The 113,544-nt window shown below is 70.2% G+C and carries 110 protein-coding genes, 1 tRNA gene and 2 pseudogenes (1 of these 113 only partly in view); 51 read left to right on the top strand and 62 right to left on the bottom strand.

What is annotated here, in order from left to right; genetic code table 11:
• Positions 1–58: the 3' end of a class I SAM-dependent methyltransferase gene (locus AC068B_RS16580; protein ID WP_478672218.1), read on the top strand. It extends 1,250 nt beyond the left edge of the window; only the last 58 of its 1,308 coding nucleotides appear in the window; its start codon lies off the left edge, out of view; it ends in the stop codon at positions 56–58.
• 72 nt (positions 59–130) lie between these two features.
• Here the strand turns inward: AC068B_RS16580 and AC068B_RS16575 are convergent, their stop codons facing one another.
• Positions 131–2,650, bottom strand: a complete 2,520-nt coding sequence (locus AC068B_RS16575; protein WP_478672216.1) for an ABC transporter permease — start codon at positions 2,648–2,650, stop codon at positions 131–133.
• 154 nt (positions 2,651–2,804) lie between these two features.
• Complete coding sequence (locus AC068B_RS16570; RefSeq protein WP_468563374.1) at positions 2,805–3,575, bottom strand: ABC transporter ATP-binding protein; 771 nt, start codon at positions 3,573–3,575, stop codon at positions 2,805–2,807.
• 412 nt (positions 3,576–3,987) lie between these two features.
• Here AC068B_RS16570 and AC068B_RS16565 point away from each other — a divergent pair.
• Together AC068B_RS16565 and AC068B_RS16560 are read left to right on the top strand one after the other, a co-directional pair.
• Positions 3,988–4,070, top strand: a tRNA-Leu gene (locus AC068B_RS16565).
• A gap of 446 nt (positions 4,071–4,516) precedes the next feature.
• The gene (locus tag AC068B_RS16560; RefSeq protein WP_055567671.1) at positions 4,517–5,446 is read left to right on the top strand and encodes a Bax inhibitor-1/YccA family protein; all 930 of its coding nucleotides are present in this window, start codon (positions 4,517–4,519) and stop codon (positions 5,444–5,446) included.
• A 141-nt stretch (positions 5,447–5,587) separates the two neighbouring features.
• Here AC068B_RS16560 and AC068B_RS16555 read toward each other — a convergent pair whose 3' ends face one another.
• The gene (locus AC068B_RS16555) at positions 5,588–5,818 is read right to left on the bottom strand and encodes a DUF4287 domain-containing protein (RefSeq protein WP_356262997.1); all 231 of its coding nucleotides are present in this window, start codon (positions 5,816–5,818) and stop codon (positions 5,588–5,590) included.
• 132 nt (positions 5,819–5,950) lie between these two features.
• Here AC068B_RS16555 and AC068B_RS16550 point away from each other — a divergent pair, with 132 nt between their 5' ends.
• Complete coding sequence (locus AC068B_RS16550) at positions 5,951–6,232, top strand: hypothetical protein (RefSeq protein ID WP_478672214.1); 282 nt, start codon at positions 5,951–5,953, stop codon at positions 6,230–6,232.
• 28 nt (positions 6,233–6,260) lie between these two features.
• Here the strand turns inward: AC068B_RS16550 and AC068B_RS16545 are convergent, their stop codons facing one another.
• The 7 genes from AC068B_RS16545 to AC068B_RS16515 form a co-directional block, all read right to left on the bottom strand.
• On the bottom strand, positions 6,261–7,118 hold the full coding sequence (locus tag AC068B_RS16545) for a hypothetical protein (protein ID WP_478672213.1): 858 nt from the start codon (positions 7,116–7,118) through the stop codon (positions 6,261–6,263).
• Positions 7,119–7,383: 265 nt separating this feature from the next.
• The gene (locus tag AC068B_RS16540) at positions 7,384–8,604 is read right to left on the bottom strand and encodes an acetyl-CoA C-acetyltransferase (RefSeq protein ID WP_478672212.1); all 1,221 of its coding nucleotides are present in this window, start codon (positions 8,602–8,604) and stop codon (positions 7,384–7,386) included.
• Positions 8,605–8,841: 237 nt separating this feature from the next.
• Entirely contained in the window at positions 8,842–9,534 is a 693-nt protein-coding gene (locus AC068B_RS16535; RefSeq protein WP_478672211.1) for a hypothetical protein, read from the bottom strand.
• Positions 9,535–9,608: 74 nt separating this feature from the next.
• Positions 9,609–9,851: a DUF397 domain-containing protein gene (locus AC068B_RS16530; protein WP_478672209.1), complete on the bottom strand. Its 243-nt coding sequence runs from the start codon at positions 9,849–9,851 to the stop codon at positions 9,609–9,611.
• Positions 9,852–9,957: 106 nt separating this feature from the next.
• Positions 9,958–10,191 carry a DUF397 domain-containing protein gene (locus AC068B_RS16525; protein WP_478672208.1) on the bottom strand — a complete coding sequence of 78 codons (234 nt, stop codon included), beginning with the start codon at positions 10,189–10,191 and terminating at the stop codon, positions 9,958–9,960.
• Positions 10,184–10,372 (bottom strand): DUF397 domain-containing protein, encoded by a 189-nt coding sequence (locus AC068B_RS16520; protein ID WP_478672207.1) that lies wholly within the window; start codon positions 10,370–10,372, stop codon positions 10,184–10,186. The genes AC068B_RS16525 and AC068B_RS16520 overlap by 8 nt, the downstream gene beginning before the upstream one ends.
• Positions 10,373–10,384: 12 nt before the next feature.
• Positions 10,385–11,230: a helix-turn-helix domain-containing protein gene (locus AC068B_RS16515; protein ID WP_478672205.1), complete on the bottom strand. Its 846-nt coding sequence runs from the start codon at positions 11,228–11,230 to the stop codon at positions 10,385–10,387.
• 193 nt (positions 11,231–11,423) lie between these two features.
• On the opposite strand from AC068B_RS16515, the gene AC068B_RS16510 reads away from it, so the two are divergent.
• Positions 11,424–11,885, top strand: a complete 462-nt coding sequence (locus AC068B_RS16510) for an ATP-binding protein (RefSeq protein WP_478672204.1) — start codon at positions 11,424–11,426, stop codon at positions 11,883–11,885.
• On the opposite strand, the gene AC068B_RS16505 is transcribed toward AC068B_RS16510, so the two are convergent.
• The 9 genes from AC068B_RS16505 to AC068B_RS16465 form a co-directional block, all read right to left on the bottom strand.
• On the bottom strand, positions 11,866–12,789 hold the full coding sequence (locus AC068B_RS16505; protein ID WP_478672203.1) for a hypothetical protein: 924 nt from the start codon (positions 12,787–12,789) through the stop codon (positions 11,866–11,868). The two genes, AC068B_RS16510 and AC068B_RS16505, sit on opposite strands and share 20 nt — an antisense overlap.
• A 64-nt stretch (positions 12,790–12,853) precedes the next feature.
• Positions 12,854–13,744 (bottom strand): hypothetical protein, encoded by an 891-nt coding sequence (locus tag AC068B_RS16500; protein WP_478672202.1) that lies wholly within the window; start codon positions 13,742–13,744, stop codon positions 12,854–12,856.
• A gap of 63 nt (positions 13,745–13,807) precedes the next feature.
• Positions 13,808–14,584 (bottom strand): hypothetical protein, encoded by a 777-nt coding sequence (locus AC068B_RS16495; protein WP_478672201.1) that lies wholly within the window; start codon positions 14,582–14,584, stop codon positions 13,808–13,810.
• 28 nt (positions 14,585–14,612) lie between these two features.
• Positions 14,613–15,527 (bottom strand): hypothetical protein, encoded by a 915-nt coding sequence (locus AC068B_RS16490; RefSeq protein WP_478672200.1) that lies wholly within the window; start codon positions 15,525–15,527, stop codon positions 14,613–14,615.
• A gap of 78 nt (positions 15,528–15,605) precedes the next feature.
• A complete protein-coding gene (locus AC068B_RS16485; RefSeq protein ID WP_478672198.1) occupies positions 15,606–16,862 on the bottom strand; it encodes an enoyl-CoA hydratase/isomerase family protein in 1,257 nt (418 codons plus the stop codon).
• 1 nt (position 16,863) lies between these two features.
• Positions 16,864–17,166 (bottom strand): hypothetical protein, encoded by a 303-nt coding sequence (locus AC068B_RS16480; RefSeq protein ID WP_478672197.1) that lies wholly within the window; start codon positions 17,164–17,166, stop codon positions 16,864–16,866.
• A gap of 43 nt (positions 17,167–17,209) precedes the next feature.
• On the bottom strand, positions 17,210–18,247 hold the full coding sequence (locus AC068B_RS16475) for a hypothetical protein (protein ID WP_478672196.1): 1,038 nt from the start codon (positions 18,245–18,247) through the stop codon (positions 17,210–17,212).
• Positions 18,244–18,906 carry a hypothetical protein gene (locus tag AC068B_RS16470; protein WP_478672195.1) on the bottom strand — a complete coding sequence of 221 codons (663 nt, stop codon included), beginning with the start codon at positions 18,904–18,906 and terminating at the stop codon, positions 18,244–18,246. The genes AC068B_RS16475 and AC068B_RS16470 overlap by 4 nt, the downstream gene beginning before the upstream one ends.
• Positions 18,907–19,298: 392 nt before the next feature.
• Complete coding sequence (locus AC068B_RS16465) at positions 19,299–20,327, bottom strand: SGNH/GDSL hydrolase family protein (RefSeq protein WP_478672718.1); 1,029 nt, start codon at positions 20,325–20,327, stop codon at positions 19,299–19,301.
• Positions 20,328–20,482: 155 nt separating this feature from the next.
• Here AC068B_RS16465 and AC068B_RS16460 point away from each other — a divergent pair, with 155 nt between their 5' ends.
• Entirely contained in the window at positions 20,483–21,874 is a 1,392-nt protein-coding gene (locus tag AC068B_RS16460; RefSeq protein ID WP_468563343.1) for a cystathionine beta-synthase, read from the top strand.
• A 592-nt stretch (positions 21,875–22,466) separates the two neighbouring features.
• Here the strand turns inward: AC068B_RS16460 and AC068B_RS16455 are convergent.
• Positions 22,467–23,318 carry a helix-turn-helix transcriptional regulator gene (locus AC068B_RS16455; RefSeq protein WP_478672194.1) on the bottom strand — a complete coding sequence of 284 codons (852 nt, stop codon included), beginning with the start codon at positions 23,316–23,318 and terminating at the stop codon, positions 22,467–22,469.
• A gap of 173 nt (positions 23,319–23,491) precedes the next feature.
• Between AC068B_RS16455 and AC068B_RS16450 the strand changes: the two genes are divergently transcribed.
• Positions 23,492–24,253: an SDR family oxidoreductase gene (locus AC068B_RS16450; RefSeq protein WP_478672193.1), complete on the top strand. Its 762-nt coding sequence runs from the start codon at positions 23,492–23,494 to the stop codon at positions 24,251–24,253.
• A 37-nt stretch (positions 24,254–24,290) separates the two neighbouring features.
• Here the strand turns inward: AC068B_RS16450 and AC068B_RS16445 are convergent, their stop codons facing one another.
• Genes AC068B_RS16445 through AC068B_RS16420 form a run of 6 tightly spaced genes read right to left on the bottom strand, consistent with a single transcriptional unit; the run spans position 24,291 to position 29,569 of the window.
• Positions 24,291–24,710 carry a hypothetical protein gene (locus tag AC068B_RS16445; protein ID WP_478672192.1) on the bottom strand — a complete coding sequence of 140 codons (420 nt, stop codon included), beginning with the start codon at positions 24,708–24,710 and terminating at the stop codon, positions 24,291–24,293.
• An 11-nt stretch (positions 24,711–24,721) separates the two neighbouring features.
• Entirely contained in the window at positions 24,722–26,149 is a 1,428-nt protein-coding gene (locus tag AC068B_RS16440) for a purine-cytosine permease family protein (protein WP_478672191.1), read from the bottom strand.
• Positions 26,150–26,195: 46 nt separating this feature from the next.
• Positions 26,196–27,131 carry an ABC transporter substrate-binding protein gene (locus AC068B_RS16435; protein ID WP_478672189.1) on the bottom strand — a complete coding sequence of 312 codons (936 nt, stop codon included), beginning with the start codon at positions 27,129–27,131 and terminating at the stop codon, positions 26,196–26,198.
• 11 nt (positions 27,132–27,142) lie between these two features.
• Positions 27,143–27,814, bottom strand: a complete 672-nt coding sequence (locus AC068B_RS16430) for an ABC transporter permease (protein WP_478672188.1) — start codon at positions 27,812–27,814, stop codon at positions 27,143–27,145.
• Between the two features lies 1 nt (position 27,815).
• Complete coding sequence (locus tag AC068B_RS16425) at positions 27,816–28,463, bottom strand: ABC transporter permease (protein ID WP_478672186.1); 648 nt, start codon at positions 28,461–28,463, stop codon at positions 27,816–27,818.
• Complete coding sequence (locus AC068B_RS16420; protein ID WP_478672185.1) at positions 28,460–29,569, bottom strand: ABC transporter ATP-binding protein; 1,110 nt, start codon at positions 29,567–29,569, stop codon at positions 28,460–28,462. Before AC068B_RS16420 ends, AC068B_RS16425 begins: the two co-directional genes overlap by 4 nt.
• Positions 29,570–29,710: 141 nt before the next feature.
• On the opposite strand from AC068B_RS16420, the gene AC068B_RS16415 reads away from it, so the two are divergent.
• Complete coding sequence (locus AC068B_RS16415; RefSeq protein ID WP_478672184.1) at positions 29,711–31,270, top strand: aromatic amino acid ammonia-lyase; 1,560 nt, start codon at positions 29,711–29,713, stop codon at positions 31,268–31,270.
• Complete coding sequence (locus AC068B_RS16410) at positions 31,267–32,100, top strand: MurR/RpiR family transcriptional regulator (RefSeq protein ID WP_468563323.1); 834 nt, start codon at positions 31,267–31,269, stop codon at positions 32,098–32,100. The genes AC068B_RS16415 and AC068B_RS16410 overlap by 4 nt, the downstream gene beginning before the upstream one ends.
• An 83-nt stretch (positions 32,101–32,183) precedes the next feature.
• On the opposite strand, the gene AC068B_RS16405 is transcribed toward AC068B_RS16410, so the two are convergent.
• The 6 genes from AC068B_RS16405 to AC068B_RS16380 all read right to left on the bottom strand — a co-directional run bounded on the left by AC068B_RS16405 (position 32,184) and on the right by AC068B_RS16380 (position 37,467).
• Entirely contained in the window at positions 32,184–32,558 is a 375-nt protein-coding gene (locus AC068B_RS16405; protein WP_055567693.1) for a hypothetical protein, read from the bottom strand.
• 75 nt (positions 32,559–32,633) lie between these two features.
• Positions 32,634–33,071: a roadblock/LC7 domain-containing protein gene (locus tag AC068B_RS16400; RefSeq protein ID WP_478672183.1), complete on the bottom strand. Its 438-nt coding sequence runs from the start codon at positions 33,069–33,071 to the stop codon at positions 32,634–32,636.
• A gap of 37 nt (positions 33,072–33,108) precedes the next feature.
• Positions 33,109–33,912, bottom strand: coding sequence for a transcriptional regulator (locus AC068B_RS16395; protein WP_478672717.1), 804 nt, complete (start codon positions 33,910–33,912; stop codon positions 33,109–33,111).
• Between the two features lie 5 nt (positions 33,913–33,917).
• Positions 33,918–34,313 (bottom strand): hypothetical protein, encoded by a 396-nt coding sequence (locus tag AC068B_RS16390; protein ID WP_478672181.1) that lies wholly within the window; start codon positions 34,311–34,313, stop codon positions 33,918–33,920.
• Between the two features lie 231 nt (positions 34,314–34,544).
• Positions 34,545–35,909: an APC family permease gene (locus AC068B_RS16385; RefSeq protein WP_478672180.1), complete on the bottom strand. Its 1,365-nt coding sequence runs from the start codon at positions 35,907–35,909 to the stop codon at positions 34,545–34,547.
• 157 nt (positions 35,910–36,066) lie between these two features.
• Positions 36,067–37,467: a type III PLP-dependent enzyme domain-containing protein gene (locus AC068B_RS16380; protein WP_478672179.1), complete on the bottom strand. Its 1,401-nt coding sequence runs from the start codon at positions 37,465–37,467 to the stop codon at positions 36,067–36,069.
• A 140-nt stretch (positions 37,468–37,607) separates the two neighbouring features.
• On the opposite strand from AC068B_RS16380, the gene hutU reads away from it, so the two are divergent.
• The 4 genes from hutU (at position 37,608) to hutI (ending at position 43,249) form a co-directional block, all read left to right on the top strand.
• Complete coding sequence (gene hutU, locus AC068B_RS16375; RefSeq protein ID WP_478672177.1) at positions 37,608–39,266, top strand: urocanate hydratase; 1,659 nt, start codon at positions 37,608–37,610, stop codon at positions 39,264–39,266.
• Positions 39,267–39,331: 65 nt separating this feature from the next.
• Positions 39,332–40,534, top strand: coding sequence for an allantoate amidohydrolase (locus AC068B_RS16370; RefSeq protein WP_478672715.1), 1,203 nt, complete (start codon positions 39,332–39,334; stop codon positions 40,532–40,534).
• On the top strand, positions 40,531–41,883 hold the full coding sequence (locus AC068B_RS16365) for a formimidoylglutamate deiminase (RefSeq protein WP_478672176.1): 1,353 nt from the start codon (positions 40,531–40,533) through the stop codon (positions 41,881–41,883). The genes AC068B_RS16370 and AC068B_RS16365 overlap by 4 nt, the downstream gene beginning before the upstream one ends.
• A 172-nt stretch (positions 41,884–42,055) precedes the next feature.
• The gene (gene hutI, locus AC068B_RS16360; protein ID WP_478672175.1) at positions 42,056–43,249 is read left to right on the top strand and encodes an imidazolonepropionase; all 1,194 of its coding nucleotides are present in this window, start codon (positions 42,056–42,058) and stop codon (positions 43,247–43,249) included.
• A 50-nt stretch (positions 43,250–43,299) separates the two neighbouring features.
• Here the strand turns inward: hutI and AC068B_RS16355 are convergent, their stop codons facing one another.
• Complete coding sequence (locus AC068B_RS16355; protein ID WP_478672173.1) at positions 43,300–44,088, bottom strand: SDR family NAD(P)-dependent oxidoreductase; 789 nt, start codon at positions 44,086–44,088, stop codon at positions 43,300–43,302.
• An 87-nt stretch (positions 44,089–44,175) separates the two neighbouring features.
• Here AC068B_RS16355 and AC068B_RS16350 point away from each other — a divergent pair, with 87 nt between their 5' ends.
• Positions 44,176–45,033 (top strand): helix-turn-helix transcriptional regulator, encoded by an 858-nt coding sequence (locus tag AC068B_RS16350; RefSeq protein WP_478672172.1) that lies wholly within the window; start codon positions 44,176–44,178, stop codon positions 45,031–45,033.
• Positions 45,034–45,039: 6 nt separating this feature from the next.
• Here the strand turns inward: AC068B_RS16350 and AC068B_RS16345 are convergent, their stop codons facing one another.
• The 3 genes from AC068B_RS16345 to AC068B_RS16335 all read right to left on the bottom strand — a co-directional run bounded on the left by AC068B_RS16345 (position 45,040) and on the right by AC068B_RS16335 (position 47,012).
• Complete coding sequence (locus AC068B_RS16345; RefSeq protein ID WP_478672171.1) at positions 45,040–45,636, bottom strand: hypothetical protein; 597 nt, start codon at positions 45,634–45,636, stop codon at positions 45,040–45,042.
• A gap of 277 nt (positions 45,637–45,913) precedes the next feature.
• A complete protein-coding gene (locus tag AC068B_RS16340) occupies positions 45,914–46,444 on the bottom strand; it encodes a DUF6879 family protein (protein WP_478672714.1) in 531 nt (176 codons plus the stop codon).
• Between the two features lie 43 nt (positions 46,445–46,487).
• Positions 46,488–47,012, bottom strand: coding sequence for a DUF6879 family protein (locus AC068B_RS16335; protein WP_478672169.1), 525 nt, complete (start codon positions 47,010–47,012; stop codon positions 46,488–46,490).
• Positions 47,013–47,200: 188 nt separating this feature from the next.
• On the opposite strand from AC068B_RS16335, the gene AC068B_RS16330 reads away from it, so the two are divergent.
• A complete protein-coding gene (locus AC068B_RS16330) occupies positions 47,201–48,556 on the top strand; it encodes a hypothetical protein (protein ID WP_478672168.1) in 1,356 nt (451 codons plus the stop codon).
• A 28-nt stretch (positions 48,557–48,584) separates the two neighbouring features.
• Here AC068B_RS16330 and AC068B_RS16325 read toward each other — a convergent pair.
• The 9 genes and pseudogenes from AC068B_RS16325 to AC068B_RS16285 all read right to left on the bottom strand — a co-directional run.
• Positions 48,585–48,689 (bottom strand): annotated as a pseudogene (locus AC068B_RS16325) (VOC family protein); the annotation flags it as partial.
• Positions 48,686–49,153: a hypothetical protein gene (locus AC068B_RS16320; RefSeq protein WP_478672167.1), complete on the bottom strand. Its 468-nt coding sequence runs from the start codon at positions 49,151–49,153 to the stop codon at positions 48,686–48,688. The gene AC068B_RS16320 and the pseudogene AC068B_RS16325, both read right to left, overlap by 4 nt.
• 94 nt (positions 49,154–49,247) lie before the next feature.
• Positions 49,248–49,481, bottom strand: a complete 234-nt coding sequence (locus AC068B_RS16315) for a DUF397 domain-containing protein (RefSeq protein WP_478672165.1) — start codon at positions 49,479–49,481, stop codon at positions 49,248–49,250.
• 118 nt (positions 49,482–49,599) lie between these two features.
• Positions 49,600–50,196: a DUF5753 domain-containing protein gene (locus AC068B_RS16310; RefSeq protein ID WP_478672713.1), complete on the bottom strand. Its 597-nt coding sequence runs from the start codon at positions 50,194–50,196 to the stop codon at positions 49,600–49,602.
• A gap of 45 nt (positions 50,197–50,241) precedes the next feature.
• Positions 50,242–50,454: pseudogene (locus AC068B_RS16305) on the bottom strand (helix-turn-helix domain-containing protein); the annotation flags it as partial.
• Between the two features lie 20 nt (positions 50,455–50,474).
• Positions 50,475–51,002 (bottom strand): DUF6879 family protein, encoded by a 528-nt coding sequence (locus tag AC068B_RS16300; protein ID WP_478672164.1) that lies wholly within the window; start codon positions 51,000–51,002, stop codon positions 50,475–50,477.
• A complete protein-coding gene (locus tag AC068B_RS16295; RefSeq protein WP_478672163.1) occupies positions 50,980–51,207 on the bottom strand; it encodes a hypothetical protein in 228 nt (75 codons plus the stop codon). Before AC068B_RS16295 ends, AC068B_RS16300 begins: the two co-directional genes overlap by 23 nt.
• Before the next feature lie 144 nt (positions 51,208–51,351).
• Complete coding sequence (locus AC068B_RS16290; protein ID WP_478672161.1) at positions 51,352–51,567, bottom strand: DUF397 domain-containing protein; 216 nt, start codon at positions 51,565–51,567, stop codon at positions 51,352–51,354.
• Positions 51,548–52,399: a helix-turn-helix domain-containing protein gene (locus AC068B_RS16285; protein WP_478672160.1), complete on the bottom strand. Its 852-nt coding sequence runs from the start codon at positions 52,397–52,399 to the stop codon at positions 51,548–51,550. The genes AC068B_RS16290 and AC068B_RS16285 overlap by 20 nt, the downstream gene beginning before the upstream one ends.
• Before the next feature lie 113 nt (positions 52,400–52,512).
• On the opposite strand from AC068B_RS16285, the gene AC068B_RS16280 reads away from it, so the two are divergent.
• From AC068B_RS16280 to AC068B_RS16270, 3 genes are read left to right on the top strand one after another with little or no spacing between them, the layout of a single operon-like run.
• Positions 52,513–52,902 carry an ATP-binding protein gene (locus AC068B_RS16280; RefSeq protein WP_478672159.1) on the top strand — a complete coding sequence of 130 codons (390 nt, stop codon included), beginning with the start codon at positions 52,513–52,515 and terminating at the stop codon, positions 52,900–52,902.
• A 4-nt stretch (positions 52,903–52,906) separates the two neighbouring features.
• Positions 52,907–53,140, top strand: coding sequence for a hypothetical protein (locus AC068B_RS16275; RefSeq protein ID WP_478672157.1), 234 nt, complete (start codon positions 52,907–52,909; stop codon positions 53,138–53,140).
• A complete protein-coding gene (locus AC068B_RS16270) occupies positions 53,137–53,850 on the top strand; it encodes an aspartate/glutamate racemase family protein (RefSeq protein WP_478672156.1) in 714 nt (237 codons plus the stop codon). The genes AC068B_RS16275 and AC068B_RS16270 overlap by 4 nt, the downstream gene beginning before the upstream one ends.
• 90 nt (positions 53,851–53,940) lie before the next feature.
• On the opposite strand, the gene AC068B_RS16265 is transcribed toward AC068B_RS16270, so the two are convergent.
• Entirely contained in the window at positions 53,941–54,903 is a 963-nt protein-coding gene (locus tag AC068B_RS16265; protein WP_356262864.1) for an RNA polymerase sigma factor SigF, read from the bottom strand.
• Positions 54,904–55,141: 238 nt separating this feature from the next.
• Here AC068B_RS16265 and AC068B_RS16260 point away from each other — a divergent pair, with 238 nt between their 5' ends.
• The 6 genes from AC068B_RS16260 (at position 55,142) to AC068B_RS16235 (ending at position 61,020) form a co-directional block, all read left to right on the top strand.
• Entirely contained in the window at positions 55,142–55,510 is a 369-nt protein-coding gene (locus AC068B_RS16260; protein WP_478672154.1) for an STAS domain-containing protein, read from the top strand.
• Between the two features lie 278 nt (positions 55,511–55,788).
• Entirely contained in the window at positions 55,789–56,298 is a 510-nt protein-coding gene (locus AC068B_RS16255; RefSeq protein ID WP_478672152.1) for an ATP-binding protein, read from the top strand.
• Positions 56,299–56,520: 222 nt separating this feature from the next.
• Positions 56,521–57,273 (top strand): LPXTG cell wall anchor domain-containing protein, encoded by a 753-nt coding sequence (locus tag AC068B_RS16250; protein ID WP_478672151.1) that lies wholly within the window; start codon positions 56,521–56,523, stop codon positions 57,271–57,273.
• 83 nt (positions 57,274–57,356) lie between these two features.
• The gene (locus AC068B_RS16245) at positions 57,357–58,406 is read left to right on the top strand and encodes a COG1470 family protein (RefSeq protein WP_478672149.1); all 1,050 of its coding nucleotides are present in this window, start codon (positions 57,357–57,359) and stop codon (positions 58,404–58,406) included.
• Positions 58,407–58,474: 68 nt separating this feature from the next.
• The gene (locus AC068B_RS16240; protein ID WP_478672712.1) at positions 58,475–59,671 is read left to right on the top strand and encodes a hypothetical protein; all 1,197 of its coding nucleotides are present in this window, start codon (positions 58,475–58,477) and stop codon (positions 59,669–59,671) included.
• On the top strand, positions 59,668–61,020 hold the full coding sequence (locus AC068B_RS16235) for a hypothetical protein (RefSeq protein WP_478672148.1): 1,353 nt from the start codon (positions 59,668–59,670) through the stop codon (positions 61,018–61,020). Before AC068B_RS16240 ends, AC068B_RS16235 begins: the two co-directional genes overlap by 4 nt.
• Before the next feature lie 440 nt (positions 61,021–61,460).
• On the opposite strand, the gene AC068B_RS16230 is transcribed toward AC068B_RS16235, so the two are convergent.
• Together AC068B_RS16230 and AC068B_RS16225 are read right to left on the bottom strand one after the other, a co-directional pair.
• Positions 61,461–62,300, bottom strand: coding sequence for an alpha/beta hydrolase family protein (locus AC068B_RS16230; RefSeq protein WP_478672146.1), 840 nt, complete (start codon positions 62,298–62,300; stop codon positions 61,461–61,463).
• Between the two features lie 159 nt (positions 62,301–62,459).
• The gene (locus tag AC068B_RS16225) at positions 62,460–63,956 is read right to left on the bottom strand and encodes a peptide MFS transporter (protein ID WP_478672144.1); all 1,497 of its coding nucleotides are present in this window, start codon (positions 63,954–63,956) and stop codon (positions 62,460–62,462) included.
• A 471-nt stretch (positions 63,957–64,427) separates the two neighbouring features.
• Between AC068B_RS16225 and AC068B_RS16220 the strand changes: the two genes are divergently transcribed.
• On the top strand, positions 64,428–65,105 hold the full coding sequence (locus AC068B_RS16220) for a response regulator transcription factor (RefSeq protein WP_055567988.1): 678 nt from the start codon (positions 64,428–64,430) through the stop codon (positions 65,103–65,105).
• Between the two features lie 184 nt (positions 65,106–65,289).
• Positions 65,290–66,567 carry an ATP-binding protein gene (locus AC068B_RS16215; protein ID WP_478672142.1) on the top strand — a complete coding sequence of 426 codons (1,278 nt, stop codon included), beginning with the start codon at positions 65,290–65,292 and terminating at the stop codon, positions 66,565–66,567.
• Here AC068B_RS16215 and AC068B_RS16210 read toward each other — a convergent pair.
• Entirely contained in the window at positions 66,564–67,073 is a 510-nt protein-coding gene (locus AC068B_RS16210) for a GtrA family protein (protein WP_478672140.1), read from the bottom strand. The genes AC068B_RS16215 and AC068B_RS16210 overlap by 4 nt on opposite strands.
• Positions 67,074–67,310: 237 nt before the next feature.
• Here AC068B_RS16210 and AC068B_RS16205 point away from each other — a divergent pair, with 237 nt between their 5' ends.
• The 8 genes from AC068B_RS16205 (at position 67,311) to AC068B_RS16170 (ending at position 73,491) form a co-directional block, all read left to right on the top strand.
• Positions 67,311–68,465 carry a 5-(carboxyamino)imidazole ribonucleotide synthase gene (locus AC068B_RS16205; RefSeq protein WP_478672139.1) on the top strand — a complete coding sequence of 385 codons (1,155 nt, stop codon included), beginning with the start codon at positions 67,311–67,313 and terminating at the stop codon, positions 68,463–68,465.
• A complete protein-coding gene (gene purE, locus AC068B_RS16200) occupies positions 68,462–68,995 on the top strand; it encodes a 5-(carboxyamino)imidazole ribonucleotide mutase (protein WP_468563268.1) in 534 nt (177 codons plus the stop codon). The genes AC068B_RS16205 and purE overlap by 4 nt, the downstream gene beginning before the upstream one ends.
• Before the next feature lie 4 nt (positions 68,996–68,999).
• Entirely contained in the window at positions 69,000–70,184 is a 1,185-nt protein-coding gene (locus AC068B_RS16195; protein ID WP_478672137.1) for a dipeptidase, read from the top strand.
• Between the two features lie 576 nt (positions 70,185–70,760).
• A complete protein-coding gene (locus tag AC068B_RS16190) occupies positions 70,761–70,967 on the top strand; it encodes a hypothetical protein (protein WP_478672136.1) in 207 nt (68 codons plus the stop codon).
• Positions 70,951–71,481: a DUF6879 family protein gene (locus AC068B_RS16185; protein WP_478672135.1), complete on the top strand. Its 531-nt coding sequence runs from the start codon at positions 70,951–70,953 to the stop codon at positions 71,479–71,481. The genes AC068B_RS16190 and AC068B_RS16185 overlap by 17 nt, the downstream gene beginning before the upstream one ends.
• Positions 71,478–72,308 carry a helix-turn-helix domain-containing protein gene (locus tag AC068B_RS16180; protein ID WP_478672134.1) on the top strand — a complete coding sequence of 277 codons (831 nt, stop codon included), beginning with the start codon at positions 71,478–71,480 and terminating at the stop codon, positions 72,306–72,308. The genes AC068B_RS16185 and AC068B_RS16180 overlap by 4 nt, the downstream gene beginning before the upstream one ends.
• A 386-nt stretch (positions 72,309–72,694) precedes the next feature.
• The gene (locus tag AC068B_RS16175) at positions 72,695–72,925 is read left to right on the top strand and encodes a DUF397 domain-containing protein (protein WP_478672133.1); all 231 of its coding nucleotides are present in this window, start codon (positions 72,695–72,697) and stop codon (positions 72,923–72,925) included.
• A 92-nt stretch (positions 72,926–73,017) separates the two neighbouring features.
• Positions 73,018–73,491 (top strand): hypothetical protein, encoded by a 474-nt coding sequence (locus AC068B_RS16170; RefSeq protein ID WP_478672131.1) that lies wholly within the window; start codon positions 73,018–73,020, stop codon positions 73,489–73,491.
• 317 nt (positions 73,492–73,808) lie between these two features.
• Here AC068B_RS16170 and AC068B_RS16165 read toward each other — a convergent pair whose 3' ends face one another.
• Entirely contained in the window at positions 73,809–74,966 is a 1,158-nt protein-coding gene (locus tag AC068B_RS16165; RefSeq protein ID WP_356262829.1) for an acyl-CoA dehydrogenase, read from the bottom strand.
• A 175-nt stretch (positions 74,967–75,141) separates the two neighbouring features.
• Between AC068B_RS16165 and AC068B_RS16160 the strand changes: the two genes are divergently transcribed.
• Complete coding sequence (locus AC068B_RS16160; RefSeq protein WP_478672130.1) at positions 75,142–76,485, top strand: UDP-glucose dehydrogenase family protein; 1,344 nt, start codon at positions 75,142–75,144, stop codon at positions 76,483–76,485.
• 25 nt (positions 76,486–76,510) lie between these two features.
• Here AC068B_RS16160 and AC068B_RS16155 read toward each other — a convergent pair whose 3' ends face one another.
• Entirely contained in the window at positions 76,511–77,677 is a 1,167-nt protein-coding gene (locus tag AC068B_RS16155) for a dipeptidase (RefSeq protein WP_478672128.1), read from the bottom strand.
• Between the two features lie 159 nt (positions 77,678–77,836).
• Complete coding sequence (locus AC068B_RS16150; RefSeq protein WP_478672127.1) at positions 77,837–79,207, bottom strand: LCP family protein; 1,371 nt, start codon at positions 79,205–79,207, stop codon at positions 77,837–77,839.
• Between the two features lie 129 nt (positions 79,208–79,336).
• On the opposite strand from AC068B_RS16150, the gene AC068B_RS16145 reads away from it, so the two are divergent.
• Positions 79,337–79,885, top strand: coding sequence for an acyl-CoA thioesterase (locus tag AC068B_RS16145; RefSeq protein WP_356262817.1), 549 nt, complete (start codon positions 79,337–79,339; stop codon positions 79,883–79,885).
• 38 nt (positions 79,886–79,923) lie between these two features.
• On the opposite strand, the gene AC068B_RS16140 is transcribed toward AC068B_RS16145, so the two are convergent.
• Positions 79,924–81,423 (bottom strand): LCP family protein, encoded by a 1,500-nt coding sequence (locus AC068B_RS16140; RefSeq protein WP_478672125.1) that lies wholly within the window; start codon positions 81,421–81,423, stop codon positions 79,924–79,926.
• 148 nt (positions 81,424–81,571) lie between these two features.
• Between AC068B_RS16140 and AC068B_RS16135 the strand changes: the two genes are divergently transcribed.
• A complete protein-coding gene (locus tag AC068B_RS16135; RefSeq protein WP_356262815.1) occupies positions 81,572–82,633 on the top strand; it encodes a glycosyltransferase family 2 protein in 1,062 nt (353 codons plus the stop codon).
• 67 nt (positions 82,634–82,700) lie between these two features.
• Here the strand turns inward: AC068B_RS16135 and AC068B_RS16130 are convergent, their stop codons facing one another.
• From AC068B_RS16130 to AC068B_RS16115, 4 genes are all read right to left on the bottom strand, one after another.
• A complete protein-coding gene (locus AC068B_RS16130) occupies positions 82,701–84,404 on the bottom strand; it encodes an LCP family protein (RefSeq protein WP_478672124.1) in 1,704 nt (567 codons plus the stop codon).
• Between the two features lie 85 nt (positions 84,405–84,489).
• Positions 84,490–86,247, bottom strand: a complete 1,758-nt coding sequence (locus AC068B_RS16125; protein ID WP_478672123.1) for an LCP family protein — start codon at positions 86,245–86,247, stop codon at positions 84,490–84,492.
• 226 nt (positions 86,248–86,473) lie between these two features.
• Positions 86,474–87,760, bottom strand: coding sequence for an LCP family protein (locus AC068B_RS16120; RefSeq protein WP_478672710.1), 1,287 nt, complete (start codon positions 87,758–87,760; stop codon positions 86,474–86,476).
• A gap of 303 nt (positions 87,761–88,063) precedes the next feature.
• Positions 88,064–88,816: a TIGR03089 family protein gene (locus AC068B_RS16115; protein WP_478672121.1), complete on the bottom strand. Its 753-nt coding sequence runs from the start codon at positions 88,814–88,816 to the stop codon at positions 88,064–88,066.
• A 137-nt stretch (positions 88,817–88,953) separates the two neighbouring features.
• Here AC068B_RS16115 and AC068B_RS16110 point away from each other — a divergent pair, with 137 nt between their 5' ends.
• The 3 genes from AC068B_RS16110 to AC068B_RS16100 all read left to right on the top strand — a co-directional run bounded on the left by AC068B_RS16110 (position 88,954) and on the right by AC068B_RS16100 (position 92,686).
• Positions 88,954–90,447, top strand: a complete 1,494-nt coding sequence (locus tag AC068B_RS16110) for a peptidoglycan recognition protein family protein (RefSeq protein ID WP_478672120.1) — start codon at positions 88,954–88,956, stop codon at positions 90,445–90,447.
• Between the two features lie 113 nt (positions 90,448–90,560).
• Positions 90,561–91,643 (top strand): mannose-1-phosphate guanylyltransferase, encoded by a 1,083-nt coding sequence (gene manB / locus AC068B_RS16105; protein ID WP_478672119.1) that lies wholly within the window; start codon positions 90,561–90,563, stop codon positions 91,641–91,643.
• Positions 91,644–91,681: 38 nt separating this feature from the next.
• Positions 91,682–92,686, top strand: coding sequence for a DNA-3-methyladenine glycosylase family protein (locus AC068B_RS16100; protein ID WP_478672117.1), 1,005 nt, complete (start codon positions 91,682–91,684; stop codon positions 92,684–92,686).
• A gap of 206 nt (positions 92,687–92,892) precedes the next feature.
• Here the strand turns inward: AC068B_RS16100 and AC068B_RS16095 are convergent, their stop codons facing one another.
• Genes AC068B_RS16095 through AC068B_RS16085 form a run of 3 tightly spaced genes read right to left on the bottom strand, consistent with a single transcriptional unit; the run spans position 92,893 to position 95,712 of the window.
• Positions 92,893–94,209: a coenzyme F420-0:L-glutamate ligase gene (locus tag AC068B_RS16095; protein ID WP_478672116.1), complete on the bottom strand. Its 1,317-nt coding sequence runs from the start codon at positions 94,207–94,209 to the stop codon at positions 92,893–92,895.
• Entirely contained in the window at positions 94,206–95,162 is a 957-nt protein-coding gene (cofD, locus tag AC068B_RS16090; RefSeq protein WP_356262794.1) for a 2-phospho-L-lactate transferase, read from the bottom strand. The genes AC068B_RS16095 and cofD overlap by 4 nt, the downstream gene beginning before the upstream one ends.
• Positions 95,163–95,196: 34 nt before the next feature.
• The gene (locus tag AC068B_RS16085; protein ID WP_478672115.1) at positions 95,197–95,712 is read right to left on the bottom strand and encodes a cysteine dioxygenase; all 516 of its coding nucleotides are present in this window, start codon (positions 95,710–95,712) and stop codon (positions 95,197–95,199) included.
• A 663-nt stretch (positions 95,713–96,375) separates the two neighbouring features.
• On the opposite strand from AC068B_RS16085, the gene AC068B_RS16080 reads away from it, so the two are divergent.
• The 3 genes from AC068B_RS16080 to AC068B_RS16070 all read left to right on the top strand — a co-directional run bounded on the left by AC068B_RS16080 (position 96,376) and on the right by AC068B_RS16070 (position 102,118).
• On the top strand, positions 96,376–96,639 hold the full coding sequence (locus AC068B_RS16080; protein WP_016642094.1) for a WhiB family transcriptional regulator: 264 nt from the start codon (positions 96,376–96,378) through the stop codon (positions 96,637–96,639).
• A gap of 224 nt (positions 96,640–96,863) precedes the next feature.
• A complete protein-coding gene (locus AC068B_RS16075) occupies positions 96,864–100,625 on the top strand; it encodes a glycosyltransferase family 2 protein (protein WP_478672113.1) in 3,762 nt (1,253 codons plus the stop codon).
• Positions 100,622–102,118 carry a DUF5719 family protein gene (locus tag AC068B_RS16070; protein ID WP_478672112.1) on the top strand — a complete coding sequence of 499 codons (1,497 nt, stop codon included), beginning with the start codon at positions 100,622–100,624 and terminating at the stop codon, positions 102,116–102,118. The genes AC068B_RS16075 and AC068B_RS16070 overlap by 4 nt, the downstream gene beginning before the upstream one ends.
• Before the next feature lie 61 nt (positions 102,119–102,179).
• Here AC068B_RS16070 and AC068B_RS16065 read toward each other — a convergent pair whose 3' ends face one another.
• Positions 102,180–102,632, bottom strand: coding sequence for a metallopeptidase family protein (locus AC068B_RS16065; protein WP_468563230.1), 453 nt, complete (start codon positions 102,630–102,632; stop codon positions 102,180–102,182).
• Positions 102,633–102,942: 310 nt separating this feature from the next.
• Between AC068B_RS16065 and AC068B_RS16060 the strand changes: the two genes are divergently transcribed.
• The 7 genes from AC068B_RS16060 (at position 102,943) to AC068B_RS16030 (ending at position 110,457) form a co-directional block, all read left to right on the top strand.
• A complete protein-coding gene (locus AC068B_RS16060; RefSeq protein ID WP_356262780.1) occupies positions 102,943–103,317 on the top strand; it encodes a DUF3499 domain-containing protein in 375 nt (124 codons plus the stop codon).
• Positions 103,318–103,408: 91 nt separating this feature from the next.
• Positions 103,409–105,025, top strand: coding sequence for an L-lactate permease (locus AC068B_RS16055; RefSeq protein WP_478672110.1), 1,617 nt, complete (start codon positions 103,409–103,411; stop codon positions 105,023–105,025).
• 143 nt (positions 105,026–105,168) lie between these two features.
• Positions 105,169–106,533: a phosphomannomutase/phosphoglucomutase gene (locus AC068B_RS16050; RefSeq protein ID WP_478672109.1), complete on the top strand. Its 1,365-nt coding sequence runs from the start codon at positions 105,169–105,171 to the stop codon at positions 106,531–106,533.
• A 190-nt stretch (positions 106,534–106,723) separates the two neighbouring features.
• Positions 106,724–106,900 (top strand): Trm112 family protein, encoded by a 177-nt coding sequence (locus AC068B_RS16045; protein ID WP_150168621.1) that lies wholly within the window; start codon positions 106,724–106,726, stop codon positions 106,898–106,900.
• Positions 106,901–106,969: 69 nt separating this feature from the next.
• On the top strand, positions 106,970–108,166 hold the full coding sequence (locus tag AC068B_RS16040; protein ID WP_478672108.1) for an SIS domain-containing protein: 1,197 nt from the start codon (positions 106,970–106,972) through the stop codon (positions 108,164–108,166).
• Positions 108,167–108,239: 73 nt separating this feature from the next.
• A complete protein-coding gene (manA, locus tag AC068B_RS16035; RefSeq protein ID WP_478672107.1) occupies positions 108,240–109,391 on the top strand; it encodes a mannose-6-phosphate isomerase, class I in 1,152 nt (383 codons plus the stop codon).
• A 106-nt stretch (positions 109,392–109,497) separates the two neighbouring features.
• Entirely contained in the window at positions 109,498–110,457 is a 960-nt protein-coding gene (locus tag AC068B_RS16030) for a cation diffusion facilitator family transporter (protein WP_478672105.1), read from the top strand.
• Between the two features lie 90 nt (positions 110,458–110,547).
• Here AC068B_RS16030 and AC068B_RS16025 read toward each other — a convergent pair whose 3' ends face one another.
• Positions 110,548–112,638: a fructose-specific PTS transporter subunit EIIC gene (locus tag AC068B_RS16025; protein ID WP_478672104.1), complete on the bottom strand. Its 2,091-nt coding sequence runs from the start codon at positions 112,636–112,638 to the stop codon at positions 110,548–110,550.
• Positions 112,639–112,996: 358 nt separating this feature from the next.
• Between AC068B_RS16025 and AC068B_RS16020 the strand changes: the two genes are divergently transcribed.
• On the top strand, positions 112,997–113,544 hold a 548-nt coding region (locus AC068B_RS16020), incomplete at its 3' end, for an adenosylhomocysteinase (protein ID WP_478672103.1).

The following is a 113,544-nucleotide window of genomic DNA, read 5'->3' as shown; positions in this document are numbered from 1 at the left end:
GCGCACCCCCGAGAGCGGTGCCTCGGGGATGCCGCTGCGGGCCCGCGACTGGCGGTAGGCCTACGTAAGTGGGCCCCGGACGCGTCGTCGACGTCCGGGGCCCCTTCACGTACCGCTCTCGCCTGCGCGGCTACTCGCTCTTGATCGCCATCAGCGGGTTCAGCCGCGCCGCGCTGCGGGCGGGCCAGACCGCGGCCATGACACCGACCACGGCCGCGATGGCCAGGAAGATCACGATCCGGCCGACCGGGATCTCCATCGAGTACGTGGCGACCTTCTCGGAGATGCTGCCGCCCACGGCCCAGCCCATGAAGAGCCCGAGGCCGATGCCGAGCACCGCGCCGAACAGCGAGATCACGACCGACTCCAGGCGCACCATCTGCTTGACCTTCGCACGGTCCAGACCGATGGCCCGCAGCATGCCGATCTCGTGCTTGCGCTCGAAGACCGACATCGCCAGCGTGTTGATGACGCCGAGCACCGCGATCAGGATGGCCATGCCGAGGAGGCCGTACAGCATGTTCAGGATCATGTTGATGCCGCCCGCCACCGCGTTGCTGACATCGTCCTTGTCCTGGACGGTGATGGCCGGGTTGTCGCCGAGGGCCTTGATGATGGCGTTCTCGGCCTGGTCCGACGGGCCGCCCTTCATCTTCACCAGGACCTGCTTGTCGACCAGCTTGGAGAGGTGCGGGTCGACGACGGACGTCGGCGCGAAGAGGCCGTTGAGCATCTCGTTGCCCTCGTAGACGCCCGCGACCTTCAACTGGACGGTCTTGCCGTCGGCGTCGAACTTCAGCGGGAAGGTGTCGCCCGCCTTGAGGCCCTTGTCCTTCGCCGTGTCGGCGTCGACCAGCGCGGTGCCTGCCTTCAGACCGTCGATCGAGCCGCTGGTGAAGTCGAGGCCGACGAGCTTGCCGAACGTCTTCGGGTCGACGCCGTTGATGACCGAGTAGCTGCCGTCCGCCTCGCCGTACGCGGTGCGCAGCGGGGTGCTCGCCTCGACCTCGGGGATCTTGTCCAGCTTCTGGCGGACCTCGGGGGTCAGCGCCTCGAAGTTCGCCATGGAGACGCTGTAGTCGGCCTTCATGGAGCCTGCGGCCATCTTGTTGATGGCGCTGCCCATGGACACCGCGATGACCGTCATCGCGGTGATGAGGGTGAGGCCGATCATCAGGGCCGAGGCGGTGGAGGCCGTGCGGCGCGGGTTGCGCACCGAGTTGAGGCGCGACAGCTTGCCGGTGACGCCGAACGGCTTCAGGAGCGGCGCGGAGGCCGCGATGAAGGGCCGGGAGAGCAGCGGGGTGAGGACGATGACGCCGACGAGGATGGTGGCCGCGCCACCCGCCATCACGTAGTTGTCGTCCATGAACATCATGACCGCGCCGAGCGCCACGATGAGCGAGCCGAGGGTGTTGCGGACGACCAGGCCGCGCGTGGTGGGCGTCGCGTGGACGCTGTTCATCGCGGCGACCGGCGGGATCTTCGCGGCGCGGCGGCCCGGCAGCCAGGCGGCCAGCATGGTCACGACCACGCCGATCAGGAGCGCCGCCACGATCGTCGTCGGGGCGATGACGAGGGGGCCGTCCGGCAGCGAGGCGCCGCCGGAGTTCATCAGGGCCTCCAGGCCGACGGAGACACCAAGGCCGAGCCCGAATCCGGCCACGGCGGCGACCAGGCCGACGAGGAACGCCTCGATGAGCACGGAGCGCGTCACCTGGCGGCGCGAGGCGCCGACGGCCCGCATGAGCGCGAGCTCCTTGGTGCGCTGGGCGACCAGCATGGTGAAGGTGTTGGCGATGATGAAGATGCCGACGAAGAGCGCGATACCGGCGAAGATCAGCAGGACCTGGCTCATGGAGCTGGTCTGCTGCTCGATCATCCGCTCCTGGTCGTCGGAGAGCTGACCGCCGGTGACGGCGTCCGTGTCCTTCGGCAGGATCTTCTCGACCGAGCTCTTCAGCGCCGACTCGGAGGTGCCCCCGGCGGCCTTGACGTCGATCTCGTCGTACTCGGTCTTGTTCAGCGCCTTCATCGCGGTCTTGTTGTCGAGGACGACGAGGCTGCCGCCCGCGACGACGCTGCCGTCGTCGGTGTCGAAGATCCCGCTGACCTTGGCGGTGTGCACGGGGCCGTCGGTGGAGTAGCGGACGGTGTCGCCCACCTTGAAGCCGGTGCGCTCGGCGGTGCGGGAGTCGAGGGCGATGTCGGCGCCGGACTTCGGGGCGCCGCCCTTGGTGAAGTCGTACCGGGGGTCCTTGCCGTCCTTGGCCGGGTAGTAGTTGGTGCCGGTGGTGCCCCACTCGCCGCCCACGAGCTTGCCGTTCTTGTCGGCGAGCGCGGTGAAGCCGCTGACGGAGCCGATGGCGGAGTCGGCGCCGGGCAGGGACCCGGCCTTCTTCAGGAGGCCGTCGGTGAGGCGGGCGGGCTCCTTGGTCTCGCCGTCCTCGTCGGAGGAGCCGCCGTCGGACTGGATGGCGACGGAGACGTGGTCGAAGCTCTTCGCCGACTTGTTCTTGTAGGCGTTGCCGAAGGTGTCGGTGAAGACCAGGGTGCCGGAGACGAACGCGACGCCGAGCATGACGGCGAGCACGGTCATCAGCAGCCTGGCCTTGTGCGCGAGCACGTTGCGCAGGGCGGTACGGAACATGGGTGTGAGTCCAGGTGAAGTGAAGGGGGGAAGTGCCCCGAAGGGGCCTGCCCAGGGGCGCGGGGAACTGCGCGACAAGCCACGAACGGCCCGCAGCCCCGACTGATGCCTGACCTCTGCGGCGGTGAGGGGACCGCCCGAGGCCGAGTGGCCGCTAGCTGGTCCGGCCCTTCGCGTCGAAGTGCTTCATCCGGTCGAGCACCCCGTCCGCCGTCGGCCCGTGCATCTCGTCGACGACCCGCCCGTCCGCGAGGAAGATCACGCGGTCCGCGTACGACGCCGCCACCGGGTCGTGCGTGACCATCACGACGGTCTGGCCGAGGTCGCGCACGGAGTTGCGCAGGAAGCCGAGGACCTCCGCGCCCGAGCGCGAGTCGAGGTTTCCGGTCGGCTCGTCACCGAAGATGATCTCCGGCTGGGAGGCGAGCGCACGGGCGACGGCCACCCGCTGCTGCTGGCCGCCCGAGAGCTCGGTGGGCCGGTGGCTCAGGCGCCCGGAGAGGCCGACCATCTCGATGACCTGCTCGAGCCACTGCTTGTTCGGCTTGCGGCCCGCGATGTCCATGGGCAGCGTGATGTTCTCCAGGGCCGTCAGCGTCGGCAGCAGGTTGAACGCCTGGAAGATGAAGCCGATCTTGTCCCGGCGGAGCTTGGTGAGCTGCTTGTCCTTGAGCGTGGACAGCTCGGTGTCGCCGATGCGCACGGAGCCGGAGCTGAAGCTGTCCAGACCGGCGACGCAGTGCATCAGGGTCGACTTGCCGGATCCGGAGGGACCCATGATCGCGGTGAACTCGCCCTGCCCGAAGTCGACGGAGACATGGTCCAGGGCGACCACCTGGGTCTCGCCCTGTCCGTACACCTTGGAAAGATCCGTGGCGCGCGCTGCCACGGCGGTGGCGCGGGCGGCGAAGGGGGTGGTGGTCACGGGGCGATGCTCCTGTCGGGACGACGAGTGGGGACGTACTCAATCGTCCTGGCCGATCAGTGCCCTGTAGTCAGCCGCTGTTCCGGTTCCCGTGGCCCTCTCCAGTCGGACTTGAGGTCGGCCTGTCATACCTGGGGATGACACGTATCCCTGACGCGGGGAGGAGGAGAGGGAGAAGAAGAGGGAGAAAGCGGGACCGGGAGCGTCTGGGCGGCTAAATTCCGTCATTCCGTGCAGAGGCCCACGAGACCGGCCGCGCCCGCGGAAAGGCCTCCGGCATGTACCAACGGACCGTGACCGCGACTGATGCACCCTCAGACGTCAATAAAATAAGACAACATCGGGCTGCCCTTCCGCTGTTCGGGGGATGCCTCCCGATAGGGTCGAAGCCTCGACGCGGAGCCCATGGCCTGCCCGGATGGTGGAATGCAGACACGGCGAGCTTAAACCTCGCTGCCCCTCGGGGGCGTGCCGGTTCGAGTCCGGCTCCGGGCACATCCGCTGCACTGCCGTCGCCGCCGTGCGTGCGGCTTCTGAGTGCTTTGTGGCGGTTCAGGGTGCCCTCTCGATCATGATCGTCCACACCTTTTACGCCGAGGGTCGACCACGGCGTGGGCGCGTTTATCTGATGGCTCGTCAGTTCAAGTGCCGAGCAACGGTGTTGACGATCATGCTCTTGGCCCCCGACCTTCGACCCTCGGGTGGGACCCCCGCCCCGGGCCGCACGGCCGCGATGAAACCGTAGCGACGCCAATACGGACTGTTACTACCCCGCCGGGCCACCCGAGCGGCGTAACGGTACCGATCCGGGAACAGTGGGCCCCTTGTCGAGCGTTCTCCGTCACAGTGAGGGAAAGATCCTCCCCAGGCACTAGGCTCACCCCTTTGCCTACGCATTACTCTTGAGGCAAAGCCACACACGGTGGCCATGGAGGAGTGAAATGAGGAGCAGTAACCCGGTCTTCTCGCGACGGGGGTTCAGCCGCGACAACGGCTTCGCCGGCTTCGGCCAGCAGCCGCAGGCCGGGGGACCCGCGGGCGCGACCCAGACCCAACAGGGCAACCCGTACGCGCAGGGCAATCCGTACGCCGGCCAGCAGGCCCCCGCGGGCAACCCCTACGCCACAAACCCGTACGCCCAGCAGGACCTGCAGCACGGCGCGCCCCAGGCGCCCGTGACCACCGCGGGACGCATGACGATGGACGACGTCGTCATGCGTACCGCGACCACGCTCGGCACCCTCGTGGTGACGGCCGCGCTCGCCTGGGCGCTGCTGCCGGTGGACGACGCCAACATCAGCAAGTCGTACGGCATCGCCATCGGCGCAGGCCTCATCGCGATGGTCCTGGGCCTCGTCCAGGCCTTCAAGCGCAAGGCCTCGCCCGCGCTGATCCTGACGTATGCCGCCCTGGAGGGTGTCTTCCTCGGCGTCGTCTCCAGCGTCGTCGACAACCGCATCGCCAGCGGCGCGGCCATGCAGGCCGTGCTCGGCACGATGGCCGTCTTCATCGGCGTCCTCGTGGCGTACAAGGCGGGCTGGATCCGCGTCAACCGTCGCTTCTACGGCTTCGTGATGGCCGCCGCGATGGGCTTCCTGCTGCTGACCGCGGTGAACCTGCTGTTCATGGTCTTCGGCGGCGGTGACGGCCTCGGCTTCCGCAGCGGTGGCCTCGGCATCGTGTTCGGCATCGTCGGCATCCTGCTCGGCGCCTGCTTCCTGGCCCTGGACTTCAAGCAGGTCGAGGACGGCATCGCCTATGGCGCGCCGAAGGAAGAGGCCTGGCTCGCCGCGTTCGGTCTGACGATGACGCTCGTCTGGATCTACATGGAGTTCCTGCGCCTGATCGCGATCTTCTCGGGCAACGACTAGTCGTACGGCTGAGGCGCCCACCCGCTGAGGCGCACAGCACCGAAGGGCCCGCGGACCGGAGACGGTCCGCGGGCCCTTCGCCGTTTGCTGTCGAGGGTGTGAGGGGTGAAGTGCTGTCTTCGGTGTCTTCGGGGGAACTGGTCAGAGGAGTTTGCGGGCAGCCCGCCTGAGGTCGTACTCATGGATGATTGCCTTCGCGTGCCCGTACGCGAGGTTGTGTTCTGCGCGGAGCCAGCTGACCTTCTCCTCGAAGCGGAAGAGAGAGGGGCCTTCGTCCACGGCGCGTAGCCAGTCGGAGACTTCACGACCGGTGCAGTGGGGGATTCGGGCGAGCAGGTTGCGGTGGGTCTCCTCGGAGAAGACTTGGGACATCGGCGCCTCCGGACGCGTCGCGATGTGTTCCGTCCTTCACGCCACCGTGCCTGAGCGTTGGGGCGTTGGCAACAGTCCCGGGAAGGCGCATAAGGTCGCTGGGTGCTCGATACGACGCCTTTGACAGCCGCAGTGGACCATTTCGCCGACCGTCTGCGGGCCGCCCCGCAGAGCCGCCTGCAGCGGGGAGCGGCGACCGAAGCGCTCGCTCTGGCCAGGGAGTTGGCCGCCCGCACCCAGCGCATCGAGGAACCGGACGCGCGGCCGCGGGAGATGCCGGACGCGGGGATGTTCGCCGCGGCCGACCAGATCACCGTCGCGGGGCGGGATCTCGCCCTTGTCCTGACGGACCCCGAGGAGCTCGCGCGGACGCTGGAGCTCGTGGAGGAGGCGCAGAAACGGGCCGGGGTCTAGAACCCGGCCCGATCGGCCCGACAAGTGCTCAGACCGAGGCGATGACGCGGTCGGCCAGGATGTAGATGTTCTCGGCGCCGCACTCGAACGTCAGGGCGTACGCACCGGAGATGCCGGAGCCGCCGAGCAGGAACGGGGTCCTGCCCTCGCGCAGCGCGGCCGCGAGGAGCTCCGCGGTCTCGCGGTGTCCGGGCGTCATGCACAGCGTCGTGCCGTCCGCGAAGACGTACACGTCCAGCGTGCCCAGCGGGCCGGGACGGACGTCGGCGAGGGCGGTGCGGGCGTCGGCGAGCTCTTCCAGGCACGCCACCGTGCGCTCGTGGTCGCCGTGGTCGCCGTGACCTTCGGGGGTCGGCGTCTGCACCGGCACGAAGTCCGGGTGCGAGGGGTGGCGGCGGCGGGCGGCGGCGAGCTCGGGGGAGTCCCCGGCGTACTCGTCCGTGCCCGTCGCGTCGGCGAACGGCTCGGTCACCGGCTCCAGGCTGTCGGACTCGATGCCCGCGAAGTCGGCCTGCCGGGGCAGGAACAGCTCGTCGGCGATGCCGTCCGGAATGCCGGGCAGCCCGCTGAGCAGCGAGGGCCCGTCGGCGCCCTCACGGGCCTCCTGGGCGGCCCAGAAGGCGCGGGCCTCGGCGAGCTCACGCTCCCGCTCCTCGGCGAGGGCTTCGGTCACGGCCGCGCGTATCTCGTCCGTGTCCACCGTGGTGCGGGCGCCCGGCACCGTGGGGTGCGGGGCGCTCGTGGCACGGCTGTCGGCCAGTTCGGTGTGCAGGGCTGTGATCTCGGCGAGCTGCTTCCGCAGGCCGTGCACCGCGTGCAGGGCAGCGACGCCCACGGCCGTGGCAGCGGCCGTGGAGAGCAGCAGGGCAAGAGGCAAGGCGCTCACTGACGTACTCCCGGTTTCAAGTCGACCCCCGACTTCCTACATCAGCTTGAAGCCTGCACGATCCACCTGTCAGTGCATTACGTCACGAATGGGACAGGACTTTGGACCCGAGGTTTGCCCCCGGATCCGCTCTGAGCTGGGCATATCCCTCTCCCCCAGGAGATAGGTCACATCCTGGGGGAGATTGGGTCACGAAGTGATGCAGGGACGGAGGGTCAGCGGAGGGAACTGTGCGTCAGCAGTTTTCCGCTGTTACCGGCCGTTATTAGCTGAGGCGTTCGATAACCATCGCCATGCCCTGGCCGCCGCCGACGCACATCGTCTCCAGACCGAACTGCTTGTCGTGGAACTGGAGGGAGTTGATGAGCGTGCCGGTGATGCGGGCGCCGGTCATGCCGAAGGGGTGGCCGACGGCGATGCCGCCGCCGTTGACGTTGAGCTTGTCGATGTCGATGCCCAGGTCGCGGTAGCTCGGGATCACCTGGGCGGCGAACGCCTCGTTGATCTCGACCAGGTCGATGTCGTCGATCGTGAGACCGGCGCGCCGCAGCGCCTGCTTGCTCGCCTCGACCGGGCCGAGGCCCATGATCTCGGGGGAGAGGCCGGTGACGCCGGTGGAGACGATGCGGGCCAGCGGGGTCAGGCCGAGCTCGCGGGCCTTGGTGTCGCTCATGATCACGAGGGCGGCGGCGCCGTCGTTGAGCGGGCAGCAGTTGCCCGCGGTGACCAGGCCGTCGGGGCGGAAGACGGGCTTCAGGCCCTGGACGCCCTCCAGGGTGACCCCTGCGCGCGGCCCGTCGTCCTTGCTGACGACCGTGCCGTCGGGGGTGGTGACCGGGGTGATCTCACGCTCCCAGAAGCCGTTCTTGATGGCTTCCTCGGCGAGGTTCTGCGAGCGGACGCCGAACTCGTCCATGTCCTGACGGGTGACGCCCTTGGCACGGGCCAGGTTCTCCGCGGTCTGGCCCATCGCGATGTACGCGTCCGGGACGAGGCCGTCCTCACGCGGGTCGTGCCACGTCGAGCCCTCGGTCTTGGAGACGGCCTCGGTGCGGGCCTCGGCGTCGGCGAAGAAGGGGTTGTGGGTGTCGGGAAGGCCGTCGCTGGTCCCCTTCACGCTCCTGGAGACCATCTCCACGCCCGCGGAGATGAAGACGTCGCCCTCGCCCGCCTTGATGGCGTGCAGGGCCATGCGGCTCGTCTGCAGGGACGAGGAGCAGTACCGGGTGACGGTGCAGCCCGGGAGGTGGTCCATACCCATCTGCACGGCCACGATGCGGCCCAGGTTGTGCCCCTGCTCGCCGCCGGGCAGCCCGCAGCCGAGCATCAGGTCGTCGATGTCCTTCGGGTCCAGCTCGGGCACCTTGGCGAGGGCGGCCTCGATGATGGTGGCGGTCAGGTCGTCCGGCCGCAGATCCTTCAGCGAGCCCTTGAAGGCGCGGCCGATCGGGGTGCGGGCGGCAGAGACGATCACGGCTTCGGGCATCAGGACGCTCCAGTGGCGAAGGGGCAGGACTCACTGGGAAGTTACCTGCACGTATCGCTGTCGGTCATCGGCTGGATGATGTGACTCCGGACGCATTTCTAAGCGGGCGCTCAGGCCGCGGGGCCCTGGGTGGGTGGGGTTCGTTGCTGCCTGCGGGGCCGGTTCGTTTCTGTCTGCGGGTCCGTCGTGGCTGGTCGCGCAGTTCTCCGCGCCCCTTGAAGCCCCTCCGGCACCGGCTCAGCCCCTTGGCTCCCCGTGCCAGCGCCACGTGGTGAGCCGGGCGTGCCCCGGGAGGTCGCCGCGGCCCGTCGCCCACAGGAGGGTTGGCCAGGGGGCCGTGTCGGTGGGGGCGTCGGGGAAGAGGCGGTGCAGGACGCGTGTGCAGAGGTCGGCGGGCGGGGTCCAGGTGTCGGCGATGCCGAGGCCGCCCGCGATGTCGTACGTGTGGACGAGGGTCTCCACGATCCCCATCGCGGCGAAGCCCTCCGGGTCGGAGAGGCCCCACGTGTGGTGGGCCCGGACCGTGGGCGCCGTGGTCGCGACCATGCCGGTCAGGAGGGCCCCGCAGGACTCCAGGACCTGGAGCAGTCCGGCGACACCGGCCGCACGGTCGGCGAAGGTGACGTTGGAGGGCCCGCCGTCCCTGCGCCGGTACCAGAGGAACGGCACCTCGGTGTCCTGGGGCGGGTGCTCGGGGCCCAGCTGGGCGGCGTAGGCGAAGAGGTCGTCGGCGAGGTGCTCGACGGTCTCCCAGCAGTCCCAGTCGATGCCGCCCGCCTTGACGCTCCAGTCGGCGTCGGACGGGGCCTGGCGGAGGGTGGCTGCGGCGAGGCGGACGGCGGTGGTGACGTCTGCGGGGGTGACGGGGTCGGGGGTGACGTCTGCGGGGGTGACGGGTTCGCGGGTGACGGGTTCTCTGGGTCCGGACATGGCGGGACCGTAGCAGTGGCTGTGCGGGGGACCAGTACTGGTTTTCCGTAGAGGCCAGTCGAGGTCAGTAGAGGTCAGGGGCCCTCCGCGCCTTCCACGAAGTGGTCGAACTCGCCTGCTTGTACGCCGAGTACGAAGGCGTCCCACTTCTTGCGGGTGGTCGTGACGATGTTGTCCGGGTCGCTGGTCTCGCGGAGGTAGACGGCGTCGTCGTCCTTGCCGAAGGCGATCTCGATCCAGGGGCCTGGGCCCTGTTCGTCCTCGGGGGCGGCGCGGGTCCAGTCGAGGTCGGTGGGGATGCGGGGCTGCTCGGTCATGGCTGGGGTCTGCGCCCTTTCTTCGTCTGTGGGGCGGGGACGTGGAGGTATGGACGTCCTCGCCATCCCGGTGCGGGGCCTCGGTCCTGGCACCTCGGAGCGTGGCTCACCGTGCTCCGGGCGCACATACCTCCACGTCCCCTCGGGCCGGTTCGGCGCCTGCGGGTCGCGTCTTCGCGGTGCGGAGCAGTGCGGCGAAGGCTGTGGGGGTGGTGCTGAGTATCGCGGCTGTGGGGTCGCTGCTTTCGGTGAGTTTGACCGTGCCGGTCGCTGTCGCTGCGACATGGACGCAGGAGTCGCCCTCGCCGCAGTGGGAGGACTTCTGCCATTCGTCAGGCAAGGCGGGTGTCCTTCGCCGTGCGGATGAGTGCGGCGAAAGCTGACGGTGTTGCGGTGAGTATCGCTTCGGCCGGATCGGCGCTTTCGGTGAGATGGACCGTGCCGGTGGGGTCGGTGGCGATGTGTATGCAGGAGTTGCCTTCTTGGCAGTGGGAGGACTTCTGCCAGGTGAGCTCGGGCATCGTGGGATTCCTCTACAGGTCCTGGATGATGTTGTGGATGAAGTCGCGTGACTTCGTGGGTGGGAGTGCCGTGGCTTCCATGCGGTCGAGGAGGATGCGGTACTTGTCGAGTTGGGCTTCGGCGTCCAGGAACACCGGGCCGTGCGACTGGTCGAGGTTGACCGTGTCGAGTTGGGGCACGGGACCTGCGGAGTAGTAGATCGACTGGCCCGAGCCCGGGAACGTTCCGGCGGCGAACGGGATGACGTGGACGGCGATGTGCTCCCGCTCGCTCATGTCGATGAGGTGCTTGAGCTGCGCGCGGGTCACGGTGGGGCCGCCGAACTGCATCCGCAGGGCGGCCTCGTGGACGATTGCCTGGTGGGGTGTCGGCGGCTCTCGGAAGAGAACGGCCTGCCGCTTGATGCGGTACGAGATCCGGTGCTCGATGTCAGGTGGCGACAGCTCGGGAACGCTCTGACGGAAGATCTCGCGGGCGTAGTCCGTGGTCTGGAAGAGGCCGGGGATGTGCACCGTCACCGCGGTGCGCAGCGATGTGGCGTGGTGTTCGATCTCGGCGAGGTCCAGCAGGCCTGCGGACAGTATCTCGCGGTAGTCCTCCCACCATCCGCGCGCACGTTCACCGGTCATGCCGGACAGCGCGTCGACGAGGGGCTTGTCGGAGCAGTCGTAATGGCAGGCCAGCGCGCGCACCCGCGCCGAGCTCACACCGAGCCGCCCGGACTCTATGTTGCTGATCTGGTTCTGCTTGACGCCGAGGAGCTTCCCGGCGTCCGTTGACGTCAGACCGGCGCGTTCACGGAGCTTGCGCAGCTCGTTGCCCAAACGGAGTTGACGTCCCGTCGGGTGGCTTCTCACGGGCGCGTTCGCCTCTCCTCGTATCCCGTCACTCACAGGAGTGGTTGTGCAGGGCTTTATAGGTTTCCGGTTAACACCTTAACTCCGTGTCGCTACCTTATGAGTGGCGCCACGACCCAGAAGAACCCCGCTCGACGGAGCGACAAAGTCACTGGGCCCACCCGGCAACTACCCACACCCGACGAGGACTTCCATGCCCGCAACCGTATCCCCGCCCTGGACCTACACCCTCCAACTCCCCCACGACCCCCGCGCCCCAGGAATCGCCCGCGCCACGCTCCGCGCGGTCCTGGAAACGTACGGGCTCGCGGAACTCACCCCCACCGCCGAACTCCTCGCAGGGGAACTGCTCAACAACGCGCACTGCCACACCGACGGCCCCTACGGGCTCCGCCTCCGCTCCTCCTCCCCGGAGGGGATCCGCGTGGCCGTGTGGGACTCCAATCCGCAGATTCCGCCCGGGTTCGGGGAGGACGGCCGCGGCGTCGACCGGCAGCAGCCGCCGGAGACGGCGGAGGGCGGTCGGGGGCTGCACATCGTGCGAGCGTGTGCGGACAGGTGGGGGTCGTATCCGATGGGGAGGGGACACGCGGGGAAGTTGCTGTGGGCCGAGGTCACGCCGAGTTCCCCGTGGCCTAGACATCCCCTTGCCTGATCGCGCCGCGTCGGCCCCGCTTGCTCATGTGCAAGTGCCGCTTCTCGATCCCGTACTTGGCCCTGACGGGTGCGGTCGTACTCACTTCGATCAGGAACCGGCCGCTCGGTCGGCGGGTGACCACGGGGGCCACCGCTGAGTCCCTGTCGGTGACCGACGCGGCGTACCGCTCGACGTACTTGCGTTGGCGTGGCGTCATCTCGGCGAGCGGCATCAGCTCGGTGGGATGGGCGAGATGACGCAGCACCGTCCAGCCGTACCGCTCGGCAGGCGGCGCGAGTCGGCACCACGAACCGTCGGTGAAGCGGATCTTGGCTTCGCCCCAGACCTCGCTGTACGTCATGCGTTCCACCCGCGCGATGCGCTGCCGGTCGATCTCCCAGAGGACCTCGTCCTTGCCGGGGTTGTCGTCCGGGAAGCCGACGATGACGACGCGGCGGTCGGTGACGACGCAGTGCGTCCGGTAGTCGGCCGGGCGTCGGGCTGGGTCGAGCTGCCAGGGCAGGGTGCGGGCGAGACTGCTGGGGCCGCCCCACAGGACGGGGAAGTCGTCGACCTCGTTCTCGGGGTCGCGCGGGCGGCCGGGGTCATGGCTGCCGCCCGGCCCGACGCCTCCCAGGCCATCCAGGAGCACCCCGAGGGCGATCACGACGACGGCGACCAGGGCACCGAGCCCGAAGCGTCCGGCTTTGCGGACGGTGCTCCGGCGTGGTGGAGGAGCGGTGGGCGTATAGACGGGCCCTTCGGGCCAACCAGCTCGGACGGTCAGCTCGTTCTGTATGTCCTTGCGCTCGGTGTCGCGGAACCAGCGCTTGCCGGACACGGCGGGCGCCGTGCCGCTCGCGAACTCGACCGAGTCGCGGGCGAGGAGGGTCTCGCCGGGGGCGGGCTGCCATGGCGCCATGTGGGGTTCGGCTCCTTCTCGGATCGGAAACAACGGGAGCGGTGGTTCTCCGGGAACCCTTGCCTCACAGATCGCCGGGGGCCGGTTCCGCGGGCTGTCCCGAGTCGTCCACCAGGATCGAGTGGGTCTCGAAGAGACCCGACCCGGCTTTCACCGGGACACGCGACTCGACCAGCGTGACGCCACTGCGTAGACGGCTGTATGTCGGCGGGTGAGCCGTCTTCGGGAGGTCAGCCATGAGTCGCGTTACCTGGGCGCGCTGCCCCTCGGACAACTCGCTCTCCGCGAGCATGCGGACGGCTCCGCCGAGTACCTGCCCGAGCCTTTCGGCATTGTCCGGATTGCCGACGGACAATCTCACCCAGGAGCCGTCGGTGAATGTGACGCGCACATCCGCGTTGACCTCGCTGAACTTCATGCGACGGACCTCGGCGACGGTGTCGCGTGCGAACTCACCGAGGGCCTCGGCCTTCTCCAGGCTTCCCTTACGGGTTGCGAGGAAGAGGAGTCGGCGGTCCGTCAGGACCAGGTCGGTCACACAGTCCTCGGGGCTCCGTCCGGGATCGAGCTGCCATGGGACGGTCCTGGCGAGGCTGCCGGGCGCAGCCCACATGACGGGGAAGTCGTGCACCTCGTTCTCGGGTTCGTCCGGCCCGCCCCGGCCCGGAACGTCTCCCAGCGGAGTGCCCGAGGCTCCTCCGAGGTTCGCGATGAGGTTCGCGACCAGCGGGACGCCCACCAGCAGAGCGCGACCGGTACGACGGGCCGCTTTGTCTCCGGCAGAACGCAGCTGGTACGTCGGCCCTGGTGGCCAGCCAACCAACTCGCCCTGAATGTCGCGGCGTTCGAGGTCACGGAACCAGCGTGAGCCTGAGACGGCCGGTGCCATGCCGGTGGCGAACCTGGCTGACGTGCGCAGGAGCAACTGCTCATCGGAGTTCGGGTACCAGTCCATCAGCGTGTCGCCTCCCTCTGCGGGTCTCCGACACTGAGTCGTCCTTGTTGTCCTTCATCCGAGTCAGCGGGAAACGTCTTCGTCTTCGTCTTCGCTTTTGCCTTTGCCTTTGCCTTTGCCTTCGTCCTCGTCCGGTTCGGTGAAGGAGACCGTCTGGAGGATCGCCGACATGATGTTGCAGAACTCGGTCCAGTAGTCCGTGGATGCCGTGTGGAGCGTGAAGATCGCGGTGAACGGGCCCGTGGGGAAGGGGACATGGACCTGGATCTGCCCGGTGAGGAGGTCTGTCGACTCGCCGGTCGCGGTGATCTCCGGGTTCAGCTTGTACTCGGTCAGGGTGACGCAGGAGACCGAGGGACCGCACGGGAGGTCGAGCCAGCGGGCGTCGTTGTGCGGGGTGGTGGAGAGGACGGCCAGGATTCCCTGGGCGACGGTTTCCGTGTCGCCTGAGGCCTGGTCGGTGGGGATGGCTGCGACGGTGAACGCGCATTGGGCTACGCCGCCGGAGCCTTCGTGTCCGGCCTGGGACTCGGCGTCGCTCTCCTCCGCGGCTTCGTCTTCGACTTCCTCCGCCGTGGAGAAGAGCCCCATCGCCGAGTAGGAGACTCCGGTGTCCGCCATCAGTTCGGCCAGTCCCGCGTAATAGGGTGCGGCGGGTTCCCAGATGCTTTCGTCGCCGCGGGAGTAGAGGCCGCGTACGAACTCCTGAGCAAGGTCGGTGCGTTCCTCCGGTGTGGCGGCGAGCGGGAGGGCGTAGAAGCCGTCGGGGACGTGGAACCAGATGGGTGGGGGGTCGAGGGGGGCGGTGGGGGTGGTCGGCAGGCCGGTCGGGGATGTCACGGGGTGTCCTGGTTGGCTCGGAGGCAGGTCAGAAGTCGTCAGGGTGGACGTCGGCGGGCTCCACCGCGCTGCCGTCGGCGTTCATGAGCAGGTCGCGACTGTTGGCGCCGAAGAAGGAGCTGAGCTCGCTCGATACGAGCGACTCGACCCGGAGGCGTCCGCACGGCAGACGGGTGACGAAGGGGTCGGAGAGATCTGCTGCGCGAGCGGTGGCGAGGAAGCCGTCGACTGCGTCCCGTTGGCCTTGCGTCAGGGAATCCAGCGGGATCAAGTCCGGGATGCGGATCAGCTGCCGTAGGAATCTGTCCCGGGACAGGAGGTGCAGCCTGCACCATGAGCCGTCGGTGAAAGTGAGCCGTACGTCCCGTCCGTGCTTGAAGTCACGCGGTTCGACCGCGCTGATGGCTGATCGGGGCGTCTCCCAGAGGACTTCGTCCGCGATACGGGCGAGGTCCTGCTTGTGGAATGGAAGGCCGACGACGACCAGCCGTTGATCGGTGACGATCGCGTGTGTGCGGTAGCGCTCGTCGTCCGAGCGGCCAGGGTCCAGTTGCCAGGGCAGAGTGCGGGCGAGGGTGCCCGGGGCGGCCCACATGACGGGAAAGTCCTCGACTTCGTCGGCAGGGTCGTCAGGGGCGTCCGAGCCGGAATCGGAGAAGGCGCTGCCACTGAGGTTTCCCCCAGCGGAACTGAGGACGGCCATGACGGCACCGCCCAGGGCCATCAACCCACCCTTTCCGGCTTTCCGCGCGAGTGACGGGCCGGTCGATCGTGGTGTGTACACCGGCCCTTCAGGCCAACCGGGCAGTTCTCCTTGGATGTCATTGCGCTCGATGTCGCGGAACCAGCGCATCCCTTTGACGCGCGTGGCTGCGCCCGTGGCGAAGGTGACATTGGCGCGCGCGAGGAGCGTCTCGCCCGGTTCGGACTGCCAGATGTGCATGTCGGTGTGGCCCTTCCTCTTCAGTTCCCTGGGGACCGTTGCCTGGCCTTTCCACCTTGTCAGCACGAGGTGGCGGCCTCAGCCGCTCGCGGCCGACTGCTCGAAGCGGTCGCCGGGGAAGAGGGCTTCCCCCACGTGCTGGTGGATGCTCGTGACCTTGGGGAAGATCTTGAGGCCCGCGTCCATGGCGATGCCGGCGCCCAGGGGGTTGATGTCCACCTTGGGGAACATGTTCAGGCCCCTGGAGCCGAGCCACTGGCCCTCGTGGTAGCCACCGGCGGCGAGGCCACCCATGCGGGACTTCAGCCCACTGGTGGCGTGTGCCACCTCGTAGACGTCGTTGGACTGGCCGCCGATCTTCACGAGACCGCCCTTGCCCAGGCCGCCTGTGAGCTCCTTCGAGTTCTTCCCGAAGGCCATGAGGATCTTGGAGTTGCCGATTCTGGAGTACTCGAAGCCCTTGCCGAGGTTGCCCGCCGCCGCGATCGCCTTGCCCTCGCCCACGACCTTGGTGGCCTTGCTGAACATCCCGATCCCCGGCATGAGCCCCACCGCATCCAGCCCCATGGTCGCCCAACTCACATCCGCCCCACCCAATTTGGCAAGACCATGTGCCCCCAGCGCGAGCCCGCTCGTGATGAGCGCCGCCGTGCCGAAGATCGCGGCCAGGGGAGGGAAAGGGAGCGTGACGATGGCGAGGAGACCCAGGACCGCCGTCAGGTCGCTCAGGAGGTCGCCGATCAGTTTGATCAGGTCGGCGTGGTCCTTGAGCCACTTGCCCGTGGCGTCCCACGCGTCCTTGACTCCCTTGGTGAGCTTGTCCCAGAAGCCCGGCTCGTCCGGGGCGATGTCGCCCGCCTTGTCGAGCTCCTTGCTGATGGCGCCCGCCGCCTTGGTGAAGCGGTCCTCCAGGTCGTGGACCTGGGCGATGACCTCGTCGACGTCCCCCGAGGCCTTCCCGCTCTCCTTGCTGTCGGGCTTCGCCTCCGAGCGGGCGTCCAGCTTCTCCCCGGCCTTCTTCTCCAGGCGGTCGGTCTCGTCCTGGAATTCCTTGAGCTCCCTGGCCCACCGGTGCAGCGCGCGCGACGCCTTGTCGAAGGATTCGTGGCTCTTGCGGATGAGCGGAGTGACGTCCTCGCCGATGTACTCGGTGAACGCGAGCGCCGCCTTGCCCTTCCAGGCGCCGCACTCGATGCGTTCCAAGTCCCGTGCTGCGGCTCCCAGTTCACCTGCGAGTCCGCCGAGTTTCTTTGCTAAGTCGCGGGTGTCCTCGACGTTGCCGGGGGTGGGGTCCCAGCCGATGTTCGGGAGTGCGGGGCGCTTGGTGCCGGTCACGCTACTTGCTCTTCTTCTTGGCGGACTTGAGGGATTCGGCGAGCGCCTGGTCTAGTTTGCTGAATTCCTCGTCGATCTTGTTGATCATCTTGACGGCGCCCTGGGTGTGCTTGCCGAGCTGCTTGACGCCGTAGCCCCACTCGTCGGCGAACTCGTGGACGTCCTCGATGAGTTTCTCGGCCCCGACGACCGAGCCGTCGGTGTTCTTGAGGGTGCGGCGTGCGGCGTCCATGCGGTCGCTGACCCCGGAGAAGGTCTTCTTGAGGTCCTCGAAGATCGTCCCGTCGAGGCGGAGGTCGCTCATGTCGGTGTCCTGATTCCCTGGGCGGTCGTGGCCGTGGCCGTGGTCAGCGGTTGACGGACTGGATCTCTCGTACGACGACGTCCTGCGTCGCACCGAACTCGCCGGGGGGCAGCTCGCCGCCTGGTTCCGTGGTGCTCTTCCAGGTGACCCGCCACGTGATGGTGGCCTTGAGTCCGTACGAGGCGTCGCCGGAAGAGCGCAGATAGCGCACGCCGCACGGCGGGTCCGTGTCCGCCGGGGTTCCCTTGGCGCGGGGCTTGCCGATCCGGCCGTCGTCCCCGATCGGGCACTCGCCGGACGACGGGTACGTCTCGGCGTCCGACGTTCCCGGTTCGAGCTTCAGGGAGACGGGCTCGGCGGTCGTCGTCGCGGAGAGGCCCGTTCCCGGCAGGCTCGCGGTCACCGAGATCTTCTTGAACTTGGCCTTGTCGAGCCATGCCCAGGTCGGCAGGTTGACCTTCGTCTCGCCCTCGGGGGCCGTTTTGACCTCGGTGTCGGGGACCGGGATCTGGCCGTAGGCGTACTCGGCGAGGATCCTGGGGGAGACCGCGAGTCGCTCCTTGGGCGGCTTGCCCTTGGCCACCCAGAACGGCATCCTGTCGCAGGCCTGGGCCTCTGGTTCGTCCTTGCGCTTGTCGTCGACCGCCGCCGCCCAGAACTGCCCCTCGCCCTGCTTGTCGAGGTTGTAGTTCTTGTAGGGGTTGCCTTCCTTGAAGTACGAGTCGAAGGCTCCGCCCACGAGGTCTCCGATGCTGAAGACCTTGAACGACCGGATGGCCTTGACCGTGGCCTCGATCTGCTTCGGGGTGTAGGCGGGCTCGTACCAGCAGGCGGGCGGGTCCCAGTTGGAGTTGGCGGGGGTGAGCGTTCCTGTTTTCGTGGACTTCGGGCTGCCCTCGACCGTCGTCTGGACCTTCGTCTGGACGCCGAGGTTCTTGTCCTGGCGGGTGGCCGTGGTCTGCTGCGCCTCCTTCCGGTCACCCGTCGTCTTGCCTCCGGCGGCGTACGCGGCGCAGGGAGTCGAGGCGATGGCCAGGGCCAGGGACGTGGTCACCCAGCGGCTCAGATGCAGCCGAGTCACTTCATGCACTTCTTGGTCGCGTCTTCCACGTACGTGACGGATTCCGTCTGCCAGACGCCCTCGGCGTTCTTCTTCAACCGTGTGTTGTAGAAGCCGTAATCGTCCGCCGACTCCGGGATGGACCGGTCGACCTTCCCGGTCTTGAGGTCCTTGGGATACGTCTTGGTGCTGTCCTGGCAGTACCCAACTGCTGCGACGCCTTCCTTGAGGAAGGTGACCTGACGGTCGTAGTAGCGGGTGGTCCCGATGAAGCTCTTGTCCTCCTTGCGGAAGCCTTGGATGTAGTCAGCAGCCGTGAGCAGAGCTTCGTTGGACGAGTAGAACTTCAGTGCCGGGTGCTTCTTCGCGTCGACCGTGATCGCTTCGTCGATGGAGTTGATCCGACGCTCGTTGTCGGCGAGCACCGCATCCTTCTTCGCATCCCCGGTCCTGCCCCCCTCGAAGACGTTCTTCACGTCCTTCGGCAGCTTGATCTCGGGGCGGTCGATCCCGTCCTCCGACGCCTTCGGGGACGGTGACTCCTTCTTGCCGCCCGAGTCCGTGTCGGCGCCCGCGATCTTGTCCTTGGAGTCGCTGTCACCCCCTCCGCACGCCGAGAGCGAGAGGACTGCGGCAGCAGTCATGGCGGCTGCTGCGAGCAGGGTGGGGCGGCGGTTCACGGTCAGCTCCTGAGGGGGGAGGGTTCTCTGGAGTGAACCAAGCTATCCAGGAGGGGTGGGGGACACCAGCGGCGGGGGCGCTGGTCAATGGCATATATAGGCGTATACCAGCAGAGTTTGAGGCACCTCTGATCACTCTTGGCTCGTATGCGTCGCACACCGCCACGGTTCGAGGAGTGGGTGAACGTCCCGGAGAGCAAATCAGGGCGTGTCTCGGGGGGCCTGCGCAGTTCGTTCCGCCGGGGACAAGGCGGCCCGCCGTACCGGACACGCCATTTCCGCCGCTCCAGGTGCGGTTTCCACCATCGTGCCGGGGGCTTGTCAGGGGCGCGGGGAACTGCGCGATCAGCCCCCACCGGCCCGCAGGAGAACCCGCACCGCCACCCGCAGGGTCAGTGCGGCAGCGGCGACGCCTCCGGAGCATGGATGCGGCGCCGGCGACGCCGCTTGAGGAGTGCCCACGGCCCCCGGGGGCCCGTAGGCATCGCCGCGGTGACCTCCGTGCCGCCCTCCGAAGCCGCCCGCGCCGCCGCCCGCGCCACCGGCAGGAAGCCCTCGCGACGCGAGACGTCGGGGCGCTCCTCCTCCGGCCACAGGCCGAGCGCCGCGCACAGCGTGGGGAGTACCGCCATCGCCGCGGTCGCGTAACCCTCCGCGGAGGGGTGGTAGCGGTCGGGGCCGAACAGCTCACGCGGGTGCGCCGCGAACTCGGGGCCCAGCAGGTCGCCGAGCGACACCGTCCGGCCGCCCTGCTCCACCGCGCCGATCGTCTGGGCCGCGGCCAGCTGCCGCGAGACGCGGCGGGCCAGCCACCGCAGCGGCTGGTAGACGTTCTCGACCGTGCCCAGGTCGGGACAGGTGCCGACCACCACCTCCGAACCGGCCGTACGCAGCCTGCGTACCGCCGCGGAGAGGTGGCGCACCGACCGCGTCGGCGGCATCCGGTGCGTCACGTCGTTCGCGCCGATCATGATGACGCAGACGTCGGGCACCCAGGAGGGGTCCGAAAGGATCAGCGTCACCTGGCGGTCCAGGTCGTCCGACTGGGCGCCCGGCAGCGCCACGTTCCGCAGGTCGACGGGGCGCTCGGCGACCGCGGCGAGCCCGGAGGCGAGCAGTGCCGCCGGGGTCTGCCTGGCCCGGTGCACGCCCTGCCCCGCGGCCGTGGAGTCCCCGAGCATCGCGAACCGCACCGGTTCGGCGTGCGTCGGGCGGGCGGCCTCCGCGGCGAAAGCCCCGCCGTAGCGCCCGTCGGCCCGTGGGGGATCCACGTGCCCGTTGCCCACGTTCCGCTTCGCCAGCTGTACCTCGGCGAGCACCACGCCCACCGTGGCAGCCCCGAGCAGCCCGATGCCTCCGCCGCCGTACGCCGCGCCCGCGGCGATCCGCCGCGCCACCCTCGCCCTCGACATGCCCTGCAGCCACCTCCTCGTGCCGTACCGCTGCGTACGGCCGCACATCCACTCATTGCCCCGTAAGCACGGTCGGCCAATCGCAAGCAGAGGTGAACGGATGAGCCGGACCCTTAGGCTGACCGCACCAATTCGTCGCACTACATCGCAGCCCGGAGACAACGGTGCAATTCCACGACTCGATGATCAGTCTCGTCGGCAATACCCCGCTGGTGAGGCTCAACAACGTGACCGCGGGCATCCAGGCGACCGTCCTGGCCAAGGTCGAGTACTTCAACCCCGGCGGTTCCGTGAAGGACCGCATCGCGCTGCGCATGATCGAGGCGGCCGAGCAGAGCGGGGAGCTGAAGCCCGGCGGCACCATCGTCGAGCCCACCTCCGGCAACACCGGAGTAGGTCTCGCCATCGTGGCCCAGCAGAAGGGCTACAAGTGCATCTTCGTCTGCCCCGACAAGGTGTCCCTCGACAAGATCAACGTGCTGCGCGCGTACGGCGCCGATGTGGTGGTCTGCCCGACCGCCGTCGACCCCGAGCACCCGGATTCGTACTACAACGTCTCCGACCGGCTCGTGCGCGACACGCCCGGCGCCTGGAAGCCCGATCAGTACAGCAACCCGAACAACCCCCTTTCGCACTACCACTCCACGGGCCCCGAGCTCTGGGAGCAGACGGAAGGGAAGATCACCCACTTCGTGACGGGCATCGGGACCGGCGGCACGATCTCCGGGACGGGCGGCTATCTGAAGGAGATCTCCAAGGGTGCGGTCACCGTCGTCGGTGCCGACCCCGAGGGGTCCGTGTACTCCGGCGGGTCCGGGCGGCCCTACCTCGTCGAGGGCGTCGGTGAGGACTTCTGGCCGACCGCGTACGACCGCAACGTGACCGACGAGATCGTCGCGGTGTCCGACAAGGACTCCTTCCAGATGACGCGGCGGCTCGCCAAGGAGGAGGGGCTCCTCGTCGGCGGGTCCTGCGGCATGGCCGTCGTGGCGGCGCTGCGGGTCGCGGAGCGGCTCGGTCCGGAGGATGTGGTGGTCGTGCTGCTGCCGGACAGCGGGCGCGGCTACATGAGCAAGATCTTCAGCGACGAGTGGATGAACGACTACGGCTTCCTGGAGGAGGCGGGCGACCAGCCGCGCGTGGCCGACGTGCTGAGCCGCAAGGAGGGCGGCGAGCTGCCCTCGCTGGTCCACATGCACCCCGAGGAGACGGTGGGGGAGGCGATCGAGGTTCTTCGCGAGTACGGCGTCTCGCAGATGCCGATCGTGAAGCCGGGCGCGGGCCACCCGGACGTGATGGCCGCGGAGGTCATCGGGTCGGTCGTCGAACGCGAGCTCCTGGACGCTCTGTTCGCGCAGCGCGCCTCGCTCTCCGACCCGCTGGAGAAGCACATGTCGGACCCGCTGCCGCAGGTCGGCTCCGGTGAGCCGGTGGCGGACCTGATGTCGGTGCTCGGTGGCGCGGATGCGGCGATCGTGCTCGTCGAGGGCAAGCCGACGGGTGTCGTGAGTCGGCAGGACCTCCTCGCGTTCCTCGCGGAGCAGCAGTCCCAGTGATCTGATCCCTGGGTCCTGGGTCCTGGGTCCCGGGTCCCGGGTCCCGGGTCCCGCGAGGAGCGTCCCGTGAGGGAACTTCGCGCAAGTGGTACGAGCACGACACGTGTACGCAGCACGCGCTTAACACGGCTCGGGCACATTGGTGGTTGTCGGCGTCAGGAACTCCGGAGCGGCTCCCGGATCCATGGACGTCTGGACGCGGACGGCTCTGACCCGTCACGCGTCCTGCGCGAGGACCGCCGTCGTCCCGCCCCCTGGGGATTTCCCCGGGGGTGCGGCGGTCCTCGCGGTGACGCGGTGGCGCTCCGCTGGGTTGGGCGGTTCCTTCTGCGGGTGGGTGGGGGCTTGTCGCGCAGTTCCCCGCGCCCCTGGTGGGCCTCCGGTACGTCTATGTCCGCGGGCTGGTGGGGGCTTGTCGCGCAGTTCCCCGCGCCCCTCAAAGACCACCGGTACATTTCCGTCCGCGGGCCGGTGGGGGCTTGTCGCGCAGTTCCTCGCGCCCCTGACAAGCACCCGGTGCCGGGCAAGTTTTTAGGGGCGCGGGGAACTGCGCGAGCAGCCACGATGGGCCCGCAGTCGGCCCCCCCGACGGTCAGGACGTCGTGGAGCTCGTGGTCGCCGCTGGCGCCGTCCAACTGCCCAGGAGGGCCAGGCGTTCCGCGCTCTCGGTGCCTGGTTCCGGTGTGTAGACGACCATGAGTTGGTCGGGGTCGCCGGGCAGCGTCAGGGTTTCGTACGGCAGGACCAGTTCCCCGACGACCGCGTGGTTCATGCGCTTGATGCCGTGGGTTTTTTCCTTGACCTGGTGGTCCGCCCAGAGGCGGCGGAAGTCCTCGCTCTTGACGGACAACTCGCCGACCAGCGCGCAGAGTTCGGTGTCAGAGGGGAAGCGTGCGGCGTCCAGGCGCAGGTACGCGACCGTCTCCGCGGCCACCGTCTCCCACTCCGGATAGCAGTCGCGCCCGGAGCTTTCGAGGAAGACGTGGCGGGGGATGTTGCGCTCGGCGGGGGAGACGCTGGAGAAGCCGTTGAGGGCGTCGGCCAGGCCGTTCCAGGCCAGGACGTCCATGCGGCGGCCGAAGATGAACGCCGGGGCCCGGTCGATGCTGTCGAGCAGCAGCCGCAGCCCGGGGCGGACCCGCTGCGCCGTGGTCCCGGCCTTGCGGGGGCGGGCCCCGGGGCGGGCCACGGTGCGCAGGTAGGCGTGCTCGGTCTCGTCCAGGCGCAGCACGCGGGCGATGGCGTCGAGCACGGCGTCGGACACCGAGGGGCCACGGCCCTGTTCGAGGCGGATGTAGTAGTCCACGCTCACGCCCGCCAGCTGCGCGACCTCCTCGCGGCGCAGGCCGGGCACGCGGCGTCGGCCGTACGAGGTGAGGCCCACGTCGGCGGGCTGGATGCGGGCGCGCCGTGAGCGCAGGAAGTCACCTAGGTCGCCGTCCATGCGTTCGATTCTAGGGGGGGGCGGGCCGATTCCATCCTGGTACTGCCAGACCCAGGAAAGGCGGAGCCCTGGGTAGCGGGGAGGCGCCCGCACAGAGTGGTTCTCGCCGCCGGGGAAGCCCCCGGCGCAGGCCACCGCGCAGATCACCGCGCAGATCACCAGGGAGTTCACTCATGTCGTACGAGACGCTTCAGGACCGCACCGCCCTCGTCACCGGCGCGGCCAGCGGCATCGGAGAGGCCACCGCCAGGCTGCTCGCCGCCGAGGGAGCGCGGGTCGTCCTGCTCGCCCGCCGCGCGGACCGGCTCGAAGAGCTGGCCGCCAAGATCGAGGCGGACGGCGGCCGGGCGCTCGTCGTCACCGCCGACGTCACCGACCAGGCGTCGGTGGACGCCGCAACCGAGCGGGTCCGGGCGGCCTACGGACGCGTGGACCTGGTGGTGAACTCGGCGGGCGTGATGCTGCCCAACCCGGTCACCGAGGCCCGCACCGACGAGTGGCAGCGGATGCTGGACACGAACGTGGCGGGGGCGCTGCGCATCATCGGCGCCTTCACGCCGGACCTGATCGCGGCGGCCGCGGAGGGCGGTGCGGCGGACCTGGTCAACATCTCCTCGATCGGCGCGCACCTCGCGTTCACCAACTACGCGGTGTACGGGGCGACGAAGGCGGCGCTGACCTATCTGTCGGAGTCGCTGCGCACCGAGCTCGGGCCGCGCGACGTGCGCGTCATCAACGTCGAGCCGGGGTTCACGGACACCGAGCTGCGCGGGCACATCGACAACGGTGAGCTGAGCGGGCAGCTGGAAGGCCTGTTCGACGCGGTCGGCGCGCTGGAGTCGGAGGACATCGCGGACCTGATCGCCTATGCGACGAGCCGCCCGCGCCACGTCAACCTGCGCCAGCTGATCGTGGTGCCCACGCGCCAGGCGTGAGCCGCCCCGGAGGGGGCGGGCAGGGGACGGGACGGGGTCAGTCGTCCCAATCCGACCTGCGCTCGTCGCGCCGCCGCCCGCCGGACGAACCGCGGTACGAGGCCGCCACGTTCACGCCGACGATGCCCGCCCAGGACACGAAGAGTCCGGTCAGGCCCGCGTTGACCACGGCGATCGCGGAGAGCGGCACCGCGAGGATCAGCGAGACGACGCCGAACCCGAAGCGCTCGCCCCAGGAGTCGACCCCGCTCGCGGGGGAGCGGGCGCCACGGGCGACCACCATCTGCTGCTCGGCCAGGTGGCGGCGCATCCTGCGGTCGATCGTGCCGTCCAGGCGCTGCTCGATCTTCCCGAGGAACGAGTCGACCAAGGCGGAGTCGTACTCTTCGCCGAGTTCTCTGCGGGCATGCAGAGTGGCGTCGAGTTCCTTCTTGAGTTCGGCGTCACGGGCTTCCATACCCGTTTACGTTACGGCGCCGGAGCGCCCTGGGCGGTGGGGCTAACCCCCCTTTCCACCCGGGGCCCATCCCCAGGGACGGGCGGGTTCCGCCTGGCCAGCGTCCAGTACAGCAGGGCGGGCACCACGAGGCCCACGATCCAGGAGACGTCGGCGCCGCCCAGCGGGTCGACCAGCGGTCCCGTGTAGAAGTGGGTGGCGAGGAAGGGCAGCTGGGCGAGGACCCCCACGCCGTAGACCACCAGGGCGTCCCAGCGCCAGGCGCCGTAGCGGCCGTGCGGGTCGAAGAGGGCGGGGATGTCGTAGCGCTCGCGGGAGATCAGGTAGTAGTCGACCAGGTTGATCGCCGACCAGGGCGTGAAGAACGTCAGCAGGAACAGCAGGAAGTCCTTGAAGGAGGACAGGAAGCTGTCCTTGCCGAGCAGCGCGACCGCCGTGCCCGCCACCATGATCACGGCGATGTACGCGGCCCGCCCGCGCGGCCCGAGCACCTTCTGGCCGCGGAAGCCGCTGATGCTCGTGACCATCGACATGAAGCCGCCGTAGGTGTTGAGCACGTTGATGGTCAGCTTGCCGAGCGCGATCACGAAGTACAGGAACGAGGCGATCAGGCCGGTGCCGCCGAGCCCGACGACGTACCCGACCTGGTTGGCGAGGAACGCGTCCCCCGCGCTCGCCGCCACGAGCACCCCGAACGTCATCGACCACTGCGAGCCGATCGCCGACCCCGAAAGCGTCCACCAGAACGTGGCCTTCGTCGACGTCGTGCGCGGCAGATAGCGCGAGTAGTCGGCGACGTACGGGCCGAAGGCGAGCTGCCAGGACGCCGACAGGGAGACGGCGAGCAGGAACATCGGCAGGTCGAAGTGGGCGTCGCCGAGGAGCGCCGACAGGTCCACGCGGTCCAAGAGCCGGATGCCCAGGTAGACGAAGGCGAGCGCGCAGATCACGCTGGCCACCCGGCCGAGCACGTGGATGACGCGGTAGCCGACCGCCGCCATGACCGCCGTGATGACGGCGAACACGATGATGCCGGTGGTGTCGTTCGTGTGCGTCAGCTCGGCCGTCGCCTGCCCGGCTAGCACGCTGCCGCTCGCGAAGAAGCCGACGTACATGAGGATGACGAGGAGCAGCGGGACGACCGCGCCCTTCACTCCGAACTGGGCCCGCGACTGGATCATCTGCGGCAGCCCCAGCTTCGGCCCCTGCGCCGAGTGCAGCGCCATGACCGCGCCGCCGAGGAGGTTGCCGAGGACGAGGCCGACGAGCGACCACACCACGTCGCCGCCGAAGACGACGGCGAGTGCGCCCGTCACCACCGCGGTGATCTGCAGGTTGGCGCCGAGCCAGAGCGTGAACTGGCTGAACGCCGTGCCGTGCCGTTCGTCGTCAGGGACGACGTCGATGGAGCGCCGCTCCACCAGGTCTTCAGCTGCCACGCAGGTCAACTCCCCTTGTCCGTATGCCTACTTCTTGTCCGTACGCCTACTTCTTCGTGATGCCGTGCTGCTCCGCCCAGTCCTGCGCGACGTCCTCCGGGTCCTTCTTGTCCTTGTCCACCAGGCGGTTGAGCTCGGTGAGCTGGGCCGTGGTCAGGAGTGCGCCCAGGCGGGCGAGCGCCTTGCGCACCGTCGAGTCGGCCTTGCGGTCGGCGACGAGCGGGACGATGTGCTGGCCGGGGACGAGGTTCTTGGGGTCGGTGAGGACGACCCAGCCCTCGGCGGCGATGTCGGTGTCGGTGGTGAAGAGGTTCGCCACGTCGACGTCGCCCTTGCGCAGGGCGCCCTTCACCAGCGGCCCCGACGAGTCGAGCGACTTGAACTCCTTGAACTCGACCCCGTAGACGTCCTTGAGGCCGACCGCGCCCACCGTGCGCTTCTTCACCTCGGCGGCGGCGCCGATGACCAGCTTGCCGTTGTGCTTCGCCAGGTCGGCGAGGGACTTGAGGCCGTACTCCTTGGCGGTGTCGCGGGTGACGACGAACGCGTCGGAGTCCTCGGCCCGCCCGTACGGGAGGATCTGCAGGCCGCGCGGGAGGCGCATGGCGAGGGCGTTCTGCATCTCGCCCTCCTCCGTGGCCTTCGCCTTGGGGTCCAGGTAGTGCAGGAGGGCGCCCTGGTACTCGGGGAGCAGGTCGATGTCGCCGCCCTTGAGCGCGGGGATGAGGATCTCGCGGGTGCCGAGGTTGGGCCGGACGTTCGTCTTCACGCCTGCCGCATCGAGGGCGGCCGCGTACAGGTACCCGAGGACCTGGTTCTCGGTGAAGTTGGCGGTGCCGATGGTGACGCCGTTCTTGCTGGAGCCGCCTCCGCCGCCGCCCCCGCCCCCGCCGTCGAGGGAGGTGATGCCACCGCTGCAGGCGGCGAGGGCGGGCACGGACGCGGTGGCGAGGAGTCCGCCGAGGAGGGTTCTGCGGTTCATGTGGGGTGCTCCTAGGCCTGCGGGGCGGGGCGGTGGCGGAAGAGGGCGCGCTGCAGCGCGGAGAGCGCGAGGTCCAGGACGACGGCGACGACCGCGACGAGCACGGCACCGCCGAGCACCTGCACCAGGTCGCGCTGGGCGAGTCCGTCGAAGACGTACCGGCCGAGTCCGCCGAAGGAGACGTACGCGGCGATGGTGGCCGTCGCGACGACCTGGATGAGGGCGAGCCGCAGGCCCGTCATGATCAGCGGCAGCGCGAGCGGCAACTCGACCTGGAGGAGCACCTGGTGGGCCCGCATGCCCTGGCCGCGCGCCGCGTCCCGCACCTCGGGGTCGACGGCGGTCATGCCCGCGTATGTGTTGGTGACGATGGAGGGCACGGCGAGCGCGACGAGCGCGATGTAGACGGGCCACATCGACAGGCCGCTGGCGAGGAAGACCAGCACGACGAGTCCGACGGTGGGCAGTGCCCGGCCGAAGGAGGAGAGGTTGATGGCGACGAAGGCGCCGCGTCCGGTGTGCCCGATGAGCAGGCCGACGGGCAGCGCGATGGCGGCGGCGATGACCGTCGCGAGCAGCGAGTACTGCAGGTGCTCGGCGAGGCGGTGCCCGATGCCGTCGGGCCCGGTCCACTGCTCGCCGCTGACCAGCCAGGCGCCGAGGTCCTTGAAGAGTTCGTACATGTCAGGCGCTCCTCCGGCGACGGGTCCAGGGCGTCAGGACGTACTGGAGGGTGACGAGCAGCGCGTCCGCGACGAGCGCGAGGAGCAGCGTGAGGACCACGCCGACGATCACCGGGGTGGGGAAGTTGCGCTGGAACCCGTCGGTGAAGAGCTGTCCGAGACCGCCGTCACCGATGTACGTCGCCACGGAGACCAGCGAGATCGACATGATCGTCGCGATCCGTACGCCCGCCATGATCACCGGCAGGGCGAGGGGGAGCTCGACGGTGAGCAGCGTGCGCAGGGGCCGGGTGCCCATGGCCTTGGCCGCTTCCTTCGTCTTCGCCGGGACGGAGTCCAGACCCTCGACGGTGTTCCGCAGGAGCACCACGAGCGTGTAGATCGTCAGGCCGATGACGGTGGTGGTGCGGGTGAGCCCGCTGACCGGCAGGAGCAGCACGAAGACGGCGATGGACGGGATGGTGAAGAGCACGTTCGACAGCCCGAGGAGGAGCCCGCGCAGGGCCCGCACGCGGTGCGCGACGACGGCCAGCGGCAGCGAGATCAGCAGCCCGAGGGCGACGGCGGAGAGGGCGGCCTGGAGGTGGGAGAGGGTGAGGCTGGTGAGATCGTCGGTGTGGTCGGCTATCCACGACCAGTCGACGGTCATGAGGTGTGCTTCGAGGTGGTCGGCTCAGGGGCGCGGGGAACTGCGCGATCAGCCCCCACCGGGCCGCGGACGGAACGGCCCCTCGCATGCGCCGCACCCGCACCCTCGTGGATGTCGTCGCGGGACGTCACCCCCGTGAGGACCCCCTCCGCGTCCACGCGGGCCACCAGCCCCGTCGGGGCGGACAGGGACTCGTCCAGCGCCGCGAGCAGCGAGTCCGCGTCGCGGAGGGGACGTACGGGGACGTCCGCCGCGTCACCGTCCTTGTGCCGCCAGGACACCGGCACGCCCGCCGAGTCCAGGCGGAGCGTCCACGCGCCGCCCTCCGGCGCGGGACCCTGCGGGACGCCCGCCAGCGTCGACAGGGAGAGCAGCTTCAGACCGCGCTCCGCGCCCAGGAAGTCCGCGACGAAGTCGTCCGCCGGGCGGGCGAGGAGTTCCGCGGGCTCGGCGCACTGCACGAGATGGCCGCCGGTGCGGAACACGGCTATGCGGTCACCGAGCCGCACCGCCTCGTCGATGTCGTGCGTGACGAAGACGATGGTCTTGCTCAACTCCCGCTGAAGTCGCAGCAGTTCGTCCTGGAGCTGGGTGCGGACCACCGGGTCGACCGCGCCGAACGGCTCGTCCATGAGCAGCACCGGCGGATCCGCGGCGAGCGCGCGGGCCACGCCGACGCGCTGCTGCTGACCGCCGGAGAGCTGGTGGGGGTAGCGGCGTCCCGCGTCCGGGGCGAGACCCACCGTCTCCAGGAGTTCCGCGGCCCGCGCCCGCGCCTTCCTGCGGCCCCAGCCGAGCAGCAGCGGGACCGTGGCGACGTTGTCGAGGACCGTGCGGTGCGGGAAGAGACCGGCCTGCTGGATCACATAGCCGATGGAGCGGCGCAGCTCCGCCGCGTCCTGCTCCAGGACGTCGCGGCCGCCGACCCGGATCGTCCCCGAGGTCGGGTCGACCATTCGGTTGATCATGCGGAGGGTCGTCGTCTTGCCACAACCGGAGGATCCGACGAGGACGGTCACGCCGCCTTCCGGCATGTCCAGGGTGAGGTCGTGGACCGCTGTCGTGCCGTTCGGGAAGCGTTTGTTGACCGTGTCGAACTGGATCATGAGGAGTCCCTTGCCCGGCTGTATATCGTCATGCAGAGTTCTCGTTGTCTGAATAGATTGTCAATACCTAGTCGGCGCTCGAACGCAAATCGCTCGTGATTACAGGTCGACAGGCAAGACAGGGCGTCCGATTGAGGAGGAATGCGAGTGAAGTCATCTCGTATCGCGGACAGGGCGACCGGCGACAGGAAAGCGGTCGTCGTCCTCGACGGCCGGGGACTGATGGTCGCAGACGTCGTACGCCTGGCCGAATCCGATGCCCGGCCGGTGCCCGCGACCGATGGAATGAAGCGCGCCGAGGACTCCTGGAACGCCGCGAGAGAGATCGCCGCCTGGGGCCGCGTCTACGGCCGCTCCACCGGCGTCGGCGCCAACCGGAATGAGAACGTGCCCACCGAGGCCGCCGCCGACCACGGCCTCAGACTGCTCCGCTCGCACGCCGGAGCCATCGGCGCCGAACTGCCCGCCGCCCAGGTCCGCGCCATGCTCGCGGTCCGCGCCAACCAGCTCCTCGCGGGCGGCGCCGGACTGCGCCCCACCGTCGTCACCGCGCTCTGCGCGGCCCTGGAGACCGGCGCGTACCCCACGGTCAACGAGTTCGGCTCGGTCGGCACCGGCGACATCGCGGCCCTCTCCCAGATGGGCCTCGCGCTGGCTGGCGAACACCCCTGGCAGGGTCCGGGGGAACCGCCGGAGTCGCAGCCCCTCGACAACAACGACGCCCTCGCCCTGATCAGCAGCAACGCCCTCACCCTCGGCCAGTCCGCGCTCGCCCTGCACGAGCTGCGCGGCCTGATGGGCGCCACGCAGGTGGTCGCCGCGCTGTCCCTGATGGCGGTCGACGGTTCGTACGAGGCGTACGCGCTGCCCGTGCACGAGGCGCGGCGGCACCCCGGCTCGTACGCGGTCGCCGAGCGCATGCGCCGTTTGCTGGGCGCCCCCGACCGCCCCACTCCGCCCCTCGGCCGTATCCAGGACCCCTACGGCTTCCGCTGCGTGCCGCAGATCCACGGCCCCGCGCACGACGCGGCGGACGCCCTGGAAGGCGTCCTCACCGTCGAGATCAACGCCGCCGCCGAGAACCCCCTGATCTCGCCCGACGACATGGCCGCGTACCACCACGGCGGCTTCTACCTGGCCCAACTGGCCCTTGCGCTAGACCACTTCAGGCTCGCCGTGACCCAGGCGGCACGCCTGTCGACCTCCCGTCTCTCCACCCTCAACGAACCGGCCTTCACCCGCCTGCGGCCCTTCCTCGCGGACGGCGAACCCGCCTCGTCCGGCGTCATGATCCTCGAATACGCGGCCGGGGCCGCCCTCGGTGACCTGCGGGCCTTCTCCGCGCCCGCCTCCCTGGGGCACGCGGTGCTCTCCCGCGGCGTCGAGGAACAGGCCAGCTTCGCCTCCCTCGCCGCCCGCCAGACCCTGCGCGCCTGCGAGGCGTTCCGCATGGTGGTCGGATGCGAACTGGTAGCCGCCATAAGGGCGTTGCGGCAGCGGGACATGCGTCTCGATCCGGACACGCCGCTCGCCCGGGCCTTCGAACTCGCCGACTCCGTCCTGGAAGCGGAGCTCGCGGACCGGCCGTTGACGGATGATGTGACCGCGGCGGCGGGGCTGCTCGACCGGTTCACCATCCTGTGGTCGGAACTCGGCGCCGGAACGACAGCGGGTACGGACATCCTGAGGGGGACGGCATGAGTGACAGCCCTGCCGCGCGACTGCAAGTGCTCTTCGAGGGCCACCGGCTCACGCCCACCCAGCGGCGCATCGCGCACTGCATGGTGCGCAGGGCCGCCGACGCGCCCTTCCTCTCCAGCGTGGAGCTGGCCGAACTCGCGGGCGTCAGCCAGCCCTCGGTCACCCGCTTCGCGGTCGCCCTAGGCTTCGACGGCTATCCGGCGCTCCGCAGGCACCTGCGGGACGTGGCGCCCGCGGAGGAGTCGGGGGTCACGGCCGCCAACGAGTACCAGCAGGCGGTCGACGCGGAGATCGAGAACCTCCGGCACCTCGCGGAGGTCCTCGCCGACCCGGCGCCGGTCGAGCGCGCGGGACGGCTCCTCGCCGAGTCCCGGCCCCTCCCCGTCCTCGGGCTGCGGGCCGCCGCCTCCCAGGCGTACGGCTTCTCGTACTTCGCCGCGAAGGTCCACCCCGACGTGCGCCTCCTCGACGAGGGCGGCACGATGCTCGCCGACCGTGTCGACGCGGCGGTCCGGGCCGGTGCCACGGCCCTCCTCTGCTTCGCGCTGCCCCGCCACCCCCGCGAGGTCGTCGACGCCCTCGCCTACGCGCAGTCCGCGGGCCTGACCGTGGTCACCGTCGCCGACTCGGCCTTCGCCCCGGTCGCCGCCCACTCCGACCTCCTGCTCCCGGCGGCCGTCGGCACCGGCCTCGCCTTCGACACGGCGTGCGCCCCGATGCTCCTGGGCCGCGTCCTCCTGGAGGCCATGTGCGACAACCTCCCGGACGCCCAGGCCCGCCTGGAGGAGTTCGACGTGCGGGCGGCGGCGCGGGGGCTGTTCGTGGAGTAGGGGGAGTGAGCGGACATGAAGGCGACGCCACGCCCGGGGGGGAGCGCGGCGCCGCCGGTCGGCCGGACGTCAGGTGTCAGATCTCAGACGTCAAGGCCGGTCTCGATGCGCTTCAGCTGATGGCGGGCCATCGCCAGGTTCGCGCGGTCCTTGTCGAGGGCCAGGTAGAGGAAGAGGCCGTTGTTGTTGCGCCCCTTCATCAGCCGGATGAGGTGGTACTGCGAGCCGAGCGAGATCAGGATGTCCTCGATCTCGTCCTTGAGCCCGAGCATCTCCATGGTGCGCAGCTTGGCGCGCACCACGTCCGTGTTCCCGGCCGCCGCCACCGACAGGTCCAGGTCCTTTCCGCCCCCGATGGTGCCGAGGGCCATTCCGCTCGTGTAGTCGACCAGAGCGGCGCCGATGACGCCCTCGATCGTGGTGGTCGCTTCCTTGAGTGCGGTCTCCGTGTCGGTCATGTGCTTCGTGCTTCCTTTCCGTCTGCCGGGCGTCCGTGCTGAAGAGGACGACGAGGGTGTGGTGGGGGGCATGGGTCAGGTTTCCTCCGCTCGTTCGACGGCGGCGTCGACCAGCTCTCCGATGAGCGCGCTGGAACGGCGGGCCTCCAGGTGCAGCCGGCCCACGTTGATGCGGGGCTCGGCGAGCAGCGTGAGCACGGCGGACGAACCGGCCGCGTAGGTGGCCACGTAGCCCTGTTCGCCGCGGATGAGCAGTTCGCGGAAGCCGCCCTGGCGCGTGGCGTCGGACAGCCGCAGGGCCACGCCGAGCGCCGCGGCGGTGAGCGCGCAGACGCCCTCCGCCTCCACGTCCGAGGCGTCCTGCGCGAGCAGGAGCCCGTCGACGCTGGCCGTCAGCGCGCCGCGGAGCTGGGGAAGCCGGGTCCGCAGCCGTTTCAGTTCGCCGAGTACGTCGGCTTCGGCAGCCACCAGCTCTCTCCTCCCTGCGCGCCTCCAGGGCGCGAAGAACTTCATGTGGACGAGGTCCCGGCCCAAGGGACGGCAGGGAGATTCACAGCGCCTCCAGCGCGTCACGGACCCGGCGCAGCAGTGCGATGTCGGGCTCGGCGCAGCCCGCCGGGTCCGTGAAGGGGAGGGCCACCGTGACCTGTTCGTCCCCCGGTGTTCCGGGGTCCTCCACGAGACCGGCGGCCGCCAGCCGTCTGACCTCGACCAGGGTGTGGAAGGACGGGCGGCCCAGGGCCCGGGCGATGGCCGTCGGCGTCCGCACGCCGTCCGCGAGCCGCAGCAGCGCACGCTGGCGCACGGCGACCGCCTGGCCGGGCGCGGGCTGCCGGGGCACGACCGGCGCGGTGTCGACCTCGGGGCGGGGCCAGATGCTGTCCAGGAAGGCCCGGCGCCGCACGGTCTCGCGCTCGACCGCCGCGGCGGGCACCGGGCGGAGCGGGCCGAGCCAGTGCGCGACGCCGTAGCGGAACCGGGTGGGGCCGTTCGCCGCCCCGAGGACGAAGAACGCGGCGTCGAAGAGCGCGCCGAGGTGGCAGACCTCCAGCTCGCCCGCGGTGACCCGGCCGCTGGCGACCAGCTCCCGCCCCACCTCGTGCCGCGTCCCCGCCGCCGAGAGGGCCTCCTGCCAGCCCTGCGCCTCCAGGGCGCCACCGGCCGTGAGCAGGACGTCGATGCCGGGCGCCGCGGGGCTCTCGGCATGCACGACACACCCGTCGACGAGGTAGAGGGTGCCCTGGGCGCGCAGGAAGGCGCCGGTGGCCCGCTCGGTGGCGAGCCGGGTGAGCAGGGGCGAGATGGCGGGCGCGGTGATGGACAGCGGGACTGCGGCGGGCTCCGCGGCCCGCAGGGCGTTCACACCAGCACCAGTCGTTCGGCCAGGCTCCGCAGCCGTATTCGAGCCATGGCGAGGTTGCCGGTGTCCCGGTCGAGCCAGAGGTAGAGGAAGACGCTGCTGTCGAAGGTCGTCTCCACGTACCGGATCAGATGGAATCCGGTGCGCGTGGTGAGCATGAGGTCCTCGACCGGGAGCCCCTTGAGGTCCGCGCCGTCCTCGACCGGGGCGAACGCCTGGTACTCGGCGGCCGTGCGGGCCACCTCGGCGGTCTCCGCGGCGGTCGCTTCGTAGTCACCGTTGGGGGAATCGCCGACCGAACCGAGGGCGAGCCCGCTGGTCCAGTCGACGATCGCGGCTCCACGGGCACCGGGCAGTGTCATGGCTTCGTACAGACACTCGTCGATTCCGGGCACGCGGCCTCCCCTTCCCCAAGGTGGAACCGGGCGGTCCCCACCACCCGACCGGGCGGCTCTCGCCATCCGGTGCAGAGGAAAGTACGCAGAGGAGCCGGGGTTCCGTGGTGAATGGGCATATTCCGAGGGAATGCGTCCGAGGTCGACGGGACGCGTTCGGTCATGGCCCGCGGCGGCCCATCGCTGACCGAATGTGCCGGTCAAGCGATCGAGGCGTCCCCCGGGGTGGTGTCAGTCCTCGCCGCGGGTCCTGAGTACCACCTTGTTCACGCCCCACAGCCCGATGCCGATGGCGATGAGTACGCCGGCGCGGATGTAGACCTCCGCGGGGCGGTCCGCGAGGGGGCTCGCGAGGATCAGGGCGGTGATCGCGCCGAGTACGGGGAGGACGGTCGGCGCGCGGAAGTGCCGGTGCCCGACGGGGTCGCGGCGCAGGACCAGGACCGCCACGTTGACCACCGCGAACACGCACAGGAGCAGGAACGCCGTCGTGTCGCCGAGGCCCTCGATCTCGCCCGTGGAGACCAGGCCGATCGCGAGGAGCGAGACGAAGACGATGCCGACGACCGGGGTGCGGCGCCCGGCGAGGACCCGGCCCATGGCGCGCGGCAGGATGCGTTCGTTGGCCATGCCGTAGCAGAGCCGCGAGGCCATCATGATGTTGATCAGTGCCGAGTTGGTGACCGCGAACAGGGCGATGAGGGCGAAGAGTCCGTGCGGGAAGTCGACGCCGCCCGCCTTGACGACTTCGAGCAGCGGACCGCTCGATCCCTCCAGGGTCTTGTAGTCGACAAGGAGGGACGAGACGAGCGCGACCAGGACGTAGATCGTGCCGGTCACCGCGACGCCGATGAAGATCGCGCGGGGGAAGGTGCGCACCGGATCCTTCGTCTCCTCGGCCATGTTCACCGAGTCCTCGAACCCGACGAAGGCGAAGAAGCCGAGGGCCGTGGCCCCCAGCACCCCGGTCAGCAGGGCGTATCCCGTGCCGTCCGACTCGAACTGGGTGAGGCGCGAGGGTTCGCCGTCCCCGGTCAGCACGGCGTACGCGCCGATCGTGAGGATGATCGCGAGGCCGGTGAGCTCGACGAGGGTGAGGACCACGTTCGTCTTCACCGACTCCGAGACGCCCCGCAGGTTCAGCGCCGCGAGCAGCACGATGAAGGCGATGGCGATCAGGGTCGGCGGCAGCGCGTCGCCCGTCAGCTCGGCGAGGTAGTCGCCGCTGAAGGCGCGGGCGGCGGCGCTTGCGGAGGAGAGCCCGGAGCACATCACCATGAAGGCGATGATGAAGGTGAGGAACGGCGTCTTGAACGCCTTCTGGGTGTAGAGCGCGGCACCGGCCGCCTTCGGGTACTTGCCGACCAGTTCGACGTACGACGCCGCCGTCAGGATCGCCACCACGAAGCCGATCGCGAACGGCACCCAGAGCGCGCCGCCGACCTTCCCCGCGACCTTGCCCGTGGTGGCGTAGATGCCGGTGCCGAGGATGTCGCCGATCACGAAGAGGATCAGCAGCTTGGGGCCGATGGCGCGGTGCAGCGCGCCGTCTTCGGTGGGTGGTGATGCGGTGGTGGACGTGTCGGACGTCGTCACAGGTGCCTCCCCCGAGACCGGGTACGGGTCGAGGGAGGGTGTGCCCGTGATCCAGGTCACCATGCGGGAGTTGAGGAAGCTCAGAGCGTCCGGTGGGGCCGCGGAGGCGGCGCGGCCGCAGGGTTTCCGGCGGCAGTCCAGCGGCTTCGCGGCGCGTTCAGAGGCTGCGCAGCGCGTCCCGTTCCGCGCCGCCGCCCGCCTCCGCCACGATCTCGTCGAGGGTCTGCGGCTCGCGCACCACCGCGAAGCGCATCGCATCGTCGTACGCGGAGAAGCCGTGGACGCCGGGCCTGGCAAGGCTGTTGTACGAGTAGTGCTGGGCGAAGTAGTAGGCGCCGGTGTCCAGCGCGGCCACGTAGTCGCCCGGTTCGAGCAGGGGCAGCGGGCGGTTCTCGGCGAGCAGGTCGCCCGCGAAGCAGGCCGGGCCCGCGATGTCCTGGCCGACGGCGGGACCGCTCTTGGGCCGCCCCTTCGCATCGAACGCGGCGATCCGCAGCGGCCACGACGCGGGCGCGTACACGGTCCTGGTCGCCACCTGCACACCCGCGTGCGTCACCGCGATGGGCCTGCCGCCCGCCCGCTTCGCGTACTCGACGCGGGCGAGGATCGTGCCGTGCTTGGCGAGCAGCGAGCGGCCGAACTCGGTGACGATGCCGTACCGCCCGTCGAGCAGGCCCGGCACGCGGGCCTTGAGGCGGCGCGCGTACTGCGCGTGGGTCGGGGTCTCCTCGTCCGAGCCGAAGTTCACGGGCAGGCCGCCGCCGATGTCGACGGTGTCGACCTGGTGCCGCCCGGCGCGTTCGTTGATCTCCTCGGCCAGTTCGTACGTCGCCGCGACGCCCCGCACCATCATTTCCAGGGGCATGCCCTGCGACCCGGAGTGCGCGTGCAGGCGGGTCAGCCACGGGCGGTCGAGGAAGGCCCTGACCACCCACTCCCTGGCGTCCTCGTCGCGCAGCGGCACCCCGAACTTGGACGTGGCCGTCGCCGTCGAGAGGGCGCCGATCGCGCCGCCGCCGATCTGCGGGTTCACGCGGATGCCGAGCGGGGAGCCGGTCAGCGCCGACCGGGTCATGGCGTCGATGCGGGCCAGCTCCTGCGGGTTGTCCGCGTTCACCGCGATGCCGAGCGCCAGGGCCTCGCGGAGCTCGGCCGGGGTCTTGGCGGGCGAGTCCAGGACGGTCTCGGCGGGCGGCACCCCGGCGGCCCGCGCCAGGGCCAGCTCGCCGGGGCTCGCCACCTCGGCGCCGATGCCCGCCCCGCGCAGCAGCCGCAGGACCGGGACGAGCGGGGTGGCCTTCACCGCGAAGGCGTGCAGGACGGGGGTGCCTGGCGGGGTGACGGCGTGGAAGGCGGCGTGCAGGGCGGCGCAGCTCGCGCGGATGCCCGCGACGTCGAGCAGGCCCGCGACGGGGGCGGCGGGGCCGACGACGCCCTGCTCGACCGCGGCGGCGACGGCCCGGTCGCGGCGGGTGGCGGCGTCGGCTCCTGAAGCGGCGCTCGGTGCCGCGTCGCCGCGGAGCACCTGGGTCTGGTCGTTGTCCTCGTCGTGGCCCATGTGATCCAGCCAATCATCCGGCGCGGGGCCCCGCTGGCGTACTCGTGCATTCGTTCGCTATTGACTAGCTCTATTCAGAACCCCAGGATGTGAATAACAAGGTCACAGGTAACAGGTCACAGCTTCGAGGAGGCATCGCCATGTCAGGACCCCGCCCCGTACGGGCACCGCGCGGTACGGAACTGAGCGCCCTGGGATGGCAGCAGGAAGCCGCCCTCCGCATGCTGCAGAACAACCTCGACCCCGAGGTCGCCGAGCACCCCGACAAGCTCGTCGTCTACGGCGGCACCGGCAAGGCGGCCCGCGACTGGCGCTCCTTCGACGCGATGGTCCGCACCCTGAAGACCCTCAAGCAGGACGAGACGATGCTCGTCCAGTCCGGCCGCCCCGTCGGCGTCATGCAGACCCACGAGTGGGCGCCGCGCGTCCTCATCGCCAACTCCAACCTGGTCGGCGACTGGGCGAACTGGGAGGAGTTCCGCCGCCTGGAGCAGCTCGGCCTCACCATGTACGGCCAGATGACCGCGGGCTCCTGGATCTACATCGGCACGCAGGGCATCCTCCAGGGCACGTACGAGACGTTCGCCGCGGTCGCCGCGAAGAAGTTCAACGGGACCCTCGCGGGGACCATCACGTTGACGGCCGGTCTCGGCGGCATGGGCGGCGCCCAGCCGCTCGCCGTCACCATGAACGACGGCGTCGCGATCTGTATCGACGTCGACCCGCGCGCCATCGAGCGCCGTATCGAGCACAAGTACCTGGACGTGAAGGCGGACTCCCTGGAGCACGCGCTCCAGCTCGCGGTCGAGGCGCGCGACGCCCGCCGCCCCTTCTCCATCGGCCTCCTCGGCAACGCCGCGGACCTGCTCCCGCGCATGCTCGCCGAGGGCGCCCCCATCGACATCGTGACGGACCAGACCTCCGCCCACGACCCGCTCGCGTACCTGCCGACGGGCGTCGACTTCGACGACATGCAGACGTACGCGACGAAGGACCCGGCGGGCTTCACGACCCGCGCCCGCGAGTCGATGGCGAAGCACGTCGAGGCGATGGTCGGCTTCATGGACGCGGGCGCCGAGGTCTTCGACTACGGCAACTCGATCCGCGGCGAGGCGCAACTGGCCGGATACGAGCGGGCGTTCGCGTTCCCGGGCTTCGTCCCCGCCTACATCCGCCCGCTCTTCTGCGAGGGCAAGGGCCCGTTCCGCTGGGCGGCGCTCTCCGGCGAGGCCTCCGACATCCACAAGACGGACAAGGCGCTCCTCGACCTCTTCCCCGAGAACGAGTCCCTCCACCGCTGGATCAAGATGGCGGGCGAGCGCGTCCACTTCCAGGGCCTCCCCGCCCGCATCTGCTGGCTCGGCCAGGGCGAGCGCGACAAGGCGGGCGACATGTTCAACGACATGGTCGGCAACGGCACCCTCGCCGCCCCCCTCGCGATCGGCCGCGACCACCTGGACTGCGGCTCGGTGGCCTCCCCGTACCGCGAGACGGAGGCCATGCTCGACGGCTCCGACGCGATCGCCGACTGGCCGCTCCTGAACGCCATGGTCAACGTGGCGTCGGGCGCCTCCTGGGTCTCCATCCACCACGGCGGCGGCGTCGGCATGGGCCGCTCCCTCCACGCGGGCCAGGTCTCGGTGGCCGACGGCACGAAGCTCGCGGGCGAGAAGATCCGCCGCGTCCTCACGAACGACCCCGGCATGGGCGTCATCCGGCACGTCGACGCGGGTTACGACATCGCGGAGACCGTGGCGGACGAGCGGGGCGTGCGCGTTCCCATGCGGGAGGGGGAGTGAGTAATTCAGCCCCTCCGGCGATTGAGGAGCGGGGTCCGGGGCGGAGCCCCGTGTCCTTCCAGGAGATGTGGCGGGACCTGAGTTCCATCGGCCGCGACACCGGCTCAGGCGGCTACCGCAGATACGCCTGGACGGGCGCCGACACGGACTGCCGCGCCTGGTTCAAGGCGCAGGCGGAGTCCCGCGGGCTCACCTACGAACTGGACCGCAACGGCAACCAGTGGGCCTGGCTCGGCGACCCCGCGGCCGGTGACGCCGTCGTCACCGGCTCCCACCTGGACTCGGTCCCGGACGGCGGCGCGTTCGACGGCCCGCTCGGCGTGGTCTCGTCCTTCGCCGCCCTGGACGAACTCCGCTCTAGGCAGGCGCAGTTCACCCGCCCCCTCGCCATCGTCAACTTCGGTGACGAGGAGGGCGCCCGCTTCGGCCTGGCCTGCGTGGGCTCCCGGCTCACCGCGGGACAGCTCACCGTCGAGGCCGCGCACAAGCTCACGGACGGCGACGGCGTGACGCTGCCGCGGGCGATGGAAGCGGCGGGCTACGACCCGTACGGCATCGGCCCCGACCCCGAACGCCTCGCCCGCATCGGCGCGTTCGTGGAGCTGCACGTCGAGCAGGGCCGCGCCCTGGACCTCTCCGGCGACCCGGTCGGCATCGCGTCCGCCATCTGGCCGCACGGCCGCTGGCGCTTCGACTTCCGCGGCGAGGCCAACCACGCGGGCACCACCCGCCTCGTGGACCGCAGGGACCCGATGCTGTCGTACGCGGAGACGGTCCTCGCCGCCCGCCGCGAGGCCGAACTCGCGGGCGCGGTAGCCACCTTCGGCAAGATCTCCGTCGAGCCGAACGGCGTCAACGCGATCCCGTCCCTCGTACGCGGCTGGCTGGACTCGCGGGCGGCCGACCAGGCCACCCTCGACACGGTCGTCACGGGCATCGAGAAGGCGGCCCGCGAGTACGCGGAGCGCCACGGCATCGACCTGGACGTCGTCCGGGAGTCGTTCACACCGGTGGTCGAGTTCGAGGACGCACTGCGCGACGAGCTGGGCTCGATCCTGGCCCCCCGGGCGGAGCGCCCGCTCCCGGTCCTCGGCACGGGCGCCGGACACGACGCGGGTATTCTGTCCGGCTCGATCCCGACCGCCATGCTGTTCGTACGGAACCCCACGGGTGTCTCGCACTCCCCGGCCGAGTACGCCGCCGAGGACGACTGCCTGGCCGGGGTGACCGCACTGGCCGACGTACTGGAAGGGCTGGCGTGCAGGTGACGACGGAGACCTACTGGCTGGAGCAGGCCTGGCTCGACACGAACGTCGAGCCGGGGGTCGCGGTGGACGTGGCGGGCGACCGCATCACGGCCGTCCGCAAGGGCGTCGACGCGCCCCCGCCCGGCGCGACGGTCCTGCGCGGCCTGACGCTCCCCGGCCTGGCGAACGCCCACTCACACGCCTTCCACCGCGCGCTGCGCGGCACGGTCCAGGTCGGCTCCGGCACGTTCTGGACGTGGCGCGAGGTCATGTACTCGGTGGCCGACCGCCTCACCCCCGAGACGTACCACGCGCTCGCGCGGGCGGTGTACGCGGAGATGGCGCTGGCAGGCATCACGACGGTCGGCGAGTTCCACTACCTCCACCACGCCCCCGGCGGCACCCCGTACGCCGACCCCAACGCGATGGGCGAGGCGCTGATCCAGGCGGCGGCCGACGCGGGCGTGCGCATCACGCTCCTCGACACGGCGTACGTCGCCTCCGGGCTGCTCGACGCCGAGCGCGGCAAGCAGCCCGACCGCCACCAGCTGCGCTTCTCCGACGGTACGACGGAGGCGTGGGCGGAGCGGGCCTCGCTCCTCAAGGACCGCCCGCACGCCAGGATCGGTGCGGCGATCCACTCCGTCCGAGCGGTCCCGGCGCGCCAGCTGAGCACGGTGGCGGAGTGGGCGGCGGCCCGCCGAACCCCCCTCCACGTCCACCTCTCCGAGCAGACGGCGGAGAACGACGCGTGCCGTGCGGTCCACGGCCGCACACCCACGCAGCTCCTCTCCGAGCACGGCGTCCTGGGCGCCCGCACCACGGGCGTCCACAACACGCACCTCACGGACGAGGACATCGCGCTGCTCGGCGGCACGACGACGGGCACCTGCATGTGCCCGACGACGGAGCGCGACCTCGCGGACGGCATCGGCCCGGCGCTCCGCCTCCAGCGGGCAGGCAGCCCCCTCTCCCTGGGCAGCGACAGCCACGCGGTGATCGACATCCTGGAGGAGGCCCGCGCGATGGAGCTGAACGAACGCCTCCGCTCCCACACGCGCGGCCACTGGACCGCGGCGGCCCTGCTGCGCGCGGCCACGGCGGACGGCCACGCGGCGCTGGGCTGGCCCGAGGCGGGAGTTCTGGAGACCGGCGCGTTGGCGGACCTGACGACCATCGCCCTGGACTCGGTCCGCACGGCGGGCCCGGTCCCGCGCCTGGCAGCGGAGACGGCGGTCTTCGCGGCGACGGCGGCGGATGTGCGGCACACGGTGGTGGGGGGCAGGCATGTGGTGCGGGACGGCGCGCATGAGTCGGTGCCCGACGTGGCATCGGCGCTGACGGAGGCGATCGCGGCCTTGAGAGACTGAACCTCCCCCTATCCGCTCTTGCCTTGCCTTGCCCGAAACCGGCTCTGGTTCCAGCCCCTCCGGCGTTTGAGGAGCGGGGTCCGGGGCGGAGCCCCGGTTTCGGGAAGGGGCGGGATCGGGGAAAGAACCTCGCTCGCACCCCAGCCCCCCCCCCTCACCCGGGAGAAGCCCCATGCCCCGCACCACCCCCACCACCCCCACCACCCTGATCACCAACATCGCCAGCCTCGTCACGAACGACCCGGCGCAGGGCGACGGAACCCCGCTGGGCCTGCTGACGGACGCCGCCGTGGTCCTGGACGGCGAGACCATCGCGTGGGTGGGCCCGGCGGCCAAGGCCCCCGCGGCGGACGAGACGTACGACGCACAGGGCCGCGCCGCGATCCCCGGATTCGTCGACTCCCACTCCCACCTCGTCTTCGCGGGCGACCGCACCCAGGAGTTCAACGCCCGCATGTCGGGCCGCGCCTACTCCGCGGGAGGCATCCGCACGACGGTGGCAGCAACGCGCGCGGCCACGGACGCCGAGCTCGAAGCGAACCTCACCCACTACCTCACCGAGGCCCTCCGCCAGGGCACGACCACGTTCGAGACGAAGTCGGGCTACGGCCTGAACACCGAGGACGAGTCCCGCGCCCTGCGCATCGCGGCGCGCCACACCGACGAGGTCACGTTCCTCGGCGCGCACATCGTCTCCCCGGACTACGCGGAGGACCCGGCGGCGTACGTGGACCTGGTGACGGGCGAGATGCTGGAGGCCTGCGCGCCCCACGCCCGCTGGGTCGACGTCTTCTGCGAGAAGGGCGCGTTCGACGGCGACCAGGCCCGCGCGATCCTGACGGCGGGCAAGGCGAAGGGCCTGCACCCCCGCATCCACGCGAACCAGCTGTCGTACGGCCCGGGTGTACAACTCGCGGTAGAACTGGACGCGGCGAGCGCCGACCACTGCACGCACCTGACGGACGCGGACGTCGACGCGCTGGCCCAGGGCAACACGGTGGCCACGCTCCTCCCCGGCGCGGAGTTCTCCACCCGGGCCGAGTGGCCCGACGCCCGCCGCCTCCTGGACGCGGGCGCGACGGTGGCCCTCTCCACGGACTGCAACCCCGGCTCGTCCTTCACGTCATCGGTCCCGTTCTGCATCGCCCTGGCGGTGCGGGACATGGGCATGACCCCGGACGAGGCGATCTGGTCGGCGACGGCGGGCGGCGCGAAGGCCCTGCGCAGGGACGACGTGGGCCGGGTCGCGGCAGGGGCCCGCGCGGACCTGGCATTCCTGGACGCCCCGAGCCATGTCCACCTCGCCTACCGACCGGGGGTCCCGCTGGTCAGCGAGGTGTGGCGCCGGGGCGCGCGGGTGGCCTGAGCGCTGCGTGTCCTGAGGTCCCTGTGGCCTGAGGTCCGTGTGTCCTGACCTCAGGCCCACATGCCGCCGTCGACCCGCAGCACCGTGCCGGTGACGTACGAGGCCCGGTCACTCAGCAGCCAAGCGGCGGCCTGCGCGATCTCATCCGGATCGGCGGCACGCCCCAGAGGCGTCTGGGAGTTCAGGTGGTCGATGGTGCCGGGGGACTCCGCGTCCCACTCGCGGAGCATCTCCGTGAGCGTGGTGCCGGGCGCTACGGCGTTGACGCGGATGTTCTCGGGCCCGTACGTGACGGCGGCTGACGCGGTGAGGCTGTTGAGCGCCCGCTTCGTCGCCCCGTACGCGGGCAGGGCGGGGTTGGCCAGCAGGCTGCCGACGCTGGAGGTGTTGACGATGGCGCCGCGTTTCGAGGTGGCGCGGATGGCGGCGACCTCGGCGTTCATGGCGAGCCACGGCCCCTTGAGGTTCACGGCGCACACGCGGTCGAAGTCGTCCTCGGACAACTGATCCATAGGCCCGGGGGGCTGCCCGGTGGCCCCGTTGTTGAAGGCGACGTCGAGCCGCCCGTACAACTCCACGACCTGGCGTACCGCCCCCCGGACGCTCTCCGAGTCGGCGAGATCGCACACGACGTACTCCGCGACGCCACCTTCGTCCCGTATCCCCTCGACCACGCTCTTCAGCTGCGCCTCGGTCCGGGAGGCGAGCACCACCCGGGCCCCCTCCCGGGCGAAGAGCCGAGCGGAGGCGGCACCGATGCCGCGACCGGCGCCGGTGACGAGGGCGACTTTCCCAGCGAGCAGACCGGTGCCGACGGCGTTCGATGTATTGATGTCCATACCGAGGAGCCTGCGCGACCCCGCGACCCTCATCCAGGCACCACCAGTACCTGGCTGACCACCTGCGATGTCCCGCACACTTGAACGGTGAACCGACAAGAACGGGAACGGGAACTGGCGGGCTTCCTGCGCAGCAGGCGCGAACGCATCACGCCCGCCGACGTGGGCCTCCCCGCGGGCCCGCGCCGCCGCACGCCGGGCCTGCGCCGCGAGGAGGTGGCGCAGCTGGCGTACATCTCGACGGAGTACTACGCGCGCCTGGAGCAGGCCCGCGCCCCGCACCCGTCCCGCGAGGTCCTGGCCCAACTAGCTCGTACCCTACGCCTGTCGGCCCCGGAACGAGACCACCTCCACCACCTCGCAGGCGTCCCACCGGGCCCGCCGCCCGGCCCTTCGCGGGAGGTGCGGCCGAGCCTCGTCCAACTCCTGGACAGGCTCCCGGAGGCGGCGGCGATCGTGCTGTCGGCGACGTACGAGGTCATAGCCTGGAACAACCTGGCGGCAGCGCTGATGGAGGACTTCTCGCTCCTCTCGCGCCGCGACCGCAATCTGGTCCGGCGCACGTTCCTCGGCCCGTACGAGGACGGCCGACGCCTGTACGGAGTCTCGGACGCCGACGAGTTCTCCCGGACGATGACCCAGCACCTCCGCACGACGTCGGCCCGCTACCCCGACGACCCGGAGGTGACCTCCCTGATAACTGAACTCCGCGCCAAAAGCCCGGAGTTCGCAGCCCTCTGGTCCACCCACGACATCTCGTCCCGCCCCACCCTCTGCAAAACCTTCCACCACCCCGTGGTCGGCCTCGTCACCGTGCACTGCGACGCCCTGGACATCACGGACCGGGACCAGCGCGTCTTCATCTACACGGCGGCCCCCGGCTCGGAGGAGGCGATGAGGCTGCTGTCGGTGGTGGGCACGCAGCGCATGGACGTACCGGGCTGAGTGCCGCTAGCCGACCGTCAGGTTCGTGAACCGGATCGTGACGCTCTGGGCGTTGCCGGTCTGAGGCTCGTCGACCTTGATGGCCCTGGGCTCTTGCAGGGTGTACTGCTTCGTCGCACTGCCCGTGGTGTCCAACATGCTGAGGGACGCTGTCCCGGGCTGGGTGTTGCCGTTGATCAGGTCGGTGAACTGCTGGGACTGTTCGGCGCCGCGGACCACGGTCACCGTGCCCGAGTGCTGCTCGCCGGGGATGAGCTTGTTGGAGGGTGACTGCTCCGTGGGCTGGTCCACCTTCAGTTCGGAGACTCCGCCGAGGGTCTCGGTGCCGCCGTCGACGCTCAGCTGGAAGGTGCGGGCTGCGGTGGTGTCGCCCTGTAGGAAGTTCGACTCCCCGCCTTCGGCCCGGGAGGACAGCTTCGAGTTGCCCTTCGCGTCTTTGTCGGACGACTTGGCACCCGACTCGGCCTTCTGGGACGAACTGGCGCTCGACGAGTCGGTGTCCGAGGAATCGGAGCCGCACGCGGTCAGCAGCCCCAGGGACAGCAGGGCGGCGGTCGCCACCCCGGCCATGCGGCGGCGCGAGCGGATGGTGGAACGGGTCATGGCGAGACTCCCTGAGCTGTCGACGCTTGAGCCGCCGACGGCGGGCCGGGGCCATTTCCCTGACACCCACCGGTCAACGACCGCGTATGCTGGCCGACTTGAGTCTGCGAGCCGACCGGTCCCAACCACCACAGGAAGCGTCCAGAACGGGAAGCTGGGACGCACGGCCCCCGCTGACCAGGCGAAACGAAGCATGCATGGAACGCTGGAACGGGACGCCCCCGGCGGGAGCGCGGGAGACTCTGATAGCTCCGGGCTCCGTTCCTGTGCTTGTGTCTCAGGTTCGATAGACACTGAACGGCACGGCGCTTTCCAGGGCGAGATCCCGCCAGGCGAGGTACTTGCCCATGTCGGGGTTCTGAATCAGCTCGCGGTCGATCTGCGTACCGTCGGGTCGGTAGTTGAGGTGTACGACCGTCGTTTCGTCGAACAGCCAGAAGTCCTGTTCAGGTAGCCCGGGGTTCGGTCGATCCGTCACGTCAACGATCCGGTAGTCCTCCCCGGCCGCGACATTCCCGGGAACGCACCACTCGAACAAGTACCGGCTGTACGGCGTGAGCGGTCGGCGTACGACCTTGGCGCGGGTCATGGTCCGCCCGGCCGCAGCGTTGTCGCTGACAGTCCGATGCCATGAGACGTTGAAGTCGCCGGGCTTCTCGGCCCCGGCAAAGAAGTCGCGTACCGTCTCGGCCTCGGCGGGCATGGTGTACGTCTGGTGCACTTCGAGCCGGAAGGCGGAACGCTTGAAGTCGCGGAAGTGCGCCTGCCAGGTGTCGCCGTCCAGCAGGACGGGGCTAGTGCCATCCATGGGCACGGGTTCCTCCCTCATGGTTCGTCCAGCGCCCCCGAGCTCAGTCGGACAGGTCATTCACGTACTGCCCGAAAGGCACGGCGTGCGCCAGGGCCGTACGTTTCCACTCCCGGTACGGAGCCGGATCGCCCTCGTACGCCTCGCGGCCGATCTGAGTCCCGTCCGGGCGGAAGTTCAGGTGCGCGATGCGGGACTCGTCGAACATCCACCAGTCACGCCCCGAGAGCGGCAGGCCGAAGTCCTCCCGCGTCACGTCCAGGACGCGGATGTCCTCTCCGGCCGCGATGTTGCCGGGGATTCCCCACGCGAACTGGTACCGCTGGTAGTCCGTGAGCGGTCGGCGCACGACGCGGACGCGGCCGATGTGTCGGCCGGACTCGACGTATCCGCGCACGCGTTCGTGCCAGCGGGCGTTGTGGCCGGAGGGCTTGGTCTCGCCTCGAAGGAAGCGGGCGACGTTCTCCTGTTCCTTCGGCATGGTGTACGTCGGCTGCGCCTCGAACCGCCACGCTTCGTGGGTGAAGGCGTCGAAGAACCGCCGCCAGTCCTCGCCGTCCAGCGGCATGGGCCGCCCTCCTCAGTCAGTCGGGTCGCTTGCCGAACAGCTCCCAAGAGCGACTGCTCTGCTGGATTGATCACTTGCGGCTCGTTCTGACACTCAGGTAATCACCGGCCGACGGTCCATGGGTACCGTGGAGAGGCGGGCATCGTGAAAGCCGTGAAAGAGCTGTCGGAGCTGTCGGGAGATTCGCCATGCCGTCTACTTCGCGTACGCCGAACCGCAAGCTCAGCGCGCTACTTGACCAGTCGGGGTGCCAACGGCAGGAGCTCGCGAGGGCCATCAATCGGGTGAGTGTCCTGGCGGGCTTTCCGTTGCATCTGACCGGTCAGGCGGTCTCCAACTGGATCAGTGGTGCCAATAAGCCAAAGGACCAGGTCAAGCCCCTGTTGCTGGCGGCACTGTCGGAGAAGTGCGGCCGTCCGATCAGCCATGAAGAAGCTGGCCTGGAGGCGCACGCGTCCGCCGCTGGAGGCGAGCAACACCTCGACACCGTCGAGCAGTTGCTCGACTTCGGGCGGGCGGACATGGACCCGTCCCGACGTGGCGTACTCGCCGCCGGGGTGTTCTCGGCAGCGCTGGCCGTCCCGGTCTTCGGCAGTCCGTACGCGCACGCCGATGAACCGGTCGCACCGGGCAAGGCCACCACCCGCATCGGCGCTTCGCAGGTCGCGAGCGTGCGCCGCACCACTGGACGCATCGCCGACATCCTCGACGAGGACGGCGCCGGGCATGCCCGGCCCATGGCGGCGGCGTACCTCGTGAACACCGTCGCACCCTGGCTGCGCGCACAGGCCACCGTGCAGGTGGGGAACGACATGAAGGCCGCCGCGTCCGACCTGACCTATCTCACCGGCTGGATGGCGATGTACGAGAAGGACCACGTCGTCGCCCAGCGCTGGTACTTGAAGGCGCTCGACCTGGCCGACAAGGCCGAGGACCACGTCACGTACTGCCGCACCCTGCGCGGCATGTCGCTCCAGATGACGAGCCTGCGATACGGGCAGAAGGGGTTGGAGTTCGCCGACTCCGCCGCCGAGGCCGCCCCGAAGGCCGGACCGCGGCTGGTCGCGTTCCTCCGGGGGCAGCAGGCCCACGCCGCTTCCATGGTCAAAGACCGCAGGCAGGCCCACCTCCGGCTGCGCGAGGCGGAGGACGCCCTCTCCAAGGCCGACAATCGCCGGGACGCGGTCGGTGGGTACGACCGGACGGCGTGGCTATTCCACGTGTCGCATGTGCTGTCGGAGGAGAACGATCTGCGCGGCTCCATCAAGGCGTTGAAGGAGTCCATCGAGGTACAGCCAGCGCAGGAACGCCAAGGCCGGGTGCATTCGTACGCGCTGCTCGCGCAACGTCAGCTGCAGCTCGGGCACGTCGACTCGGCGTGCCAGTCGTGGGGACGTTTCCTCGACGAGTACGAGAAGGTGTCATCGGTCCGCGGAGACGATCATTTCCGTACGATGCGGGAGAGCATGCGCCCGCACCGGACGTCGCACGGGGTCCGGGCGCTGGCCGAGCGGGCCCGCGAGGTCGCGACGCTCAAGGCGTAGGTCTCGGGAACTGCGGCAGTGTCGCGCCGAAGGCCAGCTCGATCTCGCCGAACTGGATACCGGCCCACTGCTCGCTACTGTCCTCCTTGACCGGGAGCCTCGTCACCTCGGAGTAGAAGGCTGCCCGCTTCATCGCGTAGGGCACGGGAGTGCGGGCAGGGCGCGGTTGGGGGAGCAGCACACCAGGGCCAGGGACAGAAACGTGGGGCGTTCCAGGTAGCAGCCTTGGGACACGTCCCGTCCCTGGGCGAGCTGCTCGGCAGCGGATTCGACGAGCATGGCGAGGCGCCCACGATTTCGTCCGCCTTCGGAGTCGAACCTGACTGCGTACTTGTCCAGTTGCTCTCCGAGCCAGTCCGCGGCCTCCTTCGGTTCCTCCCAGGTTCCGCGGACCAGCTTCTCCGGCTTGATCAGCCAGTACGCCGTCTCCAGCGGTGGTAGATCCACGACCGGAAACTCCGCCTTCACCTCTCGGTGACGCAGCACGAGATCGGGGCGGCTTCCGTCCGGGGGTGGGTGCTGTGGCGGAGGCCGTCGCAGCGCTTCATCGTCGTACCGCTGTTTGGGACCGGTCCACACATATCCGTGGTGGTGCACCTGCCGTCCCCTTTGGGGAGTACGGAGTGAGGGGAAGTCCGGCCGGTCACCACCCCGTGCAGGGAGCGGAGTCCGGCCGGAAGGGCGTGAGCCGTCAGGCGGAGAGCCCGAACCTCGCCGGGTCGATGCCTGCGGCGTCCAGTTCATCCGTGGTGAAGCGCAGCGGTTCGGCGCCGGGCCGCTTGCTGTCACCCAGGGCCCAGGCGCCCTCGCCGATCTTCGCGAGGGTCACGCACGACTCACCGTCCGGGTGAGTGTTGCCGCCGCAAGCCTTGTTGTAGACGACGGATTCGGTGATGAGAAGGCTGTAGATGTCGGTTCCGGGCATGGTTCACCTTCCGGTTGCTGAAGTGGTGTGCCCGCCCGCGCACCTGCCGAGCGGTCCTGCTTCAAGGTAGGGACCGTGAAAATCGGCACTCAATGAACTTCTACGTACTTGCATCGCTTCACTTGAGCGCGTCGATGGCTGAGGCGATGAGCTTCCTGGCAGCACTCCCGTAAACGGCAATGCCTGCCAGCTCGGTGAAGCTATTCGCGTAGTCAGCGATCTCTCGCGGCTGCGTCACGGTGAGACCGGCGGATACCAGCTCGGCGGAGACCTGCTTCACGTCGTAGATGGCGAAGGACTCGGCAGGCCACGCGTTGCCCCGCACAATCCCCATGGGGATCACGCCGAGGCTCACGGACGGGGTGGCCGTCAGACCGATGAGGTGGACGAGCTGGTTCGCCATGGTTTCCGGCGAGCCGATCACGGACCGCAGAACCCACTCCTCGATCAGGAAGGCGAAGCGGCGTCCTCCGGTGTGCAGGATGTGCTGGCGGCTCATACGGGCGGTCACCGCGTCGTCGATGTCAGCAGAGACTCCCCGCAGTGCAACGACCGTGCCGAGCATGGCTCGCGTGTAATGCTCGGTCTGGAGCAGGCCAGGGACAACTTGCGACTGGTAGAAGCGGAACCATCGGGTTCGCAGGAACAGCGGCAGCACGGATTCCTGGACACGTTTCAGACCAGCGCTTTCCACGCGGCGCCACTCGACATACATGCCGTCGATGCCGCGGGCCGTCGCGATGAGGTCTGCAGTCTCGTGCTGGGCGCGACAGATTCGGGTCCACGTTCGGATGTCCTCATCCGAAGGTGAGGTCTTGCCGTTCTCGAGTCGTGAACTCTTCGACTCATGCCAACCAGCCTCCGCTGCCAGAGCACGACCTGTCAGGCCGGATGCCTTACGGATTTCGCGTAGGCGCTCCCCGAGTGCGTCTCTGGCTTGCCGGACGCTCGGTGGCAGCGAAGGCGGAAGCACGCAGTATCAGCTCTACTGGCTCAGACCGGCCTGTACGCCTCGTGCGGAACGGCCCGTTCCCACACTGCCTCGAAGGCCGTGCGGCACAGCTGGACCACTTCAGGTGCACATGACCGTTCCTCGTCTCCCTCGGGAGACAACTCTCCATCACCCGTGAAGTGCAGGAAGAGGACGAGGCTGTCGTCGAAGAGCCAGAAGTCGTTCCCCGGGAGTGCGAGATCCGACGCCTGGCGACGCGGCAGCCAACGGACGATCTCACCGGCTGCCACGTTGCTCGGCGTCAGGTGGTGCTCGTAGCGCAGGTAGTCACTCATCGGCTCCGAAAAGACCCGTGCACGACGAACTTCCACTCCGCGGCCGGTGATCTCCTTCATAAGCGACAGCCACGGCCGCGTCTCGGGTGGACGCAGTGGTGGAACGCTCAGGGGAGCCTTTGACCAGGTGACGAAGTCCTGGTCGGAACGCATGTAACCGTCCCGCATCTCAAGATGTACAGCAGAACGCTTGGTCTGCCGGAACAGCTCCTCAAACGTCGGCTCCACGGCCACCGCTCACCTCCGGGAAGAACTTCACCATGTACTTCGGGATCTCCACGACCGTCTCGTGGTCCGGAAGGTCCATTTGTGAGAGGCGCTCATCGTCGAGGACCTTCAGCCCCTGGACCAAGTACCGGTCCATCACGTCGTCGTAGTAGATCGTCGCGGACTTGCCCTCGGGAGAATTCGGGTCCTTGCCCAGCATGCGCAGCGCCATGGTGACCACCTCGTTCGTGGAAGACGATCTCTGCGTATGAGCTTGCGCCCAACTCAGCGCGTGCGCAGTGAACTTGCACGAACTTGCATGACGTTCGTGCTCCGTGGGCGCGGCGCATGCGTAGATGTTCAACGAGCGGCAGCGTCAGCGCGCCAGGTGGTTCCCTGCGAGTGCGGTGATGAAGGGGGCCCACGCGGTCGCCGGGAACGCGAGGGTGGGGCCGTCCGTCATTTTGGAGTCCCGGACGGGGACGATGCCGGGGGTGCCGTCGGCGATCTCGACGCAGTCGCCGCCATCACCGTTGCTGTGGCTGCTCTTGCGCCACACAGCAGTGCTCAAGTCAACTTCGTGGCTTGCCATTTCGGTAATCCTCAGCCGCATCCTCGATCATGGCGAGGGACGCCTCCGGCGGCAGTGCGGCGGCCCTGAGCCGATCGTATGCCTTCCGATACGGCTTCACGAGGGCCGGATCGTCCACGCACTGGCCGTGGTACGGGCCTTCCGTGTACATGAGCGGAGGCGCGTCGTCGAACTCCATGAACTTGAGCGTCAGCCCCATGAACGGACGAGTTGGGGCGTTCCACAAGAGGATCTGTGGAACGATGCGGCGGCGTTTCGCCAACGCTGCGATGTGGTCGAGCTGTTTAGCCATCTCCTCCGCTGGCAGAAGCGGCTCCTGGAGTAGGGACTCGTGCAGGATCGTCCAATACTCCGGCATCTTCGGGTCATCGAAGAGCTTGGCCCGCTGCAGTCGGGCGTCGATCTTCGCCTCGACCTCCTCCGGAAGGTCCAGCGGATGTGTGGAGTGGATGACCGCTTGCGCGTACGCCTTGGTCTGCAACAGCCCGGGAATGAGGGCGTTGTTCCACTCCTCGATCATCCGTGCCCGCGGCTCCGCCTCCATGACCGGCACGAAGTACTCGGCGTGCGCACTCTTCCGGGCCTTCCGTACGTCCGCGCAACGTCGCTCGAAGAACCCGTCGGTCACCAGGAACTGGTCCACATGGCGGGCCAGTTCCAGCGGCATCCGCCGCTCGCCCCGCTCGATCCCACTCAGATACGACGCCCCGTAGAAGCTCCCCTCCACCGTCTCCTGGAGCGTGCGCCCCGCCGCCTCCCGCTTCCAGCGCAGTTCCTTGCCATAGAAGGCGGGCACGCTCGCCGAGCCGTCGATGTCCTTGCGTACCGCCACAGTTGACCGCCTTCCACACTTCGCACTGTGGAACCCAAACCCCTGTCACGTTACGCCGCCCCCACGCCACTGTGTGACCGCATCGTCACAGAGCGCTCGGAAGGCGTACCCCCATGCAAGAACCACCCCCCACCTCCCCGGACTTCGAACTCTCCCTGCTCGCCGTCCCCAAAGCCGTGCCCGAAATCCGCCGCACCCTGAGCAGTCACCCCCTCGGCAGCCCCCACCCCGACGTCCAGCTCTGCGTCAGCGAACTGCTCAGCAACGTGATCCGGCACCTCGGCGAGGGAACGCCCGTCACCGTCCGCCTCACCACCTCCCGCGACCGGATCCGCGTGGCCGTCACCGATCCGGACCCCCGCGCCTGGCCCCTGCTCCGCAGCGCGGGCCGCGACGACGAGACGGGAAGAGGGCTCGCCCTGCTCGACGCCGTCTCGCTGCGGTGGGGCGTCGAGCAGGGGCCCGACAGCAAGACCGTCTGGTGCGAGCTGGGGGAGGGGTAGACACGTGCTGCGTCGCCTTCTGGCCCGGCTGCTTCCCGGTACGGGTACGCGTCGTGCGCCGACCCTGAGGGAGGGCCGACCGGAGACCCGTCCCGGTGCCCGGGATCTCCGCCCCCGCAGCCCGTACGCCCGCGAGGCCACCGAAGACCGCACCGTCGACGTCACGGGCGCCCCGCTCACCCGCCCCTACCTGGGGGCCCTCCGCCCTGCGGAGCCGTACGGCATCCTGGCGCCATGAAGACCATCGGCCTCATCGGCGGCATGAGCTGGGAGTCCAGCGCCGAGTACTACCGGCTGCTCAACGAACGCGTACGTGAGCGGCTCGGAGGGCTGCACTCCGCGCGCTGCGTGCTGTACTCCGTCGACTTCGCGGAGATCGAGCGGCTGCAGGTGAAGGGGGAGTGGGAGCGGGCCGGGGACGTACTCGCCGCTGCCGCCAGGGGAGTTGAGGCCGCCGGTGCCGACCTCGTCCTCATCTGCACCAACACCATGCACAAGGTCGCCGACCAGGTGCAGGCCGCGCTCTCCGTGCCGCTGCTGCACCTCGCGGACGCCACCGCCGAGGCCGTGCGCGCGGCGGGCGTCACGCGCGTGGGGCTGCTCGGGACCGCGTTCACCATGGAGCAGGAGTTCTACCGGGAGCGGCTCGCCAGTCATGGGCAGCTTGAGGTGTTGGTTCCGGACCAAGCTGGGCGGGACGTCGTTCATCGCGTGATCTACGAGGAGTTGTGCCTCGGAATCGTGCGGGAGGATTCGCGTGCCGCGTACCAGGAGGTCATCGGCGCGCTCGTGGACGCGGGGGCCGAGGGCGTGATCCTCGGGTGCACGGAGATCGAGCTGCTCATCGGGCAGGCGCACAGCCCGGTGCCGGTGTTCCCCACGACCCGGCTCCACGCGGAGGCCGCGGTCGATGCGGCGCTGGCTCCGTCCCCACCTCCGCCCGCATGACGGAACAGCCGTGGGGCCCGCCTCTTCCCGGACTTCAGGAGGCGGGCCCCACCAGGGCGTTCACGCGTCGCGCGGTGTCATCGCGCGCGCTCACTCCTCGACCGTCAGTCCCTTGCGGAGCTTGACGAGAGTGCGCGACAACAGGCGCGAGACGTGCATCTGCGAGATGCCGAGCTCTTCGCCGATCTCCGACTGCGTCATGTTGGCGACGAAGCGGAGGGAGAGGATCTTGCGGTCGCGCGGAGGCAGTTCGGCGATCAGCGGCTTCAGCGACTCGACGTACTCGATGCCTTCGAGGCCGTGGTCCTCGTAGCCGATGCGGTCCGCGAGGGCGCCTTCGGAGTCGTCCTCCTCGGGCTGCGCGTCCAGGGAGCTCGCCGTGTAGGCGTTCGAGGCGGCCATTCCCTCGACGACCTCGTCGTTGGAGATGCCCAGGCGCTCGGCGAGCTCGCCCACCGTGGGGGCGCGATCGAACTGCTGGGCGAGCTCGTCGCCCGCCTTGGCGAGGTCCAGACGGAGCTCCTGCAGGCGGCGCGGGACCCGCACCGACCAGCTGGTGTCGCGGAAGAAGCGCTTGATCTCGCCGACGATCGTCGGCATCGCGAAGGTGGGGAACTCCACGCCGCGGCTGAGTTCGAAGCGGTCGATCGCCTTGATGAGGCCGATCGTGCCGACCTGGATGATGTCCTCCATGGGCTCGCTGCGGGAGCGGAACCGGGAGGCCGCGAACTTCACCAGAGCGAGGTTCAGTTCGACCAGGGTGTTACGGACGTACGCGTATTCGTGCGTGCCTTCCTCAAGCGATTCGAGGCGCTCGAAGAGGGTCTTGGACAGGGCCCTCGCGTCCAGCGGCGCCACCTCGTCGTACGGCGGGATCTCCGGAAGGCCCTCGAGGACTTCGTGGGTGTCCTGAGCGCCATCGTGGGCATGCTGAGCCTGTACGGGCTCGTGGGCAGGACCCGGGATCTCGGTGGCGGAGCGGTGCGGCGGGAGTGTCGACGTCGCCTGGTCAGTATGCGATTCGTCGAGCCGGGGTGACATGGTGTCCTCCATCGTTCTCGGCATATGGCTGCCGATGCCAATACGTGCACTGCGGTGTGCGGCGCCTCCAAAGCCGTCCGTGTCGATTGCTGTCCCTTCTACCCCTACCCGCTTCCGCGCTCCGGTCGCAAGTGCGTTCTGTGGCTAAATGTCCGAATTCGGGGGGATGTTCGGGTACCCCGGAACGCCAGGAGGGCGTAATGTTCAGGGGCGTCATCAACAGCCACGACGGTCGGAAGAGAGAGACGGCATGGACCGCGGGACGGTCGGCAGCGCACACAGGGGCCGGCTTCTGGTCGAAGTCCGGAAGGTGGGGACGAGTGCCGTCGTGACCCCGGCGGGTGAGTTGGATCACCACACCGCCGATGTGTTGCGCGAACCACTCGAGAATTGCCTGGCGGACGGCTATGCACGGCTTGTCGTCGATTGCTCACGCCTTGAATTCTGTGACTCCACGGGGCTCAACGTGCTGCTCGGAGCCCGGCTCAAGGCCGAGGCCGCGGGCGGCGGCGTCCATCTGGCCGGGATGCTTCCGGTGGTCGCCAGGGTCTTCGAGATCACCGGGGCGGAGGCCGTCTTCACCGTCCACGAGGACCTTGAAGCGGCTCTGGGTGAGTGACCCGGTCATGGGCCCGGCACGGTCCCACGCGATGATCGCGATAGTTATGCGGCAGTTGTCGCCGTGTGATCATGGCGTTACCAGCGTCACACGGGCCGTGTCGAACTAGTGGGTGTTCTCACGGTTCGTCCGGGCAGGAGAGACCTGGATCCGCTGACAGCGGTCCTCAAAGTCAACAGTCAGAACGGCAAGCAGCCGATGTTCCCTACTCGCCCCGAGCTCTCTGGTCGTCCACAGTTCAGAGTCCTCAGTCCTCTTGTCGGTGAGGTGAAGCGCTGATGAGCACCACCCGGCCTTACTCGCCGGGCGACCGCGGCCCGGAGTCCGAGGCCGCAGTCGCGGACGCCTCCGCGGACGGGGCCTCCGGGACGCCCGCCGCCCGGCAGGTCCGCAGGCTGAGCCTGAACGGCGCGAGCGGCATCGTCCCGCTCGCCCGCGACTACACACGGCAGGCGCTCCACGCATGGGGCTGGCTGCCCGCGGAGAACGCCGACCGGCGGGCCGCCGCCGAGGACGTGCTCCTCGTCGTGTCCGAGCTGGTCACCAACGCCTGCCTGCACGCCGAGGGCCCCGACGAGCTCTGGCTGTCCACCGACGGCAAGGTGCTGCGCATCGAGGTCTCCGACCGCGGCACGGGGCAGCCCGCGCCGCGCACGCCGCACCGCGCCGGGCGGCCCGGCGGGCACGGAATGTTCATCGTGCAGCGGCTCTGCCTGGACTGGGGCGTCGTCCGCAGCCCCGGGGTCGCGGGCAAGACGGTCTGGGCGGAGCTGGGCGCGCCCGCTTAGCCCGGCTGCCCGCTCGGGGCGCCCGCCCTCTGTGGCTGGGCCTTGGCCACCGCTGTTACCCACGGTTCGTACGCGCGCCGGATCACTACGGATCCGGCGCGTCTTTTGTCTTCCCTCGTCAAGGTCCCGGGCGTACCTTGAGCGCCCAATCTGATGTGCCGTCAGTAACACCAGTAACTCCGCACCGCGGCACGCCACGACCGGCATGAGGGGACAAACGAGGTGTCGCACACGAAAAAATCGGCCGCACTCGCGCTCGCCACCGTCCTGGCCGGCGGCTCAGCGGTGCTGATGGCCGCCCCCGCCGCGCAGGCCACCGTCCAGGACGTCAACTACAAGTGCAAGACGCCGATCGGGGAGAAGTCGGCCGTCTCGCCGATCGACATCAAGAGCGTCAAGAGCGGCAGCGGCTACAAGCTCACCATGTCCTTCCAGAAAGGCGTCTCCTCCAGCCCCGTGGAGCTCGGCAAGGGCGCGATGAAGCCAAGCGCGCTGATCAAGCTGGGCGGCGCGGAGAGCGGCACGGTGCCGGTCTCCGGCGCGACGAACGCCGAGGCCATCCCCGCCAACACCCCGATCAAGATCAGTGACCTGTCGGGGACGTACACGCCCAAGAAGAGCGGCAAGGTCACCTTCACCGCCGGGGTCCTCACGATCAAGGCGCTCGGTACGACCACCACCTGCAACCCGGCCAACAACCCCAAGCCGTCCCTCGAACTGGACGTCAAGGGCTCCGGCGGCGGCACTGGAGGTTCCGGAGACACGGGCGGGTCCGACTCGGGCGGCTCCGACGCGACCGGCGGCTCCGGCACCACGGGCGGCTCCGACAGCGCGCCCTCGGGCGGCGAGCTGCCGCAGACCGGCCCCGCGGACTCCGCCGTCGCCCTCGGCACCCTCGGCGGGACCGTGCTGCTCGCGGGAGCGGCCGGTGCGCTCTGGCTGACCCGCAGGAACCAGGCGGCTCGCTCGCGGTAGCCCGGCAGGACCCGCAGGAAGATCAGGAGCCGCCGATGCCGCCGATGCCGCCAGAGTCGCCCCAGTCGCCCGAGCCATCGAGGTTGCCGAAGCCGCTGAAGCCGCTGAAGCCGTGGATGACGTCCTCCGCGCGGGGCGCGCTGTGCGCGGTCGCCCTGGCGGCGGTGGTGGCGGGCGCGGTGCCCGCGGTGCCCGCGTACGCGGACGGCGGCGGCTCGGCGGAGTGGTCCGTCGCGCCCTTCGCGGGCGGCGGCACACGGCCCGCGAAGGACGGGCGGCCCTCCTTCTACGCGGAGGGCACCCCGGGCGCCGTGCTCCAGGACACCCTGGCCGTCACCAACCCGGGCCCGAAGCCCCGCACGATCTCCCTGCGGGGCGCGGACGCGGGCAACACCGGCTCCGGGGCGTTCTCCGTCACCCCCGCCAAGGGCACGCCCAAGGACACCGGGGCGTGGATCACCTTCGCGAAACGCCAGGTGAAGGTCCCGCCGCGGACCCGCGCCGAGGTGCCGTTCACGCTGACCGTCCCCACGGGTGCGCTGCCCGGCGACCATCCGGGGGCCATCGTCGCGAGCGGCGGCGGCCGCACGGTGGGGGTGCGCGTGGACCTGCGGGTCGGCGGGCCGACGCTCTCGGCGCTCACCGTCGAGCGCGTCAAGGTCGACACCGACGCGGGGAGCATCGCGTACGACCTGGTCAACCGCGGCAACACCGTGCTGACCCCGAAGCTCGCGGTGCACGCGGACGGTGTCCTCGGCACCCTCATCGACCGGCCCGCGCGCACGCTGCCGGTCGAGTTGCTGCCCGGCCGCAGGGTGTCCCTGACCGAGCCGTGGCCGGACGCTCCGGCGCTCGACGCGGTCGACGTCGAGCTCACGGCCACGGCGGCGGGCGGCGCCCGCGACACCGCCACCGCCTCGGCCCGCTTCGTGCCGTGGGGCGCGGTGGCGGGCGGGGGAGTGCTGCTGCTCGCCGCGGCGGGCGGGGCGCTTCATCTCGTACGCAGACGGAGGCGACGTGCGGAGGAGGAGCGGGAGCGGGAGCGGGAGCCGGAGCCCGGGTCCGGGGCCGGGTCCGAACAGAAGCGTGGAGCACCGGAGTTGGCGCGAGCGGGGACGGGAGACGAACGGTGAACGGGAAGAACAGGCCCGGCTCGGGGGCGACGACCGCCGTGCTGGCCGCGCTGGCTGCCCTGGCTGTCATGGCTGTCATGGCTGTCGTGGCTGTCCTGGCTGTCATCGGGGTGGCGCTGCTGCCGCAGGCCTCGGCCTCCGCCGCCGATGACAAGCCCAAGCCCACCGTGAAGCTCTCCGCGTCGCAGGCGGGCAAGGGCGGCTCCGTCACCGTCAAGGGCGCGGGGTGGCGGTCCGACGCCCTGCTGATGATGCTCGTCTGCGGCCAGTCGGCCCCCGGCAAGGGCGTCGTCGGCGGCACCAACTCCTGCGCCAACTCCGACGGCCGGGCCGTCACCACGGACGGCGACGGCGCCTTCAGCAAGAAGCTCCCCGTGGCCGAGCCGCCAAAACCCTGCCCCTGCGTCGTCCACGTCGCCACCGTGACCGGCGAGAAACAGCAGGTCGACGCGGTGCTGAAGGTCGCGGGCCACCCCGTGAAGGCGCTGCCCGAGCAGGCCGGGGGCGGCAAGCTCTCCGTCCTGACGGACACCGGTCTGGAGGGCTCAAGCGGAGTGCTCACCTGGTTCGGCGCCCCGCCGCAGCGCAAGCTCGAATTCACCGTCGGCAACGTCGGCTCGGCGCCCGTGAAGAACCCGGTCTTCCAGGTCGGCACCTCCCACGGCGTGTTCGCGCCGGAGTGGGAGGAACAGCAGTGGCGCGGCACGATCGCGCCCGGCAAGAAGGCGCAGATCAAGCTGCCGGTGGAGCTCTCGGCGGGCGCGCACGGCGACTACCTGGTCTCGCTGAAGTTCGGCGGGAAGGTCCTCGCCGAGCAGCCCTGGGGCGTGGGCCGCCCGTGGGGCGTGACCGTTTTCTGGATCCTCCTCTGCATCGTCGTGCCCGCGGCCGTCTTCCGCATCGGCATGGCCGTCGTCGACCGGCTCAGGCCGAACCGGCGCCGCGCCTCCCGCTCCGGCCGCCACCGCACCGGACGCCTGGCCGAACTCGCCCGCCGCATGCCGCAGTTGAGGCTCCCGCAGGGGGCGGTCGACGCGGACCGGAAGCCCGGGACGGCCCGGGCGGCGGGCGGCTCGCGTACGTCGTCGCACGCGGCGTCCGCACCTCGTACGAACCCCACGGGGGCACCTGGCGCGAGCGGCTCCGGCGGTACGGAGTCCACGGCCGCCGCCCTGCCCTGGTTCACCCCCGACACAGACCCCGGCGCACCCGCAGGCCGGCTCTCCGCACCGTCCGACGACAGTCCGACGAAGGGAACCACGTGAGCACGCAACGACGGAGAGCGGGCGCGGCTTCGGTCGCGCTCCTGCTGGGCGGAGCGGGCATCCTGCTGACCGCGGGCCCCGCACAGGCCGCCGCAGCCGCCGCAGCCGCCGAGGCCGCAGAGGTCGCCTACAAGACGGAGTGCATCCCTCCGCCGATCTCCAACCTGCCGCCCGTGCAGGGCACGACCAAGGTGGAGATCACCGCACCGGCCACGGCGAAGGTGGGCGACGAGGTCGACGTCGTGTGGAAGACGACGCAGGCCGCGTCCAAGAACCCGGACGTCCTCGACCTGGGCGAGAACACGGTGCTGCCGACCGGCACGATCAAGCTGGCCGGCGGCCAGACCGGTGACCTGAAGATGGCGGGGGAGCGCAAGAACCCGCCCATCAAGAAGAACAGCCCCATGCTCCTCTCCGACATGAAGGGCAAGCTGAAGCTGACCGCGGCGGGCGAGGTGACGCTGACCCCGGACGCGTACAACATCAACGTCAACAAGCCGATCTCGACCGACACCAAGTGCACGCCGAAGGAGCAGGTGAAGGCGGGCGCGACGATCAAGGTGACGGCGGGGGGCGGCGGTTCGGGCGGTACGGGCGGTACGTCGGGTGGGTCCTCCGGAGGCGCCACCACCGGCGGGAACGCGGGCGGATCCTCCACCGGCGGGGGCGACGGGAAGACCGACTTCCCCGGCAAGGAGGTCCAGACCCCGTACAAGTGCAAGACGCCCATCGGCGACAAGGAAGCGACCTCGCCGGTCCAGATCAACGCCAAGAAGGACGGCGGGAGTTACGGCCTGACGGTCCAGTTCAAGAAGGCCGTGATGGACAGCCCGGCCGACATCCCCGCGGACTCAGTGAAGCCGTCGATGGAGGTCAAGCTGGGCGGGGCGGACAAGGGCACGGTGCATGTCGAGGGCCCGACCAACAAGGAGCCGATCAAGTCCGGCGACCCGATGACGATCCCCGACCTGACCGGGACGTACAAGCCGGGCGCCGACGGCAAGTCGACGCTGTCACCGGGTGTCCTGACCGTGAAGGCCCTGGGCACGACCACGACGTGCACCCCGGCCAAGACCGAGGTCTCCCTCGAACTCGACACGTCGGCGCAGCCGGGCGGGGCGGCGGGCGGCTCCGGCACGGCGGGCGGCTCCGACGCGGGCGGCTCCGGCACGGGTGGCTCCGGCACGGCGACCGGGGGCGGCTCGTCCTCGGGCGGCGGCGGCCTGGCGGACACGGGCGCCGATGACAACGGCGCGCTGCGGGCGCTCGGCTTGGTCGCGGGCACGGTGATCCTCCTTGGCGGAGCAGTCTTCACCTTCCTCCCCAGGAGGCGACGCGGCCTGCGCTGACGCTGCGCTGGCGCTGCGCTGGACGGGGCGCGGATTCCTCTGCGGGCCGCCGGTGGCTGGCCGCGCAGTTCCCCGCGCCCCTTAAGGGGCGCGTCCGCGCCGCCTCCCCAGGGGCGCGGGGAACTGCGCGCTCGGCCACGGACGGCCCGCAGGCGTCGACGAACCGCCGTAGGCAGACGCGTCTGCGGGGCTTGCCCCGGATGGCCTCTGCGGGCGGTCGGTGGCTGGTCGCGCAGTTCCCCGCGCCCCTTAACCGCACCTCCGCGGGGGAGGCGTTGTGTGGAGGGTGGCCTGGGTTCCGGTTCCGGTCAGGGGCGCGGGGAACTGCGCGAGCGGCCCATGGAGGGCCGCAGCCGCTGATGAACCGCCGTAGGCAGACGCGTCTGCGCGGACCAGTCACGGACAGGCCGCAGACGTCGACGGACCGCCGTAGGCGGGCGCTACGCGTGGCCCCGCAGCCAGCGCAGGATCGACTGGGCCATGCCCGGGGCCCGGAGGAGCGGGCCCCCGTGCGCGGGGCCTGACACCGTGCGGAGGGTGATGTCGGTCAGGCCAGCCCCGCGCTCCGCGCTCGCGAGCTCCGAGGAGTGCGCCCGCGGCACGAAGTCCCCCGTGGAGTGGACGAGGAGCAGCGGCGCGTCGTCCGCGCCGGAGGCGTGGGAGGCGACGGACAGGTCGGCCCACCGGGCCCGGCACGCCCGCTCCGCCCGCCCGGCCCCGCGGCCCGGCACGCACCCCGCAAGCCGCTCCGCGGCCCCCCGCAGCGCCCGCCGCTCGGCGGAGGCCCCGGGGCGCGCGCCGTCGCGCCACGCGCGGTGCGGGGACGCCACGGGCGACAGCGCGACGACACCGCGCGTCCGCGCCCGCCCCGCCCCGTACGCCCCGGCCTGCAGCGCGAGGTGCCCGCCCGCCGACGACCCGAGCACCAGCGGCCGCCCGCCGCCCTCCCGCAGCCGCACCCAGTGCAGCGCCGCGAGGACGTCGTCGCGCTGTGCGGGCCAGACCGCGTCCGAGGTCAGCCGGTAGTCGGTGTCGTACACGGTGAACCCACGGGCCGCGAACCACCGCGCCCACCCGCTCCAGTCGGTGTCCTTCGACCAGTAGCCGCCGTGCAGGATGACGAGCGGAGGGCCGCTGTCGCCGTACACGGTGATGTTCTGGCGGGGGTGTGCCCCGTAACGGAAGAGCTGCCCGTGCGGCGGCTCGGGGGCCGCCTGGGCGGCGGCACTCGACGACAACAGCGCCCCACAGAGGGCAACGCTCAGCAACGTACGACGCATGGCGAGATGCTGCACCGCACGGCCGCCCGCCTCCCGCGCAACGCCTCCGCACCACCTGTGCGGGTGGCGGGACGTTCCTCTGTTCGCACGCCCAGGCCTGCAGAAAGCGGAAAGGGCCGCTGCTCCACGGAGCAGCGGCCCTTCCTCACAGCGACGGGGTCAGTTGACCGAGCCCATGAGCTGCTTGACCTTCTTGCGGGACGTCCAGATTCCGACACCCGCCAGTACGGCGATGATCGCTTCGACGGCGACCGCCCCCGAATTGTTCAGGTCCACGCCCAGCTGCGGCGAGGTCAGCAGACCCGTGACGGAGTCGCCCGCGGTGACCGCGAGGAACCAGACACCCATCATCTGGGCGCTGTACTTCTCCGGGGCCATCTTCGTGGTGAGCGAGAGGCCGACCGGGGAGAGGCAGAGCTCGCCGACGGTCTGGATGAAGTAGATCGACACCAGCCACATCGGGCTGACCCGGCCGCCGTTGTTGGCGGTGTCGATCAGCGGGATGAGGAAGACGGCGAAGGAGATGCCGATCAGCGTCAGGCTGGAGGCGAACTTGACGGCCGTGCTCGGCTCCTTGCCCCGCTTGTTCAGCCAGAGCCACGCCGAGGCGACCACGGGGGCCAGCGCCATGATGAAGATCGGGTTCAGCGACTGGTACCAGGAGGTCGGGAAGTCGAACCCGAGCAGGTTGTTCGTGGTCGAGCCCTTGCCGAAGATCGACAGGGTGGAGCCGTTCTGGTCGTAGATCATCCAGAAGACGGCGGCGACCACGAAGAACCAGATGTAGCCCGACAGCTTGGACTGCTCGAGCTCCGAGAGCTCCTTGTCGCGCTTCATGCGGGCAAGGACGGTGACCGGGATGACCAGACCGGCGATGATCAGCGGCATCAGGGCCCAGTCGGCGAAGTTGCCGGTCACGCCCATGAGCGTGTAGAGCGCGGCGGCGACGATCAGCCAGATCAGGCCGTTGCGCAGGGCGGCGGCGCGCTGCTGCGGCGTCGCGGGCTGCGAGACCACGCTGCTCTGGGCGCTCAGGTGGCGCGAGCCGATCATGAACTGGGCGAGGCCCAGGGCCATGCCGACCGCGGCGAGCGCGAAGCCGAGGTGCCAGTTGACGTTCTCGCCGACCGTGCCGATGGACAGCGGGGCGAGGAAGGCGCCGAGGTTGATGCCGATGTAGAAGAGCGTGAAGCCGCCGTCACGACGCGCGTCCTTCGGACCGTCGTAGAGGTGGCCGACCATCACGGAGATGTTGGCCTTCAGGAGGCCGGAGCCGAGCGCGACGAGCGCGAGACCGGCGAAGAAGGTGGCCGAGCTCGGCAGCGCCAGCGTGATGTGGCCGAGGATGACCACGGCGGCACCGATGACGACGGTCTTGCGCGGACCCCAGAAGCGGTCCGCCATCCAGCCGCCCGGCATGGCGAGCAGGTAGACCATCGACATGTAGACGGAGTAGATCGCCGTCGCCGTCGTGGCACTCATGTTCATGCCGCCGGGGGCGATCAGGTACAGCGGGAGCAGTGCCTTCATGCCGTAGAAGCTGTAGCGCTCCCACATCTCGGTCATGAAGAGAGTGGCCAGTCCGCGGGGGTGGCCGAAGAAGGTCTTCTCGGAGCCAGGGGTACTGGCGGAGTCCTTCGTCAGGCTGGACGCCATGGGTCGATCCTCGTGGGTTCGGGACGCGCGCGGCAGGAGCGTGAGCGCGCCCGGTGGGGGGCGGTCGGCACCGTCGTCATGCCGCCCACCCCCACGCCCAGGGGGAGTTCACCCCGCAGAAGAGGCGAGGGGCGGTGACTCCGGGATCCACACCCTGGCGCAACCTCGCACTCAGGGCCCGACCACAGGTCATTCCTTTCAAGGCCGGTCGTAACCGGCCCGCACACATAAAAGAGACCTAAGGCCGCACAGCGGGCCAAAGGTCCTTGAGTAGTGCATCAGGCGTTGGGTCACCATACGACACGTCAGGGATGCATATGGAAGGACTTGAGAGATGGATCACAGGTGTCCCTGCAACCAACAGCGCACATTCAAAGGTGTTTCTGTGAATCGCTTCCCACAGCCGCAGGGCCGCACCTCCACTGTGCGATCACCGCCCTGCCGTTGTCCACTGCGGACTACCATCACCCCATGACCCGTGTACTGCTCGCCGAGGACGACGCGTCCATCTCGGAGCCGCTGGCCCGTGCCCTGCGCAGGGAGGGTTACGAGGTCGAAGTCCGTGAGGACGGCCCGACCGCCCTCGACGCAGGCCTGCAGGGCGGCGTAGACCTTGTCGTACTCGACCTGGGGCTGCCCGGCATGGACGGCCTGGAGGTGGCCCGCCGGCTGCGGGCCGACGGGCTCACGGTGCCGATCCTCATCCTGACCGCGCGCGCCGACGAGGTGGACACCGTCGTCGGTCTGGACGCGGGCGCGGATGACTACGTGACCAAGCCCTTCCGCCTCGCCGAGCTCCTCGCCCGGGTCCGGGCGCTGCTGCGGCGCGGCGCCACCGAGCCCAAGGAGGCGCCCGCCACGCACGGCGTGCGGATCGACGTCGAGTCGCACCGCGCGTGGATGGGCGACGAGGAGCTCCAGCTCACCGCGAAGGAGTTCGACCTCCTCAGGGTCCTGGTGCGCGACGCGGGCCGGGTCGTCACCCGGGACCAGCTGATGCGCGAGGTCTGGGACACGACGTGGTGGTCCTCCACGAAGACCCTCGACATGCACATCTCCTGGCTCCGCAAGAAGCTCGGGGACGACGCGGCCAATCCGCGGTACATCGCGACGGTGCGGGGCGTCGGTTTCCGCTTCGAGAAGAGCTGACCCGCACGCCTTCGGGGGCGGTGCGCGAAGTCTCCCCAGGGGCGCGGGGAACTGCGCGAGCAACCCGTAACAACCCGCAGCCGCGTCTGCCTGCGGCGCCTGACGGCGGGTGCGGCTCGTACGTGGTTGCTCGCGCAGTTCCCCGCGCCCCTAAAGGGACCCCGAGACGCGGGACACTGGTGCAATGCGCCGCAGACTGATCAACAGCACCCTCGCCGTCGTCCTCGTGGTCATCGCGGTCTTCGGGGTGAGCCTCGTCATCGTCGAGACGAGGACGATCAGCAGCAGCGCCCAGGAGCGCGTCGACTCCGAGGCCCTGCGCCTCGCCAGCATCGTCGACAGTCGGCTGATCAGCGAGGAGAAGATCAGCGGCGAGATCCTGCGCGACCAGGTCGCCACCGACCGGTACGCCCGCATCGAGATCCCCGGCCGCAAGTCCATCGAGATCGGCACCCGCCCCGGCGGCGAGGTCATCAGCGCCACCCGCCCCGGCGAGCAGGGCGAGAAGGTCACCGTCCAGGAGCCGAAGGCCGCCGTCACCCGTGAGGTCGGCAGGACCCTGCTGATCATCGCCGCCGTGGCACTGCTCGCCATCATCGCGGCGGTGCTCCTCGCCGTCCGCCAGGCCAACCGCCTCGCCTCCCCGCTCACCGACCTCGCCGAGACCGCGGAACGCCTCGGCTCGGGCGACCCACGGCCCCGCCACAAGCGGTACGGGGTGCCGGAGCTGGACCGCGTCGCCGACGTCCTCGACTCCTCGGCCGAGCGCATCGGGCGGATGCTGACCGCCGAGCGGCGCCTGGCCGCCGACGCGTCACACCAGCTGCGCACCCCGCTGACCGCGCTCTCCATGCGCCTGGAGGAGATCACCGTCACCGAGGAGCTGGACACGGTGAAGGAGGAGGCGACGATCGCGCTGGCGCAGGTCGAGCGCCTCACCGACGTCGTGGAGCGGCTGCTCACCAACTCCCGCGACCCGCGCACGGGCTCCGCCGTCGCCTTCGACCTGGACGAGGTCGTCAAGCAGCAGCTTGAGGAGTGGCGCCCGGCCTATCGCAGCGCGGGCCGCGCCATCGTCAGCTCCGGCAAGCGGCACCTGGAGGCGGTGGGCACGCCGGGAGCGGTGGCCCAGGTCCTCGCCGCGCTGATCGAGAACTCGCTGATGCACGGTGGCGGCACGGTCGCGCTGCGTACGCGCGTCACCGGCAACCAGGCGGTCATCGAGGTCACGGACGAGGGTCCGGGCGTCCCCGCCGACCTGGGGGCGCGGATCTTCGAGCGGACGATCAGCGGCCGCAACTCGACGGGTATCGGCCTTGCGGTGGCCCGGGATCTGGCCGAGGCCGACGGGGGCCGCCTGGAGATGCTGCAGACACTGCCGCCGGTCTTCGGGCTCTTCCTGTCCCGTACGCCGCTCTCACGGAGCACGGACAGCGAAGCGGAAGACAAGACGATCCGCTAGGAACGCCGCACGACGGGCTTCTCGTCCGTCTCCTCCAGGAACGATTCCGCATGCGCAACGGTGGTCTCGCGGACGGGCAGGGCCTTGAACACCCAGGTGCGGTACGACCAGAAGCGGAAGAGCGTCGCGATGGCCATGCCGAGGAACTTGAAGAAGTTGGCCTCAAGGCGGCCGTCCCAGCCGAACCAGTACGTCGCGGCGTAGAGCACGCCGTTCTCGATCACCAGGCCGACCGCGCTGAACAGCAGGAACAGCGTGAGTTCCTTGGTGCGGCCGCTCTTGTCACGGTCCTTGTACGTGAAGTAGCGGAACCCCACGTAGTTGAAGGCGATGGCGACGATCGTGGCGACCACGCTCGCGCGCACCACGTGGAGATCGGTGACGTGCCGCACGAGGTTGAAGACGGCGAAGTTCACCAGGGTTCCGACCGCCCCCACGGCCCCGAACTTGGCAACCTCGCGCCCCAGCCTGTCCAGCCGCACGCGCACTGGGCCCCGTTCTGTCATGGTGTCGCCCCAGCCCCCGTCGATTGCGTACCGGTCGTTCGTGCCGGTCGTTCGTACCGGTCGTGTACGTGCCGACGGATTGGTGATTCGGTCGTGTCGACCCAGCCATGCTAACCAGCGGCCCCCACGGGCGCGCGCGGGTGCCCGGACTCTGTGGCGCCGCTGTGACAGGAGGGGGCGCGGAGCGCGGCTTCCGGCCGTTCCCCGGTGGCCGATACCGGCCGATACCCTGGGGGCGTGACGTTCCCGGTAGTCGGCATGGTCGGCGGCGGTCAGCTCGCCCGCATGACCCACGAGGCGGGTATCCCCCTCGGCCTGAAATTCAAGCTCCTCAGTGACACCCCGCAGGATTCCGCGGCGCAGGTCGTCAGCGATGTCGTCATCGGCGACTATCGCGACCTGGACACGCTGCGTGAGTTCGCGCGGGGCTGCGACGTGATCACTTTCGATCACGAACACGTACCCACCGAGCATCTACGGGCCCTGGAGGCGGACGGCATCCCCGTCCGTCCGGGGCCCGACGCGTTGGTGCACGCCCAGGACAAGGGTGTGATGCGCGCGAAGCTCACGGAGATCGGAGTGCCCTGTCCGCGCCACCGGATCGTGAAGGACCCGGCCGACGTGGCCGCCTTCGCGGCCGAGGGCGCGACGGACGGCGGCGACGGCTTCCCCGTGATCCTCAAGACGGTGCGGGGCGGCTATGACGGAAAGGGGGTGTGGTTCGTACGTTCCGTCGAGGACGCCGAAGACCCCTTCCGGGCCGGTGTCCCGGTGCTCGCCGAGGAGAAGGTCGACTTCGTGCGCGAACTGGCGGCGAACGTCGTCCGCTCGCCGCACGGCCAGGCCGTCGCCTACCCCGTCGTCGAGTCCCAGCAGGTCGACGGCGTCTGCGACACGGTGATCGCCCCGGCGCCCGGCCTGGCCGAGGGCCTGGCGGGCGAGGCTCAGGAGCTCGCGCTGCGCATCGCCAAGCAGCTCGGCGTGGTCGGACACCTCGCGGTCGAGCTCTTCGAGACCCCTGACGGCCGCATCCTGGTCAACGAACTGGCGATGCGCCCGCACAACTCCGGCCACTGGACGCAGGACGGCGCGATCACCTCGCAGTTCGCCAACCACGTCCGTGCCGTGCTCGACCTGCCGCTCGGCGACCCGCGCCCGCGCGCCAAGTGGACCGTGATGGCCAATGTGCTCGGCGGGGACTACCCCGACATGTACACCGCGTACCTGCACTGCATGGCCCGCGACCCGCAGCTCAAGATCCACATGTACGGCAAGGACGTGAAGCCCGGCCGCAAGGTCGGTCACGTGAACACCTACGGCGACGATCTGGACGAGGTGCTCGACCGCGCCCGTCACGCAGCCGGCTATCTCAGAGGAACGATCACCGAATGACCGCACCTGTTGTTGGCATCGTCATGGGCTCGGACTCCGACTGGCCGGTGATGGAGGGCGCCGCCAAGGCACTCGACGAGTTCGAGATCCCCTTCGAGGTCGACGTCGTCTCCGCGCACCGCATGCCGCACGAGATGATCGCGTACGGCGAGCAGGCCGCGGACCGCGGCCTCAAGGCGGTCATCGCGGGCGCGGGCGGCGCCGCCCACCTGCCCGGCATGCTGGCGTCGGTGACCCCGCTGCCCGTGATCGGCGTACCGGTCCCGCTGAAGTACCTGGACGGCATGGACAGCCTCCTGTCCATCGTGCAGATGCCCGCGGGCGTCCCGGTCGCGACGGTCTCCGTCGGCGGCGCGCGCAACGCGGGCCTGCTCGCGGCCCGCATCCTCGCCGCGCACGACGCCGAACTCCTCGGCCGCATGCGGGAGTTCCAGCAGGAGCTGAACGACCAGGCGACGGAGAAGGGCAAGCGGCTCCGGGCCAAGGTCGAAGGAGCGGGTTCCGGATTCGGCTTCGGCTCGGGAAAGTGATCGCATGACATCTCTCGACGAAGCACGCGCGCTCCTCGCCGACTTCCCCGTCGTCGACGGCCACAACGACCTGCCGTGGGCCCTCCGGGAGAAGGCGGGCTACGACATCGACAAGCTCGACATCGCCACGGACCAGCGGGGCAGTCTGCACACGGACATCGCCCGGCTGCGCGCGGGCGGCGTCGGCGCGCAGTTCTGGTCGGTGTACGTGCGCACCGACCTGACCGGCGACGCGGCGGTGAGCGCGACCCTGGAGCAGATCGACTGCGTCGAGCAGCTCCTCACCCGCTACCCCGCCGACCTGGCCCGCGCGCTGACCGCCGCGGACATGGAGGAGGCGCGCTCGCAGGGGCGCATCGCCTCGCTGATGGGGGCCGAGGGCGGCCACTCCATCAACAACTCCCTCGCCACGCTGCGGGCGTTGCACACGCTCGGCGTCCGCTACATGACGCTCACGCACAACGACAACATCGCGTGGGCGGACTCGGCGACGGACGAGCCGGGCGTCGGCGGTCTCTCGCCCTTCGGCCGCGAGGTCGTGCGCGAGATGAACCGCGTCGGCATGCTGGTGGACCTCTCGCACGTGGCGGCGACGACGATGCGGGCGGCCCTGGACACCTCGGTGGCGCCGGTCATCTTCTCCCACTCGTCCTCGCGCGCGGTGTGCGACCACCCGCGCAACATCCCGGACGACGTCCTGGAGCGCCTGCCTGCCAACGGCGGCGTGGCGATGGCGACCTTCGTCCCGAAGTTCGTCCTCCAGGCCGCGGTCGACTGGACCCAGGCCGCCGACGAGAACATGCGGGCCAACGGTTTCCACCACCTGGACACGACGCCGGAGGCGATGAAGGTCCACGAGGCCTTCGAGGCGACGACCCCGCGCCCGATCGCCACCGCCGCGACGGTCGCCGACCACCTCGACCACATGCGCGAGGTGGCGGGCATCGACCACATCGGCATCGGCGGCGACTACGACGGCACGGCCTTCACCCCGTCCGGCCTGGACGACGTGGCGGGCTACCCGAACCTGGTCGCGGAGCTCCTGGACCGCAACTGGTCCAAGCCCGACCTCGCGAAGCTGACGTGGGAGAACGCGGTGCGGGTGCTGGGGGCTGCGGAGGACGTCTCCCGGGACATCAGGTCCCGACGGGGCCCGTCGATCGCGACGCTGGCGCAACTGGACGGCTGAGATGGGGCGCCCCGTAAGGGGCGTGGGGAACTGCGCGAGCAAGCGAAGCGTGCCCGCATCCGCGAGAAGACCCCCGCAGACGCGTCTGCGGGGGTCGCGCCGTGGGCCGCCGACGGGTCATCGACGGCTGAGAGCGCAGTTCCCCGTGCCCCTTGTGGGGCGCGAACGGTGCCCTCTCCCTGAAGTCAGGGAGAGGGCACCGTTGCCGTTGAAGCGCCGCAGGCTACGGCAGGTTGCGCGCCATCACGATGCGCTGGACGTGGTTGGTGCTCTCGTAGATCTGGGTGCTTTACAGCGAACATGGCTCTGACCTGGGGAGACACCCCCTCTGTGGGGTGCTTCCCCAGCATTTCCCCATGATCGAGAAAACAACCCCCTTGGGGCCTTTTTTGCCCCGCCGGTCACGCATGGGCCACGTGGCCATCCCGGTGTGCGGCTGCTTCCCTCCCTCCCTCACGGCTGCGGCATGCCGCAGCCGTGCCGAGTTTCCTGTTCTCTCAACTGGGCCACCTTGACCCGTGTGTCACGGCGTCGCGAGGATCGAACAGGACAACAACCTGTGCAGGGGGTCAGCCAGTGAAGCTCAACCAGCTCGCAAGCGAGTGCGACGAGGGGCCGTGCCCGACCGTGTGGGCGGTAGAGGGCACGGGGAGCGTCTTAGTGCAGGGCTTCAAGGTGGATGACGAGGAAGCGCTCATCACCATGCAGCTACCGAACAACGAAACCGCCGTGCGTATCCCTATGTCGCTGATTCTGAGGGTGGCCCGTGAACATCTCGCCTGACGAGTTCGGAAAGCTCTTCACGGAGTTTCAGCGGGAAGCGTTCCGGCTTGAGACCCTGGACGACTACAGCAAGTCGGGCGGGGTCGACGCTTACCACGCATTCTTGGCCGGTAAGCCGCAGCCGGAAGAGTACAAGTCAGCCGGTTGGGTCACGACCGTACGGGATGCCACACAATCCGGTAAGCGCATGTATCGCGTGCACATCCTGGCTCGCCCCTTGAGTGATTACCTGCGGTTCGAACTCGGTTGGGGTTACGTCCGGAACCAGGAAGCCGGGGAAGAGTTCTTCATCCTCGACACCACCGAACAGTCGAACCCGCTAGAGGGTGTACCGGACTTCTGGGCCTTCGATGAACACTCGGTCGTGACTATGCAGTACGGCGACGGCGGAGAGTTCCTAGGTGCAGAACTGATCCCCGAGGAGCAGGCGCAGGGATGGCTAGAGCGTCGAGACGCAGCCTTGAGTAACGCTGTACCGTTCCGCGACTGGTGGGAGCAGCACAAGCCAGCGTGAACAACATCAATATCGGTCGGGCGCTACGGGAACTGCGAGAAGCCAGCGGAAAGCAGGCTAAGGCGGTCGCCCGTAGCGCTGTCATGTCTCCGAGCAAGCTCAGCAAGATTGAGAACGAAGCGCTTTCGCCAAGTCTGATAGACGTGGAGCGCATCCTCACGGCCTTGGAGGTCTCGGAGGAGGTCAAGGCCCGACTTACCGAAGCTGCCCGTAAGGCGGCCACGGAGGCGACGGCATGGCGCATCTTGCGGCGTACCGGGCTTCACAAGCACCAGGACGAGATCCGGGCGATAGAAGCTCAAACGACCCTCATGCGGCTCTTTCAGCCGTCGTGCGTTCCTGGCCTACTCCAGACCCCCGAATACGCTCGCGCCATTCTTAGTAGACACAGTTACACGCAAGGCGCCCTAGAGAAGATGATGGGCGCACGTCTGCTCCGGCAAGAGGTCTTGCACGACACCGACCGAACCTTTCGGTTCGTGGTCACTGAGTCCGTGCTCAGATGGAAAATCGTTCGTCCCTCGATGCTGGCAGCGCAGCTAGACAAGCTCATCACCATGTCGAGAATGCCGAACGTGAGCATCGGGGTGCTTCCCCTATCGGCACCTATGACTGACTTGCCCAGTTCCTCGTTCGTTCTCTTCGACACCAACCTAGCCATTATCGAGATCCCTCATGCTGAGATCACCACTACCGAAGCCAGGGACGTCGAGCTATACGTGAACAAGTTCGATGGCTTCGAGGGTGCGGCCGTCACGGGCGAGGAAATGAGGTCCTTCGTTGCAGGGCTCCGGGACGACTTCTTGAGGCAACAGGAAACGGGCTAGAGGTCCCTCGGTGACGGTCCGAGGATGTACTCATGCCGACCGAACCGAAGAACGAAAGACAGAAGGCCCCGCAGGGTTGGCGGATGGACCCGATCCCAAGCCGTCCGGCGTACCGGGACGTTGATGGGAACATTCGTGTCCCCATGTGGTTGACGAAGAACGGTCGGCATACGGCAGACACGGAAATGATTCTGCTCCCGTCTGAGGCCGCCCTACTGGTCGACAGCCTGACGAACGCCATGAAGGAGAACTCCAGGTCGATGCTGCACGAGCTCCTTCGGGAGTCCGCGACGGCTGTTGGCCCGGGTGTCTTGTACGTGTCGAAAACGGATCAGTACCGGCTCTGAGTCTGCCCCCCAGCACTGACCACACAGGAAGGCACACTCATGCCCGAAACCGACCTGTACAGCCTGCCCATCGACGGCGCCGAGTTCCTCAAGGCGTGCGGGGGCAACACACACCCCGACGGCGAGGCCTGCGCCACGCTGGCGAAGATCGGGCCCGACGCTTGGGCGTTGGGTGACAGCAAGCGCCCCGGTGCGGAGCCGTTGCGCTTCACCACCGAGGAACTGGACGCGGCCGGTATCGACCCGGCCCGCTTCGGCCTGTCCGCCTGACGGTCATCCCTGACGCCCCCGGCCCTGGCTCACCCCCGAGAGACAGGGCCGGTCGGGCACCCCTCTTCTTCCTGCTCTGAACGGGACGACAGTTGCACCACCACGGTTACCTGTGGACCGGCTCCAAGCAACGGTTCGATGACGAGGCACTGAGGCGGCCTCCGCACCCTGATCCTCCTCCGGCCGATAGGCCGGAGCTGACCGCACGGTACAAGGAAGTGAAGGCGGAGTTCCCGACCGTGGACCTGCCACCGCTGGAAACGGCCCACTGGCTGATCAAGCCCGCGAAGTTGGTGCGTGGCACCTGGGAGGAGCCGAAGGAAGCGGCGGAATGGCTCGGGCAACAACTGACCGAGTACGCACCCCGGTTCGCCTCCGAGTCGGACCGTGACAGTACGCGGCTGGCACTACTGGTCCACTCCGCCGCTGAACGGCTGGGTTGGGGTGGAGACGTGTCCCACGGCTGCTACCTGGAGAGGCCCGTATTCCTGTCTGTAGCTCTGGTGGCGTGCTCCCCGAACCGTGCCGCACCGGATCTTGCCTGCCCGACTGCTGTCCACACCTGATGAGGGGAGCACCCCACGATGTCCCGTTCGATCCTGCGGTACACGAAGCATCGGATCACTCAGCATCCGGACACCGAGGTGACGTTCGAGGCGAAGTGCCTGACGTGTGCGGGCGGAGTAGGGCCGAAGCGACGAAAGAGCCCCGGCCAGAGGCCAGAAGTGGGCCGGGGCTCGCTTCGAGCACAGGCCGAAGTCGCCTGACGGATGCCACGCGAACGGCCCCCGGCAGGGCGCCGGGGGCCGTTGGCCCGAACGGACCGGAAGCCGATCGCAGTCCGTGAGCCACCGAAAGTGACCGTCGGCCTGCGAAGAACCGGTTACGGCAGGTTGCGCGCCATCACGATGCGCTGGACCTGGTTCGTGCCCTCGTAGATCTGCGTGATCTTCGCGTCGCGCATCATGCGCTCGACGGGGTAGTCACGGGTGTAGCCGTACCCGCCGAGGAGCTGCACCGCGTCCGTGGTGACCTCCATCGCCACGTCCGAGGCGAAGCACTTGGCGGCCGCGCCCTGGAAGGTGAGGTCCTTGTCACCGCGCTCGGACTTGGCCGCCGCCGTGTACGTCAGCTGGCGGGCGGCCTCGATCTTCATGGCCATGTCGGCGAGCATGAACTGAATGCCCTGGAAGTCCGCGATCGGCTTCCCGAACTGCTTGCGCTCCTTGACGTACCCCTTGGCGTAGTCGAGGGCGCCCTGGGCGATGCCGAGGGCCTGGGCCGCGATGGTGATGCGGGTGTGGTCCAGGGTCTTCATGGCGGTCGCGAAGCCCGTGCCCTCCTCGCCGATCATGCGGTCGGCGGGGATGCGGACGTTGTCGAGGTAGACCTCGCGGGTGGGGGAGCCCTTGATGCCGAGCTTCTTCTCCGGGGCGCCGAAGGAGACGCCTTCGTCGCCCTTCTCGACGACGAAGGCGCTGATGCCCTTGGAGCGCTTCTCCGGGTCCGTGACGGCCATGACCGTGTAGTACTCGGAGACGCCCGCGTTGGTGATCCAGCGCTTCACGCCGTTGAGGACCCAGAAGTCCCCGTCGCGCACGGCCTTCGTCTTCATGCCCGCCGCGTCCGAACCGGCGTCCGGCTCGGAGAGGCAGTAGGAGAACATGCCCTCGCCACCGGCGAGCGGCGTCATGTACTTCTTCTTCAGCTCCTCGGAGCCGGAGAGGATGACGGGCAGCGAGCCGAGCTTGTTCACGGCGGGGATCAGTGAGGAGCTGGCACAGACGCGCGCCACTTCCTCGATGACGATGACCGTCGCGAGGGCGTCGGCGCCCGCGCCGCCGTAGCTCTCGGGGACGTGCACGGCGTGCAGGTCGTTCGCGACCAGCGCGTCGAGGGCCTCCTGCGGGAAGCGGGCCTCCTCGTCCACCGCGGCGGCGAACGGCGCGATCTTCGCCTCGGCCAGCGAGCGGATCGCGTCACGGAGCATGTCGTGCTCCTCGGACGGGCGGTACAGGTCGAAATCAGCCGATCCGGCCAAGGTCTCTCACGCTCCAAGGACGCTAATTACCGTTAAGTAACCCAAATTTTAGTGGTGCCCCCCACGTAAGGGATACGTGAGCTTCGCGACAGCGTGAATCACACCCGGTGAGAGGCCGGGACACGCGCGACTATGCTCGTCAGCGCACTGAAGCCGCAGACCTCTGGAGCACCGCATGGCCCTCAAGATCACTGTGATCGGCACCGGCTATCTCGGCGCCACGCACGCCGCGGCCATGGCCGAACTCGGCTTCGAGGTGCTGGGTCTGGACGTCGTGCCCGAGAAGATCGAGATGCTCCAGCGGGGCGAGGTCCCCATGTACGAGCCCGGCCTGGAGGAGCTGCTGCGCAAGCACGTCGCGGGCATCGAGGGCTCCAGCGGACGGCTGCGCTTCACGATGGACTGGGCGGAGGTCGCGGACTTCGGCGACGTCCACTTCGTCTGCGTGAACACCCCGCAGAAGCACGGCGAGTACGCGTGCGACATGTCGTACGTCGACAACGCCCTGGAGTCCCTCGCCAAGCACCTCACCAAGTCGGCGCTCGTCGTCGGCAAGTCCACCGTCCCGGTCGGCAGCGCGGACCGGCTCGCGTCCCGCCTCGCGGAGCTCGCCCCGGCGGGCGACGCGGTCGAGCTGGCCTGGAACCCCGAGTTCCTGCGGGAGGGCTTCGCCGTCAAGGACACGCTGCACCCCGACCGGATCGTGGTCGGCGTGCGCAGCGAGCGCGCGGAGAAGCTCCTGCGCGAGGTGTACGCGGCGCCGATGGGGGAGGGCTCGCCCTTCATCGTCACGGACTTCCCGACCGCCGAGCTCGTGAAGACCTCGGCCAACTCCTTCCTCGCCACGAAGATCTCCTTCATCAACGCCATGGCCGAGGTCTGCGAGGCCGCGGGCGGCGACGTGGTGAAGCTGGCGGAGGCCCTCGGCCACGACGACCGGATCGGGAAGAAGTTCCTGCGGGCCGGGATCGGCTTCGGCGGCGGCTGCCTGCCCAAGGACATTCGCGCGTTCATGGCGCGGGCCGGTGAGCTCGGCGCGGACCAGGCCCTGACCTTCCTGCGCGAGATCGACTCCATCAACATGCGGCGCCGCGGCCAGATGGTCGAGATGGCGCGCGAGGCGCTCGGCGGCGGGTCCTTCCTCGGCAAGCGGGTCGCCGTCCTCGGCGCCACGTTCAAGCCGGACTCGGACGACGTGCGCGACTCCCCGGCCCTGAACGTGGCCGGGCAGATCCACCTCCAGGGCGGCCAGGTCACCGTCTACGACCCCAAGGGCATGGCGAACGCCCGCAGGCTCTTCCCCACCCTCGGCTACGCGGAGACGGCGCTGGACGCCGTCCGCGGCGCCGACGTCGTCCTGCACCTCACCGAGTGGCGCGAGTTCCGCGAGCTCGACCCGGCGGAGCTCGCCGCGGCGGCGGCCTCCCCGCTCATCCTGGACGGCCGCAACGCCCTGGACCCCGCGACGTGGCGGGCCGCGGGCTGGACGTACCGCGCGATGGGCAGGCCCGCGGCCTAGGGGGCTTCTTGGCGACCGGGACGGCTCACTCCTCCGGCCGGTCCGCCCCGTCCAGCCGGTCCGCCCCGTCCAGTCGGTCTATCGTCGCCGTCGACGCGGGCCGCCGTTCCCGCGTCGCCCGCGCCGTGAAGTCAGCGCCGCGCAGGGCGCGTTGGACGTTGCCCCAGGTGAGCAGCGCCAAGTCGGCCTCGGGCCAGCCGCGTTCGACGAGCTCGGCGACCAGCCGCGGGTAACCCGCCGCGTCCGCCAGGGACTCCGGGTGCGCCTCAAGGGTGTCGTACGTCCCGGAGAGCCCGACGCACTCCGGGCCCGCGACCCGGCGCACGTGATCGAGATGGTCCGCCACCGTGCGCACCGTGGGGCCGGTCCGCCCGGCGGCGAGCGGGACCAGGCACAGGCCCTTGGCGGCGCCGACCTCGGCGAGCAGCTCGTCCGAGAGGTTCGCCGGATGGTCGTACAGGGCGCGGGCCCCCGAGCGCATGAAGACCACCGGGGCCTTGGAGACGGCGAGCACCCGCCGCGCCGTCGCCTCGGAGGCGCCGGACAGGTCCGCGAGGACCCCGAGCCGGTTCATCTCCCTGACGACCTCCTCGCCGAACGGCGTCAGGCCGCCCGCACCCGCCCACGACGTGCCGCAGAGGGTGACCACGCACAGGCCCAGGCTGTGCATCGCCCGCAGCGTGCCGAGCGAGTCGCCGAGCGCGGCGCCGCGGGCCGGGCCGATCAGGGTGGCGATGCGGCCGCAGTTGCGTGCGTCGGCGGTCTCCGAGGCGTTGCGGGCGAGCCGCAGGGCCTCGGGGTGGGCGGCGACGACGTGCCGCACCAGGTCGATCTGTTCGAGCGTCGCGCGGACGGTGCGGTCGCCGCCCGGTCCTTCGGGCACGTGCACCGACCAGAACTGTGCGCAGACGCGGCCCGAGCGCAGCCGCGGGACGTCGCTCTCCAGTCCGCTGTCGCCGGTCTCGAAGTCGTGCCAGGGCAGCGCGCTCAGGGCCCACGGCAGCCCGCTGTACCCGTCGGCGACGGGGTGGGCGGCGAGCAGGGCGCGGGCGCGTTCCGCCGGGGAGGCACAGCGGACCGTCGCCGGACCGGGGTCGGGCCCGGTTTCGGGCACGGGATCGGGTGGGGCGAGGGCCTGGTCGAGCGCCCCCGCCTCGGCGGTGGTGTTGAGTTCCTCCTGCAGGTCTGCCATGGCAGGTGCTCCGGACGTCGGCGGGCGGCAGTTCCAACAAACCGTGGCACGGCACGGCCGGGGCTTCGCGGCGGACGGTGCGTTCGGGGTACGGGGCGCCGCCCGGGGACGCGAAAGGGCCCCGCCGGACGAATCGGCGGGGCCCTTCTGCGAGACGGGTCAGTCGCCCGAGACGGTGACCTTCTCGTCGTTGTTGAGCTCCTTGACCAGCTGCTTGACCTTGGCCTTGTCCCAGACGAGGTTGCTGCCGGTGGAGCCCGAGATCGGGATGTTCATCGACTTGCCGTCGCCGCCGGTCACGCCCTTCATCGCCCAGAACATGGAGGCCACGTCCAGCAGCCCCATGTCCTTGTCGACGATCAGCGTGTCCAGGCCCGCGCCCATCGTCGGGTAGAGCTTGAACGGGTTCATGACCGTGCCGGGCGTCGCCACCTGGTGGGCCAGGGACGCGAGGAACTTCTGCTGGTTCTTCGTACGGTCCAGGTCGCTGGAGAAGGCGTGCCGGGTGCGGACGAAGGCCAGGGCCTCCTGGCCGTTGAGCGTCTGCTTGCCCGCCTCGAAGTCGGCGCCCGACCACTTGTCCTTGAAGGCCTTGGGGATGTCCATCTCGACGCCGCCGACCGAGTCCACGATCTTGGCGAAGCCGCCGAAGCCGATCTCGGCGTAGTGGTCGATCTTGAGGCCGGTGTTGTACTCGACGGTGCGGACGAGCAGCTCGGGGCCGTCCTCCGCGTACGCCGCGTTGAGCTTCGTCTGGCGGCCCTGGTTCGGGTAGAGCTTGCCGGACTCGGCGCCCTTGAACGAGGGGATCGTGACGTTCGAGTCGCGGGGGAGCGAGATCATCGTGTTCCCGCCGTCGTCCGCGACGTGCAGGATCATCATCGAGTCCGTGCGCTTGCCCTCGGCGGAGCCCGTGTGGAGCTTCTTCTTGTCCTCCGCGGTCATGCCCTCGCGGCTGTCGGAGCCCACGATCAGGTAGTTCGTGCCGTCGCCGCCCTCGGGCCGCTCGATGACCTTGGAGAGGTCGACCTCGCGCTTGAGCTTGGAGTCGGCCCAGAAGTACGTGATCACGGAGGTCACGAGCAACACGCTGACCAGCGTGATCGCGGTCCACTTGATCCGCTTGCGCCAGTTCGGCGCGGGGCGCGCGGCGCGCGGCGGCTGTCCGTCACCGCCAGGGGGGCCACCGTCGCCAGGGCCGGGCCTGCCGTAGACCTGGCCGGTGTTGTAGCCGCTGTCGTAGCCCTGGTTCTGGTTCTGGGCGTACGGGTCCTGGCGCGCGGCGCGCGGCTCGAAGACCTGGTCGCGGGCGTCGCCGTACGGCTGCCCGTTCCCGCGCGGCTCGTCGTAGCCGTCGTAGCCGTCGTCGTACGCGGACTGCTGTGGGACGCCACCGGGCGGTGGTCCGGCCGGACGGGAGGACCGGCCTGGCTGGACGTGCCGCATCGCGCGGGCTCCCTCGGGCTGGGAGTTCCCGCTGCCGCGGCCGTATCCCCGGCCGCCCCCCTGATCGTCAGGCCAATCGCTCATGTGGCCCAGTCTGCCGTCTCGGGGGCCGTGCCTCACAGGGCGGTCGGGAATTCGGGTCACGGCTGTTGCAGAGCTGATGCAAAGCGGCCGGGGAGAGCTCGGACATACGTCCGGCATAGGGTGGAGGGCATGACAGACCAGGCTCCCCGTTCGGAATCGGAGATTCCGGGCAAGCCGACCTCGGCATCCCGCACCACGCTCAGCCACATCATGACCCACAACGACACCAACCTCCTCGGCACGGTGCACGGCGGCGTGATCATGAAACTGGTGGACGACGCGGCGGGAGCCGTCGCCGGACGCCACTCCGGCGGCCCCGCGGTCACCGCGTCGATGGACGAGATGGTGTTCCTCGAGCCGGTCCGCGTGGGCGACCTCGTTCATGTGAAAGCCCAGGTCAACTGGACCGGACGCAGCTCCATGGAGGTCGGCGTCCGAGTCCTTGCCGAGCGCTGGAACGAGTCGACGCCCGCCCAGCAGGTCGGCTCCGCCTATCTGGTCTTCGCCGCGGTCGACGCGGACGGCAAGCCCCGCACGGTCCCCCCGGTCGTCCCCGAGACCGACCGCGACCGCCGCCGCTACCAGGAGGCCCAGATCCGCCGCACCCACCGCCTGGCACGCCGCCGGGCGATCAAGGAGCTGCGCGAGTCCCGGGCGGCCGAGGGCTTCGAGGACTGACCTCAGGGAGCCCGTAGCCCGGAGCCCGGAGCCCGGACTCAGGAACAGACGACCTCGTCCCCGGTGACCGCCCCGAACTCTCCCTGACGCACGTCCTCGGCCCGCACCGGCCGTACCGCCTTGAAGTCCTTCCCCACGATCACCTTCAGCGTCGCCCCCTGCCCCTTCACCGGCCGCATCTGAGCCCCGGGCAACGCCGTGGCCAGGGCCTTCGCCGAGCGGTCCCACCGCGGGTCGTACGCGACGACGGTCCGCCCGAGGGGCTTCTCCTTGGCCCCGGGCACGTCCCCCGGCAGCCGCGAGGTCCGGAAATCGGTCCCCCGCAGCCCCGCGTCGACCTGCTTCCCGAGCCCCGGGGTCCCGGTGCCGTTCTCCACCTGCACCCGGATCTGCTGCGGCGCGACGCCGACCAGGGTGGCCCTTCCCTTGCCCCGGCGCACCGCGAGCGGACGGTCCTCGCGCAGCGCCGCGAACAGCTTCTCGGACCTCTCCGGGTGCCACCTCAGCGTCGACCCGATGCCCGGGATGTTCGTCCCCCTGGCGCTCAGCGGCACGGTCGTGAACTCCGACGACGACGGCGAGAAGCCCCGCATCGCCCGCCCGAGGTCGAGGATCTCGTCCGTCCCGAAGCCGTTGTCCGCACGGACCGCGCCGAGCAGCGTCCGTGTCACGTCGCGGAACTTGACCGGATTCAGCAGTACGCCGCTGCCCGTCGCCTTCGCGATGAGCGCCGCGAGGAAGCGCTGCTGGCGCTGCATGCGCCCGAGGTCCGACGCCCCGTCGACGTACCGGGAGCGGACGTACTGCAGCGCCTCGCCGCCGTTCATGAGGTGCGTGCCCTCCGCCAGGTTCAGGCCGGTGTGCGAGTCCTGCAGCGGCGTCGCCGTGCAGATCTCCACGCCGCCGAGCACGTCCACGGTCTTCATGAAGCTGGTGAAGTCGACCTCCAGGTAGTGGTCGATCTTGACCTTCGTCATGTGCTCGACGGTGCGCACCGTGAGGTTCGGGCCGCCCTCCGCGTACGCCGCGTTGATCTTGTTGGGGTGCTCGTGGTGCTTCTTGCGCGTGTTCCTGTCGGTGTGCGCGGGCAGATCCGCGTAGCTGTCCCGGGGCAGGCTCACGACGCTGGCCCGGTCCCGGTCCTCCGAGATGTGCACGATCATGATCGTGTCCGTGCAGTGACAGGGAGCGCCGCCGAGGCGGTACTTCTGCTTGTCCTCCGGCGAGAGCTTGTCGCGGCCGTCGGTGCCGACGAGCAGGACGTTCATGCCGTTGCCCGCCTCGGGCCTGTTCTTCATGTCCTTGAAGGCGTCGACCCGCTTGATGCCGGTGCCGAGGCTGCTCAGGACCGAGTGCCCGATGCCCGCCGCGACCAGGACCGTCACGGAGAAGGCGGTCGCCAGCCGCATCGCCCAGCGCGGCCGCCTCCGCCGCCCCGCGGGCGTCCGGGGAGCCCTCTCGGCCCGCGCGGCCCTCGGAGCCGGTGGGCGGGGGCGGCGCGGTGGCTGGGCGGGGGAGCGGCGGGGCGGTGTGGGCACGTGCGGGGCACCTCCGCGAGACGGGCCGTGGCCCGGTTGGGGACGAGCCGGTTAACCCTAGAAACGTAAGGCCATACGAAATGCGGCCCGGGGTAGCGACCCGGACGGCGCGCACCCGTGTCCCCCATTCGCGGTAACGTGACGCGTGATGAACGCGAAGTCTGAGGTGCAGCCTCCAGCCGTATCCGTGATCATGCCCGTCCTCAACGAGGAGCGGCATCTGCGCGAGGCCGTGCACGCGATCCTGCAGCAGGAGTACGCGGGCGAGATGGAGGTCGTCGTCGCGCTCGGCCCCTCCACCGACCGCACGGACGAGATCGCCGCCGAGCTGGTCCGCGAGACCGAATCGAATGCCTGGGGGCGGGTGCACACGGTCCCCAACCCGACCGGGCGCACGCCCGCGGCGCTCAACGCCGCGATCAAGGCGTCCCGTCACCCGATCGTGGTGCGCGTCGACGGCCACGCCGCGCTCTCGCCCGGCTACATCACCACCGCCGTGCGCCTCCTGGAGGAGACCGGCGCGATGAACGTCGGCGGCATCATGCACGCCGAGGGGCAGAACGACTGGGAGCACGCGGTCGCCGCCGCCATGACGTCGAAGATCGGCGTGGGCAACGCCGCCTTCCACACCGGAGGCGACGCCCAGCAGGCCGAGACGGTCTACCTGGGCGTGTTCCGCCGCGAGGCCCTGGAGCAGCAGGGCGGCTACAACGAGGAGTTCATCCGCGCCCAGGACTGGGAGCTGAACTTCCGCATCCGTGAGGCCGGCGGCATGATCTGGTTCTCGCCCGAGCTGAAGGTCTCGTACCGCCCGCGGCCGAGCGTGAAGGCGCTCGCCAAGCAGTACAAGGACTACGGCCGCTGGCGCCACGTCGTCGCCCGCTACCACGAGGGCTCCATCAACCTCCGCTACCTCGCGCCGCCGACCGCGGTCTGCGCGATCGCCGCGGGCATCGTGGTGGGCGCGGCCCTCACGCCGTGGGGCTTCGTGATCCCCGGCGGCTACCTCGCGGCGATCGCCGCAGGGTCCGTCCCCGCGGGCAAGGGCCTGCCCCTGAAGGCACGCCTGCAGATCCCGGTGGCGCTCGCGACCATGCACATGTCGTGGGGCTGGGGCTTCCTGACCAGCCCGCGCTCGCTGGCCAAGCGGGTCATCGCCTCGCGCCGCCCGGCGGTCCTCGGCGGGACCCAGGAGACGCAGGAGGCCTGAGAAGGCTCCCGCACCACGCAGAAGGGGCCCCGGCAGTGTGCCGGGGCCCTTCGTGCGTCCTGGGCGGCTACCAGGTGAAGGTCGGGTCCACCTTCATGCACGCCTTCTTGTCGGACCCGCTCAGCGCATCGGCGGAATCCGGCGTCCTGTCGTCCTTCTTCTTCCTCTTGGGCGGGGTGTCGCCCTCGCGCCAGTCGGCGCCGACGACCAGCGTCACCCCGGACACGTCCGTCGACTTCTTCGCCGCGCTCAGCGGCAGCCCGAGGGACTTGGCGATCCGCTGGGCGTCGCCCTCCAGATCCGCGCTGGGATAGCGGACGACCGTCTGCTCCTCGGCCAGTGCCGTCGTCGTGTCCGGCGTCGCCTTCTTGAAGCCCTTGCCCGCCATGAGCTGGGCCACCGTGGTCGCCCGGCCGCTGACCGGGGGCTCCACGTCGCTGCGCGTGCCGTTCTGGACCTGCACCGCGATCTCGTCGTCCGCGGCGGCCGGGTCGTCCGACACCTTCTCCTTGGCGGGCTTCTTCTTGCCCTTGCCGTCCAGCGGTACGTCGTCGCGGACCAGGCGGAAGAGCTGCTCCGCGTCCTCGGGCTTGGGGACGACGCGCGCACCGACGTAGTCGAACGGCATGGTCGTCATCGTCGTACGGCTCGGCGAGACCTTCTTGAGCTCGTTGCCCAGGTCGTACAGCCTCTTGGGGCTGCCCAGGCCGTCGTCGACCGTCAGCGCGCTCGTCGCCTTCTCGGCCAGCTTGCGCAGCTGGTTGGGGCTGGTCAGGCCGGTGTTCTCGCGGAGCTTGCGGACCAGCGCGTTCATGTACATGTGCTGGGCCTTGGCGCGGCTGATGTCGGTGCCGCCCTCGAAGCCGTAGCGGGTGCGCAGCCACTGCAGGGCCTGCTCGCCCTTGACGTCCGTGGTGCCCTTCTTCAGCTTCAGGCCCGAGCCGTGGCCCTCGCTGTCGCGCGAGTGGATGTTCTTGTCCACGCAGACCGGTACGCCGCCGATGGCGTCCGCCATGGAGACCACACCCGAGAAGTCGACCATCATGAAGTGGTTGATGTGGATGTTGGTGAGCTTCTCCCAGGTGGCGACCGTGCAGCCGGGGCCGCCGCGGCCCAGCGACTCGTTCGTCATGTACTTCGGGCCGGTCTGCGGATAGACCTTGCCGTCGTCAGGGTCGGTGCACTTGGGGATCTGCAGCAGGGTGTCGCGCGGCATGCTGACGACCGACATGTTGGAGCGGTCGGCCGAGAGGTGCAGCAGCATCTGGACGTCCGCGAGGGGCGGTGAACCGAAGGTCTCCTTGGCGCCGCCGAGCTTCTGGTTCGCCTTGGAGTCCCGCGCGTCCGACCCGATCAGGAGGATGTTCAGCGGCGTCTGGCCCGCGGCGTTCGGCGTGGGCTCGGGGGCCCGGTGGTCGCCGAGGTTCAGGACGTCCGTCTCCAGGTTGCCGTTGAGGTGCTGGTAGTAGAGGTATCCGGCGCCGGCCGTGCCGAGTATCAGGACCGACAGGATCGTCGCCGACCAGCGGAGCACGCGGCGCTTCCGGCGCGGCGGGCGCGCACCGCGGCCCGCGCCCCGGCGATGTCTCGCGCCGCCCTCCGGGGGATCGTCGCCCTTGTCCTGGGACTTCCCCGAGCGGCCCTCCCCGCCTTTGGAGCCCTGCTGCGTACCGGCGGGTGCACCGTCCTGCGTGCCCTCGTCCCAGCCGTGATCACTTGCGTGCGGAGCGCGTTGTCGCGCCCCCTCCTTACGCACGCTGTTCTGCCTCATCCCCAGCCCCTCCCCGCCCATTCGTGAACTGCGGTCGCCCTGCGGCGCCTTGGCGCATTGTTAGACGCAGAACGACCGCTTCAGGTCACTTGGCGCACATAACCTTGTCCGCTTCGACCTTCTTGATGTCCTTAGGTGCCTTCGAAGAAGCATCAATGGGCACCCCCGCGCCCTTGAAGTCTCCGCCGAGCGTCAGCTTCATGGCCGGGAGGCCCTGTGCGTTCTTCTCGCTCTTGCCAGGCTTCAGGGCGGCGCCGGACAGACCCATGATGTCGGCGAGCCGACGGGCCTGGTCCGCCTGGTCAGGCGCGTACTCGAGCGTCGTCTTCTTGATGTCCGAGGGCGCGTTGCCCAGTTGGCTGGACTTGAGCACGCCCTCATTGTTCTGCAGCCACGTGAGAGTTGTCTGAGCGGCGCCGGTCTTCCCACTGCCGTTGTAGAGGTCGACGCGCACCTCGGAGGGGTCGGCCTTGGAGCCCTTGAGGCGGGCCGCCACCGCGGCCTTCTCCTTCTTCTCCTTCTTCTTCACCACGGTCAGCGATTCGTCGGCGCGCATCATCGAGAACAGCTGCTCGGCCTTGGTCGGGTCCGGCACGACCGTGGTGTGGACCTTCTCGGCGGGGTTGTCGATGACCGGCACCGTGGCGAAGCTCAGGTTCTTCATGTCGAGCTTGCCGAGCTCCATGCCGAGGTCCTTGAGCTTCATTATGTCGGCGATCTTGGAGTCGACGGTGAGGGCCTTGGTGCCGGACTCCGCGAGACTGATCATCTTCTTCGGGCTGGAGAGGGTGTCGTTCGACTTGAGCTTGCGCATCAGCGAGCTCAGGAACTGCTGCTGCAGCTCGATCCGGCTCAAGTCGCCGCCCGTGCCCACCGAGTGCCGGGTGCGGACGAACGCGAGCGCGTCCTCGCCCTCGATCGTGTGCTCGCCCTTGGGCAGCTTCAGGTGCGACTTGGGGTCGTCGATGTCCTTGGCCAGGCACACGTCCACGCCGCCGACCGCGCTGGAGAGCGTCTTCACCGCGTTGAAGTCGGCCACCATGAAGTGGTCGGGCGTGATGCCGGTGATCTTCGTGACGGTGCGCATGGTGCAGCTGGGCGTGCGGTCGTACTGGCCGAGGCTCTCGTTGAACCGCACGTTCGGCGTGCCGGGGATGTTCTTCGTGCTGCCGTCCTTCTGCTTCGTCGGGCAGTCCGGAACGTCGATGATCATGTCGCGCGGGATGCTCAACGCGGTCGCGTTCGTCCGGTCCTTGGAGACGTGCAGCAGGATCGTCGTGTCCGCGTGACCGACGCTGCCCTCGTCGCCGTAGCCCTTGTTGCCGCTGCCGCTGCGCTTGTCGGTGCCCATCACCAGGATGTTGATGGCCCGGTCCTTGCTGAAGCCGCCGGTGCTCGCGCCGTCATCGTCTATCGACGTGATGTTGTCGTTGAGGTGCTGGTAGTAGAGGTAGCCGCCGGTGCAGCCCGCGACGAGCAGGAAGGCCAGCGTGCCGCCCGTCCAGATCATCACCTTCTTGCCCTTGGACTTCCCCTTGCCCTTGGACTTGCGGGAATTCTGCTTGCGTCGGCCGCCGGAGCCCGGCTCCGGCTCCTTCACGCGTCGCCTGCGCTGCCCCGGCACCTCACGGCGCTCGTCGCGCTCGTCGGGGCGGGAGCGCTCACGGCCCGGTGCGGAGCGGCCACGGCCGCCCGTACGGGATGACGATCCACGGGGTCCTGGCACCGGTGACTGCCCTGCGGAGGGGCTCAGTCGCAGTTCGTAGTCACCGGTATCCGGGTTGAGAACCCATTGGTCTGCGGGGTCGATGTTCTCCGCCCGCCCACGGCCTTGCGCGTCCACGGTTGTTTGCGTCCTCCGTCGGGGCCACGCGGCGCCTTTCCCCCTCAAGAAGGCGCTCGGTCAGTCGTTCCATCGGTGCATGGCCGAGAGGGCCTTGGCGCACCGGATCGCTCACACTATCCGCCCAGTTCAGCGTCGAACGACGTCGGTGACAAATTCCACTCCCCTACAACTGGGCAATCCGCCCTATTTCTTTGTGGGGCGAGCCCTTCCCTTGGGGAGCGTTTTACTCGCAGCTCGTTCCCGCGGCCGTGTTGCCCCGGAATGTCGGCGCGGGTGACGGCGTATGTGAAGGGTCGTCCGGCTTCTCGTCGCTCCACTCCTCGCCGGAGTCGTCGTACTCCTCCTCGTAGGAGGAGTCCTCTTGCGCCGACTCGGCCGACTGGTCCGAGGAGTCCCGCCCCGCCTGTTCCGCGGGCTTCTGCGGGGTCACGGCCACCGGAGTGTCCGTGCGAAGGCGCGTGAAGAGCCGTGCCGCCGCGGGCTCGACGAGCTCGTCGCGATTGGCGTCGTACGTGTACGACTGCCGGGGCACGGTGAGGAACTGCACCCGTTCTGTGGGGATATTGCGCATGCCGCGCACCAGTTCGTACAAACCCCGCAAGCTCGCCAGTCCCGGGTCGGTGGTGAGCGAAGAAGTCGCCGCATCGAGAACGGGATAGAGCTTCGTCGGATTCAGCAGGACGTCATTGCTCTGCACCTTGTTGACGAGGGCGCCCAGGAACTCCTGCTGGCGGTCCATCCGGTCGGTGTCGCTGCCATTGCCGAGACTCTTGCGGGCCCGCACATAACCCAGCGCCTGTTCGCCGTTGAGGGTCCGCAGCCCCGGTGCGAGCTTCACGTGCGCGTCGGTGTCGTCGATCGGCTCCCGGAGGCAGACCCGCACGCCGTCGACCGCGTCGACCATGTCCTTGAACCCCGCGAAGTCCACGACCATGTGGTGGTCGACGCGGATGTCCGTGAGCTTCTCGACGGTACGGATCGTGCAGGCCGTCCCGCCGAACTCGAAGGCCCAGTTGAACTGCGCGAACTGGGCGTCGGTCCGGGTGCCGTCCGGCTTGCGGCAGCCCGGGATGTCCACCATCAGGTCGCGTGGGATCGACACGGCGGTCGCGCTCTGCCGGTCGGCCGCCAGGTGCAGCAGGATGGTGGTGTCCGAGCGCTGGGTGCCCGGATCCCTCCCGTACTTGCGGTTTCCCTTACCGGCGCGGGTGTCGGAGCCGAGCAGCAGGATGTTCTGCGCGTCCTGCACCAGCGGTGTCGGGCGCTCCTTCTCGTAGCGCGCCAGCTCGGCGGCCGCGTCCGTGTCCTCGGTGATGTTCCCGTTGAGCTTCTGGTACGCCGCCCACCCCACGCCCCCCGCGCCGAGCACGAGGACGGCGACGCCGATGGCGGTGTAGCGCAGCCAGCGACGCCTGCGCCGGACGGTACCCGCCCCGGTGGGGCTCGCACCCGCCCCCGGCCCGTACGCGCCCTTCGGCTCAGGCCCGACGCCGTCCGCCCCGGAGGGCATGCCTGCGTTCTCGCTCACGTGTGCGTCCACCCCTCATGGCTGCGTCGGTCCGTAGTGCGTCCACTACGACCATGGCCCGACGAGCCGCCGGGGGCCTCTGGACCAGCACCCACACTGCGCCGAACGGGGGACGACCGCCCCAGGGGCGCGAGGAACGGCGCGCCCAGCCACAACGAACCCGCAGACGACCGCTTCAGGGACGCGCTTCAGGGGCGCGGGGAACTGCGCAAAACCCACGACGAACCCGCACCCGAAAGCGGACCCACCCCGGGAAGGGGGGCCATCCAAGGCCTCGGACAGGCCCTAAGGCCGGATCACACCCACCCGCTCATCCTCGACCCGCTTCGCCAGCCCACCCTCAGCCAGCCGCCCCAAATTCCGGCACAGAACCACCGACCCGCCCACAGCCAGCGCCCCGTACAGCCCCACACTGAGCCCGTCCCAGGTCCCGTACGACTGCCCGGACAGCACCCGGGACCCGGCCTCGATCCCGAGCCGCCCCGCATCCGCCCGCGCCCGCGCCACGAGCTCCGAGCCCGTCAGCTCGACCCCGTCCACCACGAGGGCGGTCTCGTCCGGGTCCACGGGCGCGTACGGAGCGAACCGGTCCCCCTGCCCCGGCACCTCCACCGCGTAATCGGCGAAGCCCACCGGCGGCTGCGGAAAGCGCCCGCCGAGCGGCCGCAGCGCGAGCGCCACCCGCTCCCCGGAGCAGGCGCGCGCGGCGTCGAGCGAGTCGGGCCCGCTGACGACGAGGTCCGCCGAAGCCGGATCGCCGCCCACGTCCGCGACCACGCCCACCGACGAACAGGCGAGCAGCCACACGGCCGTCTGCCAGTGCGCGGGCAGCAGCAGAACGGCCCGGTCGCCCGGCTCGGCGGCAAGGTCGCCCTGGAGCAGATTGGCGGTCTTGGCCACCCAATTGGCGAAGGTGGCCACGGACAATTCCACGCGCTCACCGGTGGCGTCGTCGTAGAAGGTGACCAGTGGGCGGGCCGGGTCCGAGGCGAGCGCGGATCGCAGCAGGTCGGCAGGGGTGCGGTCGTTGGCGTTCACGGGCGCAAGGGTACGCGGGCCGCCGCGTACCCCCGGCGTGGCGGGGGAGCGCGGGTGGCTGGATCGCCCACACTTGGCCGACGGGCCGTCAGTTTACCAATGGACAGAAATGCACCGTTATGCCAACGATCGTACGTATGCGTGGATTTCTAGCTTCCTCGATCGGCGTCACGTGCGCGGCCGCCCTGGCCCTGCCCCTCTCCCTGCCGTCGTCCGGCGCCCGAGCCGCGGCGCCCGACGCACCGTCGGCCGCCGGGCCCGCCGCGGAGGCGGTCCCCGGCAGCACCCAGTCCATCCCGCTCGCCTCCCTCGGTTCCGATCGCGCGCTCGGCTCGGCCGGGGCGCGCGAACAGGGCCTGGACCGACGCGATGTCCACCCCTTCTCCCTGGTGGGCGTCGTCTGGAACGACCCCGAAGCGGAACTGCACGGCACCATCCAGGTCCGCACCCGCGCGACCGGCACCACCACCTGGTCGGGCTGGCAGCGCGTGGAGCCCCACAACCACGAACACGCCGCCGACCCCGGCACCCCCGAGCGCGGCGGCGGCGCGGTCCGCGGCTCGACCGCACCGCTGTGGGTAGGCGACTCGGACGGCGTCGAGATCCGCGTACGTCCGGAGCAGGCCGCCACCACAGGCACCACCGCCACCACGGACACCACCACAGGCACCACCACCACAGGCACCACCACCACAGGCACCTCCGCCCCCACGAACCGCGCCGCCGTCACCCCCTCCAGGGCCTCCCTCCCCGAAGGCCTGCGCCTCGAACTCGTCGACCCGGGCGACGAACCGCCGCCGAAGGGCCCCCAGGCCGAAGCGTCGCGCGCCTCCGCGACGAGCGCCCAGTCCGCCGCCTCCGCCTCCGCCGCCTCCTCCGCCGTCAACGCGGACCTCGCGCCCATCGGCGCCTCGGTGATCCCCGCGCTGACCAAGCGGCAGACGGAGGCCGACCTGACCGCCGCGCGCGGCGGCGTCGAGGCGGTCGCCAAGGGCGGCGGCAAGTCCGGCAGCAAGGCGGGGCCCTACGTCGGCCCGCGCCCGCGCATCATCACGCGCAAGGGCTGGGGCGCCGACGAGAAGCTCCGCGAGAAGGACTTCGCGTACACGAAGACGGTGAAGGCCGCCTTCGTGCACCACAGCGCGTCCGGCAACTACTACCGCTGCTCACAGTCCGGAGCGGTGCTCCGCAGCATCTACCGCTTCCACGTCAAGAGCAGTGGCTGGCGTGACTTCGGCTACAACTTCGCCGTCGACCGCTGCGGAAACATCTACGAAGGACGTGCCGGAGGTGTGGCCAAGCCGGTCCTGGGGGCCCACACTCTCGGGTTCAACACCAACAGCATGGGCATCGCCGTCCTCGGCACGTACAGCTACTCCAATCCGCCGAAGGCAGCCGTGGACGCCGTCGCCCGGCTGACCGCGTGGAAGCTCGGCCTGTACGGCGCCAATCCGCGCGGAACCACCTACCTGAAGTCCGGCGGTGGCAACCTGTACAAGAAAGGCAAGAACGTCCGGCTCCGAGTGATCTCCGGTCATCGGGACGGATTCGCCACCGAGTGCCCCGGTAGCCGCCTGTACAACAAGCTCGGCAAGGCCCGGGCCACCTCGGCCCGCTTCCAGGGCCGCTGAGGTCCGGGCACCCGCTCGATCCGCACGACCTGCACGACCTGCACATCCGTCTGCATACACTGGCCGGCCGAAACTCATGTTCGGCCGGCCCCAGCAGGAAGCAGAGACGACAGGTGACAGAAGCGATCCTCCTGGTCGGCGGCAAGGGAACCCGGCTGCGGCCCCTCACGGTCCACACCCCCAAGCCGATGGTCCCGGCGGCAGGTGTCCCGTTCCTCACCCATCAGCTGGCGCGGGCCCGCGCGGCGGGCGTGGACCACATCGTCCTCGCCACCTCCTACCTCGCCGAGGTCTTCGAGCCGTACTTCGGGGACGGCTCGGCCCTCGGCCTCCACATCGAGTACGTCACGGAGACCGAGCCCCTCGGCACGGGCGGCGCCATCCGCAACGTGGCGTCGCGGCTGCGCTCGGACCCGGACGACCCGGTCCTGATCTTCAACGGCGACATCCTCACGGGCCTGGACATCCGCGCCCTCGTCGCCACCCACGAGGAGTCCGGCGCCGACGTCTCGCTGCACCTCACGAAGGTCGACGACCCGCGCGCCTACGGCCTGGTCCCCACCGACGAGACCGGCAGGGTCACCGCCTTCCTGGAGAAGCCGCAGACCCCCGAGGAGATCGTCACCGACCAGATCAACGCGGGCGCGTACGTGTTCCGCCGCTCGGTCATCGACACGATCCCCACGGGCCGCCCCGTCTCGGTCGAACGCGAGACCTTCCCCGACCTCCTCGCCTCCGGCGCCCACCTCCAGGGCATGGTCGACTCGACGTACTGGCTGGACCTCGGCACGCCCCAGGCGTTCGTACGCGGCTCGGCCGACCTGGTCCTCGGCCGCGCCCCCTCCCCGGCGGTCCCCGGCCGCTGCGGCGAGCACCTGGTCCTGCCCAGCGCCTCCGTCGCCCCCGACGCCAAGCTCACCGGCGGCACGGTGGTCGGCGAGCACGCGCAGGTCGGAGAGGGCGCGCGGATCTCCGGCAGCACGATCCTGTCCGGCGCGGTCATCGAGCCCGGCGTGGTCGTCGCGGACTCCCTGATCGGCGCGGGGGCCCGCGTCGGCGCCCGCTCGACGCTCTCGGGGACGGTGATCGGGGACGGCGCGACCGTCGGCGCCGACAACGAGCTGCGCGACGGCGTACGCGTCTGGTGCGAGGCGACGCTGCCTGCGGGCGCGGTCCGCTTCTCCTCGGACCAGTAAGGCGTACGTCCGCTCCCTCACCCTCTACCCTCGTACAGATGTCGTCCCGTTTCGCCCCGCGCCCCACACGCACCACCGTGCGCGGGGGCGAGACGGCCGTGCCCGAGGGCGTCCCGCGCCAGTCGACCGCGGCGCTGTCCCGCACCTGGCAGCCGCCCTTCCCGCTGGACCTGGGCCTGACCCTGGGCCCGCTGCGCCGCGGCCCGGCGGACCCCACGTTCCGTACGACGCCGGACGGCTCGGTCTGGCGCGCGAGCCGCACGCCGCAGGGCGCGGGCACCCTCCGGGTCGCCGCGCGCGGCGGTTCGGTGGAGGCGGAGGCGTGGGGCCCGGGCGCGGCCTGGCTCCTCGACCAACTGCCCGCGCTCCTGGGCGAGTCGGACGACCCCGGTCTGTTCACCCCGCGCCACCGCCTGGTCGCCGCGACGGCCCATCGCCGCCCGGGCCTGCGGCTGACCCGTACGGGCCTGGTCCTGGAATCCCTGATCCCGTCGATCCTGGAGCAGAAGATCACGACGGAGGAGGCCTACCGGGCCTGGCGCCTCCTGGTCCGCAAGTACGGCGAGCCCGCCCCCGGCCCGACCCCCGCCCAGGCCCGCATGCACGTGATGCCGGACCCACGCGCCTGGTCCCTCATCCCCTCCTGGGAGTGGCACAAGGCGGGCGTCGACAACAAGCGGGCGTCCACGATCCTGCGCGCGGTCGCCCGGGCGTCCCGCCTGGAGGAAGCGGCGTCGATGGACCCCCCTCAGGCCCAGGCCCGCCTGGAACTCATCCCCGGCATCGGCCCCTGGACCTCGGCGGAAACGGTCCAACGCAGCAACGGCGCCCCCGACGCGGTGACGATCGGCGACGTCCACCTCCCCGGCATCATCGGCCACGCCCTGGCAGACAACAGAGACGCGAACGACCCCGAAATGCTCGCCCTCCTGACCCCCTACGAGGGCCAACGCCACAGAGCCACCCGCCTGATCCTCCTGAGCGGCAGAACCCCACCCCGAAGAACCCCCAAAATGCGAAAAACAAACATCGCCACTTGGTGACCCCCTGCCCCCTCCCAGGGACACACAGCCGACGACGCGATGTCAGGGGCGCGGTGTCAGAGGCGCGATGTCGGGCGGAGCGATGTCAGGGGCGCGGGGAACTGCGCAAAAAACCCACGGCGCCGCACCAAGCAACGAACGACAGCCAAAGCCCCCAGGGGCGCGGGGAACTCCGCAAAAACCACTCAAGGCCCCCCGGCCAGAACCTAGCGAACAGCGAAGAAGTCCTCCACCACCCGCCCGCCCCGCGAGGCCGCCTCACCCACCGGATGCCCCACAGCCACCGCCCCCATCGGATCCCAGGACCCCGGCAACCCCAGAACCTCCCGCACCACATCCCGACAGAACATCGTCGACGAAACCCACGCGGACCCGAGCCGCTCCCCGGCCAACGCGACCAGGAAGTTCTGCACCCCCGCCCCCATCGCGACGACGAACATCTCCCGCTCGGCCGCATCCCGCCGCGCGTCCCCGTACGTGTGGGAGCCGTCCGTCACCAGACAGGGCACCACCAGATAGGGCGCCTTGCGCAGCACGTCCCCGCGCCGCACCCGCTTGGCGATGGACTCCTCCGACTTCCCGTCCCGCCGCAGATCGGCGATCCACGCGTCCCGCATCGCGTCGAGCAGCTCGACCCGGGACGCGGCGGACTCCAGGAGCACGAAGCGCCAGGGCGTCGTGTGGTGCGGCGCGGGCGCGGTGATCGCCGCGGCCACGGCCCGCCGCACCGCACCTGGGTCGACCTCCTCGTCCGTGAACTCCCGGACGGTCCGCCGCCGCGTCACCGCTTCCCGTACCGCCTCGGACGTACCGAGCCGGAACATGTCGTCGCGAGCATCGCGCACCAACGCCCGGGCGCCTTCGTCCGCGGAGCCGTCCCCCGAGCCACCCGCCACCGCGACCGGCAGCCCCCGCACCACAGCGACCGGCAGCCCTGCGGCCTTGCCCTTCACGAGGTCGCCCGCGGCGGCGAGTTCGTCCGCGGTGGCGACGACGGTCGCGCTGAGCGGATTGCCGTACGCGTCCTGGCCGCCCCGCAGGTCGTCGAGGACCCGCACGCCCGCGGCCCCGATGGCGACGTCGGTGAGCCCGGCCCGCCAGGGCCGCCCGAACGTGTCGGTGACGAGGACGCCCACGTCGACACCGAGCGCGTCCCGCAGCCCGTCGCGCACCGCGCGGGCCGACGCGTCGGGGTCGGTGGGCAGCAACAGAACGGTTCCCGCGGGAGTGTTGGACGCGTCGACCCCGGCCGCGGCCATCACGAGCCCCTGCCGGTTCTCGACGATGCGCAGGGTCCCGCGGCGCGCCACGACCCGTACGGTCTCGGCGTCGATGGCCGCCTCGCGGTCCGCCGCCTCGACGATCCGGCCCTCGGCCTTGCTGACGATCTTGGAGGTGACCAGCACGACATCACCGTCGGCGAGCCCCGGCTCGGCGGCCGCGATCAGCTTGGCGAGGTCGTCGCCCGCCCGCACCTCGGGCAGTCCGGGCACGGCCCACACGCTGTACGACGGTGGTGTCACGCGCGGACCTCCGAGGCCAGCGCGAGGGCTTCGCGCGCCATCTGTGCGGTGGTGTCGAGGTCGCTCATCATCAGCGGCACGGCCCGGCACCGGATCCCGGCGCTCTCCACCTGCTCGACCACGCCCGCGTCGACGCTGTCGACGAGCCAGCCGTCGAGCAGACCGCTTCCGTAGTGCTCGGCGACGGCGGCGGCGCTGGTCTCCACGCCGACGGCGGCGAGCATCTTGTCGGCCATGCCTCGCACGGGGGAGTCGCCGACGATGGGGGAGAGGCCGACCACCGGTACGCCCGCGTCGGCGATGGCCTCGCGGATGCCGGGCACGGCGAGGATGGTGCCGACGCTGACGACCGGGTTGGACGGCGGGAAGAGCACGATGTCGGCCTCGGCGATGGCCTCCAGGACGCCGGGCGCCGGCTTGGCCTGCTCGGCGCCGACGGGCACCACGGCGTGCGCGTCCACGGAGGCGCGGAGCCGCACCCAGTACTCCTGGAAGTGCACGGCCTTCTGCTCGCCGTCCACGGTGACGGCGACGTGCGTCTCGATGCGGTCGTCCGACATGGGGATGAGCCGCACCCCGGGCTGCCACCGCTCGCACAGCGCCTCCGTGACGGCGCTGAGCGGATATCCGGCGCCCAGCATCTGCGTCCGCACGATGTGCGTGGCGAAGTCGCGGTCGCCGAGCCCGAACCACTCGGGCCCGACGCCGTAGGCCGCGAGCTCTTCCTTGACCTTGAACGTCTCGTCCGTACGCCCCCAGCCCTGTTCTTCGTTGATGCCGCCGCCGAGCGTGTACATCACGGTGTCCAGGTCGGGGCAGACCTTCAGCCCGAACAGGTGAATGTCGTCACCGGTGTTGCCGATGACCGTGATGTCCGCGTCGGGCGCGGCCTTCTTGAGCCCGCGCAGGAAACGGGCGCCGCCGATGCCGCCGGCCAGAACAACAATGCGCATAACCACCAGCATGTCAGGCGGGTACGACACCGTGTCAGGCGGTTACGACATCCTCCGCGATGTCCGGCGCGACGGCGGCGGCGCACTGGGCCGAGTGCATCGGCATCTCGGTGAGGCCGGGGTAGTAGATGTGCAGGCTGACGGCGGGTTCGAGGGAGTCGTTGACGACTTCGTGGACGTACCCCGGCGCGAAGACGCGTTGCGCGCCCGCGCCGAGCGCCCGCGTGCCCCGGTCCGTGCGCTCGGTCAGCTCGCCCTCCAGGAGGGTGAGGACGCCGGAGGAGCGCCCGTGGTCGTGCAGCCCGCTGCCCTGACCCGGCACCCAGGAGAGCAGCCACACCTCGTAGCCGGGGCCTGTCGTGAGGCGGTGGTACCAGCGGCTTGTGGCGTCGTACTGGACGAGGTGCTCCCACTGGGAGCGGTCGGCGGCGATGGTGCGGGCGAGGCCGACGAACTCGGCCACCGTGGCCGGGTGCTCGCGGGCGGGCTGCAGGAGGTGTGGGACTTCGAGGATGTCGCCGGCGATCTGGAGGTCGCTGTCGCTGTTCATCGTACGGTGGTTCCTCAACGTAAGAGTGCTGGGATCTCGCGAAGGAAGGTGGAGCGCAGAGAGCGGGTGCCGGGCCGCGGAGGCCCGGGAGGACGCGAAAGAAGTGAAGCGGGGAAAGCGGCTCGACAGCTGGAGAAACTCAACAGCTGGAGCAGGAACAGCAACAGCGCGCGTGGGCAGCACCGATGGACCCGCTGGTGCGGGTCATCGAAAGAGCCATGTTCGCGAGCATGCCCACCAGGACAGCGCCTCACACCTTCGGTGTCAACTCGGTGTCCACTATGTGGAATATGTTTCACCTCATCCGGTTGTTCTGTCAGGCGAAAGGTTTGTGCAGACGTCGCTCCGGACACATCGCGCAGCAACCGGCACTCAAACATCGACGTCTTTCTCCGTGAGGCCCGACCGGCTGAAGTTCGACTGAGATCACGTTTCAGGGGAACGCGTTTGCGGGGTGCCGGACGGGCTGCCGAACGGTGTCATGGTTTAGGCCGATTTGAACACTTTCCGCACAGCCTTGGTTCCGCAGAGTGAATAAGGGGCCCAATAGCAGATCTCGGCTTGACTGGCCCGGATCAGCACACTTGTAATTTCACTCGTGTCGTTCAGCCGAAATCGGTAACGGCCGCACCACGGGGACGCACAGACAGACGAGGGGCGCACATGACCGAGCTGGTTCAGGAACTGCTGGTCGAGGACGCGGACGAGGAACTCGGCTGGCAGGAGCGCGCACTGTGCGCCCAGACCGACCCCGAGTCCTTCTTCCCCGAGAAGGGCGGCTCCACGCGCGAGGCCAAGAAAGTCTGCCTCGCCTGCGAAGTCCGTTCGGAATGCCTTGAGTATGCACTCGCGAACGACGAACGATTTGGTATCTGGGGCGGCTTGTCGGAGCGCGAACGCCGCCGGCTGAAGAAGGCCGCGGTCTGAAAACCCCGACGGCATGCCCCGGCAGGACGCCCGGCCCGCCGGCCGATCCGGCACACATATCCCTCAAACAATGCGCAACGAACGGCCCGTCGCCCAAGGGGTATCCACAGGCGGCGGGCCGTTCCGGTGCCAGCCGTTAGTGTGGGGCCCCGTCCGAGACGCCCCGGCGCCCCCGCAGGGCGCAGGCGTCCACCGCAGTCCATCGAACCGGGGCCCGTACCTCGATGTCCGTGCACAGCCATTCGGCAGCCCACCAAGAGGCCGCCGCCGCCGGGTTCGACCCGACCCACCCGCCCGCGTTCCCGCGGCACGTCGTGACCGCCGTCCTCGTCGCCCACGACGGAGCCCGCTGGCTGCCCGACGCCCTGGCGGGCCTCCTCGGCCAGGAGCGCCCCGTGCAGAGCGCCGTGGCCGCGGACACCGGCAGCGCGGACGACTCCGCCCGCCTGGTCACCGAAGCCCTCGGCGCCGACCGCGTGCTGCACCTCGCCCGCCGCTCCGGCTTCGGTACCGCTGTCGACGAGGCCGTCCGCTCCGCCCCGGTGCTCACCCCCGAAGAGCTGCCGTATCTGAAGCGCCCCAGCGGCTGGGACCCGGTGAGCCGCTCCTGGCGCGACGATGCGTACGACATGCCGGACCTGCCGCACGGCGAGCCCGTGCAGTGGCTCTGGCTGCTGCACGACGACTGCGCGCCCGACCCCGACGCCCTCACCGAAATGCTCCGCGTCGTGGAGAACGAACAGGAGCTCGGCAAGGACGTAGCCGTCGTCGGCCCCAAGCTCCGCGGCTGGTACGACCGCAGGCAACTCCTCGAAGTCGGCGTCTCCATCGCCAACAGCGGCCGCCGCTGGACCGGCCTCGACCGGCGCGAGCAGGACCAGGGCCAGCACGACCACGTGCGGCCCGTCCTCTCCGTGTCCACCGCGGGCATGCTCATCCGCCGGGATGTCTACGAACAGCTGGGCGGCTTCGACCGCCGCCTGCCGCTGATGCGTGACGACGTCGACCTGTGCTGGCGCGCGCACGCCGCGGGCCACCGCGTCCTCGTCGCCCCCGACGCCGTCGTCCGGCACGCCGAGGCCTCCTCGCGCGAGCGCCGCACCGTCGACTGCGTCGGCCGCACGGCGACGTCACCGCACCGCGTCGACAAGGCCGGCGCCACGTACACCCTGCTCGTCAACGCCCGTACGGCCGTGCTCCCCTGGGTGCTCTTCAGAGTCGTCGTCGGCACGCTCCTGCGCACCGTCGCCTACCTCGTCGGCAAGGCCCCCGTGCAGGCCATCGACGAGGTCGCCGGTCTGCTCGCCACCCTGCTGCGGCCCGGACGCATCCTCGGCGCCCGCAAACAGCGCGGCAAGCCCGTGCCGGACGCGGGCGAGATGCGGCCCCTCTTCCCGCCGCCGGGCGCCACCGTGCGCGCCACCGTCGAACAGGCCGCGGGCAGCCTCGTCGGCCGCAACGACACCGAGGCCCCCGCAGGCGCGGGCCGGCACGGCGTCGTCGAGTCGGGCCCCGGCGGCGACGACGCCGACTTCCTGCAGATCGAGCAGTTCGCCCGCCTCAAGCGCATCGCCCGCAAACCGGGACCGATGCTCTTCGTAGTGCTCCTGTTCGCCTCCCTCATCGCCTGCCGCGCACTGCTCGGCTCCGGAGCGCTCGCGGGCGGCGCACTGCTGCCCGCACCCGCCGACTCCTCGGACCTGTGGGCGCGCTATCTGGACGGCTGGCACCCCGTCGGCACCGGCGGCACCCAGGGCGCACCGCCCTACGTCGCGCTCGTCGCGGCCCTGTCCACGCTCTTCTTCGGCTCCACCGGACTCGCGGTCACGGTGCTGCTCGTCGGCTCCGTCCCGCTGGCGGGCTTCGCCGCGTACTTCGCCTCGCGCCCGCTCGTCACCTCGCGCCTGCTGCGCGCCTGGGCCTCGGTCGCGTACGCCTTCCTGCCCGCCGCCACCGGCGCCCTCGCCGGCGGCCGCATCGGCACCGCCGTCCTCGCCGTCCTGCTGCCGCTCATCGCGCGCGCGGGCATCGCGGCGAGCGGCCTCGGCTCCCTGCGCGGCACCCGCGGCACCTGGCGCGCCACCTGGGCGTACACGCTGCTCCTGACCCTCGCCACGGCCTTCACGCCGATCGTCTGGCCGATCGCCCTGGTGCTCGGCCTCGCCCTCCTCGTGGTCCGCCGCGGCGACATCACGGCCTACGGACTGCGCTTCCTCGCCGCACTCGGCACCCCGCTGCTCGTCCTCGCCCCGTGGTCCCTGACACTGCTGCCCTTCGGCTTCTTCACGGAAGCGGGCCTGGAGTTCGGCTCCGGCTCCGCCTCCGCCACCGACCTGCTCGGCGCAAGCCCCGGCGGCCCCGGCACCGTGGACGGCCTGCTGCTCATCGGCATCGTCCTCGCCGCGCTCGGCGCCCTGCTGCGCAGTGAGCGGCAGCTCGCGGTCCGCACCGCCTGGGCCGTCGCCCTGGTCTCGCTGGTCTTCGCCGTCCTGTCGAACGGCTCGGCGTGGGCAGGCCCCGCCACCCTCGGGTACGGCATCGCGCTCCTGGCCGCCGCCGCGCTCGGCGCCGACGGCGCACGCGCGCGGGTCGCCGAGCAGAGCTTCGGCTGGCGCCAGCCGGTGGCCGCGCTCATCGCGTTCGCCGCGGCCGCCGGACCGCTGCTCGTCGCCGCGGGCTGGATGATCGGCGGCGCCGACGGCCCGCTGGAGCGCCGCGACCCCGTGCAGGTGCCCGCCTTCGTCGCGGAGGAGAGCGGCACCGAGGACCAGGCCCGCACCCTCGTCCTCGGCAGCGAATCCGACGCCCAGGTCTCGTACTCGCTCGTGCGCGGCTCGGGCGCCCGGCTCGGCGACGCGGAGCTCGCCTCGGCGGCCGCCGACGACGAGCGCCTCGACAAGATCGTCGCCCGTCTGGTCGCGGGCTCCGGCGCCGACCAGGCCGACCAGCTCGGTGGCTACGCCGTGCGATACGTGCTCGTACGCGACGGAGCCCCCCGCCAGATGAGCCGCACCCTGGACGCGACCCCGGGCCTGACCCGGCTCAGTCAGGAGGACGGCAGCGCCCTGTGGCGCGTGGACCGGCAGGTGGCGCGTGCCGCCATCGTCCACAAGACGGGCGACCCGGAACCCGTCGCGGCAGGCCCCGTCGAGCTCCACACGAAGATCGAATCCGGCGACGAGGGCCGCGTCCTGCGGCTCTCCGACTCGGCCGACCCGGGCTGGACGGCGACCCTCGACGGCCGCCCGCTGCCCCGCACCACGGTCGACGGCTGGGCCCAGGGCTTCGAACTGCCCACCGCGGGCGGCCACCTGGACGTCACCTACGACGCCCCGATGACCCACAGCGCCTGGCTGTGGGCGCAGGGCGCGCTCGCTCTCGTCCTCGTGGTGATGGCCCTCCCGGGCCGCCGCCGCGACGTCGACGACGACCTCCCCGACGAGCCCGTCATCCCGGCCCAGGCGGTCGAGGGTGAGGGCCGCAGGGCGCGCAGGCTGCGGGCCCAGAGCGAGCAGGCCGCGCAGGAGGCGGGCCAGGACGTACCGCCTCCTCCTTCGGAGGAGGCATTCGCCGCGGTCCCGCAGCAGCAGTCCCAGTCCCCTGCCCAGTCCTACGAGGGGTGGCAGGCGCCCGCCCACGAGGGCGCCGAGCAGGATGCGTACGACGCGGGACAGCAGTACCAAGGCGGGCAGTACCCGGGCGGGCAGGCCCCGGCCGGGACGTATGAGCAGTCGTCGTACCAGCAGGACGCCTACCAGAACGGCGGCCAGTACGACCCGTACGCGTCCTACGGAGGCGCGGGCGGTGTCTACGGAGGCGAGCAGCAGCAGTACGGCCAGTCCTTCGACGCCTCGTACGACGCCTCCTACGAAGCGTCGTACGACCGGCAGCAGCATCAGGACCAGCAGCAGCCCCCGATGCCGCCGCTGCCCCCGCAACCGCCCCACGGCACCGACAGCGAGCGCCCCGACGGGAGCCAGCAGTGAACCGCCCCACCCAGTCCCTGATCGCCGTGGTCGTCGCGCTCGGCGCCGTCACCGGGTTCGCCGCGTTCGGCGGCTCGGACAGTACGGACGACGACGGGGCCAAGGCCGCGGCGCGGCTGCCCGTGGAGCGCACCAGCCTGCTCTGCCCGGTGCCCAGCTCCTCCGACCTCGCCGAGACCTCGTACACCGCGTTCACGCCCAAGGCGAGCGGCGCCGAGGCCGAGTCCAAGGGCAAGGCGGAACTGCTCCCCGTGAGCAAGGCGCTGACCGACGCGGCCAAGGAGAAGGACAAGAAGGCCAAGCCCTTCCTGACCCAGAAGGCGCCGGGCGAGCCGGTCGCGGGCGAGGAGTCCGGCGCCGAGTCGCCCGCGCTCATCGGCACGGCCGACGGCAGGCTCGCCCCCGGCTGGACCGTGCAGCAGACCACCACGTACGCGGCGGGCAGCGGCCGCGGCATGCACGGCGCCAACTGCACCGCGCCCGACACGGACTTCTGGTTCCCCGGCGCGAGCACCGCCAAGGACCGCAGCGACTACATCCACCTGACGAACCCGGACGACTCCGCCGCCGTCGTCGACGTGCAGCTCTACGGCCCCGACGGCGAGGTCACGTCCGCGGTGGGCGACTCCATCCAGGTCCAGCCGCACTCCAGCGTCCCGGTGCTGCTGTCCACGCTCGCCGACAAGCAGCAGACGAACCTCACCATGCACGTGACCGTGCGCAGCGGCCGGGTCGCGGCCGCCGTGCAGTCCTCCGACGAGAAGCTGGGCGGAGACTGGCTGCCCGCCGCCGCGGACCCCGCGGACAGCCTCGTCCTGCCCGGCATCCCCAAGGACGCCACCTCGGTCCGCTTGGTGGCTTACGCGCCGGGCTCCGACGACGCCGACCTGAAGGTCCAGCTGGCCTCGCCGACCGGCACCATCACCCCGGCAGGGAACGAGAGCCTCCAGGTCAAGTCCGGCATGACGGCCGCCGTCGACCTCGGCGACGTCACCAAGGGCGAGGCCGGTTCGCTGCTCCTGACGCCGACGGACAAGTCGGTGCCCGTGGTGGCGGCGCTGCGCGTGACCCGCGGCAAGGGAAGCAAGCAGGAGACGGCGTTCATCCCGGCGACGCCCGCGGTCGGCGCCCGCGCGACGGTCGCCGACAACCGCGCCAAGGGCTCCACGCTCGCGCTGGTCGCCCCGGGCAAGTCGGCGAAGGTGAAGGTCACGGCGTCGGCCGGGACCGAGGGCGGCTCACCGGCCAGTAAGACGTACACGGTCAAGGGCGGCACGACCCTGGAGATCGCGGACCCGCCGGTGCCCGCGGGGCTCAAGGGGGCCTACGCCCTCACGGTGGAGCCGGTGTCGGGCGGCCCGGTCCACGGCTCGCGGATGCTGTCCGCGCCCGAGGAGGGCGTCCCGATGTTCACCATCCAGACACTGCCGGACGACCGGGGGACGGTGGAGGTGCCGAAGGCGGAGCGGGATCTGGCGGTGCTGCAGAAGTGAGGGCGCCGCGGCAGTGATCATGCTGCCGTAGCGGCTCTGCCCGCGCGCGTGGGGCGTCGGTTCACTCCTCGTCCCCGTAGCGCGGGTCCACCGACTCCGGGGACAGGCCGAGCAGTTCCGCGACCTGCTCGACGACCACCTCGTGCACGAGGTGCGCACGCTCGTCGCGCCCCTTGGTGCGGATCTCGACCGGGCGGCGGTAGATGACCACCCGCGCGGGCTGCCCCTCGGCCGCCTGGACCGTGCCGCCGAGCGGCACCACCTCGTCCTGCCAGTCCGCCTCGGGCCCGCCCAGGGGCGGTACCTCCAGCACCACGAACTCGATCTCGGCGAGCTGCGGCCAGCGCCGCTCCAGACGCTCCACGGAGTCCTGCACGAGGTCGGTGAAGGCCTCGCCGCGGCTGCTGGAGAGCGGGACCTGAGGCGGTGCGACGGGGCCGCGCATGCCTCTGCCGTGGCGGTCGCGTCGGCGGGGCCTCGGGTCTGCTGAGCGGGGCTGTACGGGGTCGTCCATCACTGACGAAGAGTAGTCCCCGAGATCGCCCTTTCCGCGCGGTGCGCGGCATGTCGCTTCCTGACCGTTCCAGCCGGGCTCGGACTCGATTCCGCATCTCTCCTGGACCGTCGGTCTCGCGCCGAATGACGTGATCCCAGCCATGTGGTGACCGGATTCAATACCACCCGCCCCTGTGGTCACTGGTGTCTCTGCAGGTCACAGCCGTGCCAGGGGGAGGCCTCGACACGCGGGGCCGCGCACGACACGGTGGGGTGACCTCGGGGAGAGTCGTCGCGGCCCGCTCAAGAGTGCGGTACCGTCCAACGCTGTGAGCCCTGTACGTCGCTGTTCGCGCACCGCTTGCGGCCGTCCCGCCGTCGCGACGCTGACGTACGTCTACGCCGACTCGACCGCGGTCCTCGGCCCCCTCGCCACCTACGCCGAACCCCACTGCTACGACCTGTGCGCCGAGCACTCCGAGCGCCTCACCGCGCCCCGCGGCTGGGAGGTCGTCCGGCTCGCCGACGCCTCGGGTCCCGCCCGCCCCTCCGGCGACGACCTCGAAGCACTCGCCAACGCCGTCCGCGAGGCGGCCCGCCCGCAGCAGCGCACGGCAGAGGCCGGTGGCGGCGCCCGCAGGGCCGACCCGATGGAGGTCGCGCGACGCGGCCACCTCAGGGTGCTGCGCTCACCGGATTCCTGAGCCCCTTCACTGGATCTTCGCCGTCCGCCTCGTTGACGCGCGTTCGCCCACGCACTGACGATTTCGCCACCCCACAGCCGGGAGGCGTCCTGTGTTCGTGCAGCAACTGGAGCCCGTGGCCGACTCGCTCGGCCTGTCCGCACTCGTCGCGACCCTGCCCCTCCTGACCGTCCTCGTCCTCCTCGGCGCCGTCCGCATGAAGGCCCACAGGGCGGGACTCATCGGCCTCACCGTGGCCGTCCTGGTCGCCTGGCTCGCGTACGGCATGCCGCTCGGCCAGACCGCGTCCAGCGCCGCCCAAGGCGCCCTCTTCGGGCTCTTCCCCATCCTGTGGATCGTCGTCAACGCCCTGTGGGTGTACCGCATGACGGTCCGCACCCGGCACTTCGACATCCTGCGCCGCTCCTTCGGCAGGCTCTCCGACGACCCCCGCATCCAGGCGCTCGTCGTCGCGTTCTGCTTCGGCGCGCTCCTGGAGGCGCTCGCGGGCTTCGGAGCGCCCGTCGCGATCAGCGCGGTCATGCTCGTCGCGCTCGGCTTCGACCCGGTGCGCGCCGCGGTCGTCGCCCTCGTCGCCAACACCGCGCCCGTGGCCTTCGGCGCCATGGGCACCCCCGTGGTGACGCTGGCCCAGGTGACGGGGATCCCGCTCGACACCGTCGCCACGGTCGTCGGCCGTCAGACGCCGCTGCTCGCCCTGGTCGTACCGCTCCTCCTGGTGGTGCTCGTGGACGGGCGGCGCGGCCTCCGTGAGACCTGGGTGCCAGCCCTGGCCTGCGGATTCGCCTTCGCCGCCGCGCAGTTCGCGGCATCCAACTTCGTCTCCGCGCAACTCGCCGACATCGGCGCGGCCCTGGCGGGCGCAGGCGCGCTGCTGGCCGTGCCGCAGGCGCGCAGGCCCGCCGCCGAGCCCGTCCGCGCCGCGGTCCTCACCGGCGCCCGCAGCGAAGACCTCGACCAGGACGACCCGCGCCCCGAAGTGCTCCGCGCCTACGCCCCGTACGCCCTGATCGTCGCCATCTTCTCGCTCGCCCAGATCCCGCCCGTCAAGGACTTCCTGGCCAAGGCGACGCGCACCTTCGACTGGCCCTTCCTGGACGTCGCCGACCCCTCGGGGAAGCCGGTCGGCGGCAACGTCTTCTCGATGCCGCTCGTGTCCACCGGCGGGACGCTGGTGCTGCTCGCGGGCGTGGGGACCGCCGCCATCATCGGGGTGCACGCGCGCGTGGCGGTGCGGGAATGGGTCGCCACCGTCCACGAACTGCGCTTCGCGATCCTCACGGTGACCTCCGTGCTGGCTCTCGCGTACGTCATGAACCTCTCCGGACAGGCCGCCACGATCGGGCACTACGTAGCCGCCGCGGGCGCGGGACTCGCCTTCCTGTCACCGGTGCTCGGCTGGTTCGGCGTCGCGGTGTCCGGCTCCGACACCTCGGCCAACGCGCTCTTCGGCGCCCTCCAGGTGACGGCGGCCGAACAGTCCGGGCTCTCGCCCGAACTCCTCGCCGCCGCCAACAGCTCCGGCGGCGTCCTCGGCAAGATGATCTCCCCGCAGAACCTGACGATCGCGTGCGCAGCCGTCGGACTCGCGGGCAAGGAGGGCGACCTGCTGCGCAAGGTGCTGCCGTGGAGCCTCGGCCTGCTCCTCGTGATGTGTCTGATCGTGGTGGGGCAGAGCACGGCGGTCCTCGGCTGGATGCTGCCGTGAGCCGTCCTCGGCTCCGGTCTTCCGAGGCGTGAGACGTGTGTGGCCGGTGCCCGGCCCGCTGTCGGCTCCAACGGGTAGTTTTGTGCTGCGCGGTGGACTCGCCGTACGCGCTGAACTCGCAGAACCTGCAGAGAGGGTTGGCCGTGACTGCTGATCTGTCCCAGATCGTGAAGGCGTACGACGTCCGCGGGGTGGTCCCCGACCAGTGGGACGAGTCGCTCGCCGAGCTGTTCGGGGCGGCCTTCGCAGCGGTCACGGAGGCGGACGCGATCGTCGTCGGGCACGACATGCGGCCCTCGTCGCCCGGCCTCTCGCGGGCCTTCGCGCGCGGTGCGGCCGCGCGCGGCGTCGACGTCACGGAGATCGGCCTCTGCTCGACCGACCAGCTGTACTACGCGTCGGGCGCGCTGAACCTGCCGGGCGCCATGTTCACGGCCTCGCACAACCCCGCCCAGTACAACGGCATCAAGATGTGCCGCGCGGGTGCCGCCCCCGTCGGCCAGGACACCGGCCTCGCGGAGATCCGCACCCTGGTCGAGGGCTGGAGCGAGTCCGGCGCCCCCGAGCCCGCGGCGACCCCGGGCACCCTCACCCGGCGCGAAACCCTCACCGACTACGCGGCGCACCTGCGCGGCCTCGTCGACCTGACCGCCATCCGCCCCCTCAAGGTCGTCGTCGACGCGGGCAACGGCATGGGCGGACACACGGTCCCCACCGTCTTCGAGGGCCTGCCCCTGGACGTCGTGCCCATGTACTTCGAGCTCGACGGCACCTTCCCCAACCACGAGGCCAACCCCCTGGACCCGGCCAACATCGTGGACCTCCAGGCGCGGGTGCGCGAGGAGGGCGCCGACCTCGGCATCGCCTTCGACGGCGACGCGGACCGCTGCTTCGTCGTCGACGAGAACGGCGACCCGGTCTCCCCGTCCGCCGTCACCGCCCTGGTCGCCTCCCGCGAGCTCGCCCGCCACGGCGGCAAGGGCACGGTCATCCACAACCTCATCACCTCCTGGTCGGTCCCGGAGGTCGTGAAGGAGAACGGCGGCACCCCCGTGCGCACGCGCGTGGGCCACTCCTTCATCAAGGCGGAGATGGCGAGGACCGGCGCGATCTTCGGCGGCGAGCACTCCGCGCACTACTACTTCAAGGACTTCTGGAACGCGGACACGGGCATGCTCGCCGCGCTCCACGTCCTCGCGGCCCTCGGCGGCCAGGACGGCCCGCTCTCCGCCCTCGTCGCCCAGTACGACCGCTACGCGGGCTCCGGCGAGATCAACTCCACGGTCGAGGACCAGGCCGCCCGCCTCGCCGCGATCAGGACGGCGCACGCCGACCAGGACGGCGTGACCCTCGACGAGCTCGACGGCCTCACCGTGACCGCCGCGGACTGGTGGTTCAACGTGCGCGCGTCGAACACCGAGCCCCTCCTGCGCCTGAACGTGGAGGCACGCGACGAGGCGACGATGGCCAAGGTGCGGGACGAGGCCCTGGCGATCATCCGCGCCTGAGGACCGCACAGGGTCCCGCGCACGGCGTCCCTGCACCCTCACAGGCCCCCCGCGCCCCGCCCCGCACGGAGGTAGGCTGACCAGGCCGCATCCTGCGCGGCGGCGGCGCGGTTCCCGGCGGATCACCGCGTGCGAACGCCCCGTCGCAGCAGCGCACCACCCACCGCATCCTTTCGAAGGGACCCACCCCATGCCGCTCGAAGCCGGCCTCCTGGAGATCCTCGCCTGCCCGGCCTGCCACGCTCCCCTCAAGGAGACGGAGACCGAGCTGGTCTGCACGGCGGACGCCAAGGAGTGCGGCCTTGCCTACCCGCTCCGCGACGGCATCCCCGTACTCCTGGTCGACGAGGCACGCCGCCCCGCGTAGAGCCGCCGCCCGCCCGGCACGACCCGGCACCCGCAGGAAGCCGCGCACCGCGATCGGAGACCCGACCCCATGCTCGACGAGTCGCTGCTCGACGACCCCGAGGCGCTCGCCCGCGCCGACCGCCGCGGGCTGCTCCGCGGCGCGGCGGAGGCAGGCGCCCGCGTCCGCACCGCGGTCCGGCACGCCGCGGAGGCGGGGCTGACGGAGCTCAAGCCCGACGGCCGCCCGCGCGCGGTCCTCATCGCGGGCCCGGGCACCGCCGCAGGCTGCGTCGCCGACCTCCTCGACGGCCTCGTGGGCTCCGGCTGCCCCGTCATCCGCCTCGCCCCGACCGGCGTCGCACCCGCCGCCGGAGCCCTGCGCTGGGCGCTGCCCGGCTGGGTCGGCCCCGTCGACCTGCTGCTCATCGCCACCCCTGACGGCACCGAGCCGGGCCTCTCCCTCCTCGCCGAGCAGGCCTACCGCCGCGGCTGCACCGTCGTCGCGGTCGCCCCCGCGCGCACCCCCCTGGCCGAGAGCGTGGCGGGCAGCCACGGCCTCACCGTCCCCATGGCGACCTCGCCCTACGGCGCGTACGAAGGCGCGCACGACGAGGCCGCCCGCGACTCCTCGTACGAGGCACGCCGCGTCGAGGACGAGGCCGCGCCCGGCGCCCCCGGCACCCTGTGGGCCCTCCTCGTCCCGCTGCTCGTGCTCCTCGACCGCACCGGCCTGGTCACCGCCCCCGTCGACGCCCTGCAGAAGGTCGCCGACCGCCTCGACCACGTCGCGGAACGCTGCGGGCCCGCCATCGCGACGTACAGCAACCCCGCCAAGACGCTCGCCGCCGAGCTCACCGACTCGCTTCCGCTGATCTGGACCGAGGGGCAGCCCGCGGGGGCGGCAGGGCGCCGCTTCGCCGCCATCCTCGTCGAGCTCGCCGGGCACGCCGCGCTCGCCGCCGAACTGCCCGAGGCGCTCCCCGCGCACGGCGCCGTCCTCGCCGGGCACCCGACGGGCGGCGACGACACCGACGACTTCTTCCGCGACCGCGTCGACGACCGGGCCGCCCTCCGCGCGCGTGTGGTGCTGCTCCGCGACCGCCCCGCCGACGCCGAAGGCCTCACCGCGGCCCCCGCCGCCCGCGAGCTGGCGAACGGCCACGACGTCGCGCTCAGCGAGCTGGAGCCGGAGACCGGCGACGGACTGGAAGCCCTCGCGGAGCTGATCGCCGTCACGGATTTCGCCGCCGTTTACCTGGCGCTCGCCCCCGGGGACGGATCATGACCCTCGCGCCGGTCACCGCCGCACGTCAGCACTCGCGTACGCAGTGAGTCAGTAAGTAAGGGAGAGCCCCTCCGTGGACCGCCTCACCAACACCATCCGCCCCTACGCCTGGGGCTCCACCACCGCCATCGCGGAGCTCATCGGCGCCGAACCGACCGGCGAACCGCAGGCCGAGATGTGGATGGGCGCCCACCCGGGCGCACCCTCGCGCACCGAGCGCGGCGCACTGAACGAGGTCATCGACGCGGACCCGGAGCGCGAGCTCGGCAAGGAAGCGGCCGCCAAGTTCGGCCCGCGCCTGCCCTTCCTCCTCAAGATCCTCGCAGCGGGCGCCCCGCTCTCCCTCCAGGTGCACCCCGACCTCGCGCAGGCGAAGGAGGGTTACGCGGACGAGGAGCGCCGCGGCGTCCCGATCGACGCCGCGAACCGCAACTACAAGGACGCCAACCACAAGCCCGAACTGATCTGCGCCCTCACGCCGTTCGACGGCCTGTGCGGCTTCCGCCCGCCCGCCGAGACCGCGGACCTCCTGGAGGCCCTGGCGGTCGACTCCCTCAAGCCGTACGTCGACCTGCTGCGCGCCCAGCCCCAAGAGGCCGCCCTGCGCGAGGTCCTGACTGCCGTACTGACCGCCGACCGCGAGCAGATGGCCGAGACGGTCACGGAGGTCACGGCCGCCGCCCAGCGCCTCGGCGGAGCGTACGAGCCGTACGCGGGCATCGCCCACCACTACCCCGGCGACCCCGGCGTCATCGCGGCCATGCTCCTCAATCACGTCCGACTGCAGCCCGGAGAGGCCCTGTTCCTCGGCGCCGGTGTTCCGCACGCCTACCTCGACGGCCTCGGCGTCGAGATCATGGCCAACAGCGACAACGTCCTGCGCTGCGGCCTGACCCCCAAGCACGTCGACGTGCCCGAACTCCTGCGCATCGTCCGCTTCGAGGCGACCGACCCCGGCGTGCTGCGCCCCGAGGCGTCCCCCGACGGCGAAGAGGTCTACGACACCCCGATCGACGAGTTCCGCCTCTCCCGCTTCGTCCTGCCCGAAGGCGCCGCCCCGCACGACCTCACCGCCGCCACCCCGCAGATCCTGCTCTGCACGGCGGGCTCGGTCCGCGCCGGTGAACTCACCCTGACGCCCGGCCGGTCCGTATTCGTCCCCGCGGGTGAAAAAGCCGAAGTGTCCGGGGACGGCACGGTTTTCCGGGCCACTGTGGTGGCCTGACACACCACCGCCCTCCCGTGCTGCAACAATGACCCACCGCAAAGGCAGGGCAAAGCACTGCCCGGCAGGGTCGATACGTACGAAGGCGAAGGGACACCCCGCACTCATGAGCGCGTCAGGCGGAACAAAGGCGATCGTCGCGGCACTCGCCGCGAACCTCGCGATCGCGGTGGCGAAGTTCGTCGCGTTCATCTTCAGCGGCTCGTCCTCGATGCTCGCCGAGAGCGTCCACTCGCTCGCCGACTCCGGCAACCAGGGACTGCTCCTCCTCGGCGGCAAGAAGGCCCAGCGCGAGGCGACCCCGCAACACCCGTTCGGGTACGGCCGCGAGCGCTACATCTACGCCTTCCTCGTCTCGATCGTCCTCTTCTCGGTCGGCGGCATGTTCGCGATCTACGAGGGCTACGAGAAGATCAAGAACCCGCACGAGCTGGAGCACTGGTACTGGCCCGTCGGGGTCCTGGTGTTCGCGATCATCGCGGAGAGCTTCTCCTTCCGTACCGCCATCAAGGAGTCCAACCAGACGCGCGGCGGCCTCAGCTGGGCGCAGTTCGTCCGCCGCGCCAAGGCCCCCGAGCTGCCGGTCGTCCTCCTGGAGGACCTCGGCGCGCTCGTCGGCCTGGTCCTCGCCCTCGGCGGCGTCGGCCTCGCCCTGGCCACCGGCGACGGCGTCTGGGACGGCATCGGCACGCTCTGCATCGGTGTCCTGCTCATCCTGATCGCGATCGTCCTGGCCGCGGAGACCAAGTCCCTGCTGCTCGGCGAGGCCGCGGGCACGGAAGAGGTCAACAAGATCGAGAAGGCCCTGGTCGACGGCGACACCGTCACCAAGGTCATCCACATGCGCACGCTCCACCTCGGCCCCGAGGAACTGCTCGTCGCCGCCAAGGTCGCCGTCCAGCACGACGACACGGCCGCCGAGGTCGCCGCCGCGATCAACGCCGCGGAGGAGCGCATCCGCGCCGCGGTCCCGATCGCCCGCGTGATCTACCTGGAGCCGGACATCTACAGCGAGTCGGCGGCAGCCGCGGGCCAGAACCCGGCGAAGGCACCCGGCGGCCACTGAGCCGAGTTCGCTGCGCTTGTACGCAGATGGGGCCCCGCACCATGCTCGGTGCGGGGCCCCATCGACGTATCCGGGAAGAAGACTCGACCGCTACTGGACCTCACGCAGCACGTCGAGGATCGCGGCGTCGTCCGGCGCCGCGACGAGCCGCTCCCGGAAGCCCGTGTCCATGAGCTTGCGCGAGAGCAGCGCGAGGATCCGCAGGTGCTCGTCGCCCGCGGCCGCCTCCGGCACGGAGATCATGAAGATCAGCTTGGCCTTCGTACCGTCGAGCGCGCCCCACTCGATGCCCTCCGCCGACCGCGCGAACCCGACGATCGGCGAATCCACGGCGTCGGTCTTGGCGTGCGGGATGGCGATCTCCTCGCCGAGCCCGGTGGTGCCCTGCGCCTCGCGCCGCAGCGCGGTCCGCACCAGCTCCTCGACGTCGTTGACCTTGCCGGTGGCGGCGAGCAGCGCGGCCATCTCCCGGATGGCCGCCTCCTTGTCGTCCGCGGCCAGCTGGACCTTCACGGTCTCCCGGGTGAGGTAGCCGGAGAGGACCTCACCGGCCTGCTCCGGCGCGGGGGAGGCCGCCGAGGGAGCGGTGGGCTGCTTCTGCTGGGACCCGGCGGCCACGGCCGCGCCGCCCGCGGTCGCCCCGACCCCGGCGAGCACCGGCTCGGGACCGCCGGTCCCGCCCGGCGCGTCGACCAGAGGAGCCCCGCGCCGCTTGCGCTCGGTCAGGTCGACCAGCGTCACGGTCGTGAGCGCCGTGACGACCGAACCGATGGCGATGGCCACGAAGAACATCGGCACACCGCCGACCGCACCGAGGACCGCCACGATCGGCCCGCCGTGCGGCACCGCGTCCTTCACGCTCGCCATGCCCGCGATGGCACCGGCAACGGCGCCGCCGAGCATGTTGGCGGGGATGACCTGCGCGGGCCGCGCGGCGGCGAACGGAATGGCGCCCTCGGAGATCCCGAAGAAGCCCATGAAGAGCGAGGCGAGTCCGGTCTCCCGTTCCTGCTCGCTGTAGAGCCGCTTGCGGATCAGCGTCGCGAGACCCTGTCCGAGCGGCATGACAGGGATGGCCGCGGCGCACATGCCCATGACGGTCTGGTTGCCGGTCGCGATGAGCCCCGCACCGAACAGGAAGGCGGTCTTGTTGACGGGACCGCCCATGTCGAAGGCGATCATCAGCCCGAGGATCGCGCCGAGCAGGATCGCGCTGGTCCCTGTCATACCGCTGAGCCAGCTGGTCAGATGCTCGAAGACCCACGAGATCGGCTTGCCGATGACGTAGATGAAGAACAGACCGAGCGCCGTCGTCGCGATGATCGGGATCACGATGATCGGCATGATCGGCTGGACGAACTTCGGAACCTTGACCTTCTTGATCCACAACACCAGATAACCGGCCAGGAAGCCGGTCACGATGGCGCCGATGAAGCCCGCGCCCGCCTTGGAGTCGTACAGCTCACCGGTGTTGGCGATCCAGCCGCCGATCATGCCGGGCACGAGCGCGGGCCGGTCGCCGATCGCGTAGGCGATGTAGCCGGAGAGGATCGGCACCATCAGCGTGAAGCCGATGACACCGATCTGATTGACGTGCATCCAGAACGAGTCGTCCGGAATGACGAGCCCGCCCTTGGGGTCGGTGTGCCCGCCGAGCGACAGCGAGATGGCGATCAGCAGACCGCCGACCACCACGAACGGAATCATGTACGAGACGCCGTTCATCAGCGCCTTGTACGCGACGCTGCGCTCCCGGCCGCCGCCACCTCCGGCACCGCCCGTCGCGGCGCCCTCGGCGGAGCCGCCGCCCGCGCCCCCGCCGTGCACGGGCGCGCTCTGCACCTGTTCGATGAGCTGCTCGGGACGGCTGATGCCCTCGGAGACGCCGACGGACAGCACCCGCTTTCCGGCGAACCGGGAGCGGTCCACGTCCTTGTCGGCTGCGATGATGATGCCGTCGGCTTCTCTGACATCGTTGTCAGTCAAGACGTTCTCGGCCCCGATGGAGCCCTGGGTCTCCACCTTCATGTCGATGCCGAGGCTCTCCGCGGCCTGCGAGAGCTTCTCCGCCGCCATGTACGTGTGAGCGATACCGGTCGGACAGGCGGTCACGGCGAGCAGCTTGAGCTTCTTCTGCCCGCTGCTGCCCCCGCCTATGGGGGGATCGGCCGGACTGGTCACGTGGATCTCCTAACGCCTTTGCCGAACAAGATCGCGCAAATGTTCCCGATCTCAAGGCATCCTGCAACACATAAGCGCAGGATCAAAAGCGCAAAGGTCCCATATCGTCCGGGTCTGACGGCCTATTCGCCAGTCATCACGTGCCGGAAGGCGGGCTGGGGCTTGCTGGGCCAATCGGTGTAGCTTGGTGACCGAGCCAGACGTCGCTGCTGATGGCGGTCGGGCGGTCCGCGCACGGACTGTCCGAGGGAGAGAGGGCCTCCGACGGACTGCGTTGCGCGCGTCGGTACACCCGTGTATCCAACGCCGCAGGTCAGCCATGTCCACCCTCGATCGATCCACGAGGAGCAGCTCACTCATGACTCTCATCAACGGCAAGGACTTCAAGGTCGCCGATCTGTCCCTGGCGGCCTTCGGCCGTAAGGAGATCACGCTGGCCGAGCACGAGATGCCCGGTCTGATGTCGATCCGCAAGGAGTTCGCGGCCGCCCAGCCGCTGGCGGGGGCCCGCATCATGGGTTCCCTGCACATGACGGTGCAGACGGCGGTGCTTATCGAGACGCTGGTGGCGCTGGGCGCCGAGGTCCGCTGGGTGTCCTGCAACATCTTCTCCACCCAGGACCACGCGGCCGCCGCGATCGCGGTGGGCCCGAACGGCACCCCGGATAACCCGCAGGGCATTCCGGTGTTCGCCTGGAAGGGCGAGACGCTGGAGGAGTACTGGTGGTGCACGGAGCAGGCGCTGACCTGGCCGAACACGCCGACCGGCGGCCCGAACATGATCCTGGACGACGGCGGCGACGCCACTTTGCTGGTGCACAAGGGCGTCGAGTACGAGAAGGCGGGCAAGGTCCCCGCGGTGGAGAGCGCGGAGAATGACGAGCACCGGGTCATCCTGCAGCTGCT

This window comes from Streptomyces sp. NPDC042371 (assembly GCF_056437465.1).
The sequence above is the reverse complement of the archived record's forward strand: the minus strand, read 5'-3'. Positions and strand labels throughout refer to the sequence as shown.

Bases quoted from the DNA above. Each gene is read 5' to 3' on its own strand.
- AC068B_RS16065 (WP_468563230.1), bottom strand. From the start codon at position 102,632: ATGGACGACCCCGTACAGCCCCGCTCAGCAGACCCGAGGCCCCGCCGA.
- AC068B_RS16510 (WP_478672204.1), top strand. From the start codon at position 11,424: ATGCCCGCAACCGTATCCCCGCCCTGGACCTACACCCTCCAACTCCCC.
- AC068B_RS16120 (WP_478672710.1), bottom strand. From the start codon at position 87,760: ATGCCCTCCGGGGCGGACGGCGTCGGGCCTGAGCCGAAGGGCGCGTAC.
- AC068B_RS16310 (WP_478672713.1), bottom strand. From the start codon at position 50,196: ATGTATGTCGAGTGGCGCCGCGTGGAAAGCGCTGGTCTGAAACGTGTC.
- AC068B_RS16155 (WP_478672128.1), bottom strand. From the start codon at position 77,677: ATGGCAGACCTGCAGGAGGAACTCAACACCACCGCCGAGGCGGGGGCG.
- AC068B_RS16280 (WP_478672159.1), top strand. From the start codon at position 52,513: ATGCAAGAACCACCCCCCACCTCCCCGGACTTCGAACTCTCCCTGCTC.
- AC068B_RS16425 (WP_478672186.1), bottom strand. From the start codon at position 28,463: ATGACCGTCGACTGGTCGTGGATAGCCGACCACACCGACGATCTCACC.
- AC068B_RS16530 (WP_478672209.1), bottom strand. From the start codon at position 9,851: ATGACCGAGCAGCCCCGCATCCCCACCGACCTCGACTGGACCCGCGCC.
- AC068B_RS16255 (WP_478672152.1), top strand. From the start codon at position 55,789: ATGAGCACCACCCGGCCTTACTCGCCGGGCGACCGCGGCCCGGAGTCC.
- AC068B_RS16030 (WP_478672105.1), top strand. From the start codon at position 109,498: ATGAGCGCGTCAGGCGGAACAAAGGCGATCGTCGCGGCACTCGCCGCG.
- AC068B_RS16355 (WP_478672173.1), bottom strand. From the start codon at position 44,088: ATGGACATCAATACATCGAACGCCGTCGGCACCGGTCTGCTCGCTGGG.
- AC068B_RS16100 (WP_478672117.1), top strand. From the start codon at position 91,682: ATGTCGTCCCGTTTCGCCCCGCGCCCCACACGCACCACCGTGCGCGGG.
- AC068B_RS16040 (WP_478672108.1), top strand. From the start codon at position 106,970: ATGCTCGACGAGTCGCTGCTCGACGACCCCGAGGCGCTCGCCCGCGCC.
- AC068B_RS16045 (WP_150168621.1), top strand. From the start codon at position 106,724: ATGCCGCTCGAAGCCGGCCTCCTGGAGATCCTCGCCTGCCCGGCCTGC.
- AC068B_RS16575 (WP_478672216.1), bottom strand. From the start codon at position 2,650: ATGTTCCGTACCGCCCTGCGCAACGTGCTCGCGCACAAGGCCAGGCTG.
- AC068B_RS16380 (WP_478672179.1), bottom strand. From the start codon at position 37,467: ATGGGCCACGACGAGGACAACGACCAGACCCAGGTGCTCCGCGGCGAC.
- AC068B_RS16230 (WP_478672146.1), bottom strand. From the start codon at position 62,300: ATGCGTCGTACGTTGCTGAGCGTTGCCCTCTGTGGGGCGCTGTTGTCG.
- AC068B_RS16445 (WP_478672192.1), bottom strand. From the start codon at position 24,710: ATGGAAGCCCGTGACGCCGAACTCAAGAAGGAACTCGACGCCACTCTG.
- AC068B_RS16080 (WP_016642094.1), top strand. From the start codon at position 96,376: ATGACCGAGCTGGTTCAGGAACTGCTGGTCGAGGACGCGGACGAGGAA.
- AC068B_RS16435 (WP_478672189.1), bottom strand. From the start codon at position 27,131: ATGAACCGCAGAACCCTCCTCGGCGGACTCCTCGCCACCGCGTCCGTG.
- AC068B_RS16430 (WP_478672188.1), bottom strand. From the start codon at position 27,814: ATGTACGAACTCTTCAAGGACCTCGGCGCCTGGCTGGTCAGCGGCGAG.
- AC068B_RS16410 (WP_468563323.1), top strand. From the start codon at position 31,267: ATGAGTGACAGCCCTGCCGCGCGACTGCAAGTGCTCTTCGAGGGCCAC.
- AC068B_RS16270 (WP_478672156.1), top strand. From the start codon at position 53,137: ATGAAGACCATCGGCCTCATCGGCGGCATGAGCTGGGAGTCCAGCGCC.
- AC068B_RS16400 (WP_478672183.1), bottom strand. From the start codon at position 33,071: ATGAAGTTCTTCGCGCCCTGGAGGCGCGCAGGGAGGAGAGAGCTGGTG.
- AC068B_RS16240 (WP_478672712.1), top strand. From the start codon at position 58,475: ATGGCTGTCATGGCTGTCGTGGCTGTCCTGGCTGTCATCGGGGTGGCG.
- AC068B_RS16555 (WP_356262997.1), bottom strand. From the start codon at position 5,818: ATGTCCCAAGTCTTCTCCGAGGAGACCCACCGCAACCTGCTCGCCCGA.
- AC068B_RS16490 (WP_478672200.1), bottom strand. From the start codon at position 15,527: ATGCACATCTGGCAGTCCGAACCGGGCGAGACGCTCCTCGCGCGCGCC.
- AC068B_RS16290 (WP_478672161.1), bottom strand. From the start codon at position 51,567: ATGGCAAGCCACGAAGTTGACTTGAGCACTGCTGTGTGGCGCAAGAGC.
- AC068B_RS16145 (WP_356262817.1), top strand. From the start codon at position 79,337: ATGACAGACCAGGCTCCCCGTTCGGAATCGGAGATTCCGGGCAAGCCG.
- AC068B_RS16150 (WP_478672127.1), bottom strand. From the start codon at position 79,207: ATGAGCGATTGGCCTGACGATCAGGGGGGCGGCCGGGGATACGGCCGC.
- AC068B_RS16480 (WP_478672197.1), bottom strand. From the start codon at position 17,166: ATGAGCGACCTCCGCCTCGACGGGACGATCTTCGAGGACCTCAAGAAG.
- AC068B_RS16215 (WP_478672142.1), top strand. From the start codon at position 65,290: ATGCGCCGCAGACTGATCAACAGCACCCTCGCCGTCGTCCTCGTGGTC.
- AC068B_RS16500 (WP_478672202.1), bottom strand. From the start codon at position 13,744: ATGGACTGGTACCCGAACTCCGATGAGCAGTTGCTCCTGCGCACGTCA.
- AC068B_RS16535 (WP_478672211.1), bottom strand. From the start codon at position 9,534: ATGTCCGGACCCAGAGAACCCGTCACCCGCGAACCCGTCACCCCCGCA.
- AC068B_RS16225 (WP_478672144.1), bottom strand. From the start codon at position 63,956: ATGGCGTCCAGCCTGACGAAGGACTCCGCCAGTACCCCTGGCTCCGAG.
- AC068B_RS16210 (WP_478672140.1), bottom strand. From the start codon at position 67,073: ATGACAGAACGGGGCCCAGTGCGCGTGCGGCTGGACAGGCTGGGGCGC.
- AC068B_RS16420 (WP_478672185.1), bottom strand. From the start codon at position 29,569: ATGATCCAGTTCGACACGGTCAACAAACGCTTCCCGAACGGCACGACA.
- AC068B_RS16340 (WP_478672714.1), bottom strand. From the start codon at position 46,444: ATGGATGGCACTAGCCCCGTCCTGCTGGACGGCGACACCTGGCAGGCG.
- AC068B_RS16265 (WP_356262864.1), bottom strand. From the start codon at position 54,903: ATGGAGGACACCATGTCACCCCGGCTCGACGAATCGCATACTGACCAG.
- AC068B_RS16175 (WP_478672133.1), top strand. From the start codon at position 72,695: ATGCCCGAAACCGACCTGTACAGCCTGCCCATCGACGGCGCCGAGTTC.
- AC068B_RS16315 (WP_478672165.1), bottom strand. From the start codon at position 49,481: ATGCCCGGAACCGACATCTACAGCCTTCTCATCACCGAATCCGTCGTC.
- AC068B_RS16160 (WP_478672130.1), top strand. From the start codon at position 75,142: ATGGCCCTCAAGATCACTGTGATCGGCACCGGCTATCTCGGCGCCACG.
- AC068B_RS16220 (WP_055567988.1), top strand. From the start codon at position 64,428: ATGACCCGTGTACTGCTCGCCGAGGACGACGCGTCCATCTCGGAGCCG.
- hutI (WP_478672175.1), top strand. From the start codon at position 42,056: ATGCCCCGCACCACCCCCACCACCCCCACCACCCTGATCACCAACATC.
- AC068B_RS16415 (WP_478672184.1), top strand. From the start codon at position 29,711: ATGCGAGTGAAGTCATCTCGTATCGCGGACAGGGCGACCGGCGACAGG.
- cofD (WP_356262794.1), bottom strand. From the start codon at position 95,162: ATGCGCATTGTTGTTCTGGCCGGCGGCATCGGCGGCGCCCGTTTCCTG.
- AC068B_RS16505 (WP_478672203.1), bottom strand. From the start codon at position 12,789: ATGGCGCCATGGCAGCCCGCCCCCGGCGAGACCCTCCTCGCCCGCGAC.
- AC068B_RS16405 (WP_055567693.1), bottom strand. From the start codon at position 32,558: ATGACCGACACGGAGACCGCACTCAAGGAAGCGACCACCACGATCGAG.
- AC068B_RS16075 (WP_478672113.1), top strand. From the start codon at position 96,864: ATGTCCGTGCACAGCCATTCGGCAGCCCACCAAGAGGCCGCCGCCGCC.
- AC068B_RS16450 (WP_478672193.1), top strand. From the start codon at position 23,492: ATGTCGTACGAGACGCTTCAGGACCGCACCGCCCTCGTCACCGGCGCG.
- AC068B_RS16335 (WP_478672169.1), bottom strand. From the start codon at position 47,012: ATGCCGCTGGACGGCGAGGACTGGCGGCGGTTCTTCGACGCCTTCACC.
- purE (WP_468563268.1), top strand. From the start codon at position 68,462: ATGACCGCACCTGTTGTTGGCATCGTCATGGGCTCGGACTCCGACTGG.
- AC068B_RS16110 (WP_478672120.1), top strand. From the start codon at position 88,954: ATGCGTGGATTTCTAGCTTCCTCGATCGGCGTCACGTGCGCGGCCGCC.
- AC068B_RS16540 (WP_478672212.1), bottom strand. From the start codon at position 8,604: ATGCCCGAAGCCGTGATCGTCTCTGCCGCCCGCACCCCGATCGGCCGC.
- AC068B_RS16520 (WP_478672207.1), bottom strand. From the start codon at position 10,372: ATGCCCGAGCTCACCTGGCAGAAGTCCTCCCACTGCCAAGAAGGCAAC.
- AC068B_RS16370 (WP_478672715.1), top strand. From the start codon at position 39,332: ATGTGGCGGGACCTGAGTTCCATCGGCCGCGACACCGGCTCAGGCGGC.
- AC068B_RS16295 (WP_478672163.1), bottom strand. From the start codon at position 51,207: ATGGCGCTGCGCATGCTGGGCAAGGACCCGAATTCTCCCGAGGGCAAG.
- AC068B_RS16560 (WP_055567671.1), top strand. From the start codon at position 4,517: ATGAGGAGCAGTAACCCGGTCTTCTCGCGACGGGGGTTCAGCCGCGAC.
- AC068B_RS16135 (WP_356262815.1), top strand. From the start codon at position 81,572: ATGAACGCGAAGTCTGAGGTGCAGCCTCCAGCCGTATCCGTGATCATG.
- hutU (WP_478672177.1), top strand. From the start codon at position 37,608: ATGTCAGGACCCCGCCCCGTACGGGCACCGCGCGGTACGGAACTGAGC.
- AC068B_RS16330 (WP_478672168.1), top strand. From the start codon at position 47,201: ATGCCGTCTACTTCGCGTACGCCGAACCGCAAGCTCAGCGCGCTACTT.
- AC068B_RS16085 (WP_478672115.1), bottom strand. From the start codon at position 95,712: ATGAACAGCGACAGCGACCTCCAGATCGCCGGCGACATCCTCGAAGTC.
- AC068B_RS16130 (WP_478672124.1), bottom strand. From the start codon at position 84,404: ATGAGGCAGAACAGCGTGCGTAAGGAGGGGGCGCGACAACGCGCTCCG.
- AC068B_RS16260 (WP_478672154.1), top strand. From the start codon at position 55,142: ATGGACCGCGGGACGGTCGGCAGCGCACACAGGGGCCGGCTTCTGGTC.
- AC068B_RS16345 (WP_478672171.1), bottom strand. From the start codon at position 45,636: ATGACCCGTTCCACCATCCGCTCGCGCCGCCGCATGGCCGGGGTGGCG.
- AC068B_RS16455 (WP_478672194.1), bottom strand. From the start codon at position 23,318: ATGGACGGCGACCTAGGTGACTTCCTGCGCTCACGGCGCGCCCGCATC.
- AC068B_RS16195 (WP_478672137.1), top strand. From the start codon at position 69,000: ATGACATCTCTCGACGAAGCACGCGCGCTCCTCGCCGACTTCCCCGTC.